The 89,383-nt window shown below is 42.3% G+C and carries 62 protein-coding genes, 1 tRNA gene and 1 pseudogene; 24 read left to right on the top strand and 40 right to left on the bottom strand.

Annotated features, from left to right (window positions below):
* Positions 1-2,228: 2,228 nt before the first annotated feature.
* Entirely contained in the window at positions 2,229-2,423 is a 195-nt protein-coding gene (locus QM738_RS10720; RefSeq protein WP_462276691.1) for a hypothetical protein, read from the bottom strand.
* An 11,722-nt stretch (positions 2,424-14,145) separates the two neighbouring features.
* On the opposite strand from QM738_RS10720, the gene QM738_RS10715 reads away from it, so the two are divergent.
* Positions 14,146-14,820 carry a hypothetical protein gene (locus QM738_RS10715; RefSeq protein ID WP_462276690.1) on the top strand — a complete coding sequence of 225 codons (675 nt, stop codon included), beginning with the start codon at positions 14,146-14,148 and terminating at the stop codon, positions 14,818-14,820.
* Positions 14,808-15,692 carry a T9SS type A sorting domain-containing protein gene (locus QM738_RS10710; protein ID WP_462276689.1) on the top strand — a complete coding sequence of 295 codons (885 nt, stop codon included), beginning with the start codon at positions 14,808-14,810 and terminating at the stop codon, positions 15,690-15,692. The genes QM738_RS10715 and QM738_RS10710 overlap by 13 nt, the downstream gene beginning before the upstream one ends.
* Positions 15,693-15,765: 73 nt before the next feature.
* Here the strand turns inward: QM738_RS10710 and QM738_RS10705 are convergent, their stop codons facing one another.
* From QM738_RS10705 to QM738_RS10690, 4 genes are all read right to left on the bottom strand, one after another.
* Positions 15,766-16,488: a ribonuclease H-like domain-containing protein gene (locus tag QM738_RS10705; RefSeq protein ID WP_462276688.1), complete on the bottom strand. Its 723-nt coding sequence runs from the start codon at positions 16,486-16,488 to the stop codon at positions 15,766-15,768.
* Between the two features lie 66 nt (positions 16,489-16,554).
* Complete coding sequence (locus tag QM738_RS10700; protein WP_462276687.1) at positions 16,555-17,175, bottom strand: porin family protein; 621 nt, start codon at positions 17,173-17,175, stop codon at positions 16,555-16,557.
* A gap of 139 nt (positions 17,176-17,314) precedes the next feature.
* The gene (locus tag QM738_RS10695) at positions 17,315-17,617 is read right to left on the bottom strand and encodes a hypothetical protein (RefSeq protein WP_462276686.1); all 303 of its coding nucleotides are present in this window, start codon (positions 17,615-17,617) and stop codon (positions 17,315-17,317) included.
* Positions 17,618-17,733: 116 nt separating this feature from the next.
* On the bottom strand, positions 17,734-19,944 hold the full coding sequence (locus tag QM738_RS10690) for a S9 family peptidase (RefSeq protein ID WP_462276685.1): 2,211 nt from the start codon (positions 19,942-19,944) through the stop codon (positions 17,734-17,736).
* Positions 19,945-20,027: 83 nt separating this feature from the next.
* Here QM738_RS10690 and QM738_RS10685 point away from each other — a divergent pair, with 83 nt between their 5' ends.
* Both QM738_RS10685 and trmD read left to right on the top strand, forming a co-directional pair.
* Complete coding sequence (locus QM738_RS10685) at positions 20,028-20,411, top strand: RNA-binding S4 domain-containing protein (protein ID WP_462276684.1); 384 nt, start codon at positions 20,028-20,030, stop codon at positions 20,409-20,411.
* A 23-nt stretch (positions 20,412-20,434) separates the two neighbouring features.
* Positions 20,435-21,112 (top strand): tRNA (guanosine(37)-N1)-methyltransferase TrmD, encoded by a 678-nt coding sequence (gene trmD / locus QM738_RS10680; RefSeq protein WP_462276683.1) that lies wholly within the window; start codon positions 20,435-20,437, stop codon positions 21,110-21,112.
* A gap of 60 nt (positions 21,113-21,172) precedes the next feature.
* Here the strand turns inward: trmD and QM738_RS10675 are convergent, their stop codons facing one another.
* The gene (locus tag QM738_RS10675; protein ID WP_462276682.1) at positions 21,173-21,874 is read right to left on the bottom strand and encodes a hypothetical protein; all 702 of its coding nucleotides are present in this window, start codon (positions 21,872-21,874) and stop codon (positions 21,173-21,175) included.
* A 110-nt stretch (positions 21,875-21,984) separates the two neighbouring features.
* Between QM738_RS10675 and ade the strand changes: the two genes are divergently transcribed.
* On the top strand, positions 21,985-23,625 hold the full coding sequence (ade, locus tag QM738_RS10670) for an adenine deaminase (protein ID WP_462276681.1): 1,641 nt from the start codon (positions 21,985-21,987) through the stop codon (positions 23,623-23,625).
* Positions 23,626-23,627: 2 nt separating this feature from the next.
* Here the strand turns inward: ade and QM738_RS10665 are convergent, their stop codons facing one another.
* A complete protein-coding gene (locus QM738_RS10665) occupies positions 23,628-24,053 on the bottom strand; it encodes an FxLYD domain-containing protein (RefSeq protein ID WP_462276680.1) in 426 nt (141 codons plus the stop codon).
* 324 nt (positions 24,054-24,377) lie between these two features.
* Here QM738_RS10665 and upp point away from each other — a divergent pair, with 324 nt between their 5' ends.
* The 5 genes from upp to QM738_RS10640 all read left to right on the top strand — a co-directional run bounded on the left by upp (position 24,378) and on the right by QM738_RS10640 (position 35,723).
* Entirely contained in the window at positions 24,378-25,028 is a 651-nt protein-coding gene (upp, locus tag QM738_RS10660; RefSeq protein WP_462276679.1) for a uracil phosphoribosyltransferase, read from the top strand.
* A gap of 153 nt (positions 25,029-25,181) precedes the next feature.
* The gene (locus QM738_RS10655; protein WP_462276678.1) at positions 25,182-26,186 is read left to right on the top strand and encodes a PorP/SprF family type IX secretion system membrane protein; all 1,005 of its coding nucleotides are present in this window, start codon (positions 25,182-25,184) and stop codon (positions 26,184-26,186) included.
* Between the two features lie 247 nt (positions 26,187-26,433).
* A complete protein-coding gene (locus QM738_RS10650; protein ID WP_462276677.1) occupies positions 26,434-29,874 on the top strand; it encodes a reprolysin-like metallopeptidase in 3,441 nt (1,146 codons plus the stop codon).
* Between the two features lie 141 nt (positions 29,875-30,015).
* Positions 30,016-30,561, top strand: coding sequence for a hypothetical protein (locus QM738_RS10645; protein WP_462276676.1), 546 nt, complete (start codon positions 30,016-30,018; stop codon positions 30,559-30,561).
* Positions 30,558-35,723, top strand: coding sequence for a T9SS type A sorting domain-containing protein (locus QM738_RS10640; RefSeq protein ID WP_462276675.1), 5,166 nt, complete (start codon positions 30,558-30,560; stop codon positions 35,721-35,723). The genes QM738_RS10645 and QM738_RS10640 overlap by 4 nt, the downstream gene beginning before the upstream one ends.
* Before the next feature lie 66 nt (positions 35,724-35,789).
* On the opposite strand, the gene QM738_RS10635 is transcribed toward QM738_RS10640, so the two are convergent.
* Positions 35,790-36,398, bottom strand: a complete 609-nt coding sequence (locus tag QM738_RS10635; protein WP_462276674.1) for a DNA-3-methyladenine glycosylase — start codon at positions 36,396-36,398, stop codon at positions 35,790-35,792.
* A 55-nt stretch (positions 36,399-36,453) separates the two neighbouring features.
* On the opposite strand from QM738_RS10635, the gene QM738_RS10630 reads away from it, so the two are divergent.
* Together QM738_RS10630 and QM738_RS10625 are read left to right on the top strand one after the other, a co-directional pair.
* Positions 36,454-37,239 carry an EI24 domain-containing protein gene (locus QM738_RS10630; RefSeq protein ID WP_462276673.1) on the top strand — a complete coding sequence of 262 codons (786 nt, stop codon included), beginning with the start codon at positions 36,454-36,456 and terminating at the stop codon, positions 37,237-37,239.
* Positions 37,240-37,273: 34 nt separating this feature from the next.
* Positions 37,274-37,975, top strand: coding sequence for an SAM-dependent methyltransferase (locus tag QM738_RS10625; RefSeq protein ID WP_462276672.1), 702 nt, complete (start codon positions 37,274-37,276; stop codon positions 37,973-37,975).
* 5 nt (positions 37,976-37,980) lie between these two features.
* Here the strand turns inward: QM738_RS10625 and QM738_RS10620 are convergent, their stop codons facing one another.
* Positions 37,981-38,412: a hypothetical protein gene (locus QM738_RS10620; RefSeq protein WP_462276671.1), complete on the bottom strand. Its 432-nt coding sequence runs from the start codon at positions 38,410-38,412 to the stop codon at positions 37,981-37,983.
* A gap of 22 nt (positions 38,413-38,434) precedes the next feature.
* Entirely contained in the window at positions 38,435-39,820 is a 1,386-nt protein-coding gene (locus tag QM738_RS10615; protein ID WP_462276670.1) for a M20/M25/M40 family metallo-hydrolase, read from the bottom strand.
* Positions 39,821-39,983: 163 nt separating this feature from the next.
* Between QM738_RS10615 and bshA the strand changes: the two genes are divergently transcribed.
* Positions 39,984-41,102: an N-acetyl-alpha-D-glucosaminyl L-malate synthase BshA gene (gene bshA / locus QM738_RS10610; RefSeq protein WP_462276669.1), complete on the top strand. Its 1,119-nt coding sequence runs from the start codon at positions 39,984-39,986 to the stop codon at positions 41,100-41,102.
* Here bshA and QM738_RS10605 read toward each other — a convergent pair.
* The 6 genes and pseudogenes from QM738_RS10605 to porV all read right to left on the bottom strand — a co-directional run bounded on the left by QM738_RS10605 (position 41,099) and on the right by porV (position 45,622).
* Positions 41,099-42,421, bottom strand: coding sequence for a murein hydrolase activator EnvC family protein (locus QM738_RS10605; RefSeq protein ID WP_462276668.1), 1,323 nt, complete (start codon positions 42,419-42,421; stop codon positions 41,099-41,101). The two genes, bshA and QM738_RS10605, sit on opposite strands and share 4 nt — an antisense overlap.
* A gap of 94 nt (positions 42,422-42,515) precedes the next feature.
* Positions 42,516-43,340 carry a DUF4292 domain-containing protein gene (locus tag QM738_RS10600; RefSeq protein ID WP_462276667.1) on the bottom strand — a complete coding sequence of 275 codons (825 nt, stop codon included), beginning with the start codon at positions 43,338-43,340 and terminating at the stop codon, positions 42,516-42,518.
* A 33-nt stretch (positions 43,341-43,373) separates the two neighbouring features.
* Positions 43,374-43,740, bottom strand: a pseudogene (gene dut / locus QM738_RS10595) (dUTP diphosphatase).
* 151 nt (positions 43,741-43,891) lie between these two features.
* Entirely contained in the window at positions 43,892-44,377 is a 486-nt protein-coding gene (gene ispF, locus QM738_RS10590) for a 2-C-methyl-D-erythritol 2,4-cyclodiphosphate synthase (RefSeq protein ID WP_462276666.1), read from the bottom strand.
* Between the two features lie 104 nt (positions 44,378-44,481).
* Positions 44,482-44,868, bottom strand: coding sequence for a PorV/PorQ family protein (locus tag QM738_RS10585; protein WP_462276665.1), 387 nt, complete (start codon positions 44,866-44,868; stop codon positions 44,482-44,484).
* Positions 44,831-45,622, bottom strand: a complete 792-nt coding sequence (gene porV, locus QM738_RS10580) for a type IX secretion system outer membrane channel protein PorV (RefSeq protein WP_462276664.1) — start codon at positions 45,620-45,622, stop codon at positions 44,831-44,833. Before porV ends, QM738_RS10585 begins: the two co-directional genes overlap by 38 nt.
* Positions 45,623-46,348: 726 nt before the next feature.
* Between porV and QM738_RS10575 the strand changes: the two genes are divergently transcribed.
* Together QM738_RS10575 and QM738_RS10570 are read left to right on the top strand one after the other, a co-directional pair.
* Positions 46,349-47,929, top strand: a complete 1,581-nt coding sequence (locus QM738_RS10575) for an SUMF1/EgtB/PvdO family nonheme iron enzyme (RefSeq protein ID WP_462276663.1) — start codon at positions 46,349-46,351, stop codon at positions 47,927-47,929.
* A gap of 85 nt (positions 47,930-48,014) precedes the next feature.
* The gene (locus QM738_RS10570; protein WP_462276662.1) at positions 48,015-49,292 is read left to right on the top strand and encodes a UDP-N-acetylmuramoyl-tripeptide--D-alanyl-D-alanine ligase; all 1,278 of its coding nucleotides are present in this window, start codon (positions 48,015-48,017) and stop codon (positions 49,290-49,292) included.
* Positions 49,293-49,317: 25 nt separating this feature from the next.
* Here QM738_RS10570 and QM738_RS10565 read toward each other — a convergent pair whose 3' ends face one another.
* Both QM738_RS10565 and QM738_RS10560 read right to left on the bottom strand, forming a co-directional pair.
* A complete protein-coding gene (locus QM738_RS10565) occupies positions 49,318-49,782 on the bottom strand; it encodes a hypothetical protein (RefSeq protein WP_462276661.1) in 465 nt (154 codons plus the stop codon).
* A gap of 145 nt (positions 49,783-49,927) precedes the next feature.
* Entirely contained in the window at positions 49,928-50,092 is a 165-nt protein-coding gene (locus QM738_RS10560) for a hypothetical protein (RefSeq protein WP_462276660.1), read from the bottom strand.
* 318 nt (positions 50,093-50,410) lie between these two features.
* Here QM738_RS10560 and QM738_RS10555 point away from each other — a divergent pair, with 318 nt between their 5' ends.
* Both QM738_RS10555 and QM738_RS10550 read left to right on the top strand, forming a co-directional pair.
* On the top strand, positions 50,411-51,052 hold the full coding sequence (locus tag QM738_RS10555) for a response regulator transcription factor (protein ID WP_462276659.1): 642 nt from the start codon (positions 50,411-50,413) through the stop codon (positions 51,050-51,052).
* Between the two features lie 195 nt (positions 51,053-51,247).
* A complete protein-coding gene (locus QM738_RS10550; RefSeq protein ID WP_462276658.1) occupies positions 51,248-51,895 on the top strand; it encodes a response regulator in 648 nt (215 codons plus the stop codon).
* 494 nt (positions 51,896-52,389) lie between these two features.
* Here the strand turns inward: QM738_RS10550 and QM738_RS10545 are convergent, their stop codons facing one another.
* From QM738_RS10545 to QM738_RS10525, 5 genes are all read right to left on the bottom strand, one after another.
* On the bottom strand, positions 52,390-52,641 hold the full coding sequence (locus QM738_RS10545; RefSeq protein WP_462276657.1) for a GlsB/YeaQ/YmgE family stress response membrane protein: 252 nt from the start codon (positions 52,639-52,641) through the stop codon (positions 52,390-52,392).
* Between the two features lie 54 nt (positions 52,642-52,695).
* Positions 52,696-53,430: a DUF937 domain-containing protein gene (locus QM738_RS10540; RefSeq protein ID WP_462276656.1), complete on the bottom strand. Its 735-nt coding sequence runs from the start codon at positions 53,428-53,430 to the stop codon at positions 52,696-52,698.
* Between the two features lie 662 nt (positions 53,431-54,092).
* Positions 54,093-54,179 (bottom strand) — tRNA-Ser (locus QM738_RS10535).
* Positions 54,180-54,287: 108 nt separating this feature from the next.
* Positions 54,288-55,055, bottom strand: a complete 768-nt coding sequence (locus QM738_RS10530; protein WP_462276655.1) for a TatD family hydrolase — start codon at positions 55,053-55,055, stop codon at positions 54,288-54,290.
* 473 nt (positions 55,056-55,528) lie between these two features.
* Entirely contained in the window at positions 55,529-56,278 is a 750-nt protein-coding gene (locus QM738_RS10525; RefSeq protein ID WP_462276654.1) for a polysaccharide deacetylase family protein, read from the bottom strand.
* Positions 56,279-56,452: 174 nt separating this feature from the next.
* Between QM738_RS10525 and QM738_RS10520 the strand changes: the two genes are divergently transcribed.
* From QM738_RS10520 to QM738_RS10510, 3 genes are all read left to right on the top strand, one after another.
* Positions 56,453-57,319: a hypothetical protein gene (locus tag QM738_RS10520; RefSeq protein WP_462276653.1), complete on the top strand. Its 867-nt coding sequence runs from the start codon at positions 56,453-56,455 to the stop codon at positions 57,317-57,319.
* A gap of 102 nt (positions 57,320-57,421) precedes the next feature.
* Positions 57,422-58,954: a glutamate--tRNA ligase gene (gene gltX, locus QM738_RS10515; RefSeq protein WP_462276652.1), complete on the top strand. Its 1,533-nt coding sequence runs from the start codon at positions 57,422-57,424 to the stop codon at positions 58,952-58,954.
* 40 nt (positions 58,955-58,994) lie between these two features.
* The gene (locus QM738_RS10510) at positions 58,995-60,224 is read left to right on the top strand and encodes a hypothetical protein (protein ID WP_462276651.1); all 1,230 of its coding nucleotides are present in this window, start codon (positions 58,995-58,997) and stop codon (positions 60,222-60,224) included.
* Here the strand turns inward: QM738_RS10510 and QM738_RS10505 are convergent.
* A complete protein-coding gene (locus QM738_RS10505) occupies positions 60,221-61,720 on the bottom strand; it encodes a hypothetical protein (protein WP_462276650.1) in 1,500 nt (499 codons plus the stop codon). The two genes, QM738_RS10510 and QM738_RS10505, sit on opposite strands and share 4 nt — an antisense overlap.
* Before the next feature lie 16 nt (positions 61,721-61,736).
* Positions 61,737-62,885, bottom strand: a complete 1,149-nt coding sequence (locus tag QM738_RS10500) for an ABC transporter ATP-binding protein (protein ID WP_462276649.1) — start codon at positions 62,883-62,885, stop codon at positions 61,737-61,739.
* A 100-nt stretch (positions 62,886-62,985) separates the two neighbouring features.
* On the opposite strand from QM738_RS10500, the gene QM738_RS10495 reads away from it, so the two are divergent.
* Positions 62,986-63,399, top strand: a complete 414-nt coding sequence (locus QM738_RS10495; RefSeq protein WP_462276648.1) for a cobalamin B12-binding domain-containing protein — start codon at positions 62,986-62,988, stop codon at positions 63,397-63,399.
* Positions 63,400-63,465: 66 nt separating this feature from the next.
* Here the strand turns inward: QM738_RS10495 and QM738_RS10490 are convergent, their stop codons facing one another.
* The 6 genes from QM738_RS10490 to QM738_RS10465 form a co-directional block, all read right to left on the bottom strand.
* The gene (locus tag QM738_RS10490; protein ID WP_462276647.1) at positions 63,466-63,795 is read right to left on the bottom strand and encodes a hypothetical protein; all 330 of its coding nucleotides are present in this window, start codon (positions 63,793-63,795) and stop codon (positions 63,466-63,468) included.
* A gap of 193 nt (positions 63,796-63,988) precedes the next feature.
* On the bottom strand, positions 63,989-64,708 hold the full coding sequence (locus QM738_RS10485; protein ID WP_462276646.1) for a hypothetical protein: 720 nt from the start codon (positions 64,706-64,708) through the stop codon (positions 63,989-63,991).
* A gap of 168 nt (positions 64,709-64,876) precedes the next feature.
* Positions 64,877-65,371, bottom strand: coding sequence for a hypothetical protein (locus QM738_RS10480; RefSeq protein ID WP_462276645.1), 495 nt, complete (start codon positions 65,369-65,371; stop codon positions 64,877-64,879).
* Between the two features lie 90 nt (positions 65,372-65,461).
* On the bottom strand, positions 65,462-66,205 hold the full coding sequence (locus tag QM738_RS10475) for a LytR/AlgR family response regulator transcription factor (protein WP_462276644.1): 744 nt from the start codon (positions 66,203-66,205) through the stop codon (positions 65,462-65,464).
* A gap of 4 nt (positions 66,206-66,209) precedes the next feature.
* The gene (locus QM738_RS10470) at positions 66,210-69,821 is read right to left on the bottom strand and encodes a sensor histidine kinase (protein WP_462276643.1); all 3,612 of its coding nucleotides are present in this window, start codon (positions 69,819-69,821) and stop codon (positions 66,210-66,212) included.
* Between the two features lie 593 nt (positions 69,822-70,414).
* On the bottom strand, positions 70,415-70,663 hold the full coding sequence (locus QM738_RS10465; protein WP_462276642.1) for a hypothetical protein: 249 nt from the start codon (positions 70,661-70,663) through the stop codon (positions 70,415-70,417).
* Positions 70,664-71,028: 365 nt separating this feature from the next.
* On the opposite strand from QM738_RS10465, the gene QM738_RS10460 reads away from it, so the two are divergent.
* Complete coding sequence (locus QM738_RS10460) at positions 71,029-71,823, top strand: enoyl-CoA hydratase/isomerase family protein (RefSeq protein ID WP_462276641.1); 795 nt, start codon at positions 71,029-71,031, stop codon at positions 71,821-71,823.
* Positions 71,824-71,831: 8 nt separating this feature from the next.
* Here QM738_RS10460 and QM738_RS10455 read toward each other — a convergent pair whose 3' ends face one another.
* From QM738_RS10455 to QM738_RS10430, 6 genes are all read right to left on the bottom strand, one after another.
* Positions 71,832-71,996, bottom strand: a complete 165-nt coding sequence (locus QM738_RS10455) for a hypothetical protein (RefSeq protein WP_462276640.1) — start codon at positions 71,994-71,996, stop codon at positions 71,832-71,834.
* Positions 71,944-72,216 (bottom strand): PA14 domain-containing protein, encoded by a 273-nt coding sequence (locus tag QM738_RS10450; RefSeq protein WP_462276639.1) that lies wholly within the window; start codon positions 72,214-72,216, stop codon positions 71,944-71,946. The genes QM738_RS10455 and QM738_RS10450 overlap by 53 nt, the downstream gene beginning before the upstream one ends.
* The gene (locus tag QM738_RS10445) at positions 72,213-72,614 is read right to left on the bottom strand and encodes an FN3 associated domain-containing protein (RefSeq protein ID WP_462276638.1); all 402 of its coding nucleotides are present in this window, start codon (positions 72,612-72,614) and stop codon (positions 72,213-72,215) included. The genes QM738_RS10450 and QM738_RS10445 overlap by 4 nt, the downstream gene beginning before the upstream one ends.
* Positions 72,615-72,618: 4 nt before the next feature.
* Positions 72,619-73,965 (bottom strand): alpha-L-fucosidase, encoded by a 1,347-nt coding sequence (locus QM738_RS10440; RefSeq protein ID WP_462276637.1) that lies wholly within the window; start codon positions 73,963-73,965, stop codon positions 72,619-72,621.
* A 50-nt stretch (positions 73,966-74,015) separates the two neighbouring features.
* Entirely contained in the window at positions 74,016-76,415 is a 2,400-nt protein-coding gene (gene galA / locus QM738_RS10435) for a beta-galactosidase GalA (RefSeq protein ID WP_462276636.1), read from the bottom strand.
* 63 nt (positions 76,416-76,478) lie between these two features.
* A complete protein-coding gene (locus QM738_RS10430) occupies positions 76,479-79,712 on the bottom strand; it encodes a zinc-dependent metalloprotease (protein WP_462276635.1) in 3,234 nt (1,077 codons plus the stop codon).
* A gap of 182 nt (positions 79,713-79,894) precedes the next feature.
* On the opposite strand from QM738_RS10430, the gene fumC reads away from it, so the two are divergent.
* Complete coding sequence (gene fumC / locus QM738_RS10425) at positions 79,895-81,292, top strand: class II fumarate hydratase (RefSeq protein ID WP_462276634.1); 1,398 nt, start codon at positions 79,895-79,897, stop codon at positions 81,290-81,292.
* Positions 81,293-81,309: 17 nt separating this feature from the next.
* Here fumC and QM738_RS10420 read toward each other — a convergent pair whose 3' ends face one another.
* The gene (locus QM738_RS10420) at positions 81,310-82,671 is read right to left on the bottom strand and encodes a hypothetical protein (protein ID WP_462276633.1); all 1,362 of its coding nucleotides are present in this window, start codon (positions 82,669-82,671) and stop codon (positions 81,310-81,312) included.
* 87 nt (positions 82,672-82,758) lie between these two features.
* The gene (locus QM738_RS10415; protein WP_462276632.1) at positions 82,759-84,444 is read right to left on the bottom strand and encodes a PQQ-dependent sugar dehydrogenase; all 1,686 of its coding nucleotides are present in this window, start codon (positions 84,442-84,444) and stop codon (positions 82,759-82,761) included.
* Between the two features lie 475 nt (positions 84,445-84,919).
* Between QM738_RS10415 and QM738_RS10410 the strand changes: the two genes are divergently transcribed.
* Positions 84,920-87,154, top strand: a complete 2,235-nt coding sequence (locus tag QM738_RS10410; RefSeq protein ID WP_462276631.1) for a T9SS type A sorting domain-containing protein — start codon at positions 84,920-84,922, stop codon at positions 87,152-87,154.
* Between the two features lie 80 nt (positions 87,155-87,234).
* Here QM738_RS10410 and QM738_RS10405 read toward each other — a convergent pair whose 3' ends face one another.
* Positions 87,235-89,343, bottom strand: coding sequence for a tail fiber domain-containing protein (locus QM738_RS10405; RefSeq protein WP_462276630.1), 2,109 nt, complete (start codon positions 89,341-89,343; stop codon positions 87,235-87,237).
* Positions 89,344-89,383 lie beyond the last annotated feature (40 nt).

Below are 89,383 nucleotides of genomic sequence, written 5' to 3'. Positions count from 1 at the left end.
ACTCTGCGACTTACCCAAAACTACAGTATCTTTTCCTTCTCTTTACGAATTTGTTACCGTATACTCGAAATAAATATAAAACTACAATATGCTATTCCCAGTTTTTGAGAATCATGATTGCAGTATCCCTTTCCTTCTGTATATACACACTCCAGAACTCTAGTACTTATCTCACAGCACCACTCTCCACCCACCTGTTGCTTGTTAGCAGCAACGTTTCTCTTCATGCCTTCGATCTCGTTCTCAGTATCCTGACGGATCTTCGCTTCGATGTCTTCCTTCGTGCCGAGGTACTTCTGAAATCAGCCCTTATCAGTACCAGGGACTGGACTATATCGACTTTGGAAAAAATTCCGACTCTTTCCTACTCAGTGCTGATAGCTTATAATCACTGATGAAAAAGTCAAATCAATGGAAATTTTGTAGAATTTCAGCATGGCTCATATACTAACCTGCTCGAACTCCTTGAACTGTTGCTCGCGCTGCTGAAAGCAGAAAATTTCATCAATATCTTCTCATTTTTATTAGTCCTCTATATAATTACTTGGGTTTATACCGTGTCGTTTATATCAATTAACATATCATTTTTGCAGTAGAACTGACCAGCTTGAACTTATCGACCTCAGCCTGCGCCTCCTGCTTAGCCTGCTTCATTCTCTGCAGCTTCCGCTTGCGGGCCTCATTGATCTTGTCAGCAGCTCGCTTTTCAGCCTTAAATGATCAATTATTGTTATACTTGAAAATGTCTTATCAACCTTATATCATTCCTTATCAAACTCTCCATCATCCCAAATCAATCTTTATTAGATATTATCAGGGCTGGACCCAAATGAAATCACGAGTTCGTAATTCGGAATTACGAACTCGTAAATTTTTACGATTTACGAGATCGTAATTTTACTTGGGTCCAACCCCAGCCCATTGCATCTCCTATTAACTCTTATCCAATATCCATATCACTAGGTATCCTCTCTTACTACCTACCTGCAGGAGTTGCTGGATGCCTTGCGTCTGGGAGGCCATGTCTCACTGAACGGGTTTACCTAGGCTCACAAATTATTATTATCTTATCCCTGATAAGAAAAATCGATATCAAAGGGCTTCCAAACCCAACAATAACTTTAAAATCAATGAAGAACTTTCAAATAAAAATTTTCTCTTTGATAAGGTTCATACCCATTTTCAAGTAAAATTACATCTTCAACGGAAATAAGTTAGAGGCTGCTGAAAAATTCACACATTCGCAAAAAAAACTTGCTAAATTTTCTCTTCTTTTCCAATACTATTTCATTCCAAAATTAAGTTAACTTTTCGAGAAGCCAATAAGTTAATAAATGCTAGAAAACGTACACGTATTTCAGAAGGCACGAAATCCATTAAATAGAAGGACACTCTCTTCTAAAACGAGGATTACTGCGTCGAAGTCAAGAATGCTAATGATCAATGTAAAGCGAAATATGACACTTACATTATTACAACAAAGATAGTAAATTAAATTGAGCTTTAAAAAACTTGAAAATTTCTCAGGTTTCCTTCATCCCTTACTCGTGTCGTTGACAACTAGGAGACAGGTGGACAACTTAAATCCAAGTTTGAGAATTTCCCTTAAAATCCAAAAGCTTACCTTTTGTGTGACTTTCTCCCCTCCGATCTCGGCTTCCATAATGAATTGGGCGCCTCCTAGCTCATAGACAGACGGTTGCCAGACTCTGAAAATGAATTTTATGATATCAAAGTGAAAAAGCAAAAGTAAACTCCTTGGGAAGTTCACTCAGATTTTTCTTCTTTCCCAACACTATCTCGTCTCAAAACTAGGCGAGTTTTCCAAATGAATGGTGAGGGGGCTTTATAAAAAAACTTTCGCACTTGACGATAAAGCACAGTTTCTCCGAAGCTCCCGCCTTGATTTCAGCTGTCAGCAATGAACGGTCGACCATGTACTGCTGTCGATTGTCTGGGGCCAGCTGGGCGAGGGATGAAACTTGTTCTCGGACCTGGAAATCACTGGTAAGAGTTTTAAAATATTATTTTTATTTTACAACCGATATTTTAAAAAAACTTATTTTTTAATGAATATCTTGTTTATATTATCAAACATTCTATCACTCATTACCACTAACCTTCGGCACAAATCGTACCATGACCTTCGCATCCCTCTGTAGTTCGTCTTTGTTGCTCACTACGAACGAGAATGGCACTTCGCAGATTCTAACAATTTCTTATTTTCTTCAAAACCCTGCCAAAAATAACCTTTTCGCTTTGAACGAATGATAGACTGGCGGTATCTTTCCACATGCGACGTGCAGCGGGATGTGCAAAGGTGTGTTCTCCTGCTCGAGCGCTTCCACTACATTTTTCGTATCTTGTTCCGCATTCATTTCCGCCTTCGGATCGCGGATCATCGTTTCACCGATCAGGTACATGTTCTGAAGACCAAAATTAAATTCCAGGGAACTTTATTCTTTTAACCTTCATCATATATTGAAGGAGTTTTTTTCTTGTAATCTTTACCTGCCCGTCACTGTTAATGATGTTTGCCTTCCAGAGCATAGCGAATAGATTCCCTTCGTTTTGTCTTCTCATCTCAGATTCGTTCCAGTTTGGTGAATCCACAGAAGGGAGAAATTGGAGAGTATCATTCGGCAGATTTGCTCCAAGGCTGGCGCAGAGCGCATACGACTGCCCGCTTTCGAGCACAACTACAAAGTGAATATATTGACATCATAACCTCATAGATTTTTCAAATTTCGATAATCAAAAGTAAGAAAGTAGGGCTGACTTATAGTTAACTTAAAATAGATAGATGAAATTCTATTCTTTCGTGTTTTCAAATAGCAGAATTGAAGCTTTGATATTCCAGCCTGTTTTTCACATTTTATCTTTAATCATAAAATTGGAGATTCTTGTGGAATCCCCAAAGACTAACTCACTCTGTTGATTTGACGACAGCTTCAGCCCTTTTCTGCTCTGATCAACGACACGAATTCTCTGTAGCTCGATTCTAGCTAAGACGTCGGCAGACAAACAGTTCTTCAGTGTGAGCGAGTACAATGAAAATTTGTCTGCAAAACGATTATTTTCCTCAAAATTTATTTGCAGATTTTTTCCGTAAAAATTAGGGTTTTTCTTTTATAATAATAGCTATTTTTCAATTACCCAAACTCGTCAACTCAGCCGCCAATAGGGACTGCACCGCAAATTTCAGCTGTAATCTCCAGTGTCGGACCTTAAAAATCCAGATTATTTGGATATATCAAATCCTTTTAGAACTTCAGCTCTGCTTCTGAAAGCGTAAGTTCGAGAAACGCGATTTGCAGATATTTGATTTCTAGAATCTTTATAAACCTGTCCACTCTGTCCTCCTTTGTATGCAAATATTAATGGCAAAGTATAGTTCTCGCATTCATTAGCAGGGGCCTTCATGTCGAACAGCATTCTGAACATTCTCAGAATTTTCAGAAAATTCCCGTTTTAAAACCTAATTTTCCCTCTGATTCCGATGGGGTTCAAATATTTGAATGTGGTGATACTTTGCGAGTTCGCTGAAACGGATTCGGGACATGGAATTCTGGAAAAGTATTTTTAAAAATTTTAGAAAAAAAGAAATTCAAAAATACCGATTGTCGCCTTCCATGACGTAGATCGACATTGTGTCAATGGCATTAACTGCGCACGCGAGCCCCGTGATGTCCTCGGAGCCGATATTTTCCATCTAAATAAAATTCTTATTTTTAATTAAATCTGTTACAGAGAAAATGATAAGATCGTCACTTTTTGGCCCTGATTCAAATATTGTTGTCATTAAAATTGCATCCCTGCTTTCTTTACTCTATTCTTCGCCATGAGATAAGTGGCTTAAGTTCGTTATTTAGAGTTCAAATAAGAACCATGGCAAATTACATTTTGGAAAATTTCAGAAAATCCTCACATCTATAGCCAACTTTATGGCTTGATCACAGAATACGCGCGCGGGGGCGGGGCGAAAGACGTGCATCCGAATGAGTGGCCAAGTCGTCGGAGCAACGCCGCAGCTCAGTCGCTCGTCCTTTGCATATGCCATTTGCTTGACCTGGAAAATTCTAGAATATTACTTCGTTCCAGAAAACTTATGCAATTTCACGAAAAAAAAAGATATTTGGAAAAATTCCAACTTCCTCTATAATAAGAATCTTCAAAAATTTAAATTTTTGATCCGCTAGTACAATACATTTCTTTAGGGTGCGTACATACTTCGGCTGACGTGAGCATCAGCAGAGAAATAGCGTGCGAAAGTGAGAGGCATGCTCTTTTCGTCTCCCACTTGCGCACACTATTTCTCTGCTGATGCTCACGTCAGCCGAAGTATGAACGCACCCTTAGAGGCTAAAAAGGAACATTTCTGATGCTTTCTTAATAAAATTTCAGAATACTATAGAAAATCTGCATTTCTTTTTTATCTCTGCAAAACTCGCAATAATTTTCCAATCTTAACCTCTTTCGGCGTGTTATTGAGTTTCTGTCCCTTGACTTTGACCGGTATCAGCCCTCGGATGTTTAACTTCTGCTGTCCTTGCGAATCATCGGATTCGATGTCGGCTTCGATACCATCGACTGCAAACTCCTTGCAATTCATCTGAGGGATAACGGACAATTCAGCCTGCAATTTTGACTAATATTTCCTCTTCTTTTTTTTTAATTTCCCCACTAAAATTGTCGAGTTTGGCTCAATTTTCAGTTTTTCTATGGTGAGGCATTGGACGGTTGAAGCAGTGAGGGCTGAGTCTGTAAATGTATTTTACAAATTTGGCTCATCACCAAAACTCAAATACCATCTATGGTAGCCGCATGCGCGATCCTCAGCTTCAAATTCCCCAAATTCATTGGAATGGCGAGAGGATTGTGCAATGGGCAGAGGACTCGATAGCGCTCTCCAACCGGGACGATCCGTTGACGTCGGTTGTTCGTTGCGGAAGAAGCAACGAGGGAAGGCAGAAGGAGGAAGGAAGTCGTTGGACCTGGAACTTGTCAATTTAAGATAGCTTATGAGGTATATATCAAGTTATCTGGCTAATGAAAATATTTTTCATAATTTAATCACTTGTAAAAGTGGTTTTTTATACCAAAGAAATTTTTAGTTTATCAATCAGGTTTATATTATTTCATCGTCAAAGTTGTCAAATTCATTTCATCGCCCCTATATACGATAGAAATTGGATCACTAATATCATATTCTTCACCTGCGACAGCATGGAACGCTGCTCTCTCCAAATTTTCTAAGTTTTCCGTATAGAATTTCGCCAACTCCGCGCTTGGCGTTTCTCCGAAAATCACTGTAATGTCCCCCTCGATCTGGGGACAAGGCAGAGTAAACCCGAGCTGAAACCCTCAATGTTTCAATGATCTTTTGTTTTTAAATCTCTACTTTTTTAGCATCATTATTCTGGAGCGCTCTTTGGACAATAATGATGAAGGTGCGGAGGGACTCCTTTTGGACGTCATCAGACAGACTGAAATGAAATCTTATAATGAAATACAGCAAAAATTACCAACAATGAAAAAGCTCATTTTGCAAATTCCAAGAGAAAATGAACTATGGCTCGTGGAAAAATGCAATTTTCTCTCGCTTTTTCAAATAATGTGGCATTATTTTCCATATGCAATCACCTGATCGATGAAGTCAACAATCGCCGCGAGAATTCGATCGCCGATGTGGCGTTCGACGCGTCATTGCACAGCGACGCGTAGAGCTGACGCTGAATGACGAACATTTGGAGAGTTTCAATTTCCAAGGAAAAACCTCGATTCCACCCCACTGTCGGTCGATGTAGACTGCGGTACAGGAGCGATAACATGCTGAAATTCTTTATTCTTTCCAAAAAAAATCTTCCGTGCCTCTCAAATATTTTAAAATCAATTAATTAACCATTTTATCTTTCAAGCATCGTTTTTTCTCTCAAATACGGATTCGCAACTAACCTATCGCCAAATGATTGATGTCCGATTTTAAGAATCTGTTGGCCGCGAGAATTGAGTAGAAAGACGCCTTCCTCTGCCTCTTAGCAATCGAGAAGCACCTGGCCGCCTCGGATTGAATGATTGCCACGCTGAGGTCGACTTCCTGAAAAATTCATTTTTTTAAATATACAATTAAAGTTACCGAGGAAGTGTTCAACTTCGTCAATAGCATCGCCGCCTCGCGAGGCATGTCCAATTCGGTTAGAATGCGACAAATGTTGACAGCACAGCGCAGAATGCTAGTGTATCTTCTGGAAATTGGGAAGTCTCAAGAAATTCTTTTTATTTTTTTCAGGAATACAGATTCATTTTCACTAATTCCTTACCCTCCATACTGAATCAGGTAGACGAACGCGTTTTCCAGGTAGTGGATCGGGAATTGCCGTGTTTGAGCGTGACTCAGGTACGTTGTAGACGCCATGTCCTGCAAATTAATTATTATTTCGAAAAAAATGACTTTATTTTTAACCAAAGCTGTGGCCTGATATAGATACGCTTCGTTATGTTCAAAGTCCTTTTTGACTGTTCAGTACTGTTGCTGAGCGAATCCGTGTAAGCCGAAGAGAAAGGAAATGTCCGCTAAGCGACGCAATTGCATTTCGTTCGACTCGGTGCTGTAGCTGAAATTATATCAGTTAGCATCGTACCACTGATAACCTGATAGACAGACCTGATACTGGTCTGCGGTTGAGTATTTGCTGCCTGTGATGACTGCAGCCATTTCTTGACTCCACTCGTCAGCGACCTTCCGATAATTCCTCGTCTCGCTGCTGTCTGCTCTGTCAGGGTCCTCATCAATTTCTCGACGTGGGCTGTCTGAATCATGATCGCTGAATAATGACAAGCTCGTTTGCTAATAAAGAATAAGACCTATCAGTTAAAGCTAACTAGCTCTTGCCACTTTCAAAGTGGTAGCTTATCATTTATAGGATCATTTTTTACAGAATGTAACATAATGCACCATAAGGCTTACCACAGATAGCCTATTATTTTACTAAACTCACTAAATTCTTCGTCGTGAACTTTTCAATGACACTCCGAATCGCTTCTCGGTCAGCTGTTGACAGTTGTCGATTTGAGTTTGCAGTAGCTGAAATATCAACCATTTTTTTCAGAAAATCTAGATGATCATACCTAAAAACGACGATGACACGGACGGAACTGAGCTGATCACGTAGGATGGCGAAATCGTAGAAACGGTTTGAGTCTGAAGTCATCAAGTTGTCGATTTATCATTAAAATTTCTGTCTTACCGTGGTTTGAGCTGATTCAGCTTCTGCCGCTTTCATAGCTGCGTGTTTTCTGCAAGAATAATCTTTATCATCACTCTTATGCTTCGTTACATCTCGCATCACTCATTTCATCTAGACCTTTCTCAATCTTTAAAATTTTATGATTTTCTAGAATTTCTCTTAACTTTTTATCGTCCTTATTACTCTTATTACCTACCTAGCTCTTTCCAGTCCTCTCTGCAGCAAATTCTCATACTGTTCCTGTTCAGCCCAGAGATCTTCTAGTCCTTCTCCTTCTCCAGTGCTAGTCGTTAATTTGATCATGTCGCAGGAATCCGGTCCGTAGAAGGAGCACATTTGCGTGAACACCGATTCGCATCTAAATTTGCGCTGATAAAACTGAAGACATCTCAGCCGAGTCTTCTTCACTCTTTTCTACTATTGGGTATGTATAGTGGACAAACTTACAATTGAGGATCATCTATAGTCGAGTCACAGAGGAGGATGTAGTGTTTCATCGTGTTTGGAGTCATCCATTTGGGTTGAGCGCAAAATGCTGGGGTCACTCCACGCTCGGTCGAGGAATGCTATAAATTCTTACCATTTTGTCAGCTCTTATAACTCCAGTTATAGCTCCTTATTAGTAAAGTTATCACTCAATTCATTATTAGTGCCAATAACTATTTTCTATTCAATTAATTTATCCAATTGTATAAAAAAATAGTTGCTTTAAGTTTCTATCGTAGTTATTATTCATCATCAATATTTATCGATCCTCATCGTCTCCTACTTGCATGGTGTGCTGGGTCTGGACCAGCTTGCTCAACTCGCTCATTGGATTCTCATCGTGTGGTGAAACAACAAAGACACATGCGATGAAGTGCCGCAGAGTCTCCTGAATATACCACCCAGTTTTTTCTGCATATTTTGACATTGAAATATACCTGCTCGACCGGCTCTGCCCATCTTTGGACACAAGAAAGGAATTGCTGTACGCCGATGTCAAGGGAATTCGCATTGGCGAGTGACTGAAATCGGGATACTTTTTTTTAGAATTCTAAACAAAATGCTAACCTCATGCAGGACGTGTGGCAGCACCGATAAAGAGAGTAGGTGACCTTCTCTTCGCAGATCTCTGAAGTCGAGCGAAACTGACGTTGAAGTGGGATGGGGAGAGGTTGGGTCCTGAAAGTTATCGGAATTTCAGAAGATGGAACAAAAAGCTTCGTTAATGCTACGCGCTCTTGAGTTATTGATCAAAAAGGCAATAAATTCAAAAAGTGAAGACAAAAAATCGAGCAAAATCAGTAAGTTTACAAATCATTGATCGAAAAAATCGGGAAATTCTAGAGACGAACCCTTAGTTGAATCTGCTGATTGGAGAACGCAGTGAAAAGCTGCGAGACGGAGGCGAATCCGCGTGACGTGACGCGACTCTCCGCGACTGAAGATGTCAGAAGAGCAACCAACGGTCGCTCCATCGACGATCCCCGAAAACCAACGATCAACTCTTCGGCCGTGGTATGAGACTAGAGAAGGCGGAGTCGCTGCAAATATTGCGCACAGTTTTCGAAATTTATAAGAGCCATGTTGGCATCTAGTAAAAGATGCGAATCACTTCTCTTTGTGAATTATATATTAAATCTTCATTCCTTTCAACTTCTCGAAGGAAATAGTTGAAAAAAGACATTAACGAGATCGAATGAGATAATTATGGTAACTGCATGTCAATATGCTGGTATGACGGGGCTTTATCTTAGCGAATACGCGAATAGTTCTTCCATAGATAAATGTTGCAGTGGGATTTCGTGAGTACATGTATTTGACTGCTCCGCCGAATTGAATTGAAATATCTAAGTTTACAGTATCATGATAGATCTATTAATGATGAAGTGAGTTATTGAATTAGTCATCTAGGTAAATTCTCATGCAGTTTATGATAGAATTATCATGTTTTCATTCAATGAATATGAAAGAGATGCACATTTTCTGTGAGACGAATCATCAACTGAATTGTGCAATTTTTTTGGCGTGCAGTATAGTTGAAACAGATCAAAAGCGAGCTAATTATATAACTAAATGTTAGTTGAAATCTCACTGCATTTTATGCGTATAAGGCTTGCAATATTTTTCCCAGACTTCATTGCGATAACAACGCAAACAATCAAAGCCCCGTGGTACCAGCATATGACATGCAGTTACCATAATTATCTCATTCGATCTCGTTAATGTCTTCTTTCGACTATTTTCCTTCGAGAAGTTGAAAGGAATGAAGATTTAAGATATAATTCACAAAGAGAAGTGATTTGCATCTTACTAGATGCCAACATGGCTCTTATAAATTTCGAAAACTGTGCGCAATATTTGCAGCGACTCCGCCTTCTTTAGTCTCATACCACAGCCGAAGAGTTGATCGTTGGTTTTCTGAGATCGTCGATGGAGCGACCGTTGACTTGTTTCTCTCTAACATCTTCAGTCGCGGAGAGTCGCGTCACGTCACGCGGATTCGCCTCCGTCTCGCAGCTTTTCACTGCGTTCTCCAATCAGCAGATTCAACTAAGGGTTCGTCTCTAGAATTTCCCGATTTTTTCGATCAATGATTTGTAAACTTACTGATTTTGCTCGATTTTTTGTCTTCACTTTTTGAATTTATTGCCTTTTTGATCAATAACTCAAGAGCGCGTAGCATTAACGAAACTTTTTGTTCCATCTTCTGAAATTCCGATAACTTTCAGGACCCAACCTCTCCCCATCCCACTTCAACGTCAGTTTCGCTCGACTTCAGAGATCTGCGAAGAGAAGGTCACCTACTCTCTTTATCGGTGCTGCCACACGTCCTGCATGAGGTTAGCATTTTGTTTAGAATTCTAAAAAAAAGTATCCCGATTTCAGTCACTCGCCAATGCGAATTCCCTTGACATCGGCGTACAGCAATTCCTTTCTTGTGTCCAAAGATGGGCAGAGCCGGTCGAGCAGGTATATTTCAATGTCAAAATATGCAGAAAAAACTGGGTGGTATATTCAGGAGACTCTGCGGCACTTCATCGCATGTGTCTTTGTTGTTTCACCACACGATGAGAATCCAATGAGCGAGTTGAGCAAGCTGGTCCAGACCCAGCACACCATGCAAGTAGGAGACGATGAGGATCGATAAATATTGATGATGAATAATAACTACGATAGAAACTTAAAGCAACTATTTTTTTATACAATTGGATAAATTAATTGAATAGAAAATAGTTATTGGCACTAATAATGAATTGAGTGATAACTTTACTAATAAGGAGCTGTAACTGGAGTTATAAGAACTGACAAAATGGTAAGAATTTATAGCATTCCTCGACCGAGCGTGGAGTGACCCCAGCATTCTGCGCTCAACCCAAATGGATGACTCCAAACACGATGAAACACTACATCCTCCTCTGTGACTCGACTATAGATGATCCTCAATTGTAAGTTTGTCCACTATACATACCCAATAGTAGAAAAGAGTAAAGAAGACTCGGCTGAGATGTCTTCAGTTTTATCAGCGCAAATTTAGATGCGAATCGGTGTTCACGCAAATGTGCTCCTTCTACGGACCGGATTCCTGCGACATGATCAAATTAACGACTAGCACTGGAGAAGGAGAAGGACTAGAAGATCTCTGGGCTGAACAGGAACAGTATGAGAAACTGCTGCAGAGAGGACTGGAAAGAGCTAGGTAGGTAATAAGAGTAATAAGGACGATAAAAAGTTAAGAGAAATTCTAGAAAATCATAAAATTTTAAAGATTGAGAAAGGCTAGATGAAATGAGTGATGCGAGATGTAACGAAGCATAAGAGTGATGATAAAGATTATTCTTTCAGAAAACACGCAGCTATGAAAGCGGCAGAAGCTGAATCAGCTCAAACCGCGGTAAGACTGCAATTTTAATGATAAATCGATAACTAGATGACTTCAGACTCAAACCGTTTCTACGATTTCGCCATCCTACGTGATCAGCTCAGTTCCGTCCGTGTCATCGTCGTTTTTAGGTATGATCATCTAGATTTTCTGAAAAAAAGGTTGATATTTCAGCTACTGCAAACTCAAATCGACAACTGTCAACAGCTGACCGAGAAGCGATTCGGAGTGTCATTGAAAAGTTCACGACGAAGAATTTAGTGAGTTTAGTAAAATAATAGGCTATCTGTGGTAAGCCTTATGGTGCATTATGTTACATTCTGTAAAAAAGTGATTCTATAAATGATAAGTACCACTTTGAAAATGGCAAGAGCTAGTTAGCTTTAACTGGTAGGTTCTTATTCTTATTAGCAAACGAGCTTGTCATTATTCAGCGATCATGATTCAGACAGCCCACGTCGAGAAATTGATGAGGACCCTGACAGAGCAGACAGCAGCGAGACGAGGAATCATCGGAAGGTCGCTGACGAGTGGAGTCAAGAAATGGCTGCAGTCATCACAGGCAACAAATACTCAACCGCAGACCAGTATCAGGTCTGTTATCAGGTTATCAGTGGTACGATGCTAACTGATATAATTTCAGCTACAGCACCGAGTCGAACGAAATGCAATTGCGTCGCTTAGCGGACATTTCCTTTCTCTTCGGCTTACACGGATTCGCTCAGCAACAGTACCGAACAGTCAAAAAGGACTTTGAACATAACGAAGCGTATCTATATCAGGCCACAGCTTTGGTTAAAAATAAGAATAATTTTTTTTCGAAATAATAATTAACTTGCAGGAAATGTGCGCTCTGACAACGTACCTGAGTCACGCTCAAACACGGCAATTCCCGATCCACTACCTGGAAAACGCGTTCGTCTACCTGATTCAGTATGGAGGGTAAGGAATTAGTGAAAATGAGTTCTGTATTCCTGAAAAAAAATAAAAAGAATTTCTTGAGACTTCCCAATTTCCAGAAGATACACTAGCATTCTGCGCTGTGCTGTCAACATTTGTCGCATTCTAACCGAATTGGACATGCCTCGCGAGGCGGCGATGCTATTGACGAAGTTGAACACTTCCTCGGTAACTTTAATTGTATATTTAAAAAAATTAATTTTTCAGGAAGTCGACCTCAGCGTGGCAATCATTCAATCCGAGGCGGCCAGGTGCTTCTCGATTGCTAAGAGGCAGAGGAAGGCGTCTTTCTACTCAATTCTCGCGGCCAACAGATTCTTAAAATCGGACATCAATCATTTGGCGATAGGTTAGTTGCGAATCCGTATTTGAGAGAAAAAACGATGCTTGAAAGATAAAATGGTTAATTAATTGATTTTAAAATATTTGAGAGGCACGGAAGATTTTTTTTGGAAAGAATAAAGAATTTCAGCATGTTATCGCTCCTGTACCGCAGTCTACATCGACCGACAGTGGGGTGGAATCGAGGTTTTTCCTTGGAAATTGAAACTCTCCAAATGTTCGTCATTCAGCGTCAGCTCTACGCGTCGCTGTGCAATGACGCGTCGAACGCCACATCGGCGATCGAATTCTCGCGGCGATTGTTGACTTCATCGATCAGGTGATTGCATATGGAAAATAATGCCACATTATTTGAAAAAGCGAGAGAAAATTGCATTTTTCCACGAGCCATAGTTCATTTTCTCTTGGAATTTGCAAAATGAGCTTTTTCATTGTTGGTAATTTTTGCTGTATTTCATTATAAGATTTCATTTCAGTCTGTCTGATGACGTCCAAAAGGAGTCCCTCCGCACCTTCATCATTATTGTCCAAATAGCGCTCCAGAATAATGATGCTAAAAAAGTAGAGATTTAAAAACAAAAGATCATTGAAACATTGAGGGTTTCAGCTCGGGTTTACTCTGCCTTGTCCCCAGATCGAGGGGGACATTACAGTGATTTTCGGAGAAACGCCAAGCGCGGAGTTGGCGAAATTCTATACGGAAAACTTAGAAAATTTGGAGAGAGCAGCGTTCCATGCTGTCGCAGGTGAAGAATATGATATTAGTGATCCAATTTCTATCGTATATAGGGGCGATGAAATGAATTTGACAACTTTGACGATGAAATAATATAAACCTGATTGATAAACTAAAAATTTCTTTGGTATAAAAAACCACTTTTACAAGTGATTAAATTATGAAAAATATTTTCATTAGCCAGATAACTTGATATCTACCTCATAAGCTATCTTAAATTGACAAGTTCCAGGTCCAACGACTTCCTTCCTCCTTCTGCCTTCCCTCGTTGCTTCTTCCGCAACGAACAACCGACGTCAACGGATCGTCCCGGTTGGAGAGCGCTATCGAGTCCTCTGCCCATTGCACAATCCTCTCGCCATTCCAATGAATTTGGGGAATTTGAAGCTGAGGATCGCGCATGCGGCTACCATAGATGGTATTTGAGTTTTGGTGATGAGCCAAATTTGTAAAATACATTTACAGACTCAGCCCTCACTGCTTCAACCGTCCAATGCCTCACCATAGAAAAACTGAAAATTGAGCCAAACTCGACAATTTTAGTGGGGAAATTAAAAAAAAAGAAGAGGAAATATTAGTCAAAATTGCAGGCTGAATTGTCCGTTATCCCTCAGATGAATTGCAAGGAGTTTGCAGTCGATGGTATCGAAGCCGACATCGAATCCGATGATTCGCAAGGACAGCAGAAGTTAAACATCCGAGGGCTGATACCGGTCAAAGTCAAGGGACAGAAACTCAATAACACGCCGAAAGAGGTTAAGATTGGAAAATTATTGCAAGTTTTGCAGAGATAAAAAAGAAATGCAGATTTTCTATAGTATTCTGAAATTTTATTAAGAAAGCATCAGAAATGTTCTTTTTAGCTTCTAATGGTTCGTTCATACTTCGGCTGACGTGAGCATAAGCAGAGAAATAATGTGCGCAATCACTCTGATTATTCAGATGGTAACCGAGATCATCCTGGCTATACACCCACTGATGATTATACGTATGCTATGACAGCGCAGTGTATGGATTACCTGGGTATATATGAACACATCCACTTCTCTTCGGTAAATAACCCTGGTAATACCATTCCGTTATTCCATTCCGGTTCTACCGAAGCCAACAACTTCACTTCCGCACATCCGGGCTTCCTGGCTTTGTATGGTATGGAATGGGGTGTTATCAGCGGCGGCGGCCACGTAGTGGTATACGGCGATGGTATGGATGATCTTTGGGGTTGGGAAAGTGGTGCCGGTGCATGGGGCGCTGCTAATAATTACGACGTGTATGTGCCGAAGAGTATTTATACCGGCAGCACCGGTTTATTTAAAACCGTGAATGATAATGTGGCGAAAAATACTTTTGCTACACTGGCGCATCCTAATCTTACTGACTATAATAACCTTGCCAATATTGCATACGACCCGGTTGCAGATAATGCCATCACCGGCTCTGCAGTAGAAAGCGGACCTGCAACTTCTACCAATACCACGTATTCAAATCCTGGTTCTTCATTGTCGTATCTGTTCTATTATCAAAAAATGTTGTCATTAGGTTATCACCTCGGCCCAACTATGGATCATGATAACCACAACACTACTTTTGGTCATACCACTTATTCAAGAACAGCGATCATTGCACCTGTGTTGACCAAGACAGCTATTGTGGTGGTATGCGCAATATGAATTTCTATGCCACACAGGATTGTGATACCAAGGTGGATTTCACGATCAACACCAAGATAATGGGTTCTATACTTTTGGACAGGTTTGCTCCGAATATTGCAGTGCAATTAACTGATGCCACCACTTCTACTGCAGCAGCAGTTATCCGTGTGATGTTTGGTATACCGGGCAGCGGCGTGTCAGCGATCAAAATTGATTCTGCTATCGGCAGCAGTTTAAAATTCACTGATATCAATTTAGCCAACAATGCTACCGGTTACTATTACCTGGATATCACCAATGGTACCAGCAGGATCATTACTTCTCCTATCTGGTATACCAGGAACGATAATGCTTTACTGGCTGTTAAACTCAACTCCTTCAATGTGCAGAAAGTTGACAACACCGCAAAAATTACCTGGAGCACTGAGCAGGAGATCAACAGCAGCTATTTTGTGATCGAAAGGTCTATTGATGGCAGAACATGGAATGCTATTGCAACAGTTGCAGCAGCAGGTAACAGCAGCCATCGCATTGATTACAGCACCTACGATTATGCACCAATGAGGGGCGTGAATTATTACCGCCTGAAAGAAGTGGATAAGGACAATAAATATGATTATTCAGATATCAAGAAGGCATTGTTCAATTCCAACTACACTGCAGAAGTGGTACCTAATCCTGCAAAAGATGCGATCAATCTGTATATCAGCAAAACAGGTACACAGCAGTCAACTGTACAGGTGCTGAATGCTGCGGGCAAACTGGTTTATCAAACCACTACAGCGCAAACACATTTGCAGATTAATACTGCAACCATGAGCAAAGGGCTGTACTTTGTAAAAGTGATAGATGCAGATAATGTTACTACCTTAAAAGTGTTCGTAGAATAAAATTCACGGCACCATAAAATAAATGCCCCTGTCAGTTGACGGGGGCATTTTATTTTACAGCAACAGGCAATTCTTATTTTACTATCACCACCGCTTCATCTGTCAGCAGGTCCATATTCCTGAAACGCAGGATGATGTTAGCGGTGGTCAACACATCTTTTTGACAATAAGTTACAATACGCTCCAGGTCTTTTTGTTTCCAGTATACTTCTGCCACCATGCTGCCATCAATATCATCTTTGGGAGAGGGAACACCTAGCGCCGCAGCGAGTAATTTTAAAGAAGTATAATTTTTGTAATCGCCAAAACGCCAGTACTGGAATGTGTCTACAATATTGGTGTCCCATGGTTTCATGTGCTGAAAATCGAGATAAGCAGGTATATGCAACCTGTTTATTAAAAGCCTGCGGCAGATAAAGGGAATATCAAACTCTTTTATATTGTGCCCTGCAAAACTCCAGCGGTTATTCTTTGCTTCCATCTGGTTTACTGTTACAATAAGATCCTGCAGCAGTTTTTTTTCATCATCCCCATAAAATGATTTTACACGGAGTTGTAATGTATTCCCCTGTTTATTGAAATAACCGATACTGATACAAACGATCTTTGCAAACTCGGCCATTACACCGGCCCTTTGCGGATAGAACTCTCCGGCAGATGTATAATCGGGTAAACTGCGCTGGGTTTTTTCTTCCCATAGTTGTTTCCAGTCGGCTGTTAATTCATCAAATAAAGCAAACTGGGGTACAGTTTCTATATCTATCATTAATAAATGATCGAGCGGTATGTTTTGCATGGTGGGAGATTATACTTCTAATATACAAAGTACTCCGTACAAAAACAAAATCAATCTCCGTTGATACTAAAAGGTAACGCCAACGAATACCTGAATTGCCTGGCTTTTCCATGTCTGGCGATCGTCCACTGCATTGATATCGGTAAGGCCTAATTTATATCTTGCACCCAGGTTGATGAGGGGCAATTGTATCCACAGACCGCCTATAGCGCTCCACTCTGCATTCTTATAAATATTGCCATTGCTTTTAAGGCTGTCGGTAGTTTGTTTTAATAAACCTCCGTAAGATGGGCCTACCTGGAGTTTTATTCTTTTACTGGGACCAAGGTTCACATTCAGGAAAACAGGCACTTCCAGGTAATTCAAAGTAGATTTTTTCTGGCTGCCATCTCTGAACAGATCATCATAAATATCATTAGGATCGTTGCTGAATTCGGAAGAGGTTTGTACAAAATTCACTTCGGGCTGTATGCCAAATCTTCTCGAAAAATTAAATTGTACAAAACCGCCTACCTGGTAATTATAATTGTACCCGCTTTTATATGATTGACCGGTGATCTTATTTACATTAACACCACCCTTTGCACCAAAGCGGAAAAAGTTTTCATGATCTTCGCTCAACCTGTTGCGCTGAGCAGCAGTACAATAAGTAACGAAAAGCAATACGGCCGTGAGTATTTTTTTCATAATTGAATTTTACTGATAACGACAGTAGTACTGCTAACATTATGCCAAAGAAAAATTTAACAGTTGCCTGTAAATAAGCGGGCCTGCACTATGGCAGGCCCGGCTTAATTATAAGAACCCCGTTAAAACTATGCGTTATTTACCTTCTCCAGTGGCCGGGTACCCACACCCATCCACCACGGCGGTGTTGCCAATGGCCTTCCACCCATACAGCCCGGGCCCTGGGAGGTACGGCCCAATAACCTTCGGTGTACTCATATTTACCCCCACGCCAAACATAATTACCGCCTACCCATACATGCTTAGGCGAAGGCGCAACTGGCCTTGCTCTTACTACCGGCGGACCGGGCCGCACTTTTACTACGATCTGTGCATCGGCTGCTGTAATGGATGCAAATCCTACCAGCAGCAATAACATCATTTTTCCAAAATATTTTTTCATATGTATTATTTTCTAACGGTAAGACCAAATGGCTTGCCAATAGTTTAAAGCCCAAAAAATAAAAAGGGTCCCGCCATGACGGGACCCTTTTTATTGCAGCTGAAAATTATTCTAAATTATTTAGCGCCTGGCTCGCAGTGTTGTTTTAAATAAGTGGTGTACAAAGTGGTCAAATGCTGCCAGGTTCCTTCTCCTTCCGAAATGCTGTGCGTGCGGTTGGGATAAGGCATAAACTGGAATTGTTTATTATATTTTATCAATTCATTCAGTAACTGTTCTGCATTATCATAGTGCACATTATCATCTCCTGTACCATGTATGTACAATAAATTACCTTTTAAATTTTTTGCGTAGGTAATGGGTGATCCTTTTACAAAATCTTCCCTGTTCTCCTGCGGCAATCCCATGTAGCGTTCCTGGTAGATATTATCATAGTTCAATTGGTTGCCCACAGCTGCGATGGAAATACCCGTTTTAAATATTTCGGGATACTGGAACATGAGGTTAAGTGTGGAAGATCCTCCACCACTCCATCCCCAAACTGCCACACGGTCCTTATCAAAATAAGGCCTTTCTTCCAGTAATTTCTTCATCGCCATGGCCTGGTCCCTGATATTGATGATACCGATCTTGCGATAAATTGACTTACGCCATTTAGCGCCTTTCAACATTGGCGTACCGCGGTTATCTACCGAAACCTGTATATATCCATCAGCCCTCATATCGCCATCGTATAAAAAATTACGCTGGCCGCCGTAACTGTTTTGCACCGTGCTGGATGCAGGTTCGCCATATACATACATTACTACCGGGTATTTTTTTGCAGGATTAAAATTGGCCGGTTTGTTTACCCATGCGTCTACCGTTACATTATCCTCGGTGGTGATCTGTATATACTCTACATCATTGCTGTTATCAGTTTTAATATTAGCAGCAATGCTTTTCGCTTCGCTGAATGGTTTGTTATCCGGCAGCGTGATCCATTCCGTTACCGGCCTGGTATTGTAGTTGGAAAAGGAATGCGTGGCAAATCTTCCGTTGGGCGAAATATTGTAGTTGTGGGTACCTACTAAATTTTCTGCACTTAGCAACTCCGCTTCTTCTTTTGGTTTTTTGAATTTATCGAGGATGCTTGTTTTATTTTCTATACGTACACGATATAGATACAATTGTGTGGCATTGGAAGGTGATGCGGTAAAATAGATGTAATTATTGGCTTCATCAATACACTTGATATCACCGATATCATAATTGCCTTTTGTCAGCAAGGTTTCTGTTCTGCCATCGCGGCTGATCTTGTAAATATGGCGCCAGCCGTCTTTTTCACTCACCCATATAAAACTCTGTCCTTTATTGATAAATGAAAATCCACCCGGCTCACCAAATATATCAGCAGAATTCAGGTCCACCCAGGCCTCATCATTCTCGGCCCAGAAAGTACGGCTGCTGCCATCGGATGTATTGCAATAGATCAGTTTACTTTCCTGTTGTTTGCGATCGAGCTGTTGTACAATTAATTCATTGTAGCCACTCCATTCCATTCTTGGCAGGTAATGTTGTTGCGGATCGCCATCTATCTGCATCCAGTTGATAACACCTGATGTTACATCCACCACACCGATCTTAACCGGCGACGGCGCTTCACCTACTTTTGGGTATTCCACCGGTATCACTCTTGAATAATTGCTGTCGGTGGTATTGAGCATATAATAATCCCTGATCTTGTTGGCATCCACCTGCCAGAAGGCGATCTTATTGCCATCCAGGCTCCAGCGAAAACCATCGCGGCAGCCAAATTCTTCTTCGTACACCCAGTCAAAAGTTCCGTTGATCAGTTTCCTGGTACCGTCGGCAGTAAGTTTTTTGATCACGTTGGTATTCACATCTTCCACATACAAATTGTGTTCACTTACATAACCTACTTTTTTTCCATCGGGCGAGAATTTGGCAAACATCAATGATTGCGCAGGACGCCCCTTACCGAGTTGTGTCAATTTATTGGCAGCAATATCCAGCACCCAGTAATCGCCACGGGTATTGTAGCGCCATACTTTGGCTGTGTTGGTAAATACCAGCAGCTTGCTGTTATCGGCACTAAAAGCATAGGACTGCGGCATCAGTGCTTTGCCACCAGCGGGCGTTAACTGTTCTTTTTTAATGAGCACAGTTTCCGCTTCTGTCCGGGCATCCACTCTTACAATGTTACCTTCCTTCATTTTGGTATAAGCGTATCCATCGGGTGTCCAGTTGATGCGGCCCCGCTGGGCTTGCAGCAACTGTAGGAAAAATAAGCAGCATAAACTGAGAGCAATGATCCTGAACTTCATAGATTTTATTTTTTAAGCACTAAAAATAAGCAAATCCCTTCTACAGCGGTTACCATTGGTATAAAAGCATTTATTTTTGCAGCATGGAAAAGGAAAAGTTGCGGCTGGATAAATATTTATGGGCCATCCGTTTGTTCAAGACCCGCAGCCAGGCGGCAGATGCCTGCGACAAGGGCAAGGTGAAATATAATGGTGATAACTGTAAGGCTTCCAAAACTGTAAATATTGGAGATGAATATGAAGTAAAGACCGAGGCCAAACGCTGGGTGATAAAAGTTACCGGCCTGCTCGATCACCGGGTGCAATACAGTGAGGCCATCCAATTTTATATTGACATCACCCCTGCTGAAGAACTGGACCGCATCAAATTCCAGGCGGCTGTTTTTCATACCGGTAAAAGAATGAGCAAACAGGGCAGGCCCACTAAAAAAGATAAAAGAGACCTGGATGAATTTCTTTCTGAATGATCTATTAAAACAAGTTGTATAAAATGAAGATCGATATCATTTCGGTTGTTCCGGATCTGTTGCAAAGCCCCTTTGCACATTCTATTTTAAAAAGGGCAAAGGAAAAAGGTTTGCTGGAAGTGAACGTGATCAACCTGCGTGACCATACCACTTATGCAAGGGCGCAGGTGGATGATTATGCTTTTGGCGGCGGCGCCGGCATGGTAATGATGATAGAACCATTGGTGAATGCAATTGAATCATTGCAAAAAGAAACGGTGTATGATGAAGTGATCTACTTAACACCCGACGGCGCAACCTTTAACCAGAAAATGGCCAATAGTTTTTCTTTAAAAAATAACCTGCTCCTGATCTGCGGACATTACAAAGGCATTGATGAAAGGGTGCGGCAACATTTTATTACCAAAGAAATTTCCATTGGCGATTATGTACTGAGCGGCGGCGAAATTGCTGCAGCCGTTTTGGTAGATGCCATTGGCCGGCTGATACCTGGTGTACTGAATGATGAAACCAGTGCCTTGACAGACTCTTTCCAGGATAATTTGCTGGCGCCGCCGGTATATACCAGACCCGAAGAATTCCGCGGCTGGAAAGTGCCGGAAATATTATTGAGCGGCAATCATAAACTGGTGGAAGAATGGAGGTACGAACAATCTTTATTAAGGACCAAAGAGAAAAGGCCCGACCTGCTGGATGAATAATTAATGATATTAAAAAAGCCCTTTTTAAAAGGGCTTTTTTATTGTGTGAGGTTGTGTTATTTATTTAAAAATCTTCTCGTCTACTTTTATGTTGGTTTCTATCTTATCAAAATCAGTTTGCCCTCTTGAATTGGTAGTGGTATAAGCGAACCAGTAGCCATCCGCATTTTGTTTATAATTACTGTAAATGGTATACACATCTACTTTTTCTCCGTTGGCAGAACCTTCAGTAGAAGTTTTTAATAACAGGTTGGTCTTTGCATCGTAAAAGTAAACAGTAACATTACCGTTCTTAAAAGTGGCTTTTACTTTATAGCAGTCCACACCATCCACCGCTTCTTTACCCAGCAATTCCAGCTGTGTTCCTTTTTCTTTATAGTTTACAAAAGTGCCATGCAGGTCCAATGCAGTCTGGGCAGACTTCAACTGATCGTCGGGCATTGGCTGTGGAGAGGCCTGGCCAAAAACTGGCATGAACACAGTACCGCCGGTTGGTGTGGCTATCTGGTAATTTTCGGTACTCATTACCGAAATATCATTGCGCATGCCCACATTGTGCAATTTGGTGATGACAATATTTACATCGGTGCCCTGTACAGATAAATTGCCCTCCATGCGTACGCTGTTGAGTGTGGCCAGTTTATCTTTACCACCCATGGCAGCAATATTTTTTTCTATCACATCATCAACTGTTTGAGCATTGGCAAACTGGGCAATCACCATGATCATTATAAAGAGGCAGAAAATAATTACACTTTTCATTTTAAAAAAATTTAGGATCGCAATATAAAGTAAAATTGTAAGCAAATATTTTTTGACTAAACCATTAACTTGCAGTTCGGGTGCAAAACTTATACCACTATTAAATCATCATGAATTCTTTTAAGATACACGGCAATGTTGTTGACATTTTCAACAAAGAGATATTTTACGGCGAAGTGCATGTAACAGATGGAAAGATAACTGCCATTAACCGCTTACCACATAAGAACCATCATCCTGAAACGGAGCATTTTATACTGCCGGGTTTTATCGACAGTCATGTGCATATTGAAAGCAGCATGCTGGTACCATCAGAATTTGCAAAGCTGGCCGTGGTGCATGGTACAGTTGGCACCATCAGCGATCCGCACGAGATCGCCAATGTATGCGGCATGGATGGAGTAAAATTCATGATCGCCAATGGAAAGACCGTTCCTTTTAAATTTCATTTTGGTGCGCCCAGCTGTGTGCCCGCCACTGTTTTTGAAACGGCCGGCGCCACATTAAATGTGGATGAAGTAGACAGTCTTTTGCAAAATGAGGATATTTTTTACCTGAGCGAGATGATGAATTTTCCGGGAGTATTGCACGCCGATACTGAAGTGATGCAAAAAATTGCCGCGGCAAAAAAATACCATAAGCCGGTGGATGGACATGCGCCCGGGCTGATGGGTGATGCAGCAAAAAAATATATTGATGCCGGTATCAGTACCGATCATGAATGCTTTACTGCTGCCGAGGCGCTGGATAAATTACGATACGGCATGAAGATTTTGATACGTGAAGGCAGCGCCGCAAAAAATTTTGCAGCATTGATAGAATTGATGCATGAACATTATGCGATGATGATGTTCTGCAGTGATGATAAACACCCCGATAGTTTAGAATTGGGGCATATCAACCAGTTGTGCGAACGTGCTGTTGCCGAAGGCGTGGATATTTTTAAAGTATTGCAGGCCGCCTGTGTAAACCCGGTATTGCATTATAAAATGCAAGTGGGTTTATTAAGGGTAAATGATGCCGCTGACTTTGTGGTGATGGAAAACCTGGAGAATTTTAAAGTGATACAAACTTATATCAACGGGCAACTGGTAGCCGAACATGGCCATTCATTCATTAAAACGCAACCTGCTGCGGTGCTCAATAATTTTAACTGCGAAAAGAAAACTGTTGAAGCACTTCGTTACCCTGTAAAAGATGCTGCGGAAACCATTTATGCTATTGAAGCATTAGATGGACAGTTGATCACCAACAAGATCGTTTGCAAACCGCTTATAACAGGCAATTGTTACGAAGCAGATATTACCAACGACATTTTAAAGATCGTGGTGGTGAACCGTTACAAGGATGCACCCGTTGCAATATCTTTCATTAAAAATTTTGGATTAAAACAAGGCGCTATGGCTTCGTCCGTAGCGCACGACAGCCATAATATTGTGGCCGTAGGTGTAGATGATGCAAGTCTATTAAAAGCCATTAACCTCGTCATCGATGCACAGGGTGGTGTAAGTGCTGTAAGCAACAGTAACCAAATGGTCTTACCGCTGCCAGTTGCCGGGTTGATGAGCAATGATGATGGCTACAAAGTAGCCGCTGCCTATACCGCTATTGATACCATGACAAAAGAAGAACTGGGTTCTACACTCGCTGCACCTTTTATGACGCTTTCTTTTATGGCGCTGCTGGTGATACCGCATTTAAAACTCAGTGATATGGGCTTATTTGATGGAGACAGTTTTAAATTTATATAGCGCTATTCGGTTTTGGCATTCATAACCTTTAGGGCTACACTATCTGTACCTTTGGGTGCAAAATATTTTGTTTTAAAATTCACCGATTTACCCGGCCCGATACTTTCAAATACAGTTTCCGCGTCTTCTTCCAGCAGGCTGCCGGTTTTGCTGTAAAAGGATAATCTTAATTCCACGTCTTTATAGCTGGCTACTTTTGCGCTGTTGGTAAGCGTACCTTTTACCACGGTCTGTCCTATCAGGTTGCGTTTATCATGACCGTCCACTTTTAAGAACAGCACAGGGTTTTTCTTTTCTGTATCTGCCAATGTTTCCTTGGTTTCTTCATATTTACTCTTTACCTCTGTGGCTTTTTTATCGGTATTGTTACTACTGCAGGCTGACAATACTATTATTCCGATAAATAATAAAGCGGGTATTCTTTTCATTGTGTGTTTTTTGATTACAATAAAAATACATTTTTCTGAAATGCAATGTTAAAGATTTATTACAAGGTCACACGGGGGCGCCAAAGCTTACATCTTACACGGTCAGACGAAGGCGTCAGACCGTGCATTTCACAAGGTCAGACGTGAGCGTCGGCCTTGTATTTCACATGATCTGACGCCCTCGTCTGATCATGCACCCTTGGTCTGACGCCCTCGTCTGACCATGTGAAAACTATGGATAAAAAAACTGCCCGAAAGGAAATTTTTAATTTAGTTTTGTTTCGCACTGCTATTCTTACTAACCTCAAAGCCAAAACTATCGATATGGTCATCAACTTAAGTCAGCAACACTCTTTGATCAGCAACTGGATCAGTGAACTACGCAATGTGGAGGTGCAGGGCGACCGTATGCGTTTCAGGCGCAACCTGGAGCGGATAGCCGAGATCATTGGCTATGAAATAAGCAAAAAGCTGGACTGGGAAGAAAAAGAGATCACTACCCCTTTGGGCACTTCCACCAGCAAGGTCTTGACCAGTCAACCGGTGCTGGCCACTATTCTGCGTGCCGGGCTGGCCATGCACAATGGCCTGCTGAATTATTTTGACAAGGCCGATAATGCTTTCATCAGCGCTTACCGCAAACATAATAATGACGGCTCTTTCGAGATCAGCCTGGAATACATGAGCTGCCCTGATATTGATGGCCGGGTTGTGATCATCAGCGATCCTATGATCGCCACCGGCGCTTCGCTGGTAAAGTCCATCCAGTTTTTAAAGGAAGAAGGCGATATTAAAGAGCTGCACATTGTTTGTGCCATTGCCTGTACCGTGGGTATTGAGTATGTAAAACGGGCTGAACCTAAAGCCACCATCTGGTGCGGCGATATTGATGATGAGATAACCGCCAAAGGGTATATTGTACCCGGCCTGGGCGATGCCGGCGACCTTGCTTTTGGCGCCAAATTACAAAGCTGATGTGCAGGTTAGAGGCTCAAAGCCAGTAAATTAGCGTTTTTAGCCATTTTTAGTACACAATAATGATCTTTTTAATGCAGCTTTTTGCTGTAAATCCTTATCTTTAAGCTTCTGAAAAGCACCTAATCTTAATTAGCAGAACAGTTACCGAAAATGAGAAAATCAATATTTTTTGCCGTTTCCCTTTTATTGTCTTCTATAATTGCCCATGCACAGGATCCGCATTTTTCGCAGTTCTTTGCATCGCCGTTAACTTTAAATCCTGCCTTCACAGGTAAGTTCAATGGCTTATGGCGCTTAGCTGCTAATCACAGGGATCAATGGCCTTCTATACCGAAAGCATATGTAACTTCAAGCGCTTCTCTCGATTTTCCAATACTGGCTAAACGCATTCCTGAAAATGATATTTTTGGTGTGGGTGTTTCCGGTTTAACAGATGCCAGTGCCAACAATATTTTAAAATTGAATTACGGATCTGTTTCTATGTCTTATCATAAATCGCTTGATGAGAATGGTTACAGTACCATCGGCGCCGGTTTCCAGGGTACTTACTCCAGCCTTAGCCTGGATGTTACCAAACTCACCTTCCAGGATATGCTTACGCAGAATGGTTTTACCGGTACTACTTCGGATATCATCACCAACGGTAACAACCAGAGTTATTTTGATATGAATGCCGGTGTGTTATACTCCGGTTCAAGCAATGGTATCAACAACTATTACCTGGGTGTTTCTATGTACCATATCAACAGGCCCAAAGTGAGTTTTAAAGATAAGAACTGGTACCTGAGTGGCCGTATCACGGTGCATGCCGGTGGCTCCTTTCCGGTAAGCGACCAGTTGACCTTACATACTTCTATCATTCACCAGGTGCAGAATAAGGCCAGCGAAACCACGTTGGGCGCTGCCATTGCTGCCAACCTGAACCAGGACCAGGACAAACCAACCAGTGTTTACCTGGGTAGCTGGATACGTTTTAATGATGCAATCGCACCCTATATTGGTTTGGAATTTGGCGGCCTCAGGATCGGCGCCAGCTACGATTTAAATATTTCCAGCTTAAAAGCTGCCACCAATACAAGAGGTGGTTCGGAAATATCTTTGATCTACATCAAACAACCTGCTGAAAACAAAGGCATTCCATGTCCTAAGTTTTAATCCCCTACTCCCCGCCGGTTAATCACCGGTTAAACGATGGCGGCAGCTTTGCCGTGTTGCACTTATTTTCTTTCTTTAAGAGAGGAGGCAACCGTAAAAAAAGCGCCTGCGATTTTATGAAAAAGTAAATGCAAATGCACAAGGGCTCCGGCTTTTGTAAAAAATATTTACTATTTCTGGTATTTTTTTATTGTCGGATTTTCAGGTCAAAAAAAAGTAATAAATTAGCAAAAACTAAACTAACAGTATGAAAAAAACTTTACTCCTAACACTCCTCCTTGCGTTTTTTACTACTTTAGGGTTTTCACAAACAGACAAATTCTGGTCTTCAAACAGTGAAAGCCGCAGTAGTATCATTACAGACAAAGCTGTAGCAAGATTAGCCTTTCCAAAAGTGTTCGAATTATTTAACCTTAACCTCGAACCATTAAGGCAGGAATTATTTACCATTGTTGATAACAAAGCCAAACACTCAACAGTGATCTCTTTACCGAATGCAGCAGGTAAGCTTGAGCAGTTTGAAGTAGTGGAAGCTTCTAACTTTGAACCAGCTTTACAGGCAAAATTTCCTGAGATCAGGGCATTTTCCGGAAGAGGTATCACTGACAAGGCTGCCAGCTTAAAACTGAGCATTTCTCCACAGGGCATTCAAACCATGGTTTTCAGAACTGAAAAAGACAATGAGTTCATTGAGCCGTATTCAAAAGATCATACTGTTTACGCAGTATACAATTCCCAGAGGGAAAAAGGCAAATTACCATGGACCTGTTCTACAGATGACAAGCAATTTGCAAGTACACTTAAAGGCCAACTCCCCTCTTCTAATGTTGTGGGAAGCTCTGCAGGTGAATTAAGAACTATGCGTTTAGCCCAGTCCGTTACTGCAGAATACTCTAACTATTTTGGTGCTACCAGTGCAGCACAGGTGAACCTGGTACTTGCTGCCATCAATAATACACTCGCACGTTGCAATGGTTGTTATGAAAAAGACCTTGCATTGCACCTGAACCTGATCGCGGCCAGCACCAACGTTATTTATTATAACCCTTCCACAGATCCATATTCTCCTGCAGGTACAGGAGCGGGTGGCGCATGGAATGGCGAACTGCAGAACACTTTAACTTCTGTGATTGGCGATGCCAACTACGATATCGGTCACTTATTCGGTGCTTCCGGTGGTGGTGGTAACGCAGGTTGTATCGGTTGCGTTTGCGGTTCCGGTAAAGGAAGTGGTTTTACTTCTCCTGCCGATGGTATCCCAATGGGCGACAACTTTGATATTGACTACGTGGTACACGAAGTAGGTCACCAGTTGGGTGCTAACCATACTTTCTCTTTTTCATTGGAAGGTACCGGTCAGAATAAAGAAGTAGGTTCCGGTATCACTATCATGGCGTATGCAGGTATCACTTCTTATGATGTGGCACCACACTCTATTGATATCTATCATGCAACTTCTATCAACCAGATCCAGAATAACCTGGCGGTGAAAACCTGCCCGGTTACTACTAATATTACTGCCAATAATGCTACACCGGTAGTAGGATCTCTTACCAACTATACTATTCCTATCAGCACACCATTTGCATTGACCGGTTCAGCAACTGATGCTAACCCGGGTGATGTGTTGACTTATTGCTGGGAACAAAATGATAATTCTACAGTTTCAGGTTCAAATAGTGTTGCTTCTCCAACAAAAGCATCTGGTCCAAACTGGTTATCTTTTTCACCTACTTTATCTCCAACAAGGTTATTCCCTAAATTATCAACCATACTGGCCGGTCTGAACGTAACACCACCATTACCCGGCGGTGATGCCATTGCAAACATTGAAGCATTAAGCTCTGTTGGCAGAACACTGAATTTCAGGTTAACTGTAAGGGATAACCATCCATACAGTTCAACTACTCCATTAGCTGTAGGCCAGACTGCTTTTGCTGATATGGTGGTTACCGTATCTGCAGCTGCCGGTCCATTTGCAGTAAGCAGTCCCAACAGTAATGTATCATGGTGCGGTGGTTCTACTCAAACTGTAACATGGGATGTAAATAATACTACGGCTGCACCTGTAAGCTGCGCCAACGTTAAGATATCTTTATCTACTGATGGTGGTAATACGTTCCCGACTGTACTGCTTGCCAGCACAGCTAACGATGGATCAGAAGTGGTTACATTACCTAATACACCCTCTGCTACTGCAAGGATAAAAGTAGAAGCGATCGGAAATATCTTCTTCGATATTTCCAACACTGATTTTGCAATTACTGCTGCAGTACCGATCGTTGTTACCACACAACCACTTTCTCCTGTAATATGTGCCGGATCCAACACCAGCTTTACAACAGCTGCTACCGGTCCTACTTTAACTTATCAATGGCAGGAAAGCACCAATGGCGGTACCAGCTGGACCAACATTACCAACGGTGGTATTTATGGCGGTGCCACCACCACCACATTGGCTCTTACAGGCGTTACTGCAGGTATGAACAATAACCAATACCGTGCAATTATAAGCGGTACCACTTCATGTGGCAGTGCTACTACATCTACAGCAACATTAACGGTTAATACTGCACCTGCTGTTACTACACAGCCTGCTGCAAGTACTATCTGTACAGGTTCTAATACATCATTTACTTCAGCTGCCACCGGTACCGGTATCAGCTACCAATGGCAGGTAAGCACCAATGGCGGTGGTACATGGACCAACATTGCAAATGGCGGTGTTTACAGCGGCGCTACAACGGCTACGCTTACACTAACTGGCGCAACAGTTGCGCTTACCACTTATCAATACCGTGTTGTAGTAAGCGGTACCTGCGCTCCTGCAGCTAATTCTACTGCAGTTACTTTAACAGTGATCGCTCCTGCAACGGTTACAACCAACCCTGCAGCTGCTACCGCAATATGCAGCACCGGTAATACCAGCTTTACTGTAGCAGGTTCTAGCACCGTGCCGCTTATTTACCAATGGCAGGTAAGCACCAATGGTGGTACCACATGGACCAACATCACCAATGCTGCTCCATATTCAGGTGCAACTTCAGCTACTTTAACTATCACCAATGTTCCTTTAAGCTTTAATAGCTACCGTTACCAGGCATTATTATCTAATGCAACCTGTGCTACACCTGCAGTTTCAACTGCATCTGTATTAACAGTAAATGTATTGCCAACTGCAACCATTACTGCTGATAAAACAGACCTGCAGGCTGGTCAGACTGCTACTATTACAGCAGCAACCACTCCGGCTACAGGATTGAATATTGCATGGTACAAGGATAACGTATTGATACCGGGTGCTACCAGCAATACCTACACTGTGAGTGTAAACAACCTGGGTGTTTATAAAGTAGTGGTTACCGACCAGGCTACCGGTACTTGTATCAACCAGTCTAACCTGATCACTATGGCTGCATTGCCAAGTAATAAACTCTTCGTCTTCCCTAACCCGAACGACGGACAATTTAAAGTTACTTACTATAACAGCCCTGGTACTACAACCACTCAAGGTATTACCGTATACGACAGGATGGGACGTAAAGTGTACGATAATGTATTCCCTGTAACACAGGAATATCAATTACACCAGATCGACCTGAGACGCTTCAGCAAAGGTTTATACTTTGTTGTTTTGAGAGACGCAAGTGGTAAGAAGATCAAGAGCGCTGAGGTATTTGTGAAATAATCTTTTAAACGGATATTTTTCAGGCCCCCTGATCAACAGGGGGCCTTTTTTATTATCTACTCAAAATTGAGTACGTGTTAACACAAACAAAATTTCAGTTCGTATCCAAAATTTGCTAATTTTATTCCACAACCTTACTGATTGAGAAAATCTCTAACAATACTTATTGTATCACTCCTGTTTTTTTCACAGATAGGTTACCGGTATATCTACCTCATTCAGCAATTTGAATTAAAAGAAGCAGCAGAACAGCAATTACTGGCTGGTTTGCGTGATGACCAGTTGGAAAAGATCGACGCTACTGCCAACGAACAATATATTGACTGGGAAGAAGAGGACAAGGAATTTTCCCTGCATGGCCAGATGTATGATGTGGCAAAGAAAAAGACGGTTAATGGCAGCACCATTTTATATTGCCTCAACGATAAAAAAGAAGAACAGTTACTCACCAATCTTGCTAAAACCGTAAGGTCTTCCACAGATGATAACAGCTCCAACAAAGACGGCAAACACACTGTAAAAGCTGATTTTCACGATTTTACATTGATCGCCCACAAAACAATTCCTGCACTTGGTTTTGTTGCCAACTTATATCCACCGTATACAGTTTCCTTACATACTGTTGTTAAAGAAATCAATACACCTCCTCCGGACGTGGATTATATACTTCAAATTTTAATTTTATGAAACATGTGTACAAAAGTTGTTTAGCTTTTTTAATGGCTATTTCAACCTGCGTTTTAATTTTAAGCAGCTGCCATAGTAATGGTGAGGCCATGGGCGAAGAAGAGGAAGATGAATATGATGGCCCTGATAAAGCTGCGCAGTTTGAGATTGAGCGTACAAAAGATCTTTCAACCGGTAGGGTTCCCTGGGAGAAACTCAGGATAGCTATTGAACAAACCGAACAATCCAAATCATCTTCATCCAATCTCATCAATGCCCTTTCGTGGATTGAAAGAGGCCCGAATGGTGATTTTGCCGGCCCGCAGGGTAACGGCCGTCAGAACAACGACCAGACCGGTGGCAGGATACGTGCTGCCATGGTTGACCTGACAGATGCCACTCAAAAAACAGTTTGGGTTGGTGGTGTGGATGGTGGACTCTGGAAGACCACCGACATTACTGCAACACCCGCCAACTGGACCCTTGTCAACGATTTTCTTGCAAATCTTGCTGTAGCCGCTATCTGCCAGGATCCACGTCCCGGCTTTCAGAATATCATGTACTTCTGTACCGGCGAATCTTACTTTAATGCCGACGCTGTAAGAGGTGTGGGCGTGTTTAAAAGTATTGACGGCGGTAATACCTGGAACTTCTTATCCAGCACTTCCACCTATCTTAACGGAACAAGGATACTCTGCGATTTCCAGGGTAATGTGTACCTGGGTACACGTGGCAGCGGTCTGCTTAGATCCACCGACGGAGGAACTTCCTGGACCAATATCACGCCTTCCGGGCTCACCAGCGATATATGCGATCTTGAAATAAGTTCCACCACTGCTGCAGGCCGCCTGCACGTAACCACAGGTATATTCAGTGGTTCCGGTTATCGTTATACAGATATTCCTTCTACCGTTACTTCCGCAGGATGGACATCTGCCACCACACCTTTCACTACTTTCAGTCAAAGAACAGAAATGGCCATTAGTGGCAACACACTGTATGCCTTACCCGCTAACGCCAGTTACCAGGTACCTACTATCTGGAAAACAACCGATGGTGGTGCTAACTGGGCGTCCACCACAGGCCAGCCTGCAAGCGGCTGGGCCAGCGGCCAGGGATGGTATTCTCTTTCTGCAGCTATCAATCCAGCCAATACCAACGAGTGTATTGTGGGAGGCCTGGATTGCTATAAAACATCCGACGGAGGCAGCACCTGGCCCAAGATATCTGCATGGGTAACAGGCGCCGGTTCCAGCCAGTATGTACATGCCGATCAGCATAATGTACAATGGTGGGATGGTGGTACAAAGCTCTTGTTCACCAATGATGGTGGCGCCTTCTTCTCATCTGATGGAGGAACCACCATACGCGACAGGAACAAAGGTCTAAGACTGAAACAATTTTATGCACTGGCTATACATCCTACCAATCTCAATTATTTTATTGGTGGTGCACAGGATAATGGCGTACACCGTTTGAACCATCCGGGCCTCGACAGTTCTATTGAGGTATATGGAGGTGATGGTTGTTTTGTTGCCATTGATCAGAACGAACCGCAATACCAGTTCGGCTCTTATGTATACAATGTTTACCGGCGCACTACCAACAACGGTGCAAGCTGGACCACTCCGGTGAACCTGGGTACCAGCGGTACCAACGGCCGCTTTGTGAATCCTTTTGATTATGATAATGTGGGTAATAAATTTTATGCCTGCTACACCAGCAATAACTATTTACGATGGGAAGATCCGCAAACGGGTGGTACCACTACGGTAGTGCCGCTTACGGCATTGGGTGGTAATATCTCTGCCGTACACGTATCGCCGTATACAGCCAACAGGGTGTATTTTGGTATAGGTACTGGAGGTATCATAAAAGTGGATGGTGCAGATGGCGCTACCCCGGTAGGTACCAGCATCAACACTGGTTCGGGTATGCCAGGGGGTTATGTTAACTGTGTGGTTACCGGATCTGACGATCAGCATATCATGGCCACCTTTACCAATTACGGTGTTCAGAATGTATGGGTTACCAGCAATGGCGGCACTTCATGGACTGCAGTGGATGGTAACCTGCCCGATATGCCGGTGCGCTGGGCTCTATTTCACCCGGATGATGATACCAAGGCATTTATTGCAACGGAAACAGGTGTGTGGGAAACCGACCTGCTGAACGGCGCTTCTACTGTATGGACCGCCAATGCCACTTTCCCCAATGTAAGAACGGATATGATCAAGTACAGGGCATCTGACCGTACCATTGCTGCGGCTACGCATGGCCGTGGTATATGGAGTTCGACGATACCTTCGGGTTGTACAACCGCTACCATCGGTTCACAGCCTTCCAACGCAACTGTTTGTGCCGGTAACAATGCCAGCTTCACTATCACCGGTACCGGTACAGGTTATCAATGGCAGGAAAGCACCAATGGCGGCGGATCGTGGGGTAACATCACCAATGGTGGTATCTATGGCGGCGCCACTACTTTAACCTTAACACTTACCGGTGTTACCGCTGGTATGAATAGTTACCAGTACCGTTGTGTTGCCACCGGCTCCTGTGCGCCTACATCAGCTACTTCTAATGCAGGTATCTTAACAGTGAATGCGGCTACCGTGGTAAATACGCAACCTACCAATAAAACGATCTGCGCAGGCGCCACTACTACCTTCAGTGTAGCGGCCACAGGCGCTTCTTTAACCTATCAATGGCAGGAAAGCACCAACGGTGGTGGTTCCTGGAACAATATTACCAACGGCGGTGTGTACAGTGGCGCTACAACGGTTACGCTTACACTAACTGGTGTAACTGCAGGTATGAACAATAATCAATACCGTTGTGTTATCGGCAGCGCCTGCAGCCCGCTCAATTCAGCAGCTGCAATACTCACTGTCAATACAGCTCCGGCCGTTACTGCACAACCGGGTAATACCTCCATCTGTGCCGGTAATTCGGCCAGCTTCAGCGTTACCGCTACGGGTGGTGGACTGACTTACCAATGGCAGGAAAGTACCAATGGCGGTGGTACCTGGAATAACCTCACCAACGTGGCGCCTTATTCCGGCGTATTAACAGCTACGCTTACCATCAACCCAACTGTTGTTGGTATGAATACTTATCAATACCGTTGTATCATTTCAGGCAACTGTCCTTCACCGGCCACTTCCAATGCTGCCACGCTTACTGTGGGAACGGCCTTGTCCATCACATCCCAACCGGCCAGTTCGGTAGTTTGTGCAGGCGCCACTACCAGCTTTACGGTGGCCACTTCGGGTACAGTGATCAGTTACCAATGGCAGGAAAGCACCAATGGTGGCGGTACCTGGAACAATATTACCAATGGTGGTGTGTATAGCGGTGCCACTACCGTTACACTTACTTTAACGGGTGTTACAGCCGGTATGAATAATAACCAGTACCGTTGCGTGGTAACAGGCAGCTGTCCTGCAATAAATTCTGCAGCAGCGATACTTACAGTTAATACAGCACCTAATATCACTGCACAGCCTGCAAGCAGTACCATCTGTTCTGCGCAGAATACTTCTTTCAGCACCACGGTAACGGGCACATCGCTCAGCTACCAGTGGCAGGTAAGCACTACAGGTTGCGGAGGCCCGTGGACAGATATTGCGAACGGTGGTGTTTATGCAGGTGCTACTACCAATACACTTACCATTACAGGCGCACCCACCACCATGAACGGCTACGCCTATCATTGTGTTATTTCCGGAACCTGCGCACCGGCAGCTACCACCAGCTGTGCTACCCTTACAGTTAATACACCTGTAGCCATTACAGCACAGCCTGCTGCTTCAGTAGTATGTGCCGGCGCTACCACCACATTCGGTGTTACCGTTACAGGCACTACCCCTACCTATCAATGGCAGGAAAGTACCAATGGTGGCGGTACCTGGAATAATATTACCAATGGCGGCATCTACAGCGGCGCTACAACGGCTACGCTTACACTAACAGGTGTAACAGCCGGTATGAGCAGTTACCAGTACCGTTGTATAGTAACCGGCGCCACTTCCTGCGGCGTAGTAAACTCTGCTGCCGCATTGTTAACTGTAAATACAGCTCCGGCTATTACCACACAGCCGGTTGCAGGTACTACAATCTGTGCCGGTCAAAACACTGCTTATACTGTAGGTGCTAACGGAACAGCGCTTACTTATCAATGGCAGGTAAGCACCGATGGCGGCGCCAATTACAGCAACCTTGCCAATGGCGGCGTTTACTCAGGCGTTACCACCAATACACTCAGCATTACTGCAGCAACAGTTACTATGAATACTTACCGCTACCGTTGTATAGTAAGCGGTACCTGTACACCATCGGTAACCAGCACGGCAGCAGTACTGACCGTTTATACACCTGTAAGTATTACCACAGCACCTGCAAATGCAGTGATCTGCGCTACAGGCACCACCAGCTTCAGCGTGGTTGCTGCGGGTACTACCCCTACCTATCAATGGCAGGAAAGCACCAACGGCGGTACCAGCTGGAATAATATCACCAATGGTGGTATTTACAGCGGTGCTACTACCACCACGCTTACTTTAACAGGTGTTACAGCAGGTATGAATAATTATCAATACCGCACTGTAGTGAGCGGTACGGCTCCATGCGGGGCAGTAAATACAGCAGCAGGCATTTTAACAGTAAGCGCACAGCCTACTGTAACGTTAACCGCTGCTCCTTATACCAAATTGTTACCGGGTATGACAACCACTATCACTGCTTCTGTAAATCCTCCTACAGGCTTTACTACGGTATGGACCAGGAATGGTGCGCCAATAAACGTTACCGGTAATTCAGTAACAGTAAGTGTAAATGAACTGGGTCTGTATACAGTGGTTGCTACCATTGGTTCCTGTATCTCGGTTCCTGCTAATATCACCATTAGTGATTCTGCAAGTAATAAGCTCTTTATTTATCCAAGTCCAAACGACGGATTGTTCACTGTTGCTTATTACAACCCGGGAGGTGGTGTCACCAAACAGATCGTGACCGTGTACAGCGCCAAAGGCGAAAGAGTATACACCAACGAATTCGCGGTTACACAGGCTTACCAGTTGCTTAAGATCGATATGAGGAAAGACGCCGCCGGCGTGTATTATGTAGTGCTGAGCGATGCAAATGGCAACGTAATTAAAAGGGGTGAAGTGTTAGTACGATAGTCGTACTGGTTTAGTTATAGTTTAACTCCCGTTTGTTTAAACGGGAGTTTTTTTATGCCTCCAAGATTATTTATTGGGATAACCGCTTACAAATTTGTTGCCTTTTACAAAAAAGCGGTAAGGATAATGGGCTGCTTCGCCGGCGCCTTCCACGCCAATGCGTTTGCTGGCGCCTATTGCTTCAGGTGCATACACAGTATCGTCATCGCAGATGAATATTTTACTGCCCAGCAAATTAAGCCCCGAATGCTCTTTAGAAATGCCCAGGGCCTTGCCTACATTGCCCGGTCCTTTGGTCAAGGTATTATCCAGCTTTGCCTTGCCCGTCCGTTTCAGCATGGTCTCAATACCGCTCAATGGCTCTACGGCCCTTACCAGCACTGCATCGGGGATATTCTTTTTATTGGTGGTTACATTGAATAAATGATGCATGCCATAGCAGATATACACGTAACTAATGCCTGCCACATCATACATATATTCGTTCCTCGCCGTACGTTTACCATTGTAAGAATGTGATGCCCTGTCGGTGATCGCAATATAGGCTTCGGTTTCTACAATTCGCCCCGAAGTGGTAACACCGTCGAACTTTGTAATTAATATTTTACCTAATAAGTCACGGGCAATCTGCAATACATCTTCCCTGTCGTAAAATTCACCGGTTAACTTCTTCATTATATCTTTAACTTTAAAGCTAAAATAATTAAACTATAGCCATTACCCCCGTTTCATGCTCAAAGAAATCATTATTGCTATACAGGCCTATTTTCAAACCCACCGCTTCATTATCAAGCACCGGTTATGGAAATGGATCCTGATCCCCGGCTTCATATATACCATACTCTTTTGTGTGGGGATGTACTTTTTCTGGAAATCGAGCAGTTATGCTATTGATTTCATGCTGTTAAAGACCGGTATAAAAGAATGGATCCAGAAAATGGAAAGCAGCTGGCTGAGCTGGCTGGTGATATTTGCACAGATAGTACTGAACCTTGTTTTAATGCTCTTTTATTTTTCACTGTTCAAATACCTGTTCCTTATTATCGGCTCGCCCTTATTTGCTTATTTAAGCGAAAAAACAGAAGCCATCATGGAAGGCAAGGACTTTCCTTTCAGTTTTTCTCAACTGTTGAAAGATATCATCAGGGGCATTAAGATCGCATTGCGCAATATGCTCTGGCAAACGGTGTATGCTATATCTATTTTCATACTGGCATTTGTGCCGGTAATAGGATGGATCACGCCTTTGATTGCACTGATGGTGGAATGTTATTATCTTGGTTTTTCTATGCTGGATTACAGCTGCGAAAGACATAAATTGTCCACCAGCCAAAGCATTGCCTTTATCGGTAAACACAAAGGGTTAGCCATCGGTAACGGGCTGGTATTTTCTGTAATGCACCTTTTACCCATTGTAGGTTGGGTACTGGCGCCCAGCTACGCAGTAATTGCAGCCACCATAAGTTTGTATGGCAATAAAGACGAAGGCACTGCACTCGTTGGGCCTGTAGCATAGCATAGAATACACTTAAAAATTTAAACAACAAAGCATGCCGGTAAGCACCGTATATTTAGTTCCCTGTGTGCTGGATGAAACAGCCACCCAAACCATTCCGCTTTATATAATTGATGCAGTAAAAGATTGTGCAGTGATATTTGCCGAAAATGAAAGAACAGCCCGGCGTTTTTTAAAAAGCATCTGCAAAGAAATTGTGATCGACGATTATGAATGGTTCACTATTCACAAAGCCGAAGATGAACTGGTGCATTCTTTTAAACAAAAAATAACAGTAGGAAAAAATATCGCCATCATCAGCGAAGCAGGCTGCCCTGGTGTTGCCGATCCGGGCCAGGTGTTGATCGGCGTTGCGCAACAAATGAATGCGGTAGTAAAACCCTTAGTGGGCCCCAGTTCCATCTTGCTCGCACTCATGGCAAGCGGTATGAACGGGCAGCAATTTGAATTTGTAGGTTACCTGCCGATTGATAATGCAGAAAGGACCAAATGTATAAAAGAGCTGGAAGCAGCATCAGCAAAAAACAACAGCACTAAAATTTTTATTGAAACACCTTACCGCAATAACCAGTTGATAGAAACTGTTTTAAAAACCTGCAAACCTTCCACCCGTTTTTGCATTGCAGCAGAACTTACTTCCGCAAATGAATCTGTAAAAACAAAAACAATCGCCGACTGGAGGCAACAAAAAACCGACTTTCATAAAAAGCCGGTCATATTTTTATTGCAGGGTTGATCCAATTACTGGTTGGGCATCTTTTCCATCTTGTACACAAAATACTTGGTATCGCCCCGGAAAAAAAGTTTGGTGTAATATTCCTTGTAATACAACTTTACTGCCACCCGCTGATCTAAATGAGTGATCTGGCTGGCAACACTATCATCCGCAACAGAAAAATTCCATTCTTCATTGGGCGTGGTGGTATTGCCAATATTTACAAATCCTGTTTTTAAAATGCCTTCATTGGTTTTAAAAATATAGCCCTTGTGCAAGAATTTATAAATGTATCCTATCCTGTCGCCTGAACTGTACACCAGTACAGCGGCCAGCAGGTAACTGATGCCAATGTATAATATGAAAGCGATCGCCGCAAATAAAAAGAACTTGCGCAAAAAGCGTTTGCCCCAACTTGTTTTTTGTACTGGTGTAACTGCTGGTTTTATGTCTTCCATTATTATTTTTTTTGCAAGATAATTATAATCCGTATTTATCAACCAAATATACCATGGCAGCCATTACAGCAGCACCCAAATGCAATTCCTGCTCATTCACATTTTCAAATACATCAATGGCCGAATGATGAAAATTAAAATACCGTTGACCGGTGGTACTTAAACCAAACTGTGCTGTTTTAAAATTTGTCTGCAACGGCCCTATATCGGCACCTTCTCCGCCGCCTTCGCTAAAAGAGAATTTATCTGCATCATAAGGTGTAAAATATTTTGCCCAGGGCGCCACTTTTGCAAATTGTTCTTTCGTCATACCACAGCCAAAACCGCGGGGATATTCCGAACCACCGTCGCTTTCCATCGCCATGATATGTTTTTCCTTTTGCAGTTTTGCATCATCAGCATATTTCGCACCGCCCCTGCCGCCATTTTCTTCATTGGCAAATAACACAATGCGTATCGTGCGTTTAGGTTTATAACCAATTGCTTTTAACACACGCAGCACTTCAATACTTTGTACCATGCCTGCACCATCATCATTAGCGCCTTCTGCAGGATCCCAGCTATCCAGGTGTCCGCCAATTGTGATCACTTCATCCGGGAATTCTGATCCTTTTATCTCTCCTATCACATTATGCCCTACAGTATCTGCTAACATTACGCAATTGGTACGTAAATAAAAATCCGCATTCTTATAACCGGTTTTTATATAATTGCTCAGCCTTGCTGCATCAATCGTACTGATAGCGGCCGCAGGAATTTTTGGAAAAGAATCATTGTAACGCAATGCACCAGTATGCGGATTATTATCAGTAGCCGCTGTAACCGAACGAACGATCACTGCGAGCGCACCATACCTTGCTGCTGCCGATGCGCCACCACTCCTGTAGCGTACCGCATCTCCATAAGCGCCCCTGAGCAATGTTTTATTAAAAGGATAATTAAAGAACACGATCTTACCTTTTACTTCATCCTTGCGTTGGTTCAGTTCATCAAAATTCTTTACCTCGATAATTTTAGCCAGCACACCTTTGTCGCCTGTGCCTGTAGCATTACCGATCGAAAGCACATTGAAAACCGGGTCGCCGTTTTTCTTTGCTGTACGGAAACCGGCTTCCTCTTTTTTCCCTCTTACCCAATGCGGTACCATGCATTCCTGAAGCCTGACATTTTCTGCGCCAGCTTCTTTCAACGTTTTTACACCCCATGCTTCTCCCTTGTACATACCGGCGCTGCCGCTCAGCCGCTGTCCCACTGTTTTACAAAGCACACGCAGGTTGCTATAAGCTGTACCATTGAACAATACTTCGTCCGATATCTTTTTGATCATCACAGAATCTTCATCCTGCGAAAACGCCATATTACTGATGAATACGAAGGCTGCAACAGCTGCAAATTTTATTTTTCTCATACTATTGGTTATTTAACAAACTTAATAATTTATCAGCAATGCCGGAAGGTTAATATACCCGATTTCGAAAACACACAATACATGAGTGGAGTGCAGGATGAAAGATAAAACCCTAACTTGCAGCCTGCCGTTTAAAACGGGTTCACTGTTAAACTCTCTTTGTATGAATATTGGAATTGTTTGCTACCCTACATTTGGCGGAAGCGGTGTGTTGGCTACAGAGCTTGGTAAAGCACTGGCGGATAAGGGGCATAATATTCATTTCATCACCTACCAGCAACCCGTAAGGCTGAGTGGTTTTCATGCCAATATTTTTTACCACGAGGTAAGGGTACCCACCTATCCTCTTTTTGATTATCCACCATACGAAACAGCACTCGCCAGTACCATGGTGGATGTTATCATCAATAATAATGTGGAGTTGCTGCATGTGCATTATGCCATACCGCATGCTGCTGCTGCATACATGGCCAAGCAGATATTACTGAAGCAGGGTAAAAAGATACCTGTCATCACCACGCTGCACGGTACTGATATCACTCTCGTGGGCAGGGATAAAACCTACAGCCCCGTAGTTACTTTTTCCATGAACGAAAGTGATATCCTAACTGCTGTATCGCAGAATTTAAAAGAAGAGACCTATAAAAATTTCGTGATAGAAAGCGATATTGAAGTGATACACAATTTTGTGGATGTAAAAAGGTTCAATAAAAAACCGGTGGATGCATTCAGGAAAATAGTGGCACCCAATGGAGAAAGGATTTTAGTACATGCCAGTAATTTCAGAAAAGTAAAACGGGTGGAAGATGTAGTGAAAGTGTTCATGAAAGTGATTGAAAAAATGCCCGCCAAATTATTATTACTGGGCGATGGACCTGAAAGGCCTTATGTAGAAAGCATTTGCAGGGATTGTGTACTCAGCGATAAAATTAAATTCCTGGGTAAGCAGGAACAGATGGAAGATATATTGCCCATTGCCGACCTGTTTTTACTCACCAGCGAATACGAAAGCTTTGGTTTGGCGGCGCTGGAAGCAATGGCTGCAGAAGTACCTGTCATTTCCACCAATGCAGGAGGTTTGCCCGAAATAAATATCAATGGCTATTGCGGTTATATGAGCAATGTAGGCGATGTGGATGATATGGCTGCTAACGCACTGGCCATTCTTAAAGATGATGCAACGCTTTTACAGTTCAAAGCAAATGCACTGGCGCAGGCTAAAAAATTTGATATTGATAATATAGTGCCAGTTTACGAGGCTTTGTATAAAAAAGTGATCTAACGGCGGCGCAGCCATCTTTCCGGGTCCTGAAAACCCTTTTCATCATTGATATAAAAATCAACAGATCCAACACCATCCAGGTTAGCAGCAGCTTTTCCAACTACCTGGCCACGTTGTATGGCCTGTCCGCGCTGTACCGATACATTCGACAAATTGCTATAGGTGCTGAAGTATTTACCATGCTGTACGATCACCACCTGCATCTCATCCACGTATACAATATTCGATACCGTACCATCAAATATGGCTTTTACAGGCGTGCCGATATCTGTAGCAACACTTATCCCGTTACTTACCAGTACAGTACCGCTGGGCAATGTATTTGAGCCAAAATGCATCAGGGTATAACCTTTATCCACCGGCCATGGAAGCGAACCCCTGTTATTGATAAAATTAGCATTCACTGCAATATTCTCCGGGTTCAGCAAAACACTTTCAGGCGCTTTTTTAGGCTCTGTTTTTTTAGGGGCATTGTTCGCTTTAGGTGTGGAAGCAACAGGGGCGGTCGGGTTATTCTTGGCTGCATTGGCCCTTTCGGCAGCCAGCCTTCTCTCTTCTTCTTCTCTTGCTTTTTTAGAAGCAAGGTTAGCAGCATCGATCGCTCTTTTAATAGCGGCAGCAATGGCATTATCCACTTTTTTAAGCTGCTTCCTGGTGGCCGCCATCTTATCGTTCAGTTGCTTGCCCTGTTTTTTTAATTCGCTCAATATCCTGTCTTTTTCTTTCTGCTCCTTTTCCAGCACCGCCATCTCTTTATCTTTCGATTCCAGCACCGTACTCTTTTTTTCTTTGGTGCTGCTCAGTTCTTCTATTCGTTTTTTCCTCAGTTCCTGTGTACGCAGAATATTCTGCCCCTGCATTTCCCTGTAATTGCGGTAGCTTTTTAAGTACGTGATCCTTTTTATAGCATCATTAAAACTGGAAGCGGAAAAAATAAAATTCAGGTAATCATAATTACTCCTGTTCTTATAAGCATATACCATGCTCTTTGCATATTCCTGCTTTAATGTATCGAGTAATTTGTCGTAGCGGTTGATATCACGCTGCGTCGTCACCAAATTATTATCCAGCAGGTTGATGTCACGGTTGATATTATCAATGATACGGTCCTGTATATTCACTTTATCATTGATCAGTTTCCACTGTACCAGGTTCTCTTTTGATTTTGCCTTGTTATCACTCAGCATTCTTTCAGTTTGCTCCAGTTCTTTTTTCAGTTCCTGCTTTTGCTTTTCAAGGTCTTCACGGGTTTGCGGTGGCTGTGCCATTACAACGCCGCCAAGCGTTACAAGTAGAAATGTGAAAAATGCTTTTACCATAATAGCTGAATGCGGGGTTTATCAAAAATAAATTGAAACAGGTAACTTATGCCGGCTTAATAACCCACACCTGTGTATAATTTAAAAGTAACGCTTACTTGCGTTTATAATTTTTTGGAACCTTGAATGTTATTGATAAATCTTTGTTAAACTCGTATTGCTTATAATTGAGCCTTATATCCAGTTTGTTTTTTTCTGATACCGTTATCTCCCTGTAAGTGGAGAATATCATACCGTTCTTATTTTCAAAATCATCGTAAGTAATATCTGCAGTACGGTTACGGTTCACATCCACATCATCCAGTTTACTATGCAGCAATACATTATTGTCGGACGAAAGCGTCAGCAGGTTTTTAAAATACTGCCCTAATGTTGATACCAGTATTTTGGAATCCAGTTTTTTGTATGAAACCACGCTGCTGTCGAGGAAGATGGGATTACCGATCAGCATATCCTGTATCGTTTGATAATCGAAAGGTATCTCTGTTACTTCCTGCAAATAATCCAGCGAGCGGTACTGCACTTCTTTATCTCTTATATTCATCAGTATCACACTATCTTTTGTTATCAGCAGGCGAAACACTTCCAGGTTAAAAATAGTGGCGGTTAACGACATCCAGATGGCGCTGTCCTTTACTACCCTAACCACTGCCGTTATATCGGGTTGTTTACCCTTACTATCTTCATACTCTACTTTTATTTTTGCATTAAAGGTCTTATAATCGATATAGTGACTCTTAAGGCCCGCCATCGTTTCTTTTATCTGTCTTACAGAATCTATTGAAGAAACACTGGGCGCTGTACTTACAACAGTGGTATCCCTTGTTGCAATAGCTTTATTAATGTGCTTGGTAGTGCGGCAACTCAATGTGAACAGCGTGGTGATAATGCCTATCGTTATAATGCTTATGTTTTTCATTAGTGCTTTATACTTTTATTTTACAGGATGAATTTATTTTACACCTGTGTGTCCAAACCCTCCGGCTCCTCTTACCGTTTCATTCAATTGCTGTACCAGAAATAATTCGGCCTTTTCTGTTTTTGCAATTACCATCTGGGCAATTCTGTCCCCGGCATTAATGGTTTGTTCCGTATTGCTCAGGTTGATCAGTATCACTTTTATCTTCGCCCCTGTAATCACTGTCGATGGTGCCGGGTGTATTTAAGCAGGTAATGCCCTGTTTAACTGCAAGGCCACTCCTGGGCCTTATCTGGGCCTCGTAGCCTGCAGGTAATTCAATATACAGTCCTGTGGGCACCAGGTTGCGTTCCAGCGGTTGTAACGTAACGGGTTGCTCTAAACTGGCCCGCAGGTCCATACCAGCCGATCCTTCGGTGGCATAAGTTGGTAAAGGATTATCAGAAGTGTTGACAATGTTGATGTTGATCGTTTGCATGAGCGCAAAGGTAGTGTTGTAGGTATAACGAAAATGGTAAACTGTGTTTTTTTAACTAAACAAACATAAAAAATCATCCGGGTTGTTTCGCAAGCAATACAGTGGCATAAGCCACCAAACCTTCTTCTCTTCCTACAAAGCCCATTTTTTCGGTAGTAGTGGCTTTTACAGAAACGTCTTCAGGTGTTACCTGCAGTATCGTAGCTATCACCTGCTGCATCTGCGCTACATAAGGTTTTATTTTAGGTTCCTGCAGGCACAAGGTACTGTCTACATTTACAATGTGGTACCCTTTTTCTTTTATGAGCGCAAAGCTTTTCTGCAGCAGTATCTTACTGTCAATATTTTTATACGCAGCATCCGAATCGGGAAAATGTGTACCGATATCACCCAGGCATAAAGCGCCCAGCATGGCATCGCAAACAGCATGCAGCAGCACATCGGCATCGCTGTGCCCCAATGCGCCTTTTGTATGAGGAATTTTAACCCCTCCTATCCAGAGATCCCTCCCGGTTACCAATTGATGAAAATCCACTCCTGAACCTATCCTGTAAGCCATTGATCGTTGTTTATCATTCAAATATCCTGCAATTTAGGATATGTACAAAACTAAAAGCGTCCTCAACAAGTTGAGGACGCTTTTAAAGTATATTTCAATGCTTATTATTTTGCTGCATCAAAGTCAAACACTAAACCAAAACGGTAAGTATTTGAAAGTGGGTTACGGTTAACACCACTGCCTGATGGGAATAAGTAAGCGAAGTTCAGTCCGAATACATTGTATTTTAAACCAGCACCTACTGAGAAGAATTTCCTGTTTCCTTTAGAAGGATTTTCGTAGAAATAACCAGCCCTGAAAGCAAACTGGTTGTTGTACCAGTATTCCATACCCAAAGCAAAGTTGATTTCCTGGATTTCTTCAGACAGACCATCAGGAGCATCGCCTAAAGATTTGATCCAGCTGCTAGGTACGCTCTGAGAACGGTATTTAGCAATAGCTGCTGCAGAAGTATCACCAGGAGTTGGAACCAGTAATTTGTGCAGGTCCAAAGCAAAAGTGATTCTTGTTGTCTTCGTCAAATACTTTTGTATATGCACCGCCGATACCTAAGTTGGCAGGGATATAATCTTTTTGAGTTGCATCGCTGGTGTAAGATATCTTAGCACCCAGGTTGCTTAAAGTAGCACCCCAGTTAAAACCTTCGCCATTTTCTTTAGCACCATGGTGGAAGAAGTGCAGGTCGCCTGCTACAGAACTACCGGCTTTATAGCTGGAACCGTTAACAGTACCGCTGGCCAGGTTAGAGTTGATATAACGTAAAGCAATACCTAAACTGTTTTTTGCAGAAAGTTTACGAGAGTAGCCCGCATCAAATGCAAATTCACGTGGACGGTAAGTTTGCAGGTCGTTACCGGCACCGTCAGTGAACTGGATACTACCTAGGCTGAAATACCTTAATGAAGCAGTGATTGCTTCGTTATCGCTTAATTTATAAAAACCTGCTAAAGAAGCCAGGTAAACATCATTTACAGATAAGTCCCTTAACCATGGAACATAGTTAATTGCAAGACCGTATTTGCTGCTGATATACGGAGTTTTAGCCAGGTTTGAAAAAGATGAGTTGGCATCCGGAGCTGTAGCAATAGCTGCATCACCCATACCACCACTGCGGGCATCTGGTGTAATACGTAAAAACGGAACTGCAGATGTTACAACGTTGATTTTTTTCTGGGCATTAGTTACAGTGATTGTTCCTCCCAGTAAAACAACTAAAGTAGTTAGTTTTAAAGTTACTCTTTTCATGCGTTTTGTTTTGTCTTGGTTAGGTAGAACTTACCTCAATAAGCGTTTAGTTTAATGGTTGTGTTATATTGTAAAAATAGTAGTTTTCTTGAAACGAACAACTAAATTATAAAATCTTGTTAAAAAAAACTGAAAAAACTGCAATTCAAAGGTAATGACTTTTGATTAAGCGGCAAAGCTGCCTGTTTCATTAAAAATGAGGTGCCTGGTTTTATCAGAGCGGACGTACCGGTTACAGGTACACCCTTTCAAACTAGCAAACGATATATGTTATCGATTATTGTTTGCAGAAAGATTAAAAAACAGTTTAAACCTGGTTTATTCAATCCAACAATAACCCAAATTTTGATTTCAGAGAACTAATATCGGAAAATAAATCTAATTAACCAGCCAATTGTGCAAAAATATTGATTTTTAACCCGTTTGACTGAAAATTCCGAACAGCAGACAGCCATTATTTCAAATTTGTTGCATCAACTAATTTATTATTCCATATTAGATTTAAAGTAATATTTTAATTTTTTCCATCCAGGCAATAAAAATGGCAACAAAACAGTTTCACTTGTATGATTTTTTAATAAACAGATTTTTTAAAATCATTTTAGTGGGTAAAAAAAAGGTGTTGGTAACCGGTATGTTGCATAAAATATTTATATTGCAGCCAGTACACCCCATATACAATAAAAAAGAAAACCTTTCGTTAAACAATTTGATAAACGAACGAACATGTTAAAACTACTTTCAGGTAAATCTCTCTTCCTAGTTACCGCAGCAGCACTTTCCTTGAGTGCCTGTAAAAACGGCGGTTTATTTAAAAAGAAACCTTCCAAATCATCTACCACCGGTTGGAATTATGATGATAAGAACATGGGTAATTTCCATGTGGCAAAGGTAAAGTATCCCAAAGCTGGTCCCGGCCTTGTTTTCGTACAGGGTGGTTCGTTTGTAATGGGTGCAAAAGATGAGGATGTAATGGGAGACTGGAATAATGTTCCGCGCCGTGTTACTGTTCCTTCCTTTTTCATCGACGAGACCGAAGTGGCCAACGTACATTACAGGGAGTACCTGTACTGGCTGGAAAACACTTTCTCAGGCGATACTTCTGTAATGAGAAAAGCACTGCCTGATACTTTGGTTTGGCGTGAAGAACTGGCTTATAACGAGCCTTACGTTGAATACTATTTCAGGTATCCATCTTATAACTACTACCCTGTTGTAGGTGTTAACTGGCAGCAGGCCCACGATTTCTGTATCTGGAGAACAGACAGGGTGAACGAACTGAACCTGATCCAGAAAGGCTACCTTAAAAAAGATGCCGCTAAAAAAGAAATGAAAGGCGCTGGTGCAGATGCCTTCAATACCGAAACATATTTAATGGCTCCAGATCTTATCCAGAGTAAGAATAAACCTAAAAAATCTGATCTGAAAGACGTGAACGGTAAACCAAGAGGTTTGGTGAAAATGGACGATGGTATCCTGAACATGGGCTACCGCCTGCCAACCGAAGCCGAATGGGAATATGCCGCTTATGGTATCTTCGCTCAGAACCCTTCTCCACGTAAAAAAGAAGGTAAATCCGGTGAAGAATTGTTGAGCAACCAGCAGATCTACTCCTGGAGCAACAACCCCAACGGGTTAAGGGATAACCGCCGCGGTAGCTGGCAGGGTAAATTCCTCGCTAACTTTAAACGTGGTAGTGGTGATAACATGGGTGTTGCCGGTGGTTTGAATGACCGTGCCGCTATCCCTGGCAATATCAAATCTTTCTATCCGAACGCTTTTGGCTTGTATAACATGAGTGGTAACGTAAGCGAATGGGTAGGTGATGTGTACAGGGCGCAAACTTCTTTGGACGGCCAGGATTTTAACTACTATCGTGGTAACAAATTCCAGCGTTACTATAAAAATTCTGCAGGCGAATACCAGAAAGACAGCGTAGGCGCTACAGAAGTAAACAGGCTTAAAAAAGTGGATATTTCTGATGATGAAGTTAAGAACCGCAGCAACTACCAGAAAAATAACGTGATCAACTACCTGGATGGCGACTCTGCCAGCGGTGTTTACTACGGATATGGTGTTTCTTCACTGGTGAACGATCAGTCAAGGGTAATTAAAGGTGGTAGCTGGAACGACAGGCCATACTGGTTATCTCCGGGCGCACGCCGCTTTATGCAGGAAGACCAGGCTTCAAGCACTGTTGGTTTCCGTTGCGCTCAAACTTATCTTGGACCACCGGAAGGACCTGGCTTTAAAGAAGGTAATATCTTCGGCAGCCGTAAACAGAATTCAAGAAAAAAGAAAAAATAATTTCGCTTACATAATTCAAAAGCGCTTCCATCTGGAAGCGCTTTTTTTATTGCGCTGTTAACCACATCTATAGTATTTTTGAAACATGCAAATAGAAGAACTATACAAGATATTTTTACAATACCCTTCGGTACAGACAGATACCAGGAAGTTAAAGACCAACGATCTGTACTTTGCTTTAAAGGGCCCTAATTTTAATGGTAACAGCTTTGCACAAAAAGCCCTGGATGCAGGCGCTGCATACGCAATTGTAGATGAACCCACCGATAGTATAAAAGAACGTACCATACAGGTAGAAGATGTGTTGACCACCATGCAGCTGCTTGCCAAACATCATCGTCAGCAATTCAATATTCCGTTCATTGCAATTACCGGTAGTAATGGTAAAACAACTACCAAGGAATTACTGCACGAGGTTTTGAACAGCACTTATAAAACCTATACCACCGAAGGCAATCTTAATAATCATATCGGTATTCCTTTAACCATTTTAAAAATAAAAGCCGATGCAGAAATGGCTTTGATAGAAATGGGCGCCAATCATCAAAAAGAAATAGAAAGCTATTGCAAGTTCACTTTACCTACGCATGGCCTCATCACCAATTGCGGTAAAGCCCACCTGGAAGGTTTTGGTGGTGAAGAAGGGGTAAGAAAAGGCAAAGGCGAATTGTTTGATTTTTTAAGAGCTAACAACGGCACTGCATTCATCATGCACGATTACGTGTACCTGCAGGAAATGAGTCATGACATTGCAGTTGTAAAAACATACGGAACCAGGGATGCAGAAATTACCGGCGAAGTAAAAAGCAGTACAGAATTTTTAGAAGTGGCTGTTACCAAAGGCGCTGCTATTAAAACCATCAAAACGCAATTGGTGGGAGAATATAATTTACCCAATGTGCTGGCCGCTATTGCAGTTGGAAAATATTTTAATGTTGCTGATGAAAAGATACAATCGGCGCTGGAACATTATACGCCCAGCAACAGCCGCTCGCAGCTGATACAAAAAGGAAGCAACAAGATCATCCTGGATGCTTACAATGCCAACCCCACCAGTATGAAAGCCGCCATAGAAAATTTTGCAAAGATGGAAGGCGGCAATAAAGTTTTATTACTTGGTGGTATGATGGAGCTGGGCAACGAAAGCCTTAAAGAACACGAAGGCATTATTCAAGTGATTGATGCGCATAAATGGAAAGCAGTTGTTTTAGTGGGTGGTGATTATCACAAACTGCAACACAGCTATATTAATTTTGCAAACAGCCTGCAGGCCAAGGAATGGTTCGCACAACAGCATTTCAGCGATGCTGAGATATTGATCAAAGGCAGCAGGAGTATGCAAATGGAAAAGGTATTGGAATAACTTTTTCCATCTGCAAAAAATATTTTTAGAAAGTATAACGTATACCTAATCCACCCCAGCTACCTGTAAAGCCCCTGCCGGTGCCAAATTCAAAAGACGGTTGCCAGTCCAGGGAAAGGTTGAGCGGTGCATTGTTCACCTTGTAATCAAGCCCCAGTACACCATCCACGCCGGCAAAACTACCACCGCCATATTTAGTATTGTAAAAACCGATATGAACACCGGGACCAATGTACCATTTTAAACCGGGTGCATCCGTTATATCAAAATGCAATTCGTACAAACCGGTGATACGGGTACCATGGCTCCAGAAATACCCGATACCTTCCAGCGCATCCCTGTCGTTTATAAAATGCTTGAGTGTGATACCGCCGCCATCCAGCACTTTAACACCCAGTGCGGTGCTGTAGCTGCGCCCCATACTTTGCGCATTTGAATAAGATGTAAAAAAGATGAAGGCAGCAATAGCCAGGATAAGGTGCTTTTTCATAATGCTGTTTGTTTATTGTTCAATTAGTTATAAAAAACAACACTTGGCAATAACTATACCAGTTTTACTATCACAATGATCCTGTCTACAGAAAAAAAATAAACGCCGCTGGGGATGCGGCGTTTCGGTAAGCTCTTTAAATTTTCTAAGGGGTATGGATCAAAGGGGTTTTCATATTATATTGGTTAAAAACGGGCGGCAGTTGTTGATGATATTTTTTGCTGGTATCACCGGCATTGATATTGTCAGTAACTGTGATACAAAAATGCGTAATGCCTGCAGTAAAATTGCCCCATGATATTATCGTCATCACCAGTAATTTTTTGGGGGATTGTTACCTTTATACATACCTGTAATAGCAAAATAAAAAAGGCCGGTAGAAACCAGCCTCGCTTTTCTGAAACAAACCTCAAATAGAGGTTAAACTATATTGATAAATTATTTTAGTCAGATCAGTATAATACTGTAATTACACCCTCAGTAAATACACTGTAAATTTGCGCCTATTGCCAGAAAGAGTTCCCAGTTAATTTGTTTAAACTCCCCCCCTAATTTAGGTGGGTGTTTAAATAAAGCTGGTTTAGTATCCGTATGTTTGATCTTTAGGATCATACTTAAAGGATATATAATGACGATTGTATTGATTGATGATCATATCCTGTTCATAGAGTGTTTAAAGAACTTATTAAAGCAGCATGGTTACAGTGATGTAACAATTTATTCAAGCGCCGAAATATTTATAAAGGAACACAGTACACAGGCGCCTGATATAATAATTGCCGACCTGATGATGCAGGGAATGAACGGCCTGGATTTCCTGGAAGCCTGTCGCACTATATACCAGGAAAATGCAAAGCGGATGATACTCTCCAGCATTACAGATGTGCAAACAATAAGACAGGCTATCAGGGCGGGCGCCCTTGCCTATTTATCCAAAAGAGTTTCGGTGGAAGAATTGCTGGATGCTGTAAATACCGTTTTCAGCGGTAAACAATACATTGAAAAAGCATTGCGCTTAAGCCTGCTTAACAGCATCTTTTCCGAAGAAAAGATCATCTTTCATCTTTCGCCAAGGGAAAAAGAAGTATTGAATAAAGTTTGCGGAGGATCAACTATTAAAGAGATCGCACAGGTACTGCATTTAAGTGTGCATACGGTACAGTACTATCACCGTTGCGTGATGAATAAACTGAAAGTAAAGAGAACGGCCGACCTTATTGTATTTGCCATGCAAAATGGCTTATATATACCAGAAGTAAAAAGCAGCTAAGCTGTAAAACCTCCCTTTGTTATAACCATGCATTCATAAGCATCGCCTTTTGCCGGCGTTATGCTGTATATTTTATTTGCCCCGGCCAATAGTACGATATACCGGGGTAGTAAACATTAACTTGCATTTTATCATTAGTTTTTTTAAATTAGTATTGCTTGCATCATATTCATTAACCGCTCAGTTTATACCGCTATGTTCATTGCCTTAGTAGATGATCACCCCCTTCTTACTGAATCAGTAAAAAGTATGTTGTTATTACAGCCGGGTATCGGCCAGGTTAAAACCTTCAATAACGCTGATATTTTTCTTTCTGAAAAAATGGTACCCCTGCCCGATATCATTATTTCGGACCTGATGATGCCTGGGTCCAATGGCATTAAGCTTATAGAAATTGTACGAAAGCTTTACCAGGATAAGATCAAGATACTGGTATTGAGCAGTATCACCGATGTGCAAACTGTAAAACAGGTAATACGTGCAGGAGCCAATGGCTATCTGTCAAAATCATCGCCGCTGGAAGAATTGCTGGAAGCCATCTATGAAGTGAAGGACGGGAAACAATACATTTCCAAAAGTCTAAGGGACAGTATGCTCAATACCATGTTCACCGAAGAGCAGGTGATCTATCATTTATCGCCCAGGGAAAAAGAAGTGCTGCACAAAGTATGCAGTGGCCTTACCATCAAAGAAATTGCTTACGATCTTAACCTGAGCGCTCACACCGTTCAGTATTATCACCGTTGTGTACTGAACAAATTAAAGGTAAAGCGCACGTCCGATCTGATCGTTTTTGCTATGCAGAACGGTTTGTACATTCCTGATATCAATACTAAAAAATAAAAAATCCGGTATAGAAATACCAGATTTTTTGTGACTTTGCTGTCACACAGTTTAAACCTTATCCTAATAAACCTTCTTTAGTTATGTTGCAGTATTGCTTTTTTTTAAAGCAACCTTACTATTATTTTCCTTTATTGTTTTCACAAAGATCAAGCGGTTGGCAGCTTATTCCCCACGTTATTTGCTGTGAACAAACCCCATAAATTTAGGGGGCTTCTTTACTTTTCTCTCCAGGATTTTATCGCTTTAAAAATTACCCGTTAAATAATTAGACGGCTTGTGTAAAGCAAGGGTTGCAGGTATAAAAAAATTATCTGCATATTTTTTTAACCGAAGTATTTTAAATTGTTTTTATTACATAACTATATAGTGTACACGAAATATGTAATTAAAAAAAAAGAGGGTTGAATATTCAACCCTCCTGCTTAACATTGCATAAGCTTTAACCTGTAAAGGTTGCGGATATTGGATCACCTCAAAAATGAAAAAACGATTTATCGGAGTTTGAAAACAAGATTCAGTATTGCCAGCAGGCCAACAGCGCCAATTGCTGCAGTAAGTATGTAACCTATTGGACCTCCACCGAAACTGATACCAAGCCTACCTAATAACCAATAGCCCAGCCAGCCACCGATGATACCCACCACTATATTTCCAATTATACCAAGGCCATTACCTTTAAAAAGCATACTGCCAAGCCAACCGGCTGCAGCGCCCAGGATCAAAGAAATGATAAACCCTTCCATAGTTTTAATTTTTAGTTTAAGAATAAGACAAGCATTGTTATATCGAATAAAATTTTAGCGGTTATTGGGTATGCTCACAGTTGTTTCCCGTACCGATTTATTCAGCAGTTTTTCGCTTTTTTTAATATCACTGTTATCAGGCTGGTTCTTATTAAGGATGAGCCAGCCGAAGAAGATCACCGATAGCAACATCATAGCTATACCGGATACCCAGCCTGCAGACAGCTTCTTTTTTTCTTCCTGCTCCAAATGCTCTTCTGCTATATGCTCCTCTTCTTCCACCAGTTTGATCCCTTCGGGCAGATCGTTTGCAAAACTGTTTTTGTTATAAGCCAGTAATGCTGCCAGCCAGGTGGAATTGGCATCGTTCTTTGTTTTTTGTTTGCCTATCAAGGCCAGAATAGCGGGCAATGCAGCTGAGATCAGTGCAGTAACTGATGGATATTTTATACCGGAGTAGGTTGCAATTGTTTCAATGATCTCGCCTGATTTTCTGCCGAACATATCGCTCAATAAAAACAGGTAGGATCCTGTGCCCTCAGCAAGCGCTGTTGCTGTATCATCCAGCATTCCCTGTTTATAGGCATCGGTGGCCCTTTGCGCAATATCTGAAGCGCCATACCAGGTAGCTGCTTTTTCAGCCAACCCATACAGCATGGTAGGTATAATTACATTCAATGCCTTTTGCAATCCCTGTTCTTCTTCATTTAACAGCAAGGATGCTCCCGCAATTTTTTCGCTTGTAAAAATGCTTTTTGATGATTGTAAAAGGTCGAATGATGGTTTCATTGTTACCGGGTTTTAAAATTACCGGGAACAGGCCCTTACCTCCTGCTCCCGGCCAGACATTACTTTCGCTTTGCCCGTATTGTATTTATGCAAAACACCTGGCAGGAACAGGCTTTCTTTTCAGAAGCCCTTTATAATAACCAGGGATCAGCCATGCCTATACTAAAATTCATTTTCTTGTTAAATACTCAAAACATTCCTGCAGTGTTTTGCTGTATACCTGGTTAAGATGTGGCTCAGTGTTTAAGCAGTACAAAATTGTAAGAAAGCGTTGTTCTATTTACCCGCAACTTGCAGGTGATAGTCCCCCTTATTTTAGGGGGATTTTATTGCAGTTGGTTTCTCATCATTAAAAAAATGCCAGAGATAAAGATCTCCGGCAAGTTACCTCTGAAACCACAAGAAATGGACCAGGTTCATCAAGAACTTGATCATACTTATATGACGATAATGAGTAAAAATGGTTGCATGAAAGGAGTAAAATAAAAAGTGAGACGAATATTCGTATATTCTACACCGTTACTTAACTGAAAAACTTTTAAATATTCTTATCGAGGTGGTCTAATAAAAAATCCTTCGACAAATGAAGGATGGAATGATAATATTTTGCGGAGATGACAAGATTTCCCGATGTATCGGGACGATAACGTTTTGTTATTTTGCGGAGACGGCGAGATTCGAACTCGCGATAGAGTTTCCCCTATACACACTTTCCAGGCGTGCTCCTTCAACCACTCGGACACGTCTCCTTTTGTAAATTTTCCCTAACCTCACTTTTGCCCCAAGGATCGAGACTAATTCAACCACTCGAAACAATTCCCTCTTTTTTTGGGAGGGCAAAAATACGGTTTCAGCTTTTAAATGCCGAATATTTTTTGGGCGTTGGTGGTGGTTATTGCGGCAAGTTCTTCGGTGGTAATGCCTTTTACCTGTGCCAGTTTTTCCACTACATATTTTAAGTAGCTGCTTTCGTTTCTTTTGCCTCGGAACGGCACCGGTGTAAGGTAGGGCGCATCGGTTTCCAGCACCAGGTATTGGGTATCTATCTTTTCTATTGCCTCTGCAAGGCCGGAATTTTTATAGGTTATCACCCCCCCGATGCCCAGGTAAAAGCCCATGGCAGTAATTTCCAGCGCATCCTGGTAATTGCCGCTAAAGCAGTGAAAGATGCCTTTAAGGCCACGACCGGTATATTCTTTTACCAGTGCAATGGTTTCGGGCATGGCATTGCGGGTATGTATCACTATGGGCAGGTTGTATTGCAGGGCCCATTCCGCCTGTATCCTGAACGCTTCGTATTGCTGTGCAGTAAATGTTTTATCCCAGTAAAAATCCAGGCCGATCTCCCCTACTGCCACAAAACTTCTTTTGTCCAGCCATTCTTCCACCTGCTGTAGTTCCTGCTTGTAGTTCTCTTTTACATAGCAGGGATGCAGGCCCATCATGGCGATACATTTGCCGGGATATTTTTCTTCCAGCGCTATCATGTCTTTATGTGCTGTACTATCTATTGCCGGTAAGTAGAATCTGCTCACACCTTCATGGGCGGCACGGTCCATTACCGCATCCAGGTCTTGCACAAACTCTTCCGAATACAGGTGGCAATGGGTATCTATTATGTTCATGCTGTTATTTGAACTGCAAATCTCTTTAAAAAACCTCAACAATGCTTTAAACTCTTTACTAAAGGCATGGTCATAGGCAGGTATTCATATTCACCTTTATTTTAAAACATTTGTTATCAAAAGCGATCTGCCATATAAGTGGCAGATTGCCTGTATGGCACCAGGGATAACGAAAGGCATATAGGCCCCTGCGACCCCGGTAGCCTGTAATTATGTAACCGCTCATCAAAAAAGTTTACTTCTTTAAGGGCAAGATACATTGAACAGCAGATCGGCTGAAAGCCTTGCTGGACTAAGCTAAGAGGGGTTGTAAGATGCTTACGTCCGTGTAAATTCATGGGGTTGAACATACAATTACTTTTTAATATCAAAAAAAATATTGCTTTTTTGAAAACAAGGTTGTACATTTATCCTAGTTTTCATAGGGTACGGATTAAAAACGGGCCAGGGTTTCTACCCAGGCCCAATTTTTTTTAAGGCATTTCCTCTTCGTAAACACCCTGTTTTTCCTTCTTTATACTTCGGAATTTACTATGATCTTTTTTAAAAACATAGCCCTTTGCAGAAAAGTGTTCCAGCAGTTTTGGCAGTGCATAACTCATACGGTCATTCGCTTTATCACTGTCGTGAAATACAATGATGCAACCGGGATACACGCTTTTTTTAACCTGCTCAAAACATTTTTCAGGCTTTAAAGTGGCTATCCAGTCGCCGGCAAGTACCGACCACATAATGGTTTTCAATACCGGTTTTTGAGGTTGCCCGGTTTCTTTTACAGAGAGTTTTTTTATCTGGCTTTTGGTGATCCTGCCATAAGGGGGACGAAATAAATTGGTGCTGATGTATTGGTCTGCTTCGGCTATATCATTGATATATTGTTCATCGGGTGTTTTCCAGCCATTAATATGGTGCATGGTGTGGTTGCCGATGGCATGGCCATCGTTGATGACCTGCTGATATACTTCCGGGTATTTTCTTACATTATCCCCAATACAAAAAAAGGTGGCCTTGGCATTGTATTTCTTCAGTTCGTTCAACACAAAGGGCGTAATGGTGGGATGCGGGCCATCATCAAAACTGATATAGATCTCTTTTTCTTTGGTCTTGATATCCCAGGTACAGCCGGGAAAAAGCCTGCGCAACCACCAGGGTGTGGTGATAAAAAAAAGGTCTTTTTTAAAGAATTTGGCTTTGGATTCTCGCCAGAAATGGGGGGCTATCATATCTATAAAATCAGGACAAATCTACAGCCTAAAAACTGGAAAAAACAGCCTTTTTTAGCGTTAAAAACCGGTACCGGGCACAATATTTACAATTTTGCGTCGTTACCAATACAGGTAAATGCCGGAAATCCACGTATATCCAATTAATCCGCCGGCACCATTAAATTACCGCCTATGAAACCAAATAGACTCCAATCTGTACTTGTAATTTTTACACTTACAATTTCGCTGTTTTCCTGTACCAAGGATAATGCGGGGCTTACCAACAGCACCGACAATACAGAAAATGAAACCACTTTTGAACTGAGTGGCGACCAGGCCATTGCTGATAACCTTGTTGAAGATGCCAGTAATGTGTTTATGGAAGCAGCTGCAGATAAAAACCTGCTGGGCAGCAACTTTACTGCACAACCGGTACAAACTTCGAATATACTTGCCTGTGCTGCTATCAGCGTAACACCTGCTACAGGTTTTCCTAAAACTATTGTGATTGATTTTGGTAATGGCAGCTGCACTTCATCTAATGGTATTGTGCATAAGGGAAAGATCAATATTGTATTGTCTGACTCTGTAAGAAAGGCCGGCAGCAAAGCGGTGATGACCTTTACAAATTATTCTGTAAATGGTTTTAAGAAAGAAGCTACTGTAACCTGGACCAATACCAGCACCCCCGCAGTACGCAGCTGGCAACGTAAAGTAGAAAATGGAAAGGTGACCGCACCCGGTGGTTTATACTGGACGCACAGTGGTGTAAGAGAAGTGGTGCAGATTGCCGGTGCCAATACACCCGGTACTTTGCTGGATGATGTATTTATGATAACCGGTAATTATAAAGTAACCAATGCGGCCGGTAAAACAAGGGATTGCTTTATCACCGAAGCTTTGCAAAAGAAAATTGCCTGCGATAATATCGGTACCGGCAAATTAAAAGTGGAAGGTGCACAGCACGATGCGGTGATAGATTTTGGTAATGGTGATTGTGATAAACTGGCCACCATTTCCATCGACGGACAAGCGCCCAGGACCATCGCCCTGAGATAAAAGATAATGATGATTGATATCTAAAAAGCCGTTCCTGCAAAACAGGGCGGTTTTTTTGTTGCTGTCATTCGTAATGGCATTGGCAGCGCTTATCTTTGCAGCATGAGTAATGTAAGAGTAAGATTTGCCCCCAGCCCTACGGGAGGCCTTCATTTAGGTGGTGTACGCACAGTGTTGTACAATTATTTATTTGCCAAACATCATGGCGGCACATTCATCGTTCGTATTGAAGATACGGACCAGACGCGGTTTGTGCCGGGTGCGGAGGAATATATTTTTGATTGCTTGAAATGGTGCGGTATTGAACCGGATGAAAGCCCGCTGCATGGTGGCGCTTACGGTCCGTATCGACAGAGCGAAAGAAAAGAACAAGGCATTTACCAGCAGTATGCCGATCAACTGGTGAAGGATGGACATGCTTATTACGCTTTTGATACACCGGAAGAGCTGGAAAAAATGCGCAATGATCATAAGACAGCTGAAAATCCTTCGCCGCAATACGATCACCTGCTGCGTATGAAGATGAAAAATTCTTTAACGCTTACAGCAGAGGAAACACAACAATTACTTGCTGCAGGCACAAGACATGTGATACGTATTAAAATGCCTGAAGGTGAAACCACTTCGTTCACTGATATGATACGTGGTGAAATTAAAAATGAGACCAGCCTGGTGGATGATAAAGTTTTGCTGAAAGCAGATGGTATGCCTACGTATCATTTGGCTGTGGTGGTGGATGATCATTTAATGCAGATCACGCATGCTTTTAGAGGTGAAGAATGGCTGCCCAGTGCGCCGGTGCATGTATTGCTTTGGAAATATTTATTTGGTTTGGATAAAATGCCGCAATGGGCTCACCTGCCGTTGATACTGGGCCCGAGTGGTAAATTAAGTAAGCGGGATGGCGCCAAATATGGCTTTCCTGTTTTTGCCATGAACTGGACCGATCCGAAGAACAATGAGTTGACAGAAGGTTTTAAAGAAAAAGGATTTTTACCCGAAGCTTTTATTAACCTGCTGGCTTTGCTGGGATGGAATGCGGGTACCGAACAGGAATTATTTACCAAGGAAGAACTGATCTCTCTTTTTAGTATGGACCGTGTGCATAGTGGCGGTGCCAAGTTTGATTATGAAAAAGCGAAATGGTTCAATCATGAATGGATAAAAAAGTTGAAAGTTGAAAGTTATAAGTTGAAAGTTAAAGAGCTATTTACTTCGAAAGGAATTTTAATAAACGACGATACAGCATTTGAAAAAATTTTAGAACTGGTGAAGGATCGTTGTACTTTGCTGCCGGATTTTTATGAGCAGTCTGTTTTCTTTTTTAAAGATCCGGAAACACTGGATGCTGATGCGGTAAAACCAAAATGGAATGCTGATAAGGCTGCTTTCTTCAGTGAGTTTGTTACGGTTTTATGTGTTATTGATGATTGGCAACTGCCTGTTATTGAAAATGCTTTTAAGGATCTTGCCACTGCAAAAAATATCAAGCCTGGTGAATTGCAATTGCCTTTGCGCATTATGCTGGTAGGCGGTAAGTTTGGCCCGCCGGTATTTGTTATTGCAGAAACCATCGGTAAGGATGCGACAATAAAGAGGATCAATACTGCGTTAGCTATTTTTGCGGCTTTTTAAACCTAAGCCGCAAAAATCTGTCTATAGCAAAACCTCTATAATGAAACACCTGCTTATTGCCGTTACCACACTTGTTCTTTTTTCCTGCAAAAAATCTTCTGACACTGGTACTGGTGTAACGCCTGTTACTACAGACAGCTTTACTGTTACCGTGAACAATGGTTATGGCGCCGGTAAATACAAGACCGGTGATACCGTGCATATTTTCAGCACAGCTTATACTGATGCGCAAGTATTTGATAAATGGAGCAGCAGCGATGTTTCGCTTTTAAATGCTTTTGAAGAGTGGCATACCTGGTTCATTATGCCTGCAAAAGATGTTTCATTTACAGGCAGTGTAAAAGCCATTACCGCTGTTACGCTGCAATACGAACAGATAAAAGGCCGCGACAGATTAAAACGGGTGTATTATTATTTTCCTTCCGGACATAAGGGCTTTGTTTATTTATTGCATGGCACGGGCGGCAGTGCTGCCAATGTTGCCAGCAGTTTTGAATTCAAACAATTATACAAGGAACTGGTGAATGATAATTTCGGCATCATCATTACCGAAGCGGAAGAGGCCACTACCGGTATTGATGCCAATGGCGATGGTAAATTAAGGTGGGGTTACAGCCCTTTTGATTCTGTTACCAATGTGGATTATGCCAATATCAAAGCTATTACGGATACGTTTTACGCAAGAGGTGTTACTAATCGCAGCAAACTACGTTACAGCATCGGCATGAGCAATGGCGGCGCTTTTTCTGCATCGTTGTCTTCGCTTTTTAAATACACTGCAGGTGTTAGTTATTGTGCACCGAGTGGTACACCGATTGCACAAACCTCTACAACGCCTTTTCAATTCTGCATGGCAAGGTTTGATAATAATGATGCGGTGGGGCCGCAGGGCAATGCGGATGCACTTAGTAATTCCGGCACTTTCAGCGGCCGTGGCATCTGCAGTAAATATTTCATTAAAGAACATTCGCCTTTGTATGCGGAACGATTTGCAAGAAGAGGTGATATCAGCATTGCGCAATCCACTGCTGTTTTCAACGAGTTAAAGAGCAAGGGTTATCTTACCGGTAAAAATTATTTTATTGGTTATTCGGATGCTTTTGTTACGGCTTATCAATCCAATCCTACTGCCTTTCCGCAGCTGAATAGTTTAAATGTTTTACAGAAAGCTTTTGTAGTGGAACAGATCGACCTGGCGGTTTCTGACCACCAGATGTACAGCGATTTTAATAAGGCCACGCTGAAGTTTTTAAATAAACAGTGCAATTAGTTTTCCGGTGCTGCGTACCATTTGCGGTATAATTTTCTGAAAACGGTTTCCAGTAATATCAATAGTATCACCGCGCCTGCAATTTCTGCAATAAATAAATAGAGGGCTGTATTGTGTGGCTTTTCTGTTTGTAAATAAGTATAATCATAATACCTGTACCTTGTTCTCGCCTCATTCAATGCTACAAACACCAGCGGCATAAACGGTGTCATAAATACAAAAAGGTTCAGACCTATGCCCTGCAATGCAGTTCTGACAGTTGCAGTATTGATGGTAAATGCAGTAATAGCAAATACGATGTAATACACTACCATAAATGATAGCACAGCCACTTCATCGCCCTGGCTCATTACCAGCATCAATCCCGTAAAAACGGAGAGAATGACGGCAGCCAGCAACGAAAGAAAAAAGGTTTTAGCAGTGCTGTGGCGGAATATAAACACCAATAGTGTAAACGTAAGCGTTATGTAGTAAAATACCCGCAGGTATTCTTTCCAGCTATCTACCCATGCATATTTTTTACCGGTAATATTAGCAAGGCCATAACCGACCTTTATAAGACCGTACTTCTTTTTGATCTTTGTTTCGTAGTTATCATTAATATTATAGCTTTCATCGTCATAATAAGGATACCTGTTGTCAGCTGCATATTTTTCTTTTAATGCATCCATGCGGTTTAGCAATGCAGCCCTGTCGGCAGGTTTGCTGTAATGCATTATTTCTTTCCGGTAAATATCGCCGGAGCTGAGTATTTTTTGAGTGCTGTGTTCCGCCACATCGTAAGTATATACAAACTGCAGGTCGGGACTGGTATAAAATACATAGATGGAGTCTTTGAGTTTTATCACACTATCTGTCTCCATCATTTTCCTGCTCATACCTGCACTATCTATTAATTGATACACCTGTTTTTCGTGTATTTCCGCCACGCTATCGTACGTTACATCAGCAACCGGCGCTTCAGTAACCTGTACTGTTGCAGGCCTGTCGATGAGTTTAACGGTATCTTTTGTCCATTCCAGGGGAATGAGATCGTGTTCCAGTTTTACGGCATTGGTATTTATTTCGTTGATATCATTCACGATCTCAGCAGTGCTGAATTTTTGGTTGGCCCTGAATGTTTCCACCATTGAAGGAACAAAACAAACTGCCACTATGCTGCCGATGCAGATGAAAAACAATAAAAATGTTTTTAGCCCATCCCATTGATACCAGTTGCCATAACGTTTGAACACATTGAAGCGGAGTAAAAATATCAACCAGAACACAAAGCCTATAAAAGCAATGAGCCCGGTAAAAGTCGCCCAGCTGCCGGTACTGCTGTATTCTTTGATATCAAAAAAAGCTAAAAATGCAAATGCGCCTACTGTTAATGCAAACAGGAAAGAGAACCAGATGACCAGGTGTACACGGGTAGACCAGGTGGCCGGTTTATTGCGCAGTAATTTATCATCTAACTTTTGTAAGAAGTATGGAACCAATGGGCGCTTGCTCATTTAAAATAGTTTCGGGTTAAAAAAAACGTTTGGTACTGTAAGTGATATCCCTGAAATAAGTAACGGGGATCTGTGCTGCAATTATTCTTCCGATCATTTCCTGTGCAGATAATGCAGCTGATATAATGGTGTAGGTACCACCATTGAACTGCAGTTCTATATTCGCTTCCCCGAATAACGCAACGATACTGTCCCTGCCGGAACTTGTTTCAAATTCCACCGCATTGCTGGTGATCTTTTCTTCCTTATCATTACTGCTGTATAAACAATTACCCTGTTTAATGAAGAGTACGGTATCGGCCACTTTCTCCACTTCGTGCAATTGCTGCGAACTCAGGATGATACCCATGGGATTGTGCGCTCCCTTTGCCATGAAGATGAGATCGGTCAAAATTGTTTGCTGTGCATTGATATCAAGATTGGCCAATGGTTCATCCAGTATCAGTAAGCGGGGCTTTTGCAGTAATATCCTGGCTATTTCAAAACGGGTGCGGTAGCCACTGCTGATCTGGTTCCAGGTAAGATGTGCATAGCTACCCAGGTTCAACCGCTCCAGCATAAAGTTCACCATCAGGTCGTTCTTGGCTCCGTGAATGCCTGCAATGGAAGCGCTGAAATGCAAATTATCTTTCAGCAGTCCATACCATTTTGGAATTCGTTGTGGTATGAATGCAATATGATTCTTTATCGCATAGGCGTCGGGCTTTTGCAATAAGTGATATTTTATTTGCCCATTATCCAATGCCAGTTGCCCGGCAAGGCAACGCAGTAATGTTGTTTTACCATTGCCGTTCTCTCCCACCACACCCAATACATTTCCTGTACCGATAGAGAGATCGATGGGTTTTAAACTGAAATTTCCCCCGCTGTATGTTTTGGATATTTTTTCTGCGCTGATCAATGGATAGCTTGCATAACTGCTGCTACCCTGTATCTTATCGGCCTGCTGTAAAATATTCTCTGCCCTGCTTACAAAATCAACCGGTATCGTGGTGGTGGTTTTTGCGTTTTCGTAAGCATGGTATTCCCTGCTCCAGCCGATAGCATTCTCTATCAGTGTATCATCGCCGGTATCCAAACAATAATCCAGCGTTCGCCGTACTGCAACGGAATAATCACCATGTTTTAAATACGAAGAAATTTCAGCAGCTACTGGTGTATTCATAAAATGGTATGAGGGTGAATTAGTGATATGCAAAATAGGAAAGTATTGCAGATATTTGATGAATAGATTTACTTTTACAGCAGTTTTTAACTTATTGCATATGGAAAAGAACAGGCCCATACGGGTTTTAGTGGCCAAAGTGGGGCTGGACGGGCATGACCGCGGCGCCAAAGTAATTGCCACCGCTCTGCGTGATGCCGGAATGGAAGTAATTTATACCGGTCTTCGCCAGACCCCTGAAATGGTGGTGAATGCTGCTTTACAGGAAGATGTGGATGCTATTGGTATCAGCATTTTAAGCGGCGCTCATAATACCGTTTTTCCAAAGATCATTGCGCTGATGAAAGAAAAACAAATGAATGATGTGTTGCTTACCGGTGGTGGTATTATCCCGGAAGATGATATGCAGTCGCTGCATGCATTGGGCGTTGGAAAATTGTTTGCGCCCGGTACTTCCACTACAGAAATTGCAGAGTATATTACCAACTGGGTAAAAGAGAACCGAAGTTTTTAGATCATTATAAACAAAAAGGGTAACAAAAATTGTTACCCTTTTTTATCATTGCCCCTCCCGTTCTATTTATTCACCTGCATATTTCAATGCCCCGCTAAAGCTTTCGCTTTTATAATTTGCCTGCTGTTCTGATAAGGTGCTGATATATTTTTTGATGGAATTTTGCGCCAGCTGTAAAATAAAAACCAGTCCTTCAAATGCGCCTTTGCCCAGCATTACCATGGCCCATCCTGTTAAAATAGTTTTGATAAAGATCACCCCGTCTTCCGCCAGTTCAATTGGCAAGGGATACATCATCATACGGATAAATGCAAAAGCGCTGGAAGAAAATAATGCGCCGATAATAAATGTCTGTTTTAAAAATCGCTTAAACTGTGCTTTGAATGTTGTGTTCATACAATAAGAATGTTTTGATATTTTGTGTTTGTTGTTTTAATCGAGTGCAAAGAAAAAAAGAAAATGATGCATGATCGTTGTGAACCTATTGAAAGGATGCAACGAATTAATAAACGGTAATTACTAATATGAAACGGCAATAAAAAACCGGCTCTTTGCGGGAGCCGGTTTTTTATTCAGATCTGTTTTATGATCAGTAATAAGTGTATGACATACTGAATACTGTTGCTCCCTGTGTGCCGGTCTCTTTAGTGATCCTTCCCTGTGCATCATAGTCATAAGTGTATACAACTACTTGCGTAGAAGTACCGTTAGGATATTTATACATTTCAGTTTTCAGCAGGTTCTTATTATCCTTGCCGTATATCTTCTCTCCGGTGGATTCCTGGGTCAGTACGTTTGGCTTATCGGTGTAATAAGTTTTTACAATAGTGGAATACCAGGTGCCGTCGTTGCCCCTGTAGCGGATACTGTCGCAGTTGCCATTGCTGTAAAAATAATCTGCCGTGTTGGTGATGCCATTTATTTTAGACACAGATTTGGCATGTGTATTATCCGGATTATACTGATCCAGTACTTCATAATCGGGAGCGTTGCTTAAAGTGGTGCGGATCACGAGGCCTGCTGCGTTCAATTCAAATTTATACGCATAATTAAATACGCCGCCGGTGGTATACACTTTTTTGTTGATGATACCGGGCAGGTATTCGCATTCCACTTTACTGCCATCAGGTATGGAATAATTTTGCAGGTTCCCGTCTGCAGTGTAAGCAAAAGTTGCAACGGCGCTGCCATCGTTCAGTGTTTTAACTTTTGGCACAGCCGATGTTGCTACAGGTTGTACATCGGTGTTGTTCTTTTTACAGGCAGCAAAAAATGCGGCTGCCATAATAATAGTTACTGTTTTTTTCATGATCATACTTTTTGTTTTGATTTGGTGCCGCAAAGAAAATCAATAGCTGCAGCAGGGCTGTTGCAATACCAGCCAAAGGATAGCCTTACTTATTATACGGTCGTTCTTGAAAATAAAAAAACTGCTCATTCGCATGAGCAGCCTGGATAAGGTTTACGGACTAAATCTTTAATTGAGCTTGTATTCCACTAACGCATGACTATCGCCGGCAGATGATGTAGTGAGCACCAGGCCCACCCCATCTGCATAATAATATTGTGTAAAAAAATTGAGGGGCATCAGGCTGTCGTTCACCATGATCTTGTTTTCAGCCTCTATCATCAGCACGCTGTTGTAGGTTTTTCCTTCCACTTCCTTGCTGATGCTGGTTTCTTTTACGGTCATCACCAGTAAACAATCCAGTCCATTGGCTTTGAATTTTACCACCCAGTTATCGCCCTTTTTCAGCTCGTTGGTAAGCCAGGGTTGAAAATTACCTGCTTCCAGGGCATCGGTGGTGATCAGTGTGCCATCTGTTTTTACAACAGATTTCGTGTTTGCGGCACTGTTATACATTGTAAACTCGTTGCCTGCCGCAGCAGTTACCTTATTGCTGTAAGTGGTTCCGTCTTTTTGTTTATACTGCCATTCGTTCTGGAGCGCCAGTGGGTAATAATTCGCCATCTTTTAAATATTTTTTGCAAAGAAAAGGTCTTTACAAAACCAGTGACGTTTAAAACCAGCAGGCGGTCATTACTGTTTAGTAAAAGGCAATCAGGATTTCAATGCCTCCATCACTTCTTCCTTTCTCCGGCGGCTCACTTCCACTTTGCTTTTATCTTTCAGTACGGCAAACCCGTCGTGATCGATGAACGAAATGAATTTTTTATTTACAAGATGACTTTTATGCGTACGTATAAAATTCTGTGGGGTTAACAGCAGGTCATACTCACCCAGTGTTTTTGAGATCAGGTAACTCTTGCCTCCTTCCACAAAAAATTTGGTATAGTTGCCTACGGCCTCGCAACGGATGATATCGGCGGGTTGCAGGTAGTGTACACCTTCCTTAGTTGGCAGCGCCAGCCGGAACTCATCTGCAGAAGGTGATTGTATATTATGCATGATATTTTTCAGCAGGTCGTATTGTTGTTTATAATCCTGCTGTGTTTGCAGAAAGCGTTGCACCGATAGTTGCAGTTCTTCCACATCGATCGGTTTGAGCAGGTAATCGAAAGCGCTGAAACGGATGGCCTGTATAGCGTATTCGTTATATGCAGTAGTAAAAATGAGTTTGAAATTTTTATTGGGCATTTTCTCCAGCATCTGGAAACCGTTCAGGTGTGGCATCTGTATATCCAGGAAAACAAGCCCCGGCTGAAATTCGTGTATGATCTCCGCAGCCTTGCGGGAATCGTTACAAACTTTTACCTGCACTATTTCAGGTACAGCTTTTTCTATCATCAATCGCAGGGAATCGGTTGCCCTTTCTTCGTCGTCAATTAAAAGCGCTTTCAACATAACGTTAGTTTTGAATTGGAAAATTTATTACTACTTTGGTACCCAGGCTTTCGCCATCTATATCTGTAAGGTCATTTATCTGTATCGATCCGTGTTTGCCCAGGCTGTTCTTTAAGGTCTTCAACCTTTCTTCGGATACCGCAATGCCTTTGCTGGTGTGTTTTTTATCGCTGCCGGTAAGGCTTTTTATGGCCGATGCTTTTCCCCTGCCCACGCCGTTATCTTCAATGATGCATTGCAGAAAATCTTTCATTTCCGTAAAACTCACCGTCAGCCGGCGGTTATTTTCTTTGTGCATCAATCCATGCCAGATGGCATTTTCCACAAATGGTTGTATCAGCAACGTGGGTATCTTTATTTCTTCTGTTTCAATTGCTTCATCACAGTGAATACTATACGAAAATGATTCTTTGAACCTTACGGATTCCAGTTCGATGTACATTTTCAATATCTCTATCTCTTCTCTTAATGTGATCGCTTCCTTATCACTGTGCAGTAATACCATGCGCAGCAGTTTGGAAAATCTTGACAGGTACCGGGTAGCCACCATTTCTTCGTTGGCAAGGATCATCTGCTGTATAGAGTTCAATGCATTGAACAGGAAATGCGGGTTCATCTGCAGGCGCAAACTCTGCAGGCGGCTTTCGGTTGCTTTCTGTTTATTCTCCCAGAGTTCTATGGTTGCTTTTTGTTTTTCCTCTTCAGCATTGGTTTTCTGTATCTGGTTGGCACACAGCGCAGCAATGGTTTGCAGTATGCTGAAATGTTTTTGTGTAAAGAAATTCTTCTGCCGGTGTTCACTATCTATCACGCCCACCACCTGTTCATCAATTATAATGGGCACGGCTATTTCGGAATAACGTCTGTCGTCATCAACAATATAGCGGTTGTCGCCTTCGGTATTGCTTATGATCTCCGCTATACCTGTTTTAGCCACCGTACCGGTAATGCCTTTACCCACCGGAATTTCTATCGGTGCATGAATGGTAAAATCTACAGGATTCTTAGGGCCGTACGCTGCTTTCTGCACCAGCATTTTTCCTGATTCATCCTTCATGTAAATAACGCAATCCTCAAAATTCAATTTGCTGATGCAGTTCTTGGCAACATCCCACAACAATTCATCTGTATTCTTATGGCTGTTGATCTGCGAAGCAAAATAAGTGATCACCAGTTCTGTTTCCAGGTGTGTTTGTCTTTCTTTCTGTTGTTTCCTGTAATAATTGATCACGTACACGATCAACAGTGTAGCCAGCAGGCTGCTGAGTATTTTAAACCATAGTGTTTTATAAAACGCGGTTGCGATCTCTATCGTTACTTCATTCTCTGCTTCCTGCCAGGTTTTATTATTATTGCTTACCCTTACTTTAAAAGTGTATTTACCGGGTGGCAATGAATTGTAGCGTACAAAATTCTGGTCGGCCACTTTTATCCAGTCTTTATCCACCCCGGTAAGTTTGTATTCGTAATAAGTGCGCAGGTGTGGTGTAAAATCCACTGAACTGAAATAAAATGTTACCTGGTTATCATTAGCGCCCAGGTCAAATTTATCGGAAGTGGTTATATTGGAGCTGATGGATTTGGTCTCTATCTTGCTGATGAGTGCATTGAGCACGATCTTCCTGTTGTACAGCGAATCGGGGTTAAAATACTGGAAGCCCTTGGGTGTTCCAAATGCAAATTCACCATTGGGCATCTGAAAATACGAACCTACCCTGAACCCGTACACGCTGAGGCCATGCCGCTCGTCGAAAGCGGTAATGGTACTGTCTTTGGGATTGTATACGGCAAGACCAATATCATTGCCGATCCACATACGGTTGTGTTTATCCAGCAGCAATCCTTCAACACGGTCTATCAATAAGCCATCTTTTTGTGTAATGGTCTTCACCCTTCCGTTAGGGTATATAATATTCAGCCCCTGCCTGGAACCGATATAAATGTTCTTATCATTATCTGCATTGATAGTAAATATACCGTTGGCAGAAAGCCCGTTGGTTGTGTTGTATATCTCCAGTTTTTTGGTGGTAAGATTATAATGATAGGCCCCTGAATTATAAGTTGCCACCCACAGGTTCTCATTGTCTGTGAAAGTAAAAGGTACACAATAGATCGAATCCAGTTTTGCAAGCGGCGTGTTCTCAAAATTATCCACTTCAAATGTTTCGGGGTTCACCCTGCAAAGGCCATTGCCACCGCACACCCAAATATAACCATCGGGCCCTTCGTTCAAAAAGGCAATGCGCTGCAGCTTGGTGCTGTATTTACTTCTTTCGTTGCATTTGATCAGCTTTACCAGTTTCAGGTTCCTGTCTATCACCAATATACCTTCATTTACACCGGTTACCCATACACGATCTTTTTTGTCCACGTAAATGGATGATACTTCCTTCTTCTTCAGAACAGGTTGCCCGTCTTCTCCCGTATAATTGATAAAAGTGGTGGAGTTGATATCCCGTTTCCACTGCAGCAGCCCTTCAGCTGTACCGATATAATAAGTATTGTTATCTTTTGTGGCAATACCTGCTATGTATCCATCGTAGCCTTTGCCTTTTCCATCAATAAATATATTCTGGTTGCTCACCACATCATTGCAGTTAAAATAACTTACACCATTCGGATTACAGGTCACAAATACCCAGCCTTTCGGTCCGGTGGATACATTGGTGGTGGCATCGTTGGGCAGTGATGTGGGGTCGGCAATATTGTGGATGTAATTGTATACTTTGTTGGTTTGCGCATCGTAAATATAGATGCCGGAATTGAGCGTGGTAAAAAGATATTCAGAACTATTGATCTTGATTGCAGAAGTGATCCATGCAGTAACTTTATTTCCCAACTGGTCTTTCAGGTCTTTGAACAGGAAAGTGAATTGCCCGGTGGCCAGGTCGTACGTTTTTACTTCATTATCCTGCCGGTCGAACAACAGTAACGTATGGGAATCGTATACCGCCAGGTAAGTACAATGAGCGATCTCGAATTTGCGTTCCACTTCCCGCTTTGTAAAATTCACTTCATAAAATGCATCTTCCTGCACCAGGAAACTGATATCGTCATTAAAGTATTTTATCTGGCGAAAGCCTTTGCGCAATAAAGAATCAAAACCCTTTACCGGCAGGTAGGTGAATTCTTTTTGCGTAAGGGAATCCAGTTGCCTGTAAGCGCTATTCTTATTAAAAAGATAATTTCCTTTGTTAGTGAACACGACTATATTACCACCCTGCGAATTCAGCAGCCAGCGGGCCCGCAGGTTCACACTGCTATCATAGATGGCGATGCGGTGCATGCGCCTTTTTTCATCCAGCATGGCCACATTACCGCCAGAGGTGAGTATCCATATCCTGTTACTGCTGTCGCAGGTTACGTAGGCGATATTATTGTTGACCAGTTGCGGGTATTCCGCAACAAAATATTTGTCAACGGTTTTTCCATTGAACATATTGAGCCCGTTACCGGTGGCGATCCATAAATTGCCCTTAAGATCGGAGCAGGTGTTATTTACGCCCAGGTACGACAGCCCGTTGGAAGTATTGAGGTGCTGAAATGCAATACCCTGCTGGGCATTGGCGGACGCACAGCAAAGACCAATGAGTACTATTACAAATATTCTTCTCACAAAATTTATCAGCAAAATATGGGTTTTGGGCCGAAAAAATTATGCCGCCTGCCTGAACACTTAATTTACGGCGGTTCGTTTATAAAACTGATTACCAGCTGCAAAATATTTATAAGGGGTTGATACGGATCACTGAAACTATCCTGCGGTTATTACTGGCAATTAAACGGTAAAGGGCCGGCCTGGGCCAACCCTTGACAATTTTTTAAAATAATATTGCTGCGTTTGGGTATTGCTACCCTGCAATCCAAAATATTATTGCTGCAACTGCTTAAATAGTGTCGCAGTATGTTTTCGTTTTAAGGTGGATCAAAAACCCTTGTTCAGTTCATATCTTTAAAACAGGTTTTCATGGCTATACTTAAAAGAAATCGACGAAACCCTGTTTGTTGTTATTTTTTATCGCTTTTCCCGCTTTCCTCATCTTCACGTACCAAAAGTAAAAAGCTTTGAACAAATTAGTTTTTTTTATTAGCCAACGGTCAATTCTGGTTAGTATGCGGCGACCGGTACGTTGACAATTAAAAAGGCCCTGCTGCGTACAGGGCCATAAAGAAAGGGCTAGTGGTAGCCTAACCGGTTTTTCCTTTTCATTAATAATAATTCCCCACCACTGGAAGGGCTGCCCCGTAAGTATATTGATAACCATCCTGTTCTTCAATTAATACTTCTTTGCAGATGCAACGGTTGCCTGTTTGTTCCGGCTCATTTGCCGGTAGCGGACAGGCTGCTTTATACAATTCGTTACAGCGGTTAGTTTTTGCTATATCACCGGTTACCACAGGCCCGTGTACACAGTTGAAAACGGTGAATGATACGAACAAAATAACCAGCTTTTGCATGTATAAAAATTTATTGTTTGCTGTTAAGAGCACAAAATTATTATACCTGCAGGCTTTATTACATATAATCTTAGTCAATGGGCTTTGCTGGTTAGTAAAAGGGGCTTTTATAAAAAATATTGTTGCAACATTGTTTTTTTTAACCAGTGAATAGCCGATAGATACCATTAAATAAATAAGCGCCGGTTGCCCCTGCCGCCAGGGTTATTTTTGTGGCATAATGAAGAAGCAGATAATTACTGACATATTAATGATCACTTTACTGGCACTGGGCATTGTATTGCTGGTGATCATTCTCTGATATCCTGTTTTACAGCATAGTTGCGGCTTTTGTTTTTATTGTTATTTTTGATAAAACATTTGCTATGTATCAAACTTTGCTCGCTACACTGGAGGATGGTATTTATACGGTCACCATCAATCGCCCCGATAAACTGAATGCGTTGAACAAACAGGTTTTTACCGACCTGGATGCTGCTATCGACGAGATCGGCAGCAATAATGCTATTAAAGCAGCTATTATCACAGGGTCCGGTGCCAAAGCCTTTGTTGCGGGTGCAGACATCACAGAATTTGGCGGTTTAAATAAAGAAGAAGCCATGGCTTTGGCCAAACGTGGGCAGGATGTTTTTTTTAAGATAGAGAACAGTAAAAAACCGGTGATCGCAGCCGTGAATGGTTTTGCACTGGGTGGAGGTTGCGAACTGGCAATGGCCTGTCATTTCCGCCTGTGCAGCGAGAACGCTAAATTCGGCCAACCCGAAGTGAACCTGGGCCTGATACCCGGCTACGGCGGCACACAAAGACTTACTCAATTGGTAGGTAAAGGAAAAAGTATGGAGCTGCAGATGACGGCGCAACTGGTAGATGCCAACGAAGCGCTGCAGCTGGGCCTGGTAAACCATGTTACCACTGCCGAAACTTTACTGGAAAGAACCCGGGATATTTTAAAAGTGATCATGACCAAGGCGCCTGTTGCTATTGGCAAACTGATAGAATGTATTAACGTGGCTGTTATCAACGACAGTTCTTTTACCAATGGCAAGACCGGTTATGATAAAGAAGTGGAAGCCTTTGGCGATTGCTTTGCTACGGAAGATATGAAAGAAGGCACTGCCGCTTTTTTAGAAAAACGCAAGGCCAACTTTACCGGTAAATAAAACCGCTTTTATTCGTGCAATAAAATACTGGCAGGCACTGGTATTTCTTTTTGCCCGCTCAGGTTATAACTTACCGTTAAACCGTTTTCGCCGCCTGCATCATAGTACACTACTTTTATTTTATGCAGTCCTTTTTCGAGGATCACTTTGCCATTCTCTTCTGTCCATGCCATGATCGCCGTTGTTATCCACCACCAATTCTTCATCTATGTATAAAAGGCTGCCATCATCGCTGGTGGTATAAAACTCGTAGATGCCGGTTTTATTGATATTGATATAACCATTGTACACAAATCCGATATTTTGATTTACGGTTCTTATTAACCGGTTACCCAGTTCATTTGCAATACCTGTTTTTACCGGTTGCAGTTCCTGCATTTTGGCTACATTCATTTCCTCTGCTTCGTAATAATTATAACTAATGCCGGCGATTGTAGTTTACCGGGCTTTAAAGCTTTATGCAGTTGATAAGCTTTTACTATTGCCTCCTGTATATCACTGTTTATAACGCCTTGCTGTATATTAACTGCTTTTACAGCAGTGGTGGCGGTAATTCCAAAAGGCTGGCTGTAAACAGGTGAGGTTGCTGTAGGCGTACTGCCGTCGGTTGTATAATGAATGATCCCTGCACCACTGTTGTTCTCAATAGTTACCACAGGTTTCATCGCAGCATTATAAGCCGTGTTTATTTTTGGTTTGGCTGCAAATTTTCCATAGTTGCTGATCTTTACTGCGTAAGCGTAAGGCGAATGAATGGTATTGGGATCATAAGCCGGTAGATCAATGATCACATCATTACCGCTTTGCTGCCAGTTGAGTTTTTTGCCGGTGGATAAAAAACTGATCGCTGTGCCTGCTGCAGGACTGAATATCTTTCAATACCAGTTTTTGATCGGATGGATAGCGTGGGAAAATAGCGTACAGCGAATTAGTATTACTGTTGTAGGTATAAAAAACTTCTTTTACTGCATAACCGGGATCGGGATCTATAGTGATCTTGAGCAGCATATCACCACTGCGATTTTTATATTCCCTGTTGCCGGCGCTCCATTGCGAATGTATTTTCCATCTTGTTGTATTGTAGATCGCTTCGCCATTTATTTTCAACCAGTCCCCTATCTGCAACAAACGTTCCTGCATAATGGGTGGAATTTTTCCATGTTCATCAGGACCAATATCCAGTAAAAAATTACCGCCACGGCTCACTTTATCTACCAATTGCAATACCAGTGATTGTGTGGAATTATAATCCCAGGCATCTTCTTCCCTGTTGTAACCGTAGCTGTATCCCATGCCGCGGCTTTCTTCCCAGGCATGGTCTTCAAAATCAAGATCAGGTTGATACTCGGGTGTATAAATACCGCCGTGTTTAAAACGCAATCCTGCACCCCAGCGGTCATTTACAATGATTTTATTCTTCACCGGGCTTTCATTGTACAGCCAGGTTAAAAATTCTTTGCTCTTCCATACAGAATCAGCGGCTTCCCAATCACCATCGGTCCAGAATACATCGGGTTGGTAATTATTGATCAGGTCTTTCATTTGTGGCCATACATGATCGGTGGCAAATTTTGCCTTATCTTTTTTCCATAATGGATTGAACCATTCGTACAATGAAAAATACATGCCTGCATGCACCGATGTTTTACGCACAGCAGTAAACAGGTCTGCTATCAGGTCTCGCTTAGGTCCTACATCCACTGCATTCCATTTAAAACCCCAGTCGCGGTCCGCTTCTTTGCTGGGCCATAAAGTAAATCCATCGTGATGCTTGGAAGTAAGTACAATATATTTTGCTCCGGATTGTTCAAATAATTTTGCCCATTCATCCGGCTTGAACAATTCTGCTTTAAAATCATTGGCAAGATCGTAGTAAGTACGGTTGCCGAATTTTTCTTTATGAAAACGCTGTCTTGCTGTATCGCCGCCCTGCAAACCATTCTGGTACCATTCGGCATACTGGCCTTTGCTGCTCCATCCCGGTACCGAGTACACGCCCCAGTGTATAAATATGCCGAATTTAGCATCAGTATACCAGGTGGGTGTGGGCCGCTTATCCAGGCTTTCCCAGGTGGGTTGATAAGTTTGCGCTGTTGCACTAACAGCATACAAAAACATAAACCCGGTAAGCAATCGTTTCATGAAATAAAGTTTTAGTATGAATATACCCAGCTGGTATTGGTCAATTCAGTTTATTGTATAGCAATGGTTGTTGTGGCCGGTTGCAAACCACCCGAACTTGCGGTAAATTTAAATTCGCCCGCATTGCCGGTGGATTGTACAATGACCTGGCATTTACCATTGAATAATTTTCTCTGCCAGTTGTTGTCAAAAAATTTATCCGGTTCATGACTGCTGGGGTCGCCATTGCCTACACCGATTATTTTTGCATTGCCTTCCACAACAAAACTGATATTGTTCATTGCTGTAGCGATCTCCCTTCCTTTATTATCTGTTACAGTCACATTCATTACACATACATCCTGTCCATCAGCTTTGATCGTTTTGCGGTCCGGTGTTAATATCAGCTGGTATGCGTTACCAGTAGTTTCAATTTTGGTATACAATTTTCTACCGTTTCTTTTACCGAATGCTTCCAGCTTGCCGGGTGCGTATTTTACTTTCCATTGCAAGTGGCCTTCTTTTTCCATCACTTTCTTTCCCAGGCTTTTCCCGTTCAGTTTCAGCTCCACTTCATCCGCATTGCTGTTCACCCATACATCAATACTATCACCTGTAGCCCAATTCCAGTGGGGGCTTAGCTGCAATACATCCTTATCGCTCCACCAGCTCTGGTAATAGTAATAATTGTTCTTGGGAAAGCCACACATATCCATGATACCAAAATGGCTGTTGATGCAGGGCCATCCATAAGGTGTAGGTTCGCCACGGTAATCAAAACCGGTCCATACAAAACCGCCCATGAACCAGTCCTTATGCGCATTGGGTTTCCACCATTGCTCTGCCGTGCTGGCCCAGTATGGGTAAGTGATATCATGATCGGGCACATAACCCGCTACGGAATCTTTTACATAAATACCCCTGGTGGTAACAGTGCTGCCTGTTTCGCTGCCGAATACGGGTTGTGTTGGCCAGGCAGCATGGTATTCATCTATTTTATTGATGCGGTAGTTGAATCCGCGTACAGGTATAACTTCGTTTATGCCCGGGTGATAGGTACCGTTATCTGCTGCATAGCTGCAGGTCCTTGTAGGGTCCAGTTCTTTTTGGCGTTCAATTAAGGTCATTGCCAATCTCTTGCCCACATCATTTCCGTGTATACCCTGTTCTTCGTTGCCGATGCTCCACATAAATACGCAGGGATGATTTTTATCCCTTTCTATCAGTCGTTCAAACTGGCTCATGTATTCGGTGGAAGTGCCGATCAAACGGTTCTCATCCAGCACCAGCATGCCTAATTCATCGCAGGCCTGCAGCAGTTCGGGTGTGGGCGGATTATGTGAAGTGCGGTAAGCGGTCACGCCCATTTCCTTTAATAATTTAATGCGGTAGTACTGTAAAGCATCCGGCAAAGCACTGCCTACACCTGCATGATCCTGGTGGCAGCATACGCCAAATATCTTGATCGGTTTTCCATTCAGGCTTAAACCTTTTACGGCGTCTATTACGATCGTTCTTACACCAAATACTGTACAGGTGCTGTCGATCACTTTATCATCCTGCTTTATTAATGTGATCAGTTTATACAGGTAAGGATTATTCAGGTCCCACAATACAGGATCTGTTATCTTGAATTGATATTGCACTTTGCGGGTATCACCATTCACTACACTTACACCTTCCACCATCGACCCGGTAACCGGTTTGTTATCCTTGTCCACTATATGATAGATCAATGTGGAAGCCGCTTTTGCAAAAGTATTATTGGTAACCTTCGTTTCCACTGCAACGGTAGCCACATTATCTTTAATCGTGCTGCTTACAAATGTGCCGTTATTGGCAATATGAAAGGGATTGAATTTTTCCAGCCACACGTGGCGGTAAATACCGGCGCCTTCATAAAACCATCCTTCAAATTGTGAAGCATCCACCCTTACCACCAAAACATTCCTGCGATGAAAATTGATATAATCGGTAATATCCAAAGTAAAGCCACTGTAACCACTTTCATTATTGCCCAGGTAATGGCCATTTAAATACACTTTACAATTGCGGAATACGCCATCAAACGTAATGTTGAATTTATTACCTGAATCTGCAGCAGCTATATTAAAACTTTTACGATACCAGCCAATGCTTGATTTGGGAAACTGCCCGCCTACTGCTTTAAAACCATGGTCCTGCAGTCCTTCATCATTCATGTTCACAAAATCCTGTTCCACGGCCCAATCGTGCGGCACATCCAGTGTACGCCAGGATGAATCGTTGAAGTTTGCCGCGATACAACCCTTGCCGGCGCCGGCTTTGGAAAGATTGTAATTGATATTATAGTTAAAATCATTCTTGGTATCCGAAGCATCACCAAAATGAAATTTCCAGTTTTTGTCAAGAGATATTTTTTCACGAACCGGTTTTTGAGCCAGTAAAACCAGGGGAAAGCAAAGGATGATAATGGAGATTATTTTTTTCATGTTGTAAAATAACAAAAAAAGGCTGCAATAAATGCAGCCTCTTTTTCTTTAAAGGGATAAGGTTTACTTCGCCACTACGATACGGGCTATTTCCACCTTGTCGTTGGTTTTGATCTGTACAAAATATACGCCGTTGGCCAGTGTGCTTACATCCAGTGGACGGATGTTGGTTCCGGCTGTTACGGTCATTGTCTGCGAAAGCACGGCTGCACCGGTTTCGCTGGTAACAGTTACTGTTGCCTTACCTGCAGTAGCTGCTTTAAATGACAGGTTTGCAGTTACAGCAACAGGGTTGGGGAATACCGACAATTTATCGGATGCAAACTCGATTGCTTCCGCATTTTTGCTCGCAGTACCCAACTGTACTTTTAAAGTGTAGCAAGAAGTGGCACTGGTAGCATTATTGTAGCCATATACTCTTACATAATAAGTACCGGCTGTATAAGTACGTGTAATGGTTTCGCTGGTAGTACCGCCATTTTGAGAAATAGCCAGCTGCGTGGTACCATTGCTGCTGTACAGGCGGATATCATAGTCACCCGGTAAAGTGGTGAGTGTGATGGTAGCTGAACCACCGGTGGTGATAACAAATTTATAATAATCATTATCGCCTACTGGGTCTATCAATCCTTTGATATCAGTATTGAATGGTATCAATGCTGCGCCGCTTGAACTGCCATTGGTGCTTACATCATAAGTACCGGGACAGGTGCTTGCTGCCGCAGTGGTGAATTGAGCCTGTGTATAACCGCTGCTGCCGCTGGTGCAGTTGGTACGCACTCTCCAGTCGTATAAAGATGCAGCAGTTAAACCGCTGATGCTGGCTGATGTAGAAGTGGTAGCTGTAACAGCGTTGGTCCAGGTAGAAGATGAATTGAGTTTATAATCCACATCGTAGCTGGCTGCACCGCTAACTGCCGACCAGCTTACGGTTGCACTGGTACTTGTAACAGAAGAAGCAAGGCCTGATGGTGCAGTACAAGGTGAAGTGGTGGTGAATTGTGCGCTCACAAAATTGCCGCTGCCTGCACTGCAGGTTGCTTTCACTCTCCAGTCGTATAAAGATCCCTGTGTTAAACCGGTAAGATTAGCCGAAGTTCCGGTTTGAGCAGTAGAGAAGCTTGTCCAGGTAGAAGAAGTATTCAGTTTATAATCTACTGCATAACTTACTGCGTTGGTCACAGCGGTCCAGCTTACAGTGGCACTGTTATTACCAATTGCAGAAGCTGTTAAACCACTTGCATCGCCGCAGGCAATAGCAGCGCCGATGGTAAAGTTGGTATTGCTGATATCAAAGAAGATATTGCCCACCGCTTCAATTTTTATCCTTGCAGTAGTGCTGGGAGTAGATGGTATCACCAATGCTTCGGAACCATCATTCGGTGTGCTGGCTGTTAATACTGTTGGGAATGTATTACCGCCATCAGTGCTCAATGAAATTTTTACATTGGCGCAGCTAACAGGGGAAGCGGTAGTGTTGGCCACGTTCCAGGTAATGGTTTGTGTGGAGCCGCCAGCCCATGTTACAGCCGTATTAGGCGCCGTTACATTAAATGGTCCTGAAGTATTGCTTACGGTTACCACTACATCGCTGAAAGCAGTTTGTCCAACTGAAACAGGTGCAGTAGAACTGTACACATGATTATCCCTTACAGTTAACCTGAAGTTGAGCGTACGGGATACAGAGCTCAATGCTTCAATATTGGTACCTGCATCACCACCAGTTATTACCGGTGTTACCAACAGGCCGGAAAGTATGGTAGATAATTTAGGGAATAATCGTGTACCCGATGCCGTTGGTGAGAACGATAACCAGTTGGGCCCTGTTGCCTTGGTAGGCGAAGCCACGCTGCTGGCACCGGTTTGAGAAGAAGAAGCATTATCATTCTGTTCCCAGCAATAGGTCAGTGCATCGCCGTTGGCATCCGTAGCAGTGCCTGTTAATGCAAATGGTGTGCTGATAGGGATGGTATAATTGCTCAATGCTCCAATTACAGGCGCTACATTGTTAGCCGTAATACTGGTGGATACCGGGCAGGTCTTGGTTGCAAGGTTCGCCTGTATCTGCGCAATGGATGCTTCATGATAAATATCAATAGAGTGCGGTGCCACGTCCTGGCTGGTGATACCTGCATATCCCATAATGGTGATACCGGAACCCACTTCTTTATTTGCACCGGTACCTTCATTGCTCATAGAGAAGGTATGATTGGCACCCAATTGGTGTCCCACTTCATGCACTACATAATCAATATCAAAATTATCTCCTTCAGGAATACCGTCTGCAGGAGAAGTGATGCCCGAACCTTTAGCCAGTGAATTATTATTGGCCGGGTTTACGCATACACAACCGATACAACCTGCATTACCACCACCACCGGATGCACCGAACATATGGCCGATATCATAATTGGCACTGCCGATAACAGAAGTCAATGTTTGCTGCAACTGCAGGTTCCATTGGCTTAATGTAGTTGAATAGGGATCCGTGGAAGTATTATAATAAATAACCGATGTGGTATTTGAAATAAGGTTGAGGTGCAAGGCAAGATCTTTTTCGTATACACCATTACAACGGGTGATGGTGGCATTGAATGCGGCCATTACCAGGCTTACCTGCGATGCGCTGGTGGCACCAAAATAATTGGCGTATTCTGCATTACAGGATTGTGCCAAACGCATGGTTTTTAATTGACCGGTAGAGCTTCCGGTAGCGCCTGCCACCTGTATCTCCTGCTTCAGCGAAGCATCTGCCTGCTGATCGATGGTGGAACAGGTCCAGGGCAGTTTGCCTATTTCCCTGTGCGACCTGAACACAGAATAAACAGTGTGGTCTTTAGAATAAGGTTCGATGAACTCGTTGTCCTTATCTGTTCTGAACACCATGGTTTGTATGCCCTGTGGCGAAATGCTCAGTTTTAAAGTGGCATATTTATCAGTGATGCCTTTACCGGAGTAAGCCCTTATCTCCGGGAACCTGGCTTGCAGGTCGGGTTCAAAGTTAGAGGCTTCCACCACTTCGTATTGTTCAAGATTGCCATCTGCATTCGGTAATGTAATAATTGTAGAAGTATTCGATGTTTTTTTATCAACTATAGAAAATAGTTGCTGTCTTAATGGTTCGGTGTTTAAGTTAAATAATTTAAATTCCTTTGGATAAGATAACCTCGCTACAGCCTTGTCGGTTACAATGTTGGTTCGACTTTCGCTGCTGGGAGACCAAAACCTGTCTGTTTGAGAGAACCCCCATGCCGTTATCGTTACCAGCACCAGGGTGAGGGATACTTTTAGTTTCATAATAGTTTAGTTTGATTGTGTGAAAAATAAAGCAGGCAATAAATCTAAACTATATCTCACAGGAAAAAAAGAGTGAATGTTCACATGTTAATATCTTTTTTTTGCACAGTTTACTTAGTATTTTTACGCACTGTGCTATATCATTATCTTTGCGGCACATTTTTTACCTAATCAATTTATATATGGAATACCGGATAGAAAAGGACACCATGGGCGAAGTAAAAGTGCCTGTGGATGCCTATTACGGCGCACAAACGCAACGCAGTATCGACAATTTTAAAATTGCGCAGGACATCAATAAAATGCCCCGCGAGATCATCCGCGCCTTTGCTTACTTAAAGCACGCCGCCGCATTGACCAACTACGATGCTAAAGTGTTACCCAAAAAGAAAGCCGACCTGATCGGTAAGGTTTGTAAGGAAATACTGGACGGAAAACTGGATGCTTATTTTCCCCTGGTGGTTTGGCAAACGGGCAGCGGCACACAAAGCAATATGAATGTGAATGAAGTGGTGGCATACCGTGGTCATGTGATCAATGGTGGTAAATTAGCCGACAAAGAAAAATACCTGCACCCTAACGATGATGTAAACAAAAGCCAGAGCAGTAACGATACTTTTCCAACAGCAATGCATATTGCAGCGTATAAAATTTTGATCGAAACCACGATACCAGGTATCACTTTGTTACGCAACACACTCGATAAAAAAGCTAAGGCTTTTAAAAAGGTAGTAAAGATCGGCCGTACGCATTTTATGGATGCAACACCTTTAACACTGGGCCAGGAATTCAGCGGGTACGTGTCACAGTTAGATCACGGTCTGAAAGCCATTAAGAACACGCTGGCGCATTTAAGCGAACTGGCGTTGGGTGGCACTGCGGTGGGTACCGGTATCAACACCCCTGCAGGTTATTCGGAAAATGTAGCAAAGCATATTGCCAAATTGACCAAACTGCCTTTTAAAACGGCTGATAATAAATTTGAAGCGCTGGCTGCACACGACGCCATCGTGGAAGCGCATGGCGCCTTAAAAACAGTAGCCGTAAGTTTAATGAAGATCGCCAATGATATCCGTATGTTATCCAGCGGACCAAGAAGCGGCATCGGCGAAATATTCATCCCTGATAATGAGCCGGGTTCTTCTATCATGCCCGGTAAAGTAAATCCTACACAGTGTGAGGCATTGACCATGATCGCTGCACAGGTAATGGGCAACGATGTGGCCATCAGCGTGGGTGGCAGCATGGGGCATTTTGAATTGAATGTGTTCAAACCTGTAATGATCTATAACTTTTTACACAGCGCACGCCTCATCGGTGATGGTTGTGTAAGCTTTAATGATAAATGTGCGGTGGGTATTGAACCACTTAAAGCCAATATCAAAAAACATGTGGACAACAGTTTGATGCTGGTAACTGCACTCAATACAAAAATTGGTTATTACAAAGCCGCAGAAATAGCACAGAAAGCGCACAAGGAAGGCACCACTTTAAAAGATATGGCTGTTAAGTTAGGTTATGTAACACCCAAAGAATTTGATGAATGGGTGATACCGGAAAACATGGTAGGAAAAATATAATCCTTATTCAGCTCTGCCTACTGCACCATTATGGTAAAGCTGCAGGCAGAGCTGATATACCTTGGCGTTAAACTATACATACCCGTTGCCAATGGTACACCACTCCCCCTCAGCAATACCTGCTGCAAACCTGTTGATGAAAATACACCACTTGCATTGAATGTGATACCATCTATTGTATTGCTTGAAATAGCATAAGAGCCAGGCGTGGCAACATCTACCTGTATCATTACTGTATTGGCCGCATCCAGCGGCTTTGATACAATATAAAAACCATTTACCGTTGCAGGTGTGCAGGCGCCCGGTGCGCCGCTTAAAGTAAATACTGCCGGTGGTGGTACCTGTTTTACATTCACATGAAAATAGCAACTCACAGTACCGGTGTTAGGAATAAATGCTGTTAATTCCACACGGGCAGGTGTACCCTTTGCTGCCAGTATAACGGTTTGCGGTCCAGTACTGGTAAAGGAACCGGAACAGCTGAAGGTCAAACCATTTTCTGTATTGGTGATGATATCATAAGTGCCGATCTTGATCACGTTCACATCCATTGTGATCGTATTGCTGATATCCGTTGCAATACCTGCATAATACGTTCCATTCACTTTAAAATTGATGCATTCCGTAGGCGAACCACTAAAAGTGAACATCGCTTTACCTGCTGTATCAGAAAGCACCGTGATGCCCAGCTTACAATTACTTACCACATTGCTCACGGTTACTTCGGATACTTCTGCTTTAACAGGTGTACCCTTCCCTTTTAAGACCACCGTCTGCAAACCCCGGTTGGTAAATACACCGGTATCAGCAAATGAAAAACCATTGGTGGTGGATGCTTTGATTGTATAAGTGCCCGGCGTATCCACAATGGCCTGCACCGTTAAAATATTAGAAGCCGTTAGTGCTTTATTGGTGATATAAGATCCATCAGCATAGATACCGGTACACAGGTTGGGAGCACCTGCCAGCGTAAACACCGCAGGCCGCGGCCCGTGAACTTTTATACAGGCGGTGCAAACATTGGCGCCATAAGTAAGGGTAAAGCAATTGCTGCCTTCTTTTTTAGGCATACCGGTAGCGTATACACGCAATACATGATCGCCGGCATCAATATTCCCGGACTGGTGAAAATAATAACCGTTCACTGTATCAGAACTGATGGTATAATTGCCTGCTGAAGTGATATGCAGGGGCACTTCAATAAAATCCTGGTTGTTTAAAGTGGAGTCCGTTTCAAAATTGCCATTTACTTTAAAAGGTAGGCAGTTGCCGGACAGGTCTTTCCGGAATACACCTTCGGAGCTCCCGTCAAAGAACAATTCTCTCTGGCAGGATGAAAAGAAAAAAGCGATCGTCAGGATAGTTATAAAGACCTTCATATCTTTTGTAATTCCCTTACTAAAGATACTGTTTTTATTGCACGCCTTTATATGTTACAATACTATCCTTTAAACAGCGCTATACGCTTAATATTTTATGATCTTTTCTACCTGCATTTCCACATCGTAGGCATTGTACAGTTTAAAAATATACATCCCTGCAGGCAGCGTACTCATATCAACTGTAAAATTGTTCTTGTAAGAATTCTGCGATAGCATCAGCCTGCCGTTGATATCGTACAATTGGGCCAGCAATGGTTTGTGCATGTCTTTTTTACCTTGTACATTCAGGATGTTGTATACAGGATTGGGATAGATCTTCACCAGGTCATTCACTACCGCAGGATTATCATTATGCTCTTCCGGCAAAGCCAGCAGCGGGCCGGTATACGTATATTCCATAATAGTACCGCCATTGGAAGTAGCGCCCACATCACGGGCCACATAAAATTTAAGGCCGTTCTCACTTACCCGTATCCTTCTTATCCTGTCTCCGTCACCTTTGAAGTATGTAGTGGTATCACCGGTAACAGCATCGCCATTCGCATTCAGTTTTACCCTTAATATCATATTGCGTTTTAAAGGGGTCACCAGTAAGGATGCCGGCCAGCCGGGTATCACATTCTGTCCGTAAAAATCAAGACTGGAGCAGGCCACCGTTGGCCAAAGGCTGTTATTGGTCTCCGCCATCAGTGCGGGCATATCGGCAGCACTGGCGGTAAATAAAGTAAAGATCGGCTCCTTATGCGTAGCCGTTGCATTGCAGAAAGTTGTTTCATCCGCACTCGTGTTCTGTCCTATCTTATAGCCATCCACATTACCATCGCAATAGCCGGATACTTTATCCCAACCATAATTCTTTCCCGCTTCAATGATGTTGATCTCATCATCAGTCCGGTCCATTTGCTCGGTACTGTATAAATAATAATTGCCATTCACATTACCCCAGGCCAGCCCCTGTGCATTGCGGTGGCCCAGTGTATATACATAATCCCTGGGCGTAATCGATCCCGTGGTAAAAAAAGGATTATCATCCGGTACCCAGTCATCAGCTCCCCCATCACCGTCCTGCTCCGTATTCATGCGCAGCACTTTACCTTCCATCACATTTACATTCTGTGCATTTTCGGTACGGGTGGTATTTAAGAACTGGCCGGCACCCATGTCACCCACGGTATAGTATAGACGATATTGTGTGTGGGCACTGTCTGCCCCCGGCTCAATGGTTGGACCGATCACGAGCCTGCCGGAATTATGATCGCTGCTGCCGGGTATGCTGCTGATGATGGTAACAGGATTCACCAGCGCATTGCCATCATATTCAAAACGCACGATCTTGGTGGTGAAAACGCAACTGGTATTGGTGCCCGGGCAGCTGCCCCTGTTGTACACATACGCAGCGTAAACCCAGGGTTTCGCAGCTCTTACTTCGGGATCGGATGAATAGAGATTGGGATGCAGGGCGAGGCCCATTAAACCACCCTGCGGCTGTGTGCCACTACCGGAAGTAAAATTGATGGATGGGTCGGTAGCTCTCAGGTCTACCAATACCGTTTTATTTCCGTTAGCAATATTCACCCTGCTGATGGTATAGCTCTTGTTTTCAGTAACCCATAATGAATCATTGGGACCGCATACCACTTCCCAGGCAGAATTAAAACCGGAAGCCACTACACGTTTGGTAAAATTGGTTTGCGCCTGTAATTGCTGTATCATTAAAATAAGGAAAAACGTGCAGTTTATTTTTCGTACACGGGTAAGCGTTGTTTTCATAGTTGGATACGGTTTAGTGATACGGATACACGCTACAGGTGCAAAAACCGAACCCATTTTTAAGAAAAATATTAAATGAACCTACTGGCCGTAAAAAAATATTTTTGCATGAAATAACCCTGCATCTTCTACCTGTAAAAACACTATAACGGGCTTCACATTTTACTATCAAGTGTTGTAAAAAAGAGAGTAGTAATCGTTTATTTTTAAGGTAAAATACCTGAATAATAGCTATTTATAAACAATTTTGTATTAATTCCTTTTTTTGCAAAATAAATACACTGTACTGCCGTTGTCAAAATAGATGTGTACACCTGAATATGCCTTAGTGTAATTAATTTTTATATAAAAAAAACTAAGGAAAGATCCGCCCTCGTATTTTCCCTTATGCATAGCAAACAGTGGTAAGGCCACTGCTATTTGATGAAACTAACTATTAATCCAATGATCATTTCAGAACCAAAACTGAGATCCCATGAAAAAAAATCTACTATGCATTTTTCTTACCTGTTTTTTTTCGATACACAACCTGCTCTATGATCCGCAATTATTTGCACAGGTTCAAACAGGAAAAAGTTATATCAACGTTTCTAAAAATACCACCGGTGGTACTTTTGAACCCGGCGATACACTTGAAATAAGGGCAGCCATTGCCGTGGGCAGCTTCTCTTCTTTTTCCATTACACAGGTAAGGTATAACGACACCATCAATTCCAATTTTACCTACATTCCAAAAACGCTCAAGATCATTACGAATGAAGGATTGGTATTCCGTTCCTATACCGATTCCACCAACGATGATCCGGCCATGTTCAACACAACGAACAATACGCTGCGTTTTAACCTGGGCAAAACCGCTGGTAAAGCTGCCAACACAGGCAACCTGGCAACCGGCGGTGGCACCATTGCTTATAATGATAAGCCTTCGTTTTACGGCGGCGTTTGCATTATGGTGGCTGCCTTCCGTGTAAGGATCAACAGCCTGCCATATAATACACTGGTGAGTTTGCCGGGTGGTGCTTTCCGTTATACACAGGGGGCATCCAATATAGTGGCCGGTTTTGCAGGTAATAATATAAAGTTATTCCAGAACCTGGGTGTTTGTCCCAACTATGTAGGTGGTAATGCGGTGATCGAGAACAACGGTACTTTCGGCAGTGGCACCACGCAGAACCGGAGCGCTTCCGCTATTGTGCCGGGTTACTCTTTTGTAACTTTTGCCTCCAACCAGCCCAACGATGGTAGTTATGGCATCAGCAACAACAGCAGCGCCACCGGGGCCACTAATAACGGTGTGGCATACCCTAACAGTACAAGAGTGTTTACAGTATGGGATATCATCGGCGATCATACCGGTGCCGTAAGCCCCACTGCGGGTAACCCCGCAACAGCGGTAGGTACCAATGGCGGTTACATGGCCGTGATCAATGCCAGCTATGCCACCAGCAGGGCCATACAGCAGGATATCACCAACCTCTGCCGTTCCACCTATTACGATTTCAGCGCCTGGTTCAGGAATATCTGTCCTAAATGCTCCTGCGACAGTAACGGGCATGGTGCGCTGGATGCACTGTTCAACGGGCCGTACCCGCCGGGCGTAAAACCCAATCTTACTTTCCAGCTGAATGGTATCGATTATTATACCACCGGCGATATTCCGTATGATGGCAACTGGGTAAAAAAAGGCTTTACTTATTTAACGGATACCAATCAAACTTCGTTTACACTATCCATCAGGAATAATTCACCGGGCGGCGGCGGTAACGACTGGGCGATAGATGATGTGAACCTTTCCACCTGTGTGCCCGACCTGTTTTTAAAATACAATCCTGAAATTAAAGTTTGTGTAGGTGGCCTGATCGATCTTTCTGCCAAAGTAAGGTGCTATTTCCCCAACTATACTTTTTATAAATGGCAGAAGAGCACCAATGGCGGCGCCAGCTGGTTCGATACCGGTATCAGTGGTACAGGCGCACCTGCCATGGTAAGCGGCCAGTGGGAATATTCCGCCACCTACCCTTTATTTATTGCCACTGCTGCGGATAGTGGTCACCGTTACCGTATCGTGGTGGCCACCACATCCAACAACCTGCTGAACACCAATTGTTCTTACAGTAATAATGCCAGCACTTTTTTAAACGTGATCAAATGCGGGCCGATACTGAACGTAAGCTTAAAAACTTTTGGCGGGGATGCACAACAATCTACTGCATCATTAAACTGGGATATCACTCCATCGGATAATATCACCGGTTTTGAAATAGAAAAAAGCGCCGATGGCAGCAGTTTTAATAAAGTAGGCAGCATAAAAGCCAATGCACCGGGGGGTAATGCCAATTACCAGTTTGATGACCCGGAACCGTTGGCGGGTATTACTTATTACCGGTTAAAACTGGTAGAACAGAATGGCCTGTATGCTTACAGCAATATTGTGGCATTGAGCAATAAAGAAATGGAGTTGGTGATAAGATCTGTTACCAACCCGGTAAGTGATCATACCATGGTGGATTATATCGCACCCAAGCAGGGAAAGGTCACCATCACCCTGCTGGATGTTTTTGGCCACCCGGCGCTGCAGCAATATGCAGATGCCAAAAAAGGCCCCAACAGGCAACAACTGAACCTGGGCAACCTGCAACAGGGCATGTATATCCTTACTATGACGATCGATAACCAGTCCGTGAATAAACGGATCATTAAAATAAAATAAAGATACTTCAGCCGTGAAGTTTGATTTACAAAAGAAAGCCCCCTGTTTCCACAGGGGGCTTCGCTATTTTATCTTTTTTATTAAGGTGTCAGTATCATTTGTTTTGAATCAATTAATTTACCATCCACTATTAATGTATAAATGTAAGAACCGGCAGATAGTTGGCCACCTTTAATTTCGATATTTTGATTCTCGTTATTTTTTAAATTAAACTCCCTGATCTTAGTGCCGCTTATTGAAGTAATAGTGATGAAAGCTTTTTGGGAAGTGGAAGGAATAGAATACCTGATTATCGTTGATTGATTAAAAGGGTTGGGTACATTTTGAAATAACTTTGCTGCGTCATTAGACTCATTGATTTTTATAGAACCTTCAATATTTCCACCTGCATTAGTTTTAATCAGTTGTTTTAATTCATCCATTTCTTTTCTAAGTAATTCGTTTTGATCACTTAATTCCTGTACAGCTTTTACAAGTGGTACTACAAATTGGCCATATGCAAGACTATAATTATCATTTTCATTATCGGGGGTATGAAGTCCACTAAAATTATAACCTGTTTCCTGCGCTACTTTTTCTACTTCCTGGGCAATAAATCCGCTCTGCCTGATAGATGTTGACCTCGTAAAATCTACATTATCAAAATACTGATGTTTAATACTATCAGGCATATTATGAGTTAAAAATTCTTGAAATTTTCTTGTATCAAAATTATAAACAACCGGATGCAAGCGATTTATGAATTCCAACCCTTTAACTTCATTATCCGTGATATTCTTTTTAAATCTTAAATCCGAAGTTGAAAAAACGACAGCGCCTTCTATTCTAAGAACTGACGCGTTTCCAACTCTAACTTCATCACTTGCATTTACTATTGCTTTTGCCCCGATTACTGTCGCATTTTTTAGGTTTGCTGCTGCAACATCTGCTAAATTTCCTAACCCTGTAACATTATCTCCCGTAGTATTTGACTGCAGAGACTGATATCCAACTGCAGTATTTTCAAAACCTGTGGTGTTAAATGCAAGTGCGCCACCACCCATTGCAGTATTCTTATCCCCGGAAGTATTATCCCGCAGGGATTCGACACCAGATGCAGTATTAAAACCTCCTGAAGTATTATAATACAGTGAATTAATTCCTACAGAAGTATTAAAGCCTCCTGAAGTATTACTAAACAGCGATGCTGGACCTATTGCTATATTTTGACTTCCGCTTGCATTATTTGCAAGACTGTAATACCCAAGTGAAGTATTATAAACCCCGGTTGTAATATTTCCAAGGCTATTGGCACCAACACCTGTATTACCCAATCCTGATGTGATAGTACTACCAGACAAAGCCCCAAAAAATGTATTGTATAAAGCTGCATCTATCCTTCCCGAAGGCCGGTTATTTACCCTGATATTAAATGGCTGCTTATCTGTTGTACCTATAAAATTGGTGCCGTCAACTGTACCTCCATTGCCTAATAAACTCCAGCCCCCACCTCCACCGGAAGGTGTTTGCCAGGTGGCTACACCGAATGCATCTGATGTAAGTACTTTACCGGCTGCTAAAGAACCGCCGGTAATTTGTAAACCGCCTGCTACTAACGTTGCGTTTGTTCCAGTTCCGGCATAAACTTGTGTTACAAAACTATTGCCTAATTGCATTGTGTTGCTGGCATTCACTATTGCACCATATCCAATGGCTGTTGAATTTGTCAAAGTTCCGCTGGCAACATCGGCTCCACTGCCTAGAGCCGTATTATAACTTCCATTTGTAAGATTATAAAGACTATTATAACCAAATGCTGAATTGTTTGTACCAAAAACATTATTGTAAAGAGATTTTGCACCCGTACCAGTATTGTAGCCTCCTCCACCAGTAAAAACTAAATAATCATTGCTATTCAAAGCTCCATATCCTGTGGCAGTACAATAAATACCATTATTTTGAAGTGCTGAATGGCCTATTGCAGTATTGTAATAAATAAGATTGCTACTTGTAAGTATATTTTTCCCAATTCCAACATTATAGGAAGATACAGGAGGAGGCGAAAATGGGACATTAGCCAATACATTTACTCCTAAAGCTGTATTGTCAATTCCATTTACAGGAATGGCATCACCATTATAAGAAACGTTTTGTGCGTTTAAACTAAAAAAAACTAAAGAAAATAGGGTTAAACTTAAAATTGATTTCATAAAATTAGTTTTAGGGTTAAAAAGCATTTTTCATATTAAA

The organism is Ferruginibacter sp. (assembly GCF_049840995.1).
Classification (GTDB): Bacteria; Bacteroidota; Bacteroidia; order Chitinophagales; family Chitinophagaceae; genus Ferruginibacter.
The sequence above is the reverse complement of the archived record's forward strand: the minus strand, read 5'-3'. Positions and strand labels throughout refer to the sequence as shown.

What these genes read in the sequence shown, in the direction of transcription:
- QM738_RS10720 (WP_462276691.1), bottom strand. Translation starts at nt 2,423, where the DNA reads ATGTACCTGATCGGTGAAACGATGATCCGCGATCCGAAGGCGGAAATG.
- QM738_RS10715 (WP_462276690.1), top strand. Translation starts at nt 14,146, where the DNA reads ATGACAGCGCAGTGTATGGATTACCTGGGTATATATGAACACATCCAC.
- QM738_RS10710 (WP_462276689.1), top strand. Translation starts at nt 14,808, where the DNA reads ATGCGCAATATGAATTTCTATGCCACACAGGATTGTGATACCAAGGTG.
- QM738_RS10705 (WP_462276688.1), bottom strand. Translation starts at nt 16,488, where the DNA reads ATGCAAAACATACCGCTCGATCATTTATTAATGATAGATATAGAAACT.
- QM738_RS10700 (WP_462276687.1), bottom strand. Translation starts at nt 17,175, where the DNA reads ATGAAAAAAATACTCACGGCCGTATTGCTTTTCGTTACTTATTGTACT.
- QM738_RS10695 (WP_462276686.1), bottom strand. Translation starts at nt 17,617, where the DNA reads ATGAAAAAATATTTTGGAAAAATGATGTTATTGCTGCTGGTAGGATTT.
- QM738_RS10690 (WP_462276685.1), bottom strand. Translation starts at nt 19,944, where the DNA reads ATGAAGTTCAGGATCATTGCTCTCAGTTTATGCTGCTTATTTTTCCTA.
- QM738_RS10685 (WP_462276684.1), top strand. Translation starts at nt 20,028, where the DNA reads ATGGAAAAGGAAAAGTTGCGGCTGGATAAATATTTATGGGCCATCCGT.
- trmD (WP_462276683.1), top strand. Translation starts at nt 20,435, where the DNA reads ATGAAGATCGATATCATTTCGGTTGTTCCGGATCTGTTGCAAAGCCCC.
- QM738_RS10675 (WP_462276682.1), bottom strand. Translation starts at nt 21,874, where the DNA reads ATGAAAAGTGTAATTATTTTCTGCCTCTTTATAATGATCATGGTGATT.
- ade (WP_462276681.1), top strand. Translation starts at nt 21,985, where the DNA reads ATGAATTCTTTTAAGATACACGGCAATGTTGTTGACATTTTCAACAAA.
- QM738_RS10665 (WP_462276680.1), bottom strand. Translation starts at nt 24,053, where the DNA reads ATGAAAAGAATACCCGCTTTATTATTTATCGGAATAATAGTATTGTCA.
- upp (WP_462276679.1), top strand. Translation starts at nt 24,378, where the DNA reads ATGGTCATCAACTTAAGTCAGCAACACTCTTTGATCAGCAACTGGATC.
- QM738_RS10655 (WP_462276678.1), top strand. Translation starts at nt 25,182, where the DNA reads ATGAGAAAATCAATATTTTTTGCCGTTTCCCTTTTATTGTCTTCTATA.
- QM738_RS10650 (WP_462276677.1), top strand. Translation starts at nt 26,434, where the DNA reads ATGAAAAAAACTTTACTCCTAACACTCCTCCTTGCGTTTTTTACTACT.
- QM738_RS10640 (WP_462276675.1), top strand. Translation starts at nt 30,558, where the DNA reads ATGAAACATGTGTACAAAAGTTGTTTAGCTTTTTTAATGGCTATTTCA.
- QM738_RS10635 (WP_462276674.1), bottom strand. Translation starts at nt 36,398, where the DNA reads ATGAAGAAGTTAACCGGTGAATTTTACGACAGGGAAGATGTATTGCAG.
- QM738_RS10630 (WP_462276673.1), top strand. Translation starts at nt 36,454, where the DNA reads ATGCTCAAAGAAATCATTATTGCTATACAGGCCTATTTTCAAACCCAC.
- QM738_RS10625 (WP_462276672.1), top strand. Translation starts at nt 37,274, where the DNA reads ATGCCGGTAAGCACCGTATATTTAGTTCCCTGTGTGCTGGATGAAACA.
- QM738_RS10620 (WP_462276671.1), bottom strand. Translation starts at nt 38,412, where the DNA reads ATGGAAGACATAAAACCAGCAGTTACACCAGTACAAAAAACAAGTTGG.
- QM738_RS10615 (WP_462276670.1), bottom strand. Translation starts at nt 39,820, where the DNA reads ATGAGAAAAATAAAATTTGCAGCTGTTGCAGCCTTCGTATTCATCAGT.
- bshA (WP_462276669.1), top strand. Translation starts at nt 39,984, where the DNA reads ATGAATATTGGAATTGTTTGCTACCCTACATTTGGCGGAAGCGGTGTG.
- QM738_RS10605 (WP_462276668.1), bottom strand. Translation starts at nt 42,421, where the DNA reads ATGGTAAAAGCATTTTTCACATTTCTACTTGTAACGCTTGGCGGCGTT.
- QM738_RS10600 (WP_462276667.1), bottom strand. Translation starts at nt 43,340, where the DNA reads ATGAAAAACATAAGCATTATAACGATAGGCATTATCACCACGCTGTTC.
- ispF (WP_462276666.1), bottom strand. Translation starts at nt 44,377, where the DNA reads ATGGCTTACAGGATAGGTTCAGGAGTGGATTTTCATCAATTGGTAACC.
- porV (WP_462276664.1), bottom strand. Translation starts at nt 45,622, where the DNA reads ATGAAAAGAGTAACTTTAAAACTAACTACTTTAGTTGTTTTACTGGGA.
- QM738_RS10575 (WP_462276663.1), top strand. Translation starts at nt 46,349, where the DNA reads ATGTTAAAACTACTTTCAGGTAAATCTCTCTTCCTAGTTACCGCAGCA.
- QM738_RS10570 (WP_462276662.1), top strand. Translation starts at nt 48,015, where the DNA reads ATGCAAATAGAAGAACTATACAAGATATTTTTACAATACCCTTCGGTA.
- QM738_RS10565 (WP_462276661.1), bottom strand. Translation starts at nt 49,782, where the DNA reads ATGAAAAAGCACCTTATCCTGGCTATTGCTGCCTTCATCTTTTTTACA.
- QM738_RS10560 (WP_462276660.1), bottom strand. Translation starts at nt 50,092, where the DNA reads ATGACGATAATATCATGGGGCAATTTTACTGCAGGCATTACGCATTTT.
- QM738_RS10555 (WP_462276659.1), top strand. Translation starts at nt 50,411, where the DNA reads ATGACGATTGTATTGATTGATGATCATATCCTGTTCATAGAGTGTTTA.
- QM738_RS10550 (WP_462276658.1), top strand. Translation starts at nt 51,248, where the DNA reads ATGTTCATTGCCTTAGTAGATGATCACCCCCTTCTTACTGAATCAGTA.
- QM738_RS10545 (WP_462276657.1), bottom strand. Translation starts at nt 52,641, where the DNA reads ATGGAAGGGTTTATCATTTCTTTGATCCTGGGCGCTGCAGCCGGTTGG.
- QM738_RS10540 (WP_462276656.1), bottom strand. Translation starts at nt 53,430, where the DNA reads ATGAAACCATCATTCGACCTTTTACAATCATCAAAAAGCATTTTTACA.
- QM738_RS10530 (WP_462276655.1), bottom strand. Translation starts at nt 55,055, where the DNA reads ATGAACATAATAGATACCCATTGCCACCTGTATTCGGAAGAGTTTGTG.
- QM738_RS10525 (WP_462276654.1), bottom strand. Translation starts at nt 56,278, where the DNA reads ATGATAGCCCCCCATTTCTGGCGAGAATCCAAAGCCAAATTCTTTAAA.
- QM738_RS10520 (WP_462276653.1), top strand. Translation starts at nt 56,453, where the DNA reads ATGAAACCAAATAGACTCCAATCTGTACTTGTAATTTTTACACTTACA.
- gltX (WP_462276652.1), top strand. Translation starts at nt 57,422, where the DNA reads ATGAGTAATGTAAGAGTAAGATTTGCCCCCAGCCCTACGGGAGGCCTT.
- QM738_RS10510 (WP_462276651.1), top strand. Translation starts at nt 58,995, where the DNA reads ATGAAACACCTGCTTATTGCCGTTACCACACTTGTTCTTTTTTCCTGC.
- QM738_RS10505 (WP_462276650.1), bottom strand. Translation starts at nt 61,720, where the DNA reads ATGAGCAAGCGCCCATTGGTTCCATACTTCTTACAAAAGTTAGATGAT.
- QM738_RS10500 (WP_462276649.1), bottom strand. Translation starts at nt 62,885, where the DNA reads ATGAATACACCAGTAGCTGCTGAAATTTCTTCGTATTTAAAACATGGT.
- QM738_RS10495 (WP_462276648.1), top strand. Translation starts at nt 62,986, where the DNA reads ATGGAAAAGAACAGGCCCATACGGGTTTTAGTGGCCAAAGTGGGGCTG.
- QM738_RS10490 (WP_462276647.1), bottom strand. Translation starts at nt 63,795, where the DNA reads ATGAACACAACATTCAAAGCACAGTTTAAGCGATTTTTAAAACAGACA.
- QM738_RS10485 (WP_462276646.1), bottom strand. Translation starts at nt 64,708, where the DNA reads ATGAAAAAAACAGTAACTATTATTATGGCAGCCGCATTTTTTGCTGCC.
- QM738_RS10480 (WP_462276645.1), bottom strand. Translation starts at nt 65,371, where the DNA reads ATGGCGAATTATTACCCACTGGCGCTCCAGAACGAATGGCAGTATAAA.
- QM738_RS10475 (WP_462276644.1), bottom strand. Translation starts at nt 66,205, where the DNA reads ATGTTGAAAGCGCTTTTAATTGACGACGAAGAAAGGGCAACCGATTCC.
- QM738_RS10465 (WP_462276642.1), bottom strand. Translation starts at nt 70,663, where the DNA reads ATGCAAAAGCTGGTTATTTTGTTCGTATCATTCACCGTTTTCAACTGT.
- QM738_RS10460 (WP_462276641.1), top strand. Translation starts at nt 71,029, where the DNA reads ATGTATCAAACTTTGCTCGCTACACTGGAGGATGGTATTTATACGGTC.
- QM738_RS10455 (WP_462276640.1), bottom strand. Translation starts at nt 71,996, where the DNA reads ATGGCATGGACAGAAGAGAATGGCAAAGTGATCCTCGAAAAAGGACTG.
- QM738_RS10450 (WP_462276639.1), bottom strand. Translation starts at nt 72,216, where the DNA reads ATGAATGTAGCCAAAATGCAGGAACTGCAACCGGTAAAAACAGGTATT.
- QM738_RS10440 (WP_462276637.1), bottom strand. Translation starts at nt 73,965, where the DNA reads ATGAAACGATTGCTTACCGGGTTTATGTTTTTGTATGCTGTTAGTGCA.
- galA (WP_462276636.1), bottom strand. Translation starts at nt 76,415, where the DNA reads ATGAAAAAAATAATCTCCATTATCATCCTTTGCTTTCCCCTGGTTTTA.
- QM738_RS10430 (WP_462276635.1), bottom strand. Translation starts at nt 79,712, where the DNA reads ATGAAACTAAAAGTATCCCTCACCCTGGTGCTGGTAACGATAACGGCA.
- fumC (WP_462276634.1), top strand. Translation starts at nt 79,895, where the DNA reads ATGGAATACCGGATAGAAAAGGACACCATGGGCGAAGTAAAAGTGCCT.
- QM738_RS10420 (WP_462276633.1), bottom strand. Translation starts at nt 82,671, where the DNA reads ATGAAGGTCTTTATAACTATCCTGACGATCGCTTTTTTCTTTTCATCC.
- QM738_RS10415 (WP_462276632.1), bottom strand. Translation starts at nt 84,444, where the DNA reads ATGAAAACAACGCTTACCCGTGTACGAAAAATAAACTGCACGTTTTTC.
- QM738_RS10410 (WP_462276631.1), top strand. Translation starts at nt 84,920, where the DNA reads ATGAAAAAAAATCTACTATGCATTTTTCTTACCTGTTTTTTTTCGATA.
- QM738_RS10405 (WP_462276630.1), bottom strand. Translation starts at nt 89,343, where the DNA reads ATGAAATCAATTTTAAGTTTAACCCTATTTTCTTTAGTTTTTTTTAGT.